Below are 115,343 nucleotides of genomic sequence, written 5' to 3'. Positions count from 1 at the left end.
AACTCCGGCCCGATTTCTCCCGAACTAACCGGGCCACCACAACCAGCACGGTGACACCCAGAACGTGGATCGCAGCCCAAACGAGTTGCCTTCGTCGCGTACTGAGGAGGCCCGTGAACACGGCCCTCTCCTTGCCGAACGCCCCAGCTCAGCACCCGCGGGGCCGCGTGAGCTGTGAATCCCAGAAAGCCTACACGCCCCCGCCGTCTGCTGCAGCGCCTTGTTCGGCGTGTGCCACCTCCGCAGGACCGCGAACAGCCGCCCCCGCTCCGGCTCCCGCGCCGCTCTTACTTCTTCGAGTAGGCGGTCTTGAGCGTCGCCTTGTCCCCGTCGCTCAGTTTGAGGGGGTGGAAGCTGACGATCGAATCAACTCCGGAGCCGACAATCTGTATGAGCTTCGTCCCTCGGGCCGCGTAGTGCACCGATCCCATGCCGCCCGGCGCTTTTATCACCTCCTTCTCGGCGAGCGACTTGCCGTTGAACACGATCAGATCGTTACCACGCCGCACAGCCACACCCAAGTTGAGAACCGGATGGAAGGAGATCGAGTACTGCTCGCCGCAGTCCACCTCCCCCACCATCGTTTTCAGGTCCGAGGTCTCGAAAACTGCGATGGAACTGCTGGTCTTGGGGCTGTTCTTCGCCACCCACCCCCCGCCCCCCGCCATCGCGATCCGTTTCCCGTCACCGCTGACGGCGAGCGCGAATCCGTTGATGGCGGCGTTGTCTTGGAACGCTAACGGCTTGAGGTCCGTCCCATCGACGGCGAACTTCAGCATCAGCGCCCGGGCATTGGCGACCGCCAGCGACACCTTGATCTGCTTGTTCGGTCCCTCCTCGATGACGAGCTGGTCGCGGATCGGCTTCTGAATGCCGGTGTAGACGAACTTTGCATCGACGGGATCGATCACGATCATTTGGCCGCGGGCCTTGGTCTTGGTGACTTTTCCGTTGGCCGGGTCGATCGCGAGTACCACGTCGGAGTCGGTGGTAGCGTACAGCAGTCCCTTGTTGGGATGGCAAGCGAGGCTCAGGATCGGATCCTCGGAGGTCTTGATCTCCCTCTGCTCCTTACCAGTCTCCAAATCAAGGACGTGCACCGTGGCCGCTCCCTTCGTGCTGGCGAACAACAGCTTGCCCTGCACGGCCAGCGAGAACGGCTTGAAATCGACCTCGACCTCCTTGACTTTCTTTTCCGTCGCCGCGTTGAAGTACAACAACTTCCCCTCGCTTGGGACCGAGACGACGAGCGTCGTCGTGTCGGGCGCCAACACGATCCCGCCGGCCGGGGGGATTTTGATTTCCGCACCGGCGGCCCCTGTGGCCAGACACGCGGTAGCGAGAGCGACAAAGACCAAGCGTCGTGAGATATCGATGCGGGATGGCATTGGCTGCCCTCGGTTGGCCGAACATCGGATCGGTTTGCGCCGACGAGAACGTTGCTCATCGCACGGCGCGCAAGCTAACAGGGCTTGAACTCTACTTGAGCGTCGCACCGAACTCAAGAGCCAAGAGTCGCTTGCCGACCGAACCCGCGCCCGACCGGCCACGTGTGAGCGCCGCGCAAACGAACATGGTAACGACGAACTTGTGCGAAGCCCACTCGCCCGGTGCTGGTCCATCCTTCCGGCGGAATGGTTGCCAACCACACAGCGAGCAGGTGCCGGAACCGCCCCTGTTACGTCGCTCGGTAACGGGAGGGTGATCGCGCTCGTGGAAGGTTCTCCACGGGGTGACGCCGAACTGTCTGTCTCATTGCTCGACTGTTTTGGTTACGGCGCCGCGTTCCGAGAGTGGTTGGAAATACCTTTGATGCCGGGGGTCAGGTGCGGTTTTCCCCTTCCCCTCTTTCGTGCTCCCACGAAAGCCGATCATCCGCCGGCGCGCGGGCCACTGTCGCGGGTGCGGCCGGGAGTTGGGGAGCGAGGAGTGCAACGAGCGCGGCGCGCTGTTCAGGCGGAAGAGCAGCGAGTTCTGCGAGCAGACGAGCGAGGCAAGAAGGGGTATCCGAGTCGGGTTGCGGTGCAGGGATGCAACCGATGTCGGGGGCTTCATTCCGGCAACGGGTCGGGCATTCGACGTCTGGCGACCGGTCCAGTCCCAAAATGACGAGCCAGCGCGTCAGCTATCGAGCACCGCGCGCACTTTGCAAGCGAGGGGTAACGGAGTAAAGGGCTTCTGGATGAACGCGTCCTTCGCCTCAATGATTCCGTGCCGAACCACGGCGTCGTCCGTGTACCCGCTCATGAACAGCACTTTCGTTTCCGGGCGCTGGGTTCGGATCGCCGCCGCGACATCTCGCCCCCCCGTCCCGGGCATAACGACGTCCGTAATAAGGAGATGAATGGTACCGCCGTGCCCTTCCAACAGCCGAATCGCGTCCGCACCGCACGGGGCTTCCAGCACGCTATAACCGTACTTCTGAAGCGTGAGTCTCGTAATTCTCCGGACCCGTGCATCGTCCTCAACCAAGAGTACCGTCTCGGTTCCGGTCGGCGGAGGCACGAGTTCGTTTTCAACGGGATCCGCCGTGTGCTTGCTCACGGAAGGGAAAAGCAACCGGAACGTTGTACCCACCCCGAGTTCCGAATACACGCCAATGTGCCCCCCGTATGTTTTGACGATTCCATACACGGTAGCCAACCCGAGTCCGGTCCCCTTACCTTGTTCTTTCGTTGTAAAGAACGGTTCAAAAATGCGAGTCTTCACGCTTTCGTTCATACCCGCGCCGGTGTCAGTGACCGCGAGCTGTACGTAGCTCCCCGGCAGCAAATCCGGGTAAACACAGTCACCAGAGCGGATCAGCAGGGAGCGGGTTTCGATTGTTAACCGGCCCCCGCCGGGCATCGCGTCTCGGGCGTTCACTGCCAAGTTCATGAGAACTTGTTCGATCTGCCCCGGGTCGACGGTCACGCACCCCGTAGCCGGTGCCAGCACAGTTGCCAGAATCACATCTTCGCCGATGAGTCGGCGGAGCATTTTGACCGACTGGTTCACGAGGTCGTTCAAATCCAGAGTCTTCGGCTCGATAATTGTCTTCCGCCCGAATGCCAGGAGCTGAGCGGTCAACTCGGCGGCCAGTCTTCCCGCTTCTAGGATCTCGGTGAGCGATTCGTGATGCGGGGCCTCCGGCGACAGGCCACCCAAGAGAAACGAGGCGTAGCCATTGATGACGGTGAGCAGGTTATTGAAATCGTGCGCCACCCCACCGGCCAGGCGCCCGATAGCGTCCATTTTCTGGGCCTGACGGAACTGGTCTTCGATGTGTTTGCGCTCGGTGACGTCCGACCACGACCCGACCACCTCGAGTGGCGCTCCTGTCGCGTCGCGGACCAATCGGACCTCGCTCCGGACCCACCGGTACTGTGAGTTTTGGTGCCGGACCCGGTACTCGTTTGTCAGGTGGCCGGCGGAATACAGTTCCGACCCTAGCTCGGCGGACGCACGGTGCCGATCGTCGGCGTGAACGTGCGCGCCCCACCAGTTCGTTCCGACAATGTCTTCCGGGGCAAAGCCCAACATGCCCTGCACGTTCTCGCTGATCCACGCAATGTCTCGCTCCCCCGTTCCTCCGGTAGCGAGCGTGTACAAAACCGCGGGGCTGGAGGAGATGACGGACTGGAGCCGCTCTTGGGTGCGGCGGAGCGCCGCCGCACCCCGCTCCCGCTCGGTGATGTCACGGACGACCGCGACCAGGTACTCGCGGTCCGCGAGTACGTGATTGACCCGGACTTCGACCGGAAACGTTGAACCGTCTTTCCGCATGTGGCGGCTCTCGAACGGCTGGTTCCCGGTCCGCCGGAGCCCGTCGGTCACCTCGGCCCAAGGGCGAACTGCCACTAGGGGATCGATATCGGCTAGGTGCAAGGCTAGGTACTCCTCACGAGTGTACCCGTGGGCCAAGCACGCCTCCTCGTTCACGTCCAGGAAGCGCCCCGTGGTCGGGTCGATTACCTCGATCACGTCGGTAGTGCGATCGATGAGCGCGCGGAAGAGCGCGAGTTCCTGCTCGGCCCGTTTCCGGTCCGTGATGTCGCGCGAGATCCCGATAATACCGACGACGGCGCCGGTCGCATCGCGGTACGGTGCCTTGGTCGCGAGGTACGTTCGAGACACCCCGCTCGCAATGAGGCACTCCTCACCGGTTTCGACCGCCCCGCGGTCCATGACCCGCTGATCCCGTTCCGCGATCCACCGGGCACTGTGCGGGTCGAACAAGTCGGCGTCCGTGCGCCCGATGATCTCACAAACTGGACGACCGACGAACCCGGCGACCGCCCGGTTCGCTAACAGGTAGCGGCCGTCTCGGTCCTTGGCGAATATCGCGTCGGTCGTCGAATCGACGATCGCGTGCAGCAGCTCGACTTCGAGTGGGGGGTGCGACTCCGCGGCCCGAACCGCGCCCAGCGCTTCACTGGCGCGTCGAATCATAACCGCGAACCCGATGTGCCGGTCGCTGTCGTGCAGGGGCACGAGTTCACACCGGGCGCAGAAGAGCCCCCCGCCGGCGTGCAGGCGCCGGCACTCTTTCACCACGCGCCCTTGTTCGAGCGCTTCACTGAGGTCCGATGCCGGCTTTCCCGACACCACGTCTTCGTGACTGTAAAGGGCCTCGATTGATTTGCTGACCATGACGTCCGCGGTAAACCCCGTGAGTTTCTCGGCTCCGGCGTTCCAGTTAATGACGCGACCGGCTGGATCGAGCAACAAGAGCGCGGCGTCGGAGATCGACTCGACGAGGAGAAAGAACGGATCGTTACGCGCCGTGAGGAGCAGCAATCCCGCCGCAATCCGGCTGTGAGAATGGTTCACGGGCGATCCAGCGTTGAGGGGACGTTAGCGATTCGGCGGCCGAACAAGCGATCATTATTCACCGCGACGGCGAAAAATTTAAACAGTAGGATTTAAGTATCGTTATAATTTTCATATGCGTGACCATAGGTCACTAACATGTCAGGAATTTCCCGAATCCCGATTGAAAATTGGCGCGGGTCGTGCGGCCCCAGCACCTGCGAACGCTCACAAATTGTCGGGGGTCATCGTGGTGCGGCTTTCCGACGGGTGCCGCGCACGGAGACCGTGCCCGGTTGTTCTGCCACGGTCTCCTCGCAATCTCGCGTTTTTTGCCTGTAGACTGCATTCGGGCGAGTTGTGGAGGGAATCGGTCGAGGGGGGAATGGTTCAACCGAAAACCGAATCTGGTCGGGGCTCGTCGTGTGCAACGAGACCTTGAGCGCTGGGTACAGGCCGCCGAACGGTCGAGCCTCATTCAAGTCATGATGTGCAGTTCAATCATTGGGAAGTGGATCCGTATCGACCGCTCTCCAAACCGGGGCTACAGACCCGGGTGAGGCCGCGTTGACTGGTTCCACCTGATGGCACGGAGCCGGAAGGACGGGGATCGCTTTTGGGGGCGGTGCCACCTCTCGGGCGATTCCGTGCCATTCCAATGTAATCGTTTCGTGCCGCACCGACGGCACGGATACCGGCGAAACCACCGGGGACTCGACCCGGGTCACGGTCCGATTGGTCGGCGCGCCCACGCGGTGCGGCGGGGCGGGAATCAGAGCTGACGAGAAGGCCGAGAAAAACGGGGGAGCGGGAATAACTGTGGGGCGCCCCGTGGTGACGGGAAAAGGTGGGGGTGGGGAGGCACGCTCGGGCGGTGAACCGGGGGCCGCACACCCCACAAGCGTCGCTCCGAAGACTACCGCATAAGCACCAGCCCCCACGTGGTGTCGCATCAGATGCGCTCCAACAGTATCGTCCGGCCTGTCAGTAATATCGGTCGGATCAGCCCAGTTGCTCCAATCGATTCAATCCAGACAGCGCATCTCTGTCGCTTGAGCGCCGCCCCGGGTGGGCTGCACCATTTGTTGCAATCATTTGATCCTCTCCGGTGAGAATCTCAGCCAACGGGCTCGTGTAGCGGCACTTCGACACTCAGACGGCGATTTCCCGCCCCATTCCGTCCGCGATGCTCACGTGAAATCCCGCGCCCCGCATCTGCACGATCCAGGCTTTGATTTGGAGCCAGGTTACTTGCTTCGCCGGCGTCCCGGCCCGCTCCGGCCCGACGATCGTCACTTTCCGGAGTGACGCCGTATTTGCCCCGAACGAGCTCTGGTGCTCGTCCCGGCACGTGTATACAAGTGGTGACGATCTCCACTGTGGGATCAGAACCACAACTGTTCGTTTGGCTGTTACTATTGTCGCCTGAAGCATATCTGTTCCCAAATCGTTCGACGCTAACCCGCGCGAACACGGTATTGCTGCGAGAAAATTTAGGGCGGGCACAGGGCGGCCCGTGTCAGGCAAATCCCGCAAAGGATTCGATTCAAAAGCTCAGATCGTTCCCGATACGGCTCGCCGCTCACCACGCAGCGGTATCTAACCCGAGAGTCGCATGCACGAGACGGGTCGACCCGTCTCGTACTCATTCGTGTGGCGAACGCCTTTTTCTCACCGGTCCGCGCTTCATCTTTTCACAGTTCCAGTTGATGTATGTGTAGACCGATTCTCGGGTTTCCCCGACACGGTCGCGCCCGAACGCGATCTACGATTGCGTTCTCGCACTCGGTTCCGCTTGAGAAAACAAAGCTTTTGCGCGGCTGCTCGTTGTTACTCGGGATGCAACGGTCCTGTGAAACAGCCCGGAACAGGCGCGCAACATCTCAACAATTCCGACCGAGATTCGATCCGGAACTCATTTGAGAGTACCATGAACTGGCTCCGCAACCGCAGTACGATGACGAAGTTGAGCCTCGGATTCTGCGCGCTCTCGCTGCTCATGGCCGGTATGGGGTACACCGCGATCTCCACGATGGCGGGCATGAACGGGAACACCGAGATCCTGTACGAGCGCCACCTCAAGTGCCTGAACGCGGTCGACGAGACCGCGACCGCGGTCGCGCTGTGCGAGCGCGAGGCACGCATCACGATCTTGGCCAAGTCCCCCGAGGAGCGGAAGCGCGAAGCAGAGCACACGCGCCAGTACCTGCGGGACGTGCGAACTAATATGGACGTTGTGGAACGATTGCTCCTTACCCCCGAGTCGAAGCACACCGCGGAGGAGGTCCGGGCCTACATGCCAGAGTGGATCGACCGGATGACCCGCGTGATCGCGCTCGCCGAGGAGGATCGCGACGACGAGGCGCTAGAGATCCTTCAATCCGCGGTGCCGGCTTCCGACAAGATGGTGGCGGCTATGGCGGTTCTGCGAGAAAACAAATTCCGGATCAGCCATCGCGCGTTCGAGGCGACGACCAGCGCGTACCACGCGGCCCGGTTACAGTTCCTCGTGGTGATTGTCAGCGGGATCGCGGGCGCGCTGTACCTGGGGTACCTGATCTCGCGCGGCATCACGCGCCCGCTCGAGCAGACCGTGCTCGTCCTCGGGGCCGCGGCCCAAGGCGACCTGACCCAGCGGGCCGAGGTCCGGTCCCGGGACGAGATCGGGCAGATGGGAGAAGCCCTGAACACGGCCATCGAGCACATGCGCGCGTGCCGGGAGCGGGACGCCGATTACCAGGGGCAGATCACGGCCATCGACAAGGCTCAAGCGGTAATCGAGTTCAAGCTCGACGGCACAATCGTCAACGCGAACGCGAACTTCCTCCGGGCGACGGGGTATTCATTGCCAGAGATCCAAGGGCGTCACCACAGCATGTTCGCGGACCCGGGGTATGCGGCTAGCACCGAGTACCGCGAATTCTGGGCGCGGCTGAACCGCGGAGAAGCCCAAGCCGGCGACTTTAAGCGGCACGGAAAGGGTGGTAAGGAAGTGTGGCTCCAGGCGTCCTACAGCCCGATCTTGGGGCTCGACGGGAAACCGTGCAAGGTGGTCAAGTACGCCAACGATGTCACCCTGACCAAGGCTCTGGAGCACCAGGCCCAGGAGAACAACGTGCGGCAGGCGCGCGAGGCCGAGGAACTGCGTCACAAACTCACGACGATTGTTGCGACGGTAGACGCTCTGGCGGCTGGAGACTTTACCCGGGAGATACCGGATCTCGGGAACGACGGCGTCGGACAGATGGGAGCCGCGCTAAATAAGGCGGTGATCTCGGTCCGGACCGCGCTGGAGGGCGTGCGCGAGGTGTCCGAGCAGCTCGCGGATGCCTCGGGCCAACTGTCCGCAGCGAGCGACGAGATCTCGACCGGCGCTCAAGAACAGGCGAGTAGCTTGGAAGAAACGGCCAGCACCCTTGAGGAAATCACCGCGACCGTGCGCCAGAACTCTGACAGCGCGCAACAGGCCCGCCAGCTCGCCAGTACCTCAAGGGAGATCGCCGAGCGTGGTGGGCGCGTGGTGGGCAACGCGGTCGAGGCGATGGGCGAGATCAACCACTCGTCCAAGAAAATCGCAGACATCATCACGACGATCGACGAGATCGCGTTCCAGACCAACCTGTTGGCCCTGAACGCCGCGGTGGAGGCGGCGCGCGCCGGGGAGCAGGGGCGCGGGTTCGCCGTCGTCGCCTCCGAAGTCCGTAACCTCGCGCAACGTTCGGCCACGTCCGCGAAGGAGATCAAGTCGCTGATCGAGGACTCGGTCAAGAAGGTCGACGCGGGTACCGAACTCGTCAACCAGTCCGGTGCGACATTAGGTGAGATCGTGACCAGCGTAAAGCGGGTCACCGATCTCATTACCGAGATCGCGGCCGCGGGTAAGGAGCAGTCCACGGGCATCGAGCAGGTGAACAAGGCCGTTTCACAAATGGATTCGATCACCCAACGGAACGCCTCGCAAACCGAGGAAATGTCAGCGACCGCTCAGACGTTGACGGACCAAGCCGCTCAGCTCCGCGATCTCGTCGCTCGGTTCAAACTTGGTAGCGGTGAGTTACGCGCCGCGCGTTCCACTTCTGGAACGACTCCGAGTACTCGCCCCCATCAACTCAGCCACGGGCGCTCAAATGGTACCAACAATAAATCACGGCGTCGTAGTATGAACGAATTCACCGAGTTCTAAAGTGCAGTTGTGCCGTCCGGCGCACGGCTCTCCGCTTGAATCGGCACCAATGTGTCGTCAATTGAGAAGGGCCTGTAGAGGGATAGACGCGAGCGGTGACCGCGAGCTTGTCCACCGGTCCCGAACACGGCACCCGACTGAATTAGTGTACCGAACGGGGCTCGTGCTGCAGCCAGGCCCGGCCCCCCAACTTCAAAATGCCGTTCCGAACTTCCGGGGACAAGTGCTCCGCCCGGGTGCCGGCTTCAACAGCCCGGACAATCGCGGGGCGAACGAACGGGTTAATAGTTCCCCACCCGTTCATCATCGCAAACACGCCATGCGCCCCGGTCGCCGGATCCCAGATCGCACGCGCCACAGGTCTGAACGCCGGGTCCGCCCGGGCCATACGGCGGCTCGAACGGTTCACCCACGCGGTCAATCCGACGCGATTCAGGGCATCCGGAGCGTCATACGCGAGTGCATTTAAATCGGTCGCGTCCCCGTTCTGGACGTATCGGGCGCCGGACCTAACGAGTTCTTCTTGGGTAATTAACGCCAGAGCCTTACGGGTTTCTTCCGGTTCCGTCAGATCAGCAGCGGTTGCGAGTCGCTCGGCCCCGCGCAAGGCATCGGCGAATGTTTCGTCGGGACTTTTGGGATGCGATGTGTTGAGAGCAGTCAGTGGCGCTACGTCTCGAAGAGGCCCGCGCGCGGTGCTCAATGCGTGAGAATCCAGGTTACTCGGGACCAAACCGCGGGGTTGCTCAACCGGTTCACTTGAACGAGCCGCGCCGCGGCGGTGTTCCCGCGGCTCGAATATCGTCCACCCGGCGACCGCGGCGGCAAAACAAACACCGGTGTACAGAGCCGCCGTGAGGATCTCGGTTCGCGCGCCGTGGGCACGGCCGTCGGAGGTCACTGCAAGCCCTCTGGGTACCGCGTCGGACGGGGAGCCACCCGTGAGCCAATGTTATTCGAGTGATGATACCAATGGGAGCATCTGCGGTGCAACCGGACTTGAGTCGGGCAAGCGCAGTTCGAGAAAGGGGCGACGCATTCGATTTTTTGCAACAAAGTGACGCTCACATCAGATTGGTAACTACTTTAATTTCATTGCTTTACTTTGGTAACGCCCCTTCCTCCCCGGCGCTCTTCCACGGTAGGCGGTCGTCGACCGAGGCGTGCATCGGTGCCGTAATTGGGAATGGCTGTTGCGGAATCAGCAGTGCGACAAGGGCAACCCGCTGTTCCGCGGGAAGTGCGGCAAGTTCCTTGAGCAAGCGCGCGAGTTTGGATGCTGCGGCTTCAGCGGGAGTTCCAGCACAATCGTGGGCACTTTCCGATTGCGGTGACGATTTGCCTTGTTTTTTAGGCGTTTCGTCAGTGTGCCGCTTCGTTCGCAACGAAGAGGTCGGGAGTTCGACTCTCCTTCGCTCCACTCCAAAAAGCCTTGCGAGGCAATCATTTCGGCCACCCTCCTCAACTACGCTGAGGAGGGTGGCCGAAAGCATCTTATCCCCTCACTGGCCCCGGTGAGTTCTCCCTCGTTCGGGACGGTTTTTCGCGACTGCTTTCCACGTCACATCTTCACGCCCGGTGATGGGGTGCATGGAGACGATCGGGGGCATTAAAAACCGGTGAGATCACGATGGTGGCGAAGGCGTTCATGCCCGGCAAGTGACGGGTCCCTTCGGAAATTCTGGACGGCCCAGTTGCCCAACCGCGCACACGAGTAGGTAGGGGCACTGCGGCAATCGCTACCCAATTGCGTTATAGTATACACAAGGCCGGTATTATCCAATCGGCCGCTCCTATCTCCCTGATTACACGGCTCGCCGCCGTCAGGTCCTCAAACCTCTTTCTGATCTCTTTTCGGTTGCGGATGTGTATTTATGAGGCCAGCGGACGAATCTCGGCTGTTCTGGTGAGTGGCGAGGGCGGGGACAAGATCCCCACCGGGTGCGGGTGTAGAGGCGGGGCGCGGAGAAATATTGCACACGGGGCGATTTTTCACTTGCGAGAGTGAATGTAACGGCATGATAGTAGTCATGTCTGGTCGTTCGCAAGTTCGTGCTCCCACATTACCCTAGTGAGGCCCGCCCAATGCTCCGCTCTTGTTTGTTGGCCGGTTTGTTTGCAGGTCTGGTCGTCTTGTCCGGCAGTCTCGTGGGCCAAGAGCCCAAGAAGGACGAGAAGAAGGCCGAGAAAAAGGAAGACAAGAAGGACGACGCGACCAAGTACAAAGGGACGCTCCCCGCGAACTGGAAGAAGTTGGGGCTCACGGACGCGCAAGTTCAGGAAGTGTATAAAGTGCAATCGAAGCACAAGGACGAGATCGCCAAGCTGAAGTCCAAGATCGCGGAACTCGAAGCGAGCATGCTCAAGGAAGAGAAGGCCGTGCTCACGCCGGAACAGAAGAAGCGGCTCGAAGAGATCTTGATTGGCAACGCGAAGTAGGACTCACATGGGTTTGGACCGCACTGTTCAGTTCCACGCCGGGGTGCCGGCGTGGGCCGCCATCAAAGCTCAACTCGCGCGCGTAGGCGAACCGGGCCTGATCCGCATGATCGATGGGCTTCCCGCGTTCCCGGACGAGGCCCCGGAAGCCGGGTGGCGCGAGTTGCGGATCGCGGCCGGGTCCGGCATGGTCACCGTTCGCCAAACTGCCGATTCCGTCACCTGTATCGTCTGGAGCAACGCCGACCCGGCGCTCCTGGCGGCCCGGGACCGCGTCGCGTGGGCCTGCGCCGAAGCGGGCGGCGGGGTGATCCTTACAGAGACCGGTGCCGTTTCGCCCGCCGCATTCGCGCAAGTCTCAAACATCCACCCGGAATAATCGGCACGGGCGCGCCCGGGTTCCTTGAGTTCCCCCAATCTCCGCCTATCTCCGACAGCGCCGCGGGTCGATAGTCATCAATGTCAGTGCGGTACCCCCGAACGGTTGGGCTTGTCTCGTCCGTGCGGGTTCGCTAACCTCCGCGAACTCCGGGCGACCGGACTTTCCGGCTCGCACGGAAGAAGGGACCATCTCCGTGAACGTCACCGTGCGGCAACTGGCCGAGTGGGTGCGAGGCGAAGTCCTCGGTGACCCGGAACTCGCGATCTCGAACGCTCGCACTCTGGGCGAAGCGCAACCCGGCGATATTACCTTCGTCGAGAACGAGAAAAATCTGTCCGCGTGGCACACCAGTAAGGCGTCCGCGGCCATCGTACCGGCGTCGGTGCCCGTGAACGGGCGCCCGATCATTCGGGTCGCCGACCCCCTCATGGCGTTCGCCAGTATCGTGCGGCACCTGCGGGCCCGGCCCACCGCGCCCCACGGCGACGTGTCGGCCGCGGCACACATTCACCCCACCGCGAAACTCGCGCCCGGCGTCACCGTCGGGCCGCTCGCGGTGATCGGGGAGGGCGTGGAAGTGGGTGCGAATTCCGTCATCCACGCCGGCGCGACGATCGGGCGGTTCTGCAAAATTGGCAGTGAAACCACGATCCACCCGCGCGTCGTGCTCTACGACGATTGCGTGCTCGGCGACCGCGTGATTCTGCACGCCGGGGTCGTCATCGGGGCCGACGGGTTCGGCTACCGCACCGCGCGCGGTGTTCACATCAAGGTGCCCCAGTTGGGGTGGGTGGAGATCGAGTCGGACGTCGAAATCGGCGCGAATTCGACCGTGGACCGCGGCACCTTCGGCCCGACGCGGATCGGGGCCGGAACGAAGATCGATAACCTCGTTCAGGTCGGGCACAACTGCCAGATCGGGAAGCACAACTTGTTCTGTAGTCAGGTCGGGGTCGCGGGCTCGGCCGCGACCGGCGATCACGTCGTTCTCGCGGGCCAGGTCGGGATCTCCGATCACGTGAAACTCGGCGCGCGGGTCGCTGTCGGGGCGCAGTCGGGCGTGCCGGCGGACGTGCCGCCCGATCAGCACGTGTTCGGTTCGCCGGCCACCCCGCTCCAGGAGCAGATCCGCATGCACTTCGGCTTGCGCCGGTTGCCGGAACTGCGCGAGGAAGTGAAACAGATTAAAAAGCGCCTCGACGCGGGGTCCGTTAGAAATGATGACTGACCCGGTGACACTCGGTTCCAGTAAGGATCGCGTGCCCACGCGCGCTCCCGTGGGACTGTTGGCCTGTGGGGGGCGGTTCCCCGTTGTGTTCGCGGAGAAAGCACGGGAACACGGCGTCCCGGTGATTTGCGTGGCCGCTGCGGGCATGGCCGATCCCGCCCTCCGCACACTTTGCACGGAATTCACCTGGCTCCGGCGGATGTCCCTGGGCACGGTCATTCGGGCGTTTCGGCGCGGCGGGGTGCGCGAGTGGACGATGGCCGGGAAGTTCGAGAAGCGCGTGATGTTCCGGCCGTGGCGGTGGGTTCACTTCGTCCCGGACTGGCGGATGATCCGGTTCTGGTTCTTCCGCGGGCGGAAGACGAACACCGATGATTCGATCCTGCTCGGCTTCATCGACGAGTTCCGGGCGGAAGGTATGGAGTGCGTTTCGGCCCTGGACCTGTGCCCGGAGTTGCTCGTGAGTGAAGGCGTGTTGACCCGGCGCCGCCCGTCGAAGAGCGAAGAACGAGACATCGCGTTCGGCTGGCACCTGGCCCGCGAAATGGGCCGATTGGACGTCGGGCAGAGTGTCATGGTACACGAGCGCGCGGTGCTCGCGGTCGAGGCGATCGAGGGAACGGACCTCGCGATCCTCCGCGCCGGCGAACTGTGCCGAAAGGGTGGGTTCGTTGTCGTAAAGGTCGCCAAGCCGGAGCAGGACCGCCGGTTCGACGTCCCCACGGTCGGAACCCAGACCATTGAGACGATGCGGCGGGCCGGGGCAACCGCGCTGGCGATCGAGGCCGGGCGCACGATCGTCATCGACCAAGCGGCGACGGTCGCGCTCGCCGAGAAGTACGGGATCGCGATCACGAGTCTCGTTTCTCCTGCCGCGTGAGTTAAGAGTCGGCGATTTGTGTATTTCCGTCAACAATGAGTGGCGAGCGCTGTTCCCTTTCTGCCGATCTTCCGGGTATAACTAACGCAATGCCTGTCGGGGGGGTCGGGGCCGAGCTCGCCCGTTGAAACAACACCGGGACCGGTTCCTCGCCCGTCGGAACCGTCTCGTTCTTTCTGGCTCACCTCCAGAAAGCGGATTGAAATACGTATGGGGTCGATGTCATTTCTGTTGCCGAATCCCCTGCCGGGTACCGCTGCGGCGGTGCTGGGAGAGGCGTGCGTCGCGAGCGTCGGGTACCACGATCTCACCCCCGGTCCGACGACCGTTGAGGTCACCGACGGGCGGCTGGTTCTGACGCGCCCGCAGAACGAGAGCGGTTACCTGTTCGTCCCGTGGCCGGTCGAACCGTTCGGTACCCTCGTGGTCGCGACGACGACGCTCCGCGAGCGCGACGAACCGTACCGGCTGTTGGTAGAACTCGCACGCGGGAAACTCAACCAGGTCCGAACGCAGACCGCAGAGTGGCAGTCGATCGGGCTGCGAACCGCCCCGGAATTCGAGCGCGCGATTTTGGACGCGAGCCGGCAATTCGGGCGCGCGGTCCTGGCACCGACCCCTGCGGAATCCGACGCACTCGCCACTCGCGCTCTCGAACAGGCCCACGCCCTCGCGGACCAGCTCGCGCGCGAGTACACCGCCCAAATGCTCTCGACGCGCCACAAAGACGAGGGCCAACTCGATACGCGCTTCGCGGCCCGAACCCTGCGCCCGCCGCGGCGGGCCGCGGCCGAAGAGTACACCCGCGCGTTCACGGCCGCGTCGGTTTCCTTTCGCTGGCGGGACATCGAGCCGAACGAGTCCCAGTACGACTGGGCCGAACCGGACGCGGCGGTCGCGGCGGCGTGCGCCGCGGGGCTGCCGGTGACGATCGGGCCGGTTATCGATCTCTCGGCCGGGATGATTCCGGGGTGGGCCGCGGGGTGGGCCGCGGACCTGCCGACGCTCGCCGCGTGCATGTGCGACTTCCTCGAAACCGCGATCAATCGCTACAAGAGCGACGTGCGGCGCTGGGTCGTGTGTGCCGGGTTCAACCACGCCGACGCGCTCGGCCTCGTGGACGACGACCGGCTCCGGCTCGCGTTCCGGCTCTTCGAGGCGGCGGCCCAGGTCGATTCCGGTCTCGAACTGATCCTGAGTGTCGCGCAACCGTGGGGCGAGTACCTCGCTACGGACAAGCAGACGATTTCACCCCTCACGTTCCCCGACGACCTCATTCGTGCCGGCGTGCGGCTCTCGGCAGTGGAACTGGAGGTCCGCGCCGGGGTGCGCCCGCGCGGGAGTTTGCCCCGCGACCTGCTCGATACCGCGCGCCTGCTCGATGTGTTCGGGATGCTGGGGTTGCCGTTAGAAGTTGTGCTGAGTTTGCCCTCGTCGGACGAACCGGATCGCGAGGCGGAGCAGGGGCAATCGGTGTGGCACCCGGGCTGGCGGGCGCGCCCGTCGCCCGAGGGTCAGGCCGAGTGGGGAGCGTCGTTCGCGGCCCTCGCTCTCTGCTGGCCGCAGGTTCGCACTGTCACCTGGGATCACTGGTCGGACGCCGAACTGCACCTCGTTCCGCACAGTGGACTTTTCGATGCGAGCGGTCGGGCTAAGCCACTTCTTGCCCGCCTGCGGGCGCTCCGCACCGCGCACCTCGAACCGGAACAGTAACAAAACAAATTTCCCGCGTGTCATTTCCCCTCCGGTCGTAGGGCGCGAGAGGGGCACGTTTCCGGTCTCCACAAGTTATTGTGGAGAAATAGGTTGGCGCAATCGAGAATGCTGCCGGTCTTCTATCCGTTCGACTCTGTGCCTAAATTTTGGGCATTCACCCGGAACTCATACCACGTCATTCGCGAGTTCGGGTATAACTTGTCGTTACTGACTCGTCTACTCTGTGGGCTGCAGAGAACAGTCCACCCTACCGACGAAGAAGAATTGCGCCAATTTCGCAAAAGCGCGACGAATGTAGCACGCTCGGGGCAACTAACTTGTGCCAGTTTCGCGCACCAACGCCGCGGCTCCAAAATCCGTTAGGATTGAAAGCGAAGGTACTCGAAGGCGTGTAGTAGCTGCGGACATTGGCGACCCGCTCTCGCGGCGGTATGAAGGAGTTTTGTGAGTTGGGTTCGGATACCCATACGTTTCGGACTCGCTAGCCAGCAATTTCGCGATCCGTTGGTTCAGTGCTTCGGGTACCAGGAGGTGCGCCGATGACGGAGGGTGAACGCCATGCGCAACCCACGACCGGGCGTGCTCACGCACCGGGCGCGCCCCGTGCCGTAGCCGGGTACCGGCTGCTCCGCCAAATCGGTGAAGGCGGAATGAGCGCGGTCTTTCAGAGTTACGACATCGCAGCCGGGCAACCGGTCGCGGTGAAGTTGCTCGCCGATCACCTATCGGGGCAGCCGGAATTCGTCGGCCGGTTTTACCGCGAAGCGCGCCTGAGCCGCGTTCTGGAGCACCCATCCATCGTTCAAGGGTTCGCCTCCGGCTACGACCCGGACGTGAGTAAGCACTACCTCGTTTTAGAGTACATCGACGGCCCCACGGCACACGGCGCGCTCGCCCGTTTGGGCCGGCTGTCGGTGGGCATGGTGGTTCGCATTGGCATCGACATCGCCTGTGCCCTCGAGTTCCTCCACGACCGGCAGTACGTCCACCGCGACGTGAAGCCCGACAACATCCTGCTGCACCCCAACGGGGTGGCGAAACTGGCCGACCTGGGGCTCGCGAAGCGGCTCAACGACGATTCGCAACTGACCGCGATTCACCAGGGCGTGGGGACGACCTACTACATGCCCTACGAGCAAGCGGTGAACGCGAACCTCGTGGACGGCCGGAGCGACCTGTTCGCTCTGGGGGCGACGCTCTATCACTTGCTCACGGGCCAAGTTCCGTTTCCCGGGGCGACCCACGACGAGGTCATTCGCGAGAAGGCGCACGACTCGTTCCGCCCGCTCCGGTCCTTCAATCCGGGAGTGCCCACGGAACTCGCGGACCTGATCGAATCGCTGCTCGCGTGCGACCCACGGGCACGCATCCAGCGCGCCGGGCGCTTTGCGGAAGCACTCATTGGGACCCGTCTCGCGACGAAGCTCCCGGCGTTCGCCGAGGGTCCAACGCACTCCGTGGCGTGCCTCGACCCGACGCCCGAAATGCCGACGCGCACCGACCACTGTACGCCGATCGAGAAGCCCGCGGTCCCGCCCCAAGCCGGCTCGGGCACTCGGACGGACTCGCCGACCCCGAAGCCCCGAACCACTGGCTGGCCCTGGATCGTTGGGACTGGCGCGGTCCTGCTCGCTTTGCTGGCCGGGCAGTGGGTGCGCTCGCGCACCGTACCAGCGCCGAACCCCCAATTCCGCGCGACGGCGGTGCAGGGAACTCCGGATGGTCTCTTCCCGAGTTCCCAACAATAATCACCCCTGTGGCCGGTTCAATTCGAACGGCCACTCGAACCGTGGTGATTGATGTCGGTCGGCACTCGGTCCCCCTCCTCGGCGCGGCTCTGTCTCATTTTGGCCGCCGTGCTGTGGAGCCTCGGTAGCGTGTTCATGCGATTGCTCCGGGAACCGCTCGGTCTCGGGTTGAACGACCCACTTCTCACCCCGCTCCAAATTGCGTTCTACCGCGGGCTGTTCGGCGGACTGGTCATGCTCGCGCTGGTTCGCCGCACGGAGATGACGTTCCGGCCGCTGATGCTCGGAATGGTGGCCGCGTTCGCGGTGATGAGCGGTATGTACCTTTCCGCACTCGACGGCCCCGCGGCGAACGCGATCTTCCTCCAGAACACCGCGCCCGTGTGGGTCTATCTCTTCGCGGTGCTGGCCCTCGGCGAACGCAGTGACCGGCGCGGGTGGCTGGCGGTGCTACTCGCAGCGCTCGGCGCGGCCGTGATTGTGACCGGGAACTGGCCGCGCAACGAATCGTCCGACGCCGACGGAACCCAGCACAACAAGCAGATGCTCCAACTGCTCCTGGGCCTGGGAAGCGGGGTGGTGTACGCACTCGTCGTGCTGTTTCTTCGGGCGCTGCGGGCACATTCGGCCGCGTGGCTGGTGGCCATCAACCTTCTCGGGTCCGCTGCGGCTCTCGGGCTGTTCGTGCTGCTGAGTGACGGGTCCGCCGCGTTCATCGAGTGGGTGACGGCACCGAGCGCGCGTCAAATCGCGGTACTCGTGACGTTCGGCGCGTTCCAGATGGCGATTCCGTACTGGTTATTCGCGCGGGGGCTCCGCACGGTTTCGCCCCAAGAAGCCGCTCTCATTACGCTCATCGAGCCGCTCATCAATCCGGTCTGGGCGTACCTCATCACGCCCCACAAGGACACGCCGAACGAGTGGATGTTCCTCGGCGGCGGGCTGATTTTGCTCGCGCTCGTGTGGCGTTACTTGCCAGTACGAATGAAAAACGACTTCACCGCAGAGCACGCGGAGAACGCAGAATTGAAACAAGACAAGCCGCGGGAGTGATGGCATAATGCGGTTCCTCGCAAGAGCACTTACTGTTGGACCCCGCCATGCCGCCTCTCCACATCGCGACGTTCGCGTGTGACGTCACCCCGCCCGAAGATCACCCGCTGTGCGGTGGATGGATCACGCCCGTTCGGGGCGTGGACGACCCGTTGAAGGCCCTCGGCGTTGTGCTGCTCGGCGCCGGGAAACCGGTCGTGTTGTGCGCGGTCGATTGGACCGGGATACGCAACGACGCTTTTCGTACTTGGCGTGCGGCACTTGCGGACGCGGCACACACGACGCCCGAGCACGTGTCGCTGCACTGCGTTCACCCGCACAACGCGCCCTTCGCGGACACTGGGGCCGAGAAACTCATCGCGGCCGCGAACGCGCCGAAATCCCTCGACCTGAGGTTCTTTGCCGAGTGCGTGAAGGCGTCCGCGGCGGCGCTCAAGACATCGCTCCCGAAAGCGGTCAAGTTCACGCACATCGGCACAGGCGCGGCGGACGTGAAGGAGGTCGCGTCGAATCGGCGGGTACTCGGCGACGACGGCAAGGTGAAGTTCACTCGCACGAGCGCGACCAAGAGTAAAGAAGCGCGCGACGCCCCCGAGGGGTTGATTGACCCGAAATTGCGCACGCTGAGCTTTTGGGACAGTGATCGCGCGATTGCGGCGCTGCACTTTTATGCGTGCCACCCGATGAGTTATTACGGCGACGGGCGCGTGAGCGCGGACTTCTGCGGTCTGGCCCGGCAGAAATTCCAGGACGAAACGAAGGTCTTTCAGGTGTACTTCAACGGCTGCGGCGGGAACATCACCGCGGGCAAGTACAACGACGGCTCCAAAGAGAACCGCCCGGTTTTGCGCGACCGCGTATACACCGCGATGGCCGCGGCCTGGAAGGACGCGAAGCGACTCGAAGTCAAGGAATGGGACTGGCGGTTCGAGTCCGTGAAGCTGTCACCCCGAAAAGAACCGTCATTCGGTGAAGTTGAGAGCACAAAAGCACTGAACGACGAGAAGTCTACGGCCGCGAAGCGAAACAACGCGGCCTATCAAATCGCCTGGCTGAAGCGCAAAGACACACCGATTGAGGTGAACTGCCTCGACTTCGGCGGGAAGGTCTTCAACCTCTTCCTGCCGGGTGAGGCGTTTGTCGAGTACCAACTCGCGGCTCTCAAAATGCGCGCCGATGCTGTGGTGAATGTCGCGAGCTACGGCGACGACGGGCCGGGTTACATCCCCACCGCAAAAGCCTACCTCGAAGGCGGCTACGAGCCGACTGTCGCGCTCGCTGGTCCCGATTCCGAAGACACCCTCACGACCGCGATGCGGAAATTGCTGAAAGCGGAGGGGAAGCCATGAAAACGCTGCTCGTACTGACCATTGGGCTGATTCTCGCTGCACCCGCATTTGCGGCCGACGCTCCCGCGCCCGCGTACAAGGCCGGGGTCGCGGTGAAGGTCATCACGCCGACAGAAGCCGTGTGGATGGCCGGGTACGCTTCCCGCACGAAGCCCGCGGACGGCAAACTCCACGACCTGCACGCGAAGGCGCTCTGTCTCGAAGACGCTACGGGGAAGCGGCTCGTGTTGGTCACGACGGACCTGATCGGTATCCCGCGCGAACTGGGCGAGCAGGTCGCGGCCGAGGTCGAAAAACAGCACGGCATCAAGCGAGACGAGCTGATTCTGAGTGCGTCGCATACGCACTCCGGCCCCGTCATTCGCGAGAACCTCGTCGATATGTACCCGCTCACGAAGGCGGACGCGGCGAAGATCGATGCGTACACGAAGAAGCTCAAAGACGACCTCGTTGCGGTGGTCGGCGCGAGCGTGAAGGATCTGCGCCCGGCGTCGCTCAAGTACGGCAGCGGTAAGGCCGGGTTCGCGGTGAACCGGCGCGAGCAAACGGAGAAGGGCGTTACCAACGGGAACAACCCGAAGGGGCCGGTCGATCACGCGGTGCCGGTGCTCGTGGTTGAGGGCAAGGACGCGCGCCCGCTGGCCGTCGTTTTCGGCTACGCCTGTCACAACACCACGCTCGACTTGCAGCAGTGGTCCGGCGACTTCGCCGGCTTCGCGCAGATTGCCGTCGAAAAGGCACTACCGGGCGCGGTTGCGATGTTCTGGACCGGGTGCGGTGCGGACGCGAACCCGCTCCCGCGCCGGAAGATCGAGCTCTGCGAGCAGTACGGTCAGGAACTCGCTGAAGCCGCGGTGGGGGCGCTCAAGACCGCCAAACCCGTGACCGGAAAGTTCGCAGCGAAGTACGAAAAGATCACACTGAAGTTCGAGTCGGTGCCGACTCAGGCCCAACTCGCGGCCGACAGCCTCAGCAAGACCCTCGCAGTACAGAAGCGCGCGGAACGGCTCCGCAAACAGCTCGAAACGAACGGCAAGATCGATGACACCTACCCGCACTACCCGGTTCAAACGTGGGCGCTCGGCGACCAAGTGTTGTGGGTCGCACTCGGGGGAGAGGTCGTCATCGACTATTCGATTCGATTGAAGAAGGATCTCTCCACGGATCGCGCTCTCTGGGTGATGGGCTATGCGAACGACGTGATGGCGTACATCCCGAGTGCGCGCGTTCTGAAAGAGGGCGGCTACGAGGCGGATTCGTCGCAGATCTATTACGGGATGCCCGGGAAGTGGAGTTCCACAATCGAAGGCGCGATCGTCGGTAAGGTGAAGGAACTCACGGCACAAGTGGCCGAACTGCCGAAGCCGCCCGGCGCGCTGTCACCGAAAGACGAACAAGCCACGTTCAAGATCCCGGACGGAATGAAGATCGATCTGGTTTCGAGTGAGCCGGACATTGTTGATCCCGTCGCGATGTGCTTTGACGAGAAGGGGCGCCTCTTCGTGTGCGAAATGCGCGGGTACCCCAACGGCGGGGTCGGTACCGGCACCGAGACGCGCGGGAAGATCAAGTGCCTCGTGGACAAGGACGGTGACGGGGTCTTCGAGACGGTCACGACCTTCGCCGAAGGGCTGAGATTCCCGATGGGTTTGCAGCCGTATCGGGGCGGGTTGCTCGTCGCAGTCGCGCCGGACTTGCTCTACCTCGAAGACACGGATGGCGACGGCAAAGCGGACAAGAAAACTGTGCTGTATACCGGCTTCAACACCGCGAACATCCAGCAAATGCTGAACAGCCTGCAATGGGGCCTGGACAACTGGGTTTACGGCTGCGCGGGCAGCGACGGCGGGTCCGTGAGGTCGGCGGAGAGGCCGAATTTACCCCTCGTGTCACTTCGTAACCGCGGACTGCGATTCAAGCCACACGAACCGGGCAGTTTGGAACCGACCAGTTCCGGCGGGCAATACGGCCTCAGCCCCGACGATTACCAGCGGTGGTTCACGGCCACGAACAGCCAGCACCTCCGGCAGATCGTGCTCCCGGATCATTATTTATTGCGCAATCCGTACCTCGCGGTGAACGCGGTTACGCTCGACATCCCCGAGCACGGAGCGGCCGCGAAAGTGTTCCGCATTAGCCCGTTCGAGCCGTGGCGCGTCGAGCGCACCACGCGGCGCGCGGGCGGGGCGGACGCCAAGCGGTTCCCGACCACTGAACTCGTCCCGGGCGGGTACATTACGTCCGCGTGCAGCCCGCTTATCTATACCGCGAACGTGTTCCCGCGCGAGTATTGGGGGAACAACTTCGTGTGCGACCCCGCGAACAACCTCATTCACCGCGAGATCCTGAAAGAGAAGGGTGCGGTCTTCACCGCGGTGCGGGCCTATGAGGACCGCGAGTTCCTCGCTTCAACGGACAACTGGTTCCGGCCAGTGCATCTCACCACGGGGCCGGACGGGGCGATTTACGTCCTCGATTTCTACCGCGAGGTGATCGAAACTCCGCTGTCACTGCCCGACGACATCAAGAAGCAACTGAACCTGGAGAGCCGCGGGCGCGGGCGCATCTGGCGCATCGCGCCGAAGGATTTTGTGGCATCGAAGATGCCCGACTTCACCGTTCTAAAGCCCGCGCAACTGGCCGATGAACTCACGAGTACGAACCCCTGGCGGCGAATTACTGCCCAGCGGCTCATCGTCGAGAAGCAAGAAAAGGACGCGGTCGTGCGCGTCCGCGAATTACTCCCGAAGGCCCAGGGAATGCCGGGCCGCGTGAATTTGCTTTGGACGCTGCACGGCCTCGGTGTGCTGCGCGTGGCCGACGTGCAGTCCGCCTACGGCGATCCAGAAGTCGGCGTTCGCGAGCAGGCCCTTCGGCTCTCCGAGTCGTTCTTCGATGACGCGCCCGCGCTGCGTTCACTCGCGGTGAAGTTGGCGACCGACCCGTCGCCGCGCGTGCGGTTCCAACTTGCTCTCTCGGCCGGTGCGTTCCCGCCCGCGGACGCGGCCCAGGTGCTCGCCGCGGTGCTGGAGAAAGACGCGAACGATCCCTGGACCGTTACCGCTGCTCTCACCTCCGCGAGCGGGTGCGGGTACGAATTGCTCGAAGTACTCGGCACCAAGCGCGGAACCCCGAATCGGGCTGTCGTCACCAAAATCGCCGCGCTCGTTGGTGCCACGGGCGACACGAAGGCGATTACGAAGGTGCTGACGTTGATCGCCGATAATCCCGCTGCGGACCAGATTCAAGCGACGATCTATGAGGGGTTGGGGCAGGGGATGCGCGGTACCAAGCGCCCGCTCCCGACGTGGTGGGACAAGCCACCGGCGGGAGCGGAGGGCGTTTGCGACCGGCTCCGCAAGCGGTACGCATCGCACACAGCGCTCGTTCGCGACGAGAAACTCGAAACGCGCGAGCGCGTGCGAATCGCCGAACTGCTCGCGTTCGGCCCGTTCGACCTGTCCGGTCCGGCGCTGGCGGATTGCTTCACCCCGGCCACCCCGGGTGACCTACAACTCGCCGCGGTGAAAGCGCTCTCGGCGCACACCGACCCGAAAGTAAGTGAACTGCTCCTCAAGAACTGGGCCAGTTACGGCCCCGCCCTTCGGCGCGAGGCCCTCGACGCGCTCCTGTTACACCCCGATCGCATCCTGAAATTGCTCGCCGCGGTGGAAGCGAAGAAGGTGGCACTCACCGACTTCAGTCTCACCCAAGCTCAGTTACTCAAAGCGCACCCGAACGCCGGTGTTCGCACAACGGCGGCGAATGTTTTCAAGCAGACCGCCGACGTGGACCGCGCGAAGGTGGTGAAGGACTACGCTCCCGCGCTCGATCTCAAGGGCGACGCGATGAAAGGGAAGGGCGTGTTCAAGAAATCGTGTGCGGCGTGTCACCGCTTGGATGGGGTCGGGAACGACGTGGGCGCGAACCTGCTCGCGGCATTGCCGAACAAATCCGGCGAAGACCTGCTCGTCGCAGTGTTCGACCCGAACCGCGAGGTCGATCCGCGTTTTGTCTCTTACAACGCGGTTACGAACGACGATCGCGTGCTGAACGGGGTCGTTGCGACCGAAACGCCGACGAGCATCACGCTCCGCCGGGCCGACGGCAAAGAAGACACGATCTTACGATCGAATATTGCTTCGCTGCGATCGACGGGCATCTCACTCATGCCCGCGGGATTGGAGAAGGAACTACAACCGCAAGACGTGGCGGACTTGTTCGCTTACTTGCGTACTGCGGGGAAGTGACATTTTCCGGGCACCACTGCGGAAGACCCGTGGTGTCCGAACGGTTTTGCGATTAGTCTCGTTTCGAGGTCCGTGTAACGACTGCACGAGCCGCGACCACAACGGAACGGGAGGTACCACTCCCTTGTGGTCGCGGCTCGTTACAAGGAAACCGGAACCGGACTAGAACTCGTACTCGTTCTTGATCTGGTTGTTCGGGATGAGCTGGATGTCGGTAACGTCCCCGAGCATGAGGACCGGAATATAGCCGTCTTGACCCGGTATCTGACGGAACTGGATGACACCCTTTACACGAACCCAATCGAAATACTGTCGGTCGACGGAGTGGGGCGCGATGATTCGCACCTTGATCGGCACCGTGTCCGACCCGCAGCACGTCATTTTCATCCGGAACAGTGTGAACTCTTTGCCGCTGGCACCCTGTATCGGGCGGAACCGCCCCTCCATGATCGCCGTTTGCCCTTCGTAAGACTTCCGTTTGTCGGCGTCACCCGCCGCTTCTGCGAGCGTGTTGAATCGCATTTCCTCACCGCCCTGCGCGATGACGTTCAGTGTTACGTTTCCGTCTTTTGTTGTAACTTCTCGCAGCATTAGCCCGGATCCTGTGCGCAGGGTGCGAGTGGTGTTGCCATCGGCATCGGTTTTAACGTCCTCGACTTTCGCGTCTTTTGCGCGTTCCTTGAGCGTTTCCGGATCGAGTGCGGCCTCCAAACCCAGCTTCTTTTCCTGTGCCTCGGAACTGAGACCGGAATTCGGAATACCGAGAGCAAATAGGGCGATCGGGAAGACCAGGATTAACATCCGGGCGAACATCCAGGACATGTCGTGACTGTGGCCGTGATCGTCCACGAGGTTCGGGTCGGCTTCGCCGCCCGGCAACCCCGGCAAGTGATTACAGTTGGCCGTGTGGACGTGGTTCACCTGACACGTGGGGTCGTCGGTCGCGGGCACCAGCGCGCCCGCTTCGCGCCACACCGCGAGGCCCCGCAACGCGACCAGCACGAACACCGCGATCCCGCCGATCAGCACCGGCAGGTGGAATTGCGGCGCGAGAATGTGCTTCAGCATGTCGTTCAGGTAGAGCTGAACGGCAACAAAACCCAGCCCGCCGCACACGAGGATGGTGAGCAGTTGCTCGGTAAAGTAGTCGCGGGGCGACTGGCATCCGGCGTGATTGTGTGCCACGGTCTCGTCTCCTTTTGTGACCACCCGTTCAAATCACTTGAGTGTGGCGCCCGCGGGCAACCCGGTCCAACCGCTGGCTTGGTAAATCAGGTGCAGAGCCACGCACAAGACTAACACCTGAATCACGACACTCGTCGCGATCGTGACGATGAGCCGAAGACGGAACACGCGCGTGTACATCAGTATGAGCTTCAAATCGAGCATCGGACCGAGCACGAGGAACGCGATCTTCGCACTCACGTGCATTTTGGTGAAACTCGCGGCGACGAACGCATCGGCCTCGCTACACAGGCACATCACCACCGCGAGGAACATCATCGCCGGGATCGCGAGGAACGGCTGGTCGCGCGAAATGACCTCGATCTGCTGCTCGGTGATGTACACCCGCGCGAGCGCGGCCAGCACCGAACCGAGAATCAGGAACACCATGATGTCCACGAAGTCGTGGAGCGCGGTCGAGGAGATGTTTCCCAGGCGCTGCATAAACGGCTGTCGGGGCCGCTCGATTCGTGGCTCGTTCGCGTCATCCACCTGGACGGGTGGGGGGGCGGTCAACGGCGTCAGGAGCGCGTTGCCGTACTTCTTGTACTGGAGGTGAACGATCAACCCCGTCGCGCACGCGATCACGAAGGCCAAGCCCACGCGCAGCCCGACCATCTCGGGACCGATCTTGTGATCGCGGAACGCGATCCACGTGCTGAAGATCACCACGCCGTTGATGATCGGGCCGGCCAGCATGTACGCGATGCAGCACGAGAGCGGCAGGCCCTTGCGGAGCAGGCGGCGCATCACGACCACGATGCCGCACTCGCACATCGGAAAGAGCAGGCCGAGCACCGCGCCGATCATCACCGCCGGGAGCACGGACTTCGGCAGCAGTCGCGTGAGGAACTCTTGCGGCAGGAACTCTTCGAGGACGCCCGCGACGAGCGCGCCGAGGACGACGAACGGCATCGCCTCCCACAACACGGAACTAAAATTGAAGAGAAAGTCGTAGATACTTGGCTGCACCAGATCACCCGACGCGAGAACGGTGGGACACAGTTATTACGCCAGAACCGATGGAGTGGTTCAGGGCTCAGGGGCATTGTCCGAACGGGTGATCGGCCCCGCAAGGGTCGTCCGCGCCGTGGGCGTGGAACCCGCGGAACTGCTTCCCGCCGAAGATCGGGGCGAACCGGTTCCAGACCGCGACCGCGCTCATAGACCCGAAGAACATCCCGACCGTTACGACCACGATGACCCCACTGGGGCTGAACGGTACGTCACGAATCGGCCCGATCGAAAGCGTCATACTCCGACTCAGCCAGTACCCGATGCCCCCCGATGCGAGGGAGAACGCCACCGTGAGCCAGAACATCTGACGCAAACTCCGCGACACGTTCGCGGCAGTGGCGGCCGGGACGATGAGCAGGGCGTTGATGAGCAGAGCGCCGACGGCCTTGATCGACAGATTCACCACGAGCGCGAGGAGCACGATGAAAATGTAGTTGTTGAGGGTCACGTTCATCCGCCGCGTGCGCGCGAGGCTCGGGTTGAAGCTCGCGAACATGAGCTGGTTGTAGCGCCACAAGAACACGCACACAACCAAAACGAGCACGCAACACAAATAGAGAAGGTCGGTTTCGGGAATGAACACCAGGTTCCCGAAGAGGAAGATTTCCAGGTTCACATTGCTCACCTTTTGAACCATTTTGGTAAGCATGGCCCCGAAGCCGAGCGCGAGTGCGAAGAAGACGCCTATGACGGTGTCGTGCGCGAGTCCGGTTCGGTCTCGGACGTAGATCATCGAGATACCGACAGCAACTCCGAACGCCACCATTACTAGCGGCACCAGCCAGGTCGCTGTTTCCTTGTCACCTTGTCCCAGCAGCACGCTCATGTAGCCGAGCGCGACCCCCGCGAACGCACAGTGGGCCATCGCATCGCTGAAGAACGCCATCCGGTTCCCGACGACCATCGCGCCGACCAAGCCACACAGCAGACACATGACGAGGAGCGTGAGGACGCTTTTCACCACGAAGAGATCTGTACCGACGGCATCGGCGATCCACCGGATCAGATCTGACATCCACACGTCGGGCATGAAATCCTCAGCAGCTTAACCGGCCATGCGGCGGGCACAGTGGAGTACGAGCCCCATAGCCGCGGTCGCTTCTTCGGGGGTGATCACGAGCGGGGGCGAGATCCGAACGACTTTCTTCGCCAGCGGGCCGAGCAGGTGAATGCCGTCGGTGTTCGCGCCGTCGCCCCGGTAGCACTCGAGAACGAACTCATTCGCCCACTCCGCGGCCGTGCGGTCCCCGTGATCGCACATCTCGATGCCCCATACCATTCCGCCGAGTTCGCCACGAATTTGGGACACAAAGGGTAGTTCTTTTAGCGCAAGTAGACCGCGTTCGAGGACCGCGGAGCTTGCCTTCATGCCCGCGATTACATCGCGGCTCTCGAATACGTCCAGTGTCGCTTGTACGGCCGCGCAACAGAGCGGGTTCGCGCTCCAAGTGTCGGAACCCTCGCCGTACCCCAGCGAACCGAAGATGCCCGCGCTCCCGACCGCGGCCGCCACGGGGATACCGTTCCCGAGTCCCTTCCCTAACACTACGACATCTGGTTCGAGGCCGTAAGTCTCGTAGGCGAACATCGCTCCCGTTCGACCGAAGTTCGATTGGACTTCGTCCAGGATGAAGACGATGTCGTTCGCCCGGCAGAACTGCTGTAACCCTTTGAGGTAACCTTTTGGCGGGTGGTACGATCCGCCGCCACCGAGGTACGGTTCTGTAATCAGGGTGCCGATTTTTGCGCCGAACTGGTGGAGCAGGGCGTCCAACTCCTTCTGGTAAGGAGCGAAATTGAACGGCTCGTCGCGCGTCGTGAGGTCGCGACATTCTGCCATCGGGAAAGAAATGAACCGGACGCGCGGATCGCGTTCGGTGTCAGTTTCGGACCCCGTTACAGCGTTCGCCAGACCCTTTTTGCCGTGAAAGCCGAAGCGCGTCGCCAAGATTATCGGTCGCGTGCGATCGCGTGCTAACGAAGCCCAGATTGCTTTTTGGATGGCTTCTGATCCCGACGCGGCCCACATCACCTGTTCCATCCGGCCCCCGCCGGGCGCTTTGCGCATTAGAGCGAGTAAGCGCTTGGTGGCTCCGACTTCAACGGGTGTGATTGCGTTGTAAGCCGTCATCGGCACGGCCGGAGTGAATCCCGATGGAACTTGTCCCGGGTGCAGTGAATCGGATGCGTCCTGGAAGTTGTTCCAGTTCATGTAGCGAAAGTACGCGCGCATCCAGTCGGTCGGGTTGTGGCCGAGGTTGGAAACGAGCACGCCGGACGAGAAGTCGTAAAGGCGCCGGCCCTCGGGCGTCCAGTGGTAGACGCCGGCACTGTGGGCGAGAACGGCCTGGGTGGGTGTGAACGTGCGGAGGGAGTGAGGTTCGATGTGGGCGAGTTCCGCGCGGCCGGCGTTCGAGTCCGGCTCGCGCGCGTGTTGAACGGGTGGGGGCATCTGTGTTCTCCGGGTACTTACTGCACCCGAAGGTACTCTGGCGCGACGTGTTCGACAAGCCACACGCCGTTTGCGGAGCGGTAAAAAATGTGCCCGTCGGCCCGCATTTTTGCGGTATCTACTACGAGTACGACGGGCTTGCCGTGTCTCTGTCCGACTTTGGCAGCGGTTGTCGTATCGGCGGAGAGGTGGACGTGGTGCCGGGCCATTTTGAGAAGGCCGTCGCGCAGTATCACCGGTACCGTGTTGTGCGCGGTTCCGTGAAATAGTTCTGCGGGCGGTTCGGCTTCTTCGAGTTGCAGATCGACTTCGGTTGAGTGCCCCTGGTTGGCGCGAATCTTCGTGGCGGTCTCGTCGAACGCGAAACGCTGTTTTTCACAGTTTGCGACAACCGCGTTTAACTCTTCACGCGACGTCTGAGTACCAGCCTTTGTGAGTCCAGAAAGCAGATCGACTATGGGTACCCAACCCCCGGGTTCGAGTGTGATCCCGATCGAATCGGGTTCATGGCGCAGCACCTTTGACACGAACTTGCTCAGGCGAATCCGTTTCTTTTCGTCCACGGCTAAACCCGTCCTTCGTAAAGAATGAGCGGTGTCGCGTTGCCGGGTTCGTAGAGCGCGAGACCGCCCGCGTGACCGTTCACTTTCACAATGCAGCCCGGAGCACCTGCGACGGCCCGTGCGAGGATCGCTTCGAGGCTCTGCACAACGGCGACGCAGTTCCGATCGGCTGCAATGTCGTTGTAAGCGAGTGCCCGCATTTGCGCGAGGCGCTCGTCGCGCGCCTCGTTTGGCCCGCCGAACTCGACGAACGCGACTTCTTGAAAGAACCGCTCGATGACTTCGATCCCGTAGCCGCGTTGAGACCGTTCTCCCCACGGTTCGAGAAACGTTCCGTTGTAGTGATAGTTCGGAGTGTTCTTGAGTTCGCCCGGCGTGCGATTTTCCACGGTGAGTTCGACGCCGCGTTTGCGCTGGTGGGCGCACCAAACCGCGTTGTCGAAGCGGAACTGGACTTCCTGCTCGACGTAGCCCGGAAAGTTATCGGGCGTGACCCAACTCGTGTGAATATCAAACGCAGACTCTCGCGCATCTGGATGCCTGTAAACAACTTGGAGCTGTACCGAGTCCCATGTCGGGCCGTCCGCGGGTCCAACGATTCCTCTCTGACCGGTTGCTGAAATGCGATTCAGCGCCCAGTTCGGCCCGAAGGTAAAATCGATCAGTTTGAGGTAATGAACCGCAACGTAAGTGGCCGGATTTCGGCCTGAAATCCACTCGGCAAATTGGCCGCCGCTAATCGATTTCGGCTCCAAGAGTGAGCAGTAGCCGTTATTGACGTGCTGAAGTGTTCCGTCCTGGTAAAGAGTGCGAAGTTTCTTGTGGTCGGGGTCGGCAAGTTTGTGGTAAACGACCTTAGCGAGCACGGACTTTTCGGCCGCGAGTCTTGTAATTTCATCGAGTTCTGTGAGCGAGAGAACGGACGGCTTTTCGATGAGGACGTGTTTTTGGGCGCGAAGTGCATCGCTTGCGGCCGCAAAGTGTCGGTCATCTGGGGTCGCGACGCAGACGGCATCGACATCTGAGGCTAGAAGTTGCGTGACCGCGTTCGGACCAAAGAAGTTCTCGAACCGCAATCGCTGACCGTTTTCGGATGCGAGATAACGTGCAGTTCGAGCGCCAGTTCGAGTTGCGACGGCGCTGAGTTGAATTGCAAACGACCGATGATTGCTGGCCAAGAAGGGTAGAGGATTTTGCTGCTCGAAAACTGGACGATAAGTCTCGTCGAAGATCATCCCGAAGCCGATCATCCCGCATCGAATCCGAGGCGTTTGCTTTGTGAAGTCGAACATTGGGCCATTTTATTGTGACTCTTCAGTGACACCGAATAAAGTTAGGAAAATAAGTATTCTGAATACATAAGATACATTATCGGACACAAAAATGGTTACCGCTTTTATTTGCAATACATTCGGGTCCTACTCATCATGTCCGATAATTGATATTATGTAATGTTAACTGGGCAAAGTTAGTACCATAGAGAGTACAACCTCAATTAGAGATAAAAAACGACTATGCAAACAAACCCATACGACGAAACTTGTCGTAACGACCTGCTAAAAGTGCGTCGTCAGTCTGCGTTACCAATCCGCGCAACTCACGAGAGAGATGTGTCTTCAGTGACGTCGCCATCGCACGCGGATCACGGTGAGCACCGCCGAGCGGTTCCGACACAATTGTGTCAATGACACCGAATCCTTTCAGGTCCGCCGCCGTCAGTTTTAGAGCGTCTGCGGCTCGAGGCTTTGATTCGTCCGTTGCGACCTTCCACAAAATACCTGCGCAACCTTCTGGGCTGATTACCGAGTAGTAGGCGTGCTGGAGCATCCCGACCGCGTCCCCGACGCCGATGCCCAGCGCGCCACCCGATCCGCCTTCACCAATGACAACGCACACGATTGGCGTCGCCAGTTTTGTCATTTCCAGAATGCTGGTTGCAATGAGCTGAGCCTGACCGCGTTCTTCGGCCCCGATCCCAGGAAATGCACCAGGGGTGTCAATCAGACACACGATCGGGATGCGGTACTTTGCCGCGAGGCGCATTTTGGCGAGCGCTTTCCGGTATCCTTCTGGGTGAGCGCACCCGTAGTAACACTGTTGCCGTTCCGCGAGAGTTTTCCCTTTTTGGTGGCCGATCAGCATGACCTTTTGGCCGTCCAATCGCGCGAAACCGGTGCGAATTGCACGGTCATCACCGATCGCGCGGTCGCCGTGGAGTTCGACGAACTCCTCGAACACCATGTCCACGTAATCGAGAAACTGCGGGCGGTCGCGGTGGCGTGATACAAGGATCGTTTCCCAGGCGGTCAGATTTGCGTACTTTTGCTTCTTGAGCGCAGCTAGGTCTTTACGGATTTTCTTTACCGTTTCGCTCGCGCCTTCTGTATCTGGACCGGCCTCAAGTCGGGCGAGTTCTACCTCGAGGTCGTGAATGTCTTGCTCGAACGGTAACGGCTCGGGAACCATGAGTCACCTTTCAACCAGTGGATCGGCCGAGGAACAAAGCCCTACATTTCCTCGACGTCTTTCTCCACAACTGACTTGTAAATCTGCTTAACCTTGCGCAATTCAATCAAAACTTCGTGAAAATTAGCGGGGCGATCGGTCTTCTTCTTCGCCAGTAACTTCAGAACGAATGCGGAGAACTCATCGGTGAGATCCGGGTTGTACATCGCCGGCCCGGACGGTTTTTCTGTAAAGTGTCGACCGAGCAAGTCGTTCATCGACGTGCCGCGAAACGGCGGCCGGCCGGTCGTCAGTTCGTACAGGGTGCAGCCGTAACTGTAGATGTCCGACCGACCGTCCGGCATCTCGTCGCTGATTTGTTCGGGGCTCATGAAACTCGGCGTGCCCTGCGGTTTACTCTTTCGGTAGAACCATTTCGCGAAGCCGGTGGGGATCGGCTTGGAGATGGCGAAGTCGATCATCTTTGTGTCACCGAGTGAGTTCACCAGAATGTTGTCCGGCTTCACGTCGCGGTGAACGTACCCGCTCGCGTTCATGTACGCCAATCCGGTCGCAGCACCCTTAAAGATCTTTCGCGCGTGTTCCCTGATGAACGTGAAGTCCTTGGCCTGGACGCGCAGCCGAAGACTACCCGAGGGGAAAAACTCCATGATGAAGTGGGGCGTGTCCTTGGCGCGGTTCACTTTGACGATGCGGATCACGTTCGCGTGCGTCAACTTGACCCCGATTTCGGCCTCGTTGAACAGCGCGCGACGTTGCTCGGGTTTCTCCGCCGCTTCCGGCAGCAGAACCTTCATCGCGAAGTGCCGGTTACTCTGCAACTCCACGACCTCGAACACTTGCGACGTCTGACCGGTCTGGAGCAGCGAGCGCAAGCGGTAACCGGCGAGCGTCGTGTTAATATCCGCCATCCGAACTCCTTACCAGTATTCTTCAAAGTGAACATTGCCCTTGAGCTTCACTGCTGCAATATCGGCTTTGAAGCCGCGCGCCTCCAGTACCTCGATCACACCAACGGGCTGCGGATACGTCAGAGTTCCGGTTTCCCGATCCCGGTGTGGCACGCCAATCATCTTCGGGTTGCCACACAAGAATACGTGCGTTTTTGCCGGGTCGAGAAGTTCGCCGATTCGCTCTTCGAGTTCCCCACTCGTAATCAGATCCTGGATGTAAACCTTTCGCGTGGCTCCCGGCTCGCGCGTTGTCAGCGCGAGGTAGATGTAGTTCGGGAACTGCCCCATCAGGTGGTTGTGCGTATCACGGTAGCCGAGATCGCGAGCGTACCGCACGCAGCACGCATTGACGATCTTCCCCGTGTGACCGCGGCTGAGAAGCTCCCACGTCATGTAGTTGTGGGGCGCTTCGCCGGTCCCGGTGCCGAGGAAGATCACATTATCCCCGGGTTTCACCGGGTCGAGCGTGTAGTGCCCCGTAATCCGCTCGCCGATCTGAATGCGATCGCCTTCACCGAGTGAGAACAATCGCGGGGTCAGCGCCGGCACGCGACCGTCCGCGTTCTCGCGCACAAGTACAATGTAAAACTCGAGCCAGTCGTTGTCTTCCAGGCGCATGAGGCGCCCGGGTTCGCCGTAAATCGAAGAGCTAATCGAATAGGCCCGGCGGACGACTTTCGTCTCGTCCCCGGCACCGAGCGCTTCGAGCTGGCAACCTTCCGTGCGCCGTTCCCAGTAGCCCAAACCGAGCGTGCAGTATTGCCCCGGGTGGTGCGGTGGGCGGGGAAAGTCCGGTTTGACTCGAAGGACCATCAGATCGGGGTTCAGGAGCTTCAGTGATACGACGGTCGCGTTGTACCGCCGTTGTCGCAGTTCGGTGATTTCCTCAGCCGTCATTTGGTACTTGCCTGGAGAGGGCGCGGAAACAAAACGCAACACCCCCGCGACCGGTCCGCGAGGGTGCGTGTACCTACTGAAAGATTATACGGCGCGCACCCAATTTTAGGTGCGCGGACCGCGTCAGGCGATCTTCGCGGCCGCCTCTTTAACGAACGCGACGCACTTCTTCATGTCCGGTGACGGGTTATCGGCGTTTGCTTCGTATTCGATCGCAATGTGTCCGGCGAATTTCACGGCTTTGAGCGCCTTCAGCACCGCGGGCACATCGAGCACACCGGTCGGGTCACCGAACGGCACATCGGTGTCCTTCTTGTTGTCGTGGTCCTTGAGGTGCAAGGCGAAGTTGCGATCGCCCATAACCTTAACCTGTTCAGCCGGATCGAGCTTTTCCCCCAGCGTGGCCATGCGGATGAGGTGTCCGGTATCGAGGCAGGTGCCGATGAGTTTGTGGTGATCCTTGACCGCCTTCAGAATCTGCTCTGCCGACCACCACCGATGGCGCTTCCCTTCCCCGACCGGCCCGTGCGGGTGAATCGCAATGGCGATCTTGTACTCTTCGCACAGTTTGTCGAGGCTGTCGAAACTGTCCATCGACGGATCAGCGCTCAGGTACTTCACACCGATCGATTTGCCGAAGTCGAACAGCTTCTTGTTCGCCTCGTGGTTCTTGCTGAACCCGACGACCCCGAACCCCATCGGCGTTACATCGTATTCCTTGCACAGTGCGAGAATCGCTTTGAGTTTCTCGGGCGGGCTCTCGATCGGGATGTGTTTGGCGTAGAACTCGCCCGACTTTAGCCCGAGTTCCTTTGTCCGCTTCAGCATCTGTTCCAGGTCGAAGTTGCGGAACGTGTAGGTCTGCACGCCGACTGCGAACCCGGCGAAATCCTCTACGGCCGATGCGGTCCGAGTGGTTAACAGTCCGACGGTCGTAGCCGCAGTTGTGGCGAGGAATGATCGGCGATCCAGCTTTCGCGACAGCATGGGAGAAGCTCCTGTGTAAGAAGGCGGCTGGATTGTGCCATCCTCGAACGCGGAACGCCATGAGAAAACGTGAGCCGAGCACCCTTCCGTACTCGGGTCAGAGCACTCGGCTCTCAATCATTACATAACATTTACTATCGGACGTACTGTGTGTACAATTTTGCGGGTCGCACCGACTATGCAGTGCGACCCGCGTTTCAGCAAGATCAGCTACTTCTTGACGAACAGTGCGTCGATTTCACTGTCTTCTAGCGTTTCTTTGCCGCCGTTCAGGTCAACGACAAGTGCCGTACCGCTCGGTGTCATCCAAACAACGTGGTTCCCGAGCCGGTACACGTCTTTGATTTGCGGGTGCTTTTCGAGGATGCGGAAGTACGCATCGCTCTGGGCCTTCACAGTCACCGATTTCGTGTCGGCCTTGTACGCATCATCGATCCACACACCGCCGATTTCCAAGCAGTTTCGGCCGTAAACTTGCCGGTTCGCGGTCAGGCTCACGCGGTCCTGGTTGCGGAGGTTGTTTGCCGCACACGAGAGGTCCACGCCGAGCTGCCCCGTCTGGTAGCCGCTCTTCCCTCCCTTGAGCGCACGATCGGCATCGTCCCATGTCTTTTTCTGGGCCTGATACCGCATCAACTCTTCGGTCATCTTCGCTCGGGCGGTCGGATCTTTCTCCGCTTTGACCTTGTCGACGGCTTCCTTGACTTGCTGCTCGGTCATGATGCCGCGGTTCCCCGCGAGTCCGCTCTTGCCATCGCCCTTGTCGCCAGCGGCCTGATTTTTTGCGAAGTCTTCAACGCGCTGCGGCGCCCCGCCCGGACCGGCGAGGATACCCGACGCGGCACCCAAGCCGCCCCCGGCAATCGGGGCAGCCGGGAACGTGACCGGGCGCGGCAACTTCGGATCACCAGGCCGAACGGTCGGCGGGACCACCGGCATCGCGCCGTCCGGCACCACGAGGTGGCTCGTGTACGGAGTTGCGATCCCGTACCGCTTCGCCAGCGCCACAACTTCGTCGATCAGTTCCTTCTTTTCGCCATTCACGCGGATCTGATCGAGGATGTACCCGACCTTGCGGCGCGCCCACAACGGTTCGACGAAGTCCTTACCGGTGTCGCTCTCGGTTTTGGGCGGGAAGTTCAATTCGTAAACGAACTCCTGCTTCTCCTTCCCCACCATCCCGGTGAGTTTGATCGCGGAGTGGCCGTTGCCGGTGTAACGACCGATCACGACCAGTTGTGTGCCCTGGAACAAGTCCGGGAGTTTCGGCGGGTAAATCTCGTGGAGTTGGATACCGCCGGTCGTGGCGAGCTTCACGTCGGTCAGAACTGGGTTACTGATCTTCGCGTACAGGCTGGCAACTTTCGATTCGATGTCCTCGGCTTCGCGAACGTAAGTCGCGATGGCGCGCGTCGAATCGGCGAGCTGGTCGAGCATCGCGGCGTTCACGTCATCGCCCACACCAAAAGTGAAGATGCGGGTGTTTCCGCTGTTCTTCCCCATCACATTTTTCACGATCTTGTCCGGGTTCGTTTCGTCCACAGTCGGCTGACCGTCGGTGAAAAATACCATTGTGAACGGCCGCGACGGGTCGTCCGAGCGCATCCCCAGGGCTTGGTCGAGGGCGGGCCAAATCGCGGTGCCGCCACTGGTCTTCAGCCCATCAACCCACTTGTTTGCGGCTTCCAAATAGTCCTTGTTGGCCTCCACGAGTTTGTCTCGGAATGGCATAACGCTTGTGGAGAACTTCAGGATCGCGAACCGGTCTTCCGCCTTTAGTTGTGTCAGGCAGAACTTGAGCGCCTTCTTCGCTTGCTGCATCTTGATGTCCGACATGCTGCTCGACGTATCGAGCACGAGCACGAGGTCGCGCGGGACGCGCTTCTTTTCGGCTTCGACTTGCGGCGACACCAGGAACATGAAGTAGCCGTCCTCACTGGTGATCGGCTTGTAGAGGAGCGGCGTGAGCCCAATGTCCTGGTCGCCGAAGCCGTAGTAGAGCTGAAAATCCTTGTCGAGAATCGCCTGGTTGCGCTCGAACGCGACGTTCACTTCCCGGTCGCCTTTGCGCGTGGTCGTGATCGCGTGCGTCGGGCTGTACACGTTCTGGACCGCGTGCCGGGACTTGATGGTGAGGTTCACCGAGAACTGTTCGAGCGTGCGGGTGGCTTTGCCATCGGTCTTGAGCGGGTAGATGTACTCGACGACGTTCCCGTCCTTCTGCGCCACGAACTTGTAGCTGATTTTGATCTTCTGATCGCCCTTCGGCGGCACCGGGAAGACGCTCAACCGGAGCAGGCTGTTCCCCAGGTATTCGAGCAGCCCGGGGTCTTGGGTGCGCCGAACGATGTCGGTGTAAACCTTGTGTGCGTGTTTGGCGTCGAGGAGCTCGCCGCCCATCTCTTTGCCGTCCACCCACATGGTGAACTTGTCCACGCTCGCCCCTTTGGGCACCGGAAACAGGTACGTGGCTTCGAGGTTGCGGTCGGTGTGGTTGCGGAACGTCTGCTCGACGGTGGTGATCGCCACCTGTTCGTCGATGGCGACTGTCACCTTGTGGTTTACCATCGCGAGGGGCGGGAGCTTCTTGTCTTCGGGGATCAGTATCCCCGACGCGGACGCGGAACTGGCGCTCGCGAGCGCTGCGACGAGTACGGCGAGTGTGGATCGCAGGAACCGCATGGCGCACCTCCAAGTGTGAACAGCGCGGCCGGAGCCGACGCGCCTGTCATTATGACGACGGCTGCGGGAAATGCGCTTGGAACGCGACGGGGCTGTTACGAAGGGGTTACGGGCGGAGCACGTGAACTCGCCTCGCAGCCGCCAGTGGGATTTGGTTACGTCTCCTTAACTTCCCCACGAGTGACTTTCTCCAAATACGCGACAATACTCTGAACCTGTGTGCCTGCGAGACGGAGCAACTCTTCGTTCTCAGAACGAATGACAATTGCAAAGTGATCAGGAGCTAGTGTGCCAACCAATCTTTGCAGTTCCGGGACCGTCCGAAAGGGCAAGGTAAATGTCCGCGTTCCCCCTGGGGGAAATGGTCCCTGCTGACCCGCCACGAACGGCAAGTCTGAACATCCCTGAGCGACAAAGGCAACCACGAGCTGATCGATCGGCTCATCACCGGCGTGGATGAGTTGCAAACCGATCGTGTGTTCTTGAGTAGCGGGGTTTTCCCCGATGGCAACGCCGTATTCGACCTTGCGGGTGCGCCCAGTACTCGGCTGTTGGAATGCAGCGGCAACGAATGAAACGTGATTTGGGTTGGTAGTTCCAACAAGCCGGCCGACTCGCGCATGCCTTCGAGAAGTACAGCTAATGCTCATAGGGGGGCATACCTTCAATTCATACTTCTGATCGCTGTGTACTTCCAGCACACCTTTGAGGGCAGCTTGGACTTTATCTCCCACTAGCAGAGTGCATACGGATTGATCGAAGAACTCGACGCGAATACTGACTTGGTTGGAAGGAAGTGTGAGGAAAACACCCACATTTGGAATACACATTGGCAGGAAAAACCGGCGAACATCGTCACGATTGAGAACGTACCCTTCCGCTGAGTCACGCGGCGAGAGTGGAATCAACTCCTGCATCAGTGTTTCGATTTCATGTCCATCTGGCGGATCATAGTTGAACGATGCACCGAAACCTGCTTCCATCGCTGCCACGAACCCTCGGCCTTCGGCACAGATTACAGCTTTGCTTATCTTCGCCGGTCTGCGAGATCGGCAGATAACTCGCAACTCTAACCCAGGACAGCCGATCTTTTCAATGAGTTCCAGACTGCCCCGATGTTCAACAAACCCTCTACAGTGACCTGTTCGTCGTCCGTGGGTAAAGTAAATTGATTGATAATTGTGTTAGCATTCATGCCTCCCAACTGATTCCGTGTTTTGACAGTGGTGCGATTGACGACTCGATTTCCCGGAACCGACGCAATTAGACGGTCAGTCTGCTCGTTGCTTAATGCTCGAGTCTTTGGTTGACCTGTTTCGTGCTTGCCCTTCACGTTGATGAGGAACGAGACAGGATACTTTGATTCGTTGTCGTCAATTACCTTATGATGTCTACCACACAGTAGAATCAGGTTGTCGAAACTATGCCTTTCTGAATTTTGTTGATTTTGATCGTGTCGTGCAGAGCCTTCCTTCTCTCCTTTGATGTGACAAATTTCGCCGACGATTGACCCACTAATTGAGTCAACAATTGGAATTTGGCAGTTTGGAAATGCACAACGGTTTCCGGATAGGGCGAAAAGCCGTTTTACGGTCGGTCGAGATGGTTCGGTGAGTTCGCGCTGATTTGGAGTCGTCTTGCCCTTTGGTTTAAAAGTTGGCTGCGCTACGGACTTTTTCTTTGGTGTTTGGCTACGGTTCGTTTGTTTTTTTGACATGGCGGTTGTGGTATTTTAAATGAGGTTGTTGGACATCCAATTTAACAGTGCTCAATTGTTTAGTAATGGAATATTACCCAACTATTGCCTCGTTGTCAAAGTCAGTCAACGTTGGCGGCTTATAGCCAGATGAGGCGGTCACTCAGCCGCCAAAAGGCCGAGCACATAAAACAAAAAAGCCGCGGAAATAGTTCCGCGGCATCCCAACAGAATTTAAGCTGCTGATCTAATGTCTCACCCCACCGGGCGGATGACAATGATCGCGGGAACGGCGTTCGGCTTGCGGGTGCCGCGCTTTGCGAGGTAGTGTTTCAGTTCTGTGGACAGCGACGGGTTCGTGCGGGCGATGGTCGCGTGGGTCGTCTGCCACGTCAGCAGCACCGCGTGCTTTTCGCCCGGCTTCGACGGCGGGGTCGTCACCGACTTCACCACGCTGTCAATCGTCCCGGCGCTCACGTGCTTGGGGTCGGTTTTGTCGTGGGTCTTATCCCCCTGCCCCGTCCGCTTGAACAGCCCCGCGTCCACACCCAGAATCGCCTTCAATTCGAGTTCGTCGGAGCGCACGACCGGGGTGGCGTGGAGGGAGTCGCACACCTTCGGGGAGAACTTCGCGTCCTCGCTTGAAAGTTTCGCGAACAACACAGCCAGTTCCGCGGCAGTCAGACTCTCGGTGTAAATCACGACCGCGTGGGCCTGCTTCTTCTTCAGTTTTTCGAGTGTCGCGGCGTCCGCAGATACCGCTAGGCCGCTCGCTTTCGCGGCGTTCTGGAAGACTTCGGCCCCGCGAGCCGTATCGCGCACAAAGAGATCGAACTTGAACACCGGATCGGGATCGCGTCGCAGTTCGTCGAGCAATTCTTGACTGATGTCTTCACGGCCAAGGTCCGTGACCGACCGCAGGAACGGCAACCGCACCTCTACGCGATCGAACGGCGGAAGTTTGGGGAACAGCGGGGAGCCGATCAGATCGGGCGCCACTGAACGCGGTTCGGGCGCGATGACGACCGCAGTTGGTAGAGCGGCGTGCGGTTCGGGAGCCGACGGAATCGAAGAATCTTTGTGCGCGGTCGTGTTCGGGTCGGGTCGCGGTTCAATCGGCGACGGAATGGTTGACGGGCCGTCTTGCGGAGCGGGAAGCACATTCGACCACTGAGTCTTCGTGGCCGTACTGGTACCGGCTTGACCGGTGAAGAACGCGAACGAGCCGGCGGCCACACACAGGAACACACTCGCCGCGACCGCGACCGGCGCCCACGCCAGAATACCCGTCGATCGAGATCGGGCGGGAGGCGGCACGGGTGCGGGTTGAGTGAACGACTTTGGTTTCACGCGCGGCGCAGGCGTGATCGTGGCGACGCGAGCCATGATTTTGGCGTGCAGATCGACCGGCGGGGCCATTCGTGTCAGAGCGCGCACGCGGTCGCGGTCGACCTTCAGTTTCGCGTAGAGTGAGCGAGCGTCGGGGGAGTTCGACAGCAGCCGGCGCAGCCCCCGAGTTTCTGTCAGGGACAGTTCTCCGTCGACCGCGGCGGTAATCAGTTCGAGTTGAGCAGGAGTCATGTTCGTTCGCTTCAATCGCCCCGGCGAGTCGGGCGCGACTGAGTAGGGGGTTCTTTCTCTTCGCTCCCTGCGTTTCTTGCGTCTCTTGCGGTATCGCTCGGTCGCGGGGTGTTCACATCGTCCACGTGAAATTCGCCCCGACCTTCCCGCTCTCCGTGCTCCGCACGTCCTTCGCGTTCTTCACGCGCGCCACGCGATTCACGGCCATTGGGGGAAACGAGCAAGTCCCTGAGTTCCAATCGTGCCCGGTGCAAGCGACTACGGATCGTCCCGATTGGCACCTCCAGCACCTCGGCGATCTCCTCGTACTTCATTCCCTCGAGGTCTTTCAACACGAGAACATCGCGGTGTTCAGTGGAAAGCCTCGCGATCGCGTCACTTAACTGCTGTTCGTCCTCGGTTCGTTCGAGCGCGGCAGACGGCTTGACGTACTCGGACGGGTCATCTGGGTCGAGGCCGGTCTCCCGCGTGTGATTCTCCAAGCTAACAGACGGCTTCTTCTTCCGTTTCAAACTAATTGCGGTATTGAACGCAATCCTGTACAACCACGTGAAAAATTCGGCATCACCTTTGAAGGTGTGTAGCGCCTGATAGGCGCTCAGGAACGTGTCCTGAACGACGTCAGCGGCATCCTCGGGGCTAAGTACCAGGCGCAGCGCGGAGTTATAAAGTCTTGCCTGGTATTGGGATACCAACTCTCCGAAGGCATCCCGTCGGCCGCCCAGACAGTCCGCGATGAGCCGGCGATCGTCGTCGTTCACGACTTCTACCGGTTCGACGTTCCGCCCAGAGCCGAAGTTCCCGGAAGTACCCGAAAACTGGTCCAGCGCGTGTAAATGAAACTATACCACGCCAACGAGCTCATGAGATAAGAATGAGAATCCGGTTGACTTTACAGCATGTACTGTTGTTCCGAATTGCTCCGCCCACCAAGCTACCGGCTTTGCCGACTTCGCCTATCCACTCCCGTTCACTAGCCGTATAGTAACCATCTGTACCCTTCGCGCTCGCTGAAAGCCCAGGTCGCGTTCGACACTCAGGAGGAGTCTCCGGGCATGATGGACACCAAGAGTATCGTCGTCCGTGGGGCGCGCGAACACAACCTGCGCGGGGTGAACCTCGAACTCCCGCGCAACAAGCTCATCGTCTTCACCGGCGTGAGCGGGAGCGGCAAATCGTCGCTCGCGTTCGACACGATTTATGCCGAAGGCCAGCGCCGCTACGTCGAGTCACTCTCCAGCTACGCCCGACAGTTCCTCGGCCAGTTGCCGAAGCCGGACGTGGACTACATCGGCGGTCTGTCCCCGTCGGTGAGCATCCAGCAGAAGACCGCCGGGCGCAACCCCCGGAGCACGGTCGGCACCATCACCGAAGTGAGCGACTTCCTCCGGGTACTCTATGCCCGCCTGGGACAAGGTCACTGCCCGAAATGCGAACGGCCGATTACGGCCCAGACGCGCGAACAGATCATCGGCCGCATTCTCGCGCTCCCCGAGGGCACGCGGTTCCAGCTCCTCGCGCCGGTGGTGCGCGGGCAGAAGGGCGAGTTCAAGGACTTCTTCGCGGACATGGTGAAGCGCGGGTACGTCCGCGCCCGCGTCGACGGTCAGCTCGTGAAGTTGACCGACGACCTGAAGCTCGACAAGCGCATCAAGCACACCATCGAAATCGTCGTCGATCGGCTCCAAAAGCGCGGAACGCGGAACGCGGAACGCGGAACGGAAGACGGCAATTTCCGGGTTCGCGTTGCCGAGGCGGTCGAGCAGGCACTGAACCTCGCCGAAGGCAACCTCATCATTTCCGTCGAACCGGAAAAGGAAGAACCGGAAGCAAAGGAAGCCGATTCCGAAATTCCGCGCTCCGAACTCCGCGCTCCGCGATTCTCGGACATCCTGCTGTCGGCGCATTACGCCTGCACGCACTGCAACATCAGTTACGAACCGCCGACCCCCCAGCTATTCAGCTTCAACAGCCCGCACGGGATGTGCCCGGCCTGCGACGGGTTGGGCACGCTCTACACCTTCGACCCCGACCTGCTGATCCCGGACCCGGCACTCAGCTTCTACGAAGGCGCAATTCCGATTGTGGGGCCGCTTAGGGGAATGGGCCGGTGGCGGAAGCACATTTTCGAGGGGGTAGCGAAGTCACTCGGAATTGATCTGAAGACACCCTGGAGCAAGCTCTCGGCCGCGCACCAAGACCTCATCCTTCAAGGAGGTGGAGATGCGCACATCGTTTGGGAGTGGAAACAGCGCGGCGGAAAAGTCTGGAAGCACGGCGGGAAATGGGAGGGGATCGTACCGCAACTGATCGCGCAGTTCAAAAAGACCGCAGCCGGTCCGCGGCGCATGCAGCTCGAAAAGTACATGCGCCGGGTCCACTGCCCCGCGTGCGACGGCCAGCGCCTCAACCCGCAAGCGCGGGCCGTCCGCGTCGGCGGGCGCACGCTCGTGGAAGTCGGGCACACGCCCATCGGCGACCTGATGCCGTGGTTCAACGACTACGAACAGACGATTTCGACCACCTCGAAGGTCGTCGCGGGCGAACTGCTGAAGGAGATTCGCGCGCGGCTCGGGTTCCTGCTGAACGTCGGGCTGCACTACCTCACGCTCGACCGACAGGCGCCGTCGCTCTCGGGGGGTGAAGCCCAGCGCATCCGGCTCGCCTCACAGATTGGCAGCGGGCTGGTAGGCGTGCTGTACGTGCTCGACGAACCGAGCATCGGGCTGCACCCGCGCGACAACGCGCGCCTACTCGCGAGCCTCGAACGCCTCCGCGACATGGGCAACACGGTCCTCGTGGTCGAACACGACGAGGACACGATGCGCGCGGCTGATTACCTCGTGGACTTCGGCCCCGGTCCCGGCGTTGGCGGGGGTGAGGTGGTCGCGGCCGGCACACCCGCCGAGGTGTTCGCGGAACCGCGCAGCCTCACCGGGCAGTACCTCACCGGCGCGAAGAAGATCGAGGTTCCGGCCAAGCGCCGACAACCCAACGGCAAAACTCTGCGTATCGTTGGGGCTAAGCACAACAACCTGAAGAACGTTACAGCCGAGATCCCGCTCGGCGTGTTCGTGTGCATCACCGGCGTGAGCGGGTCGGGCAAGTCGTCGCTCATTAATGACGTGCTCCGCGGACAGATGAAGGTTGATGGCAGCAAAGCGAATCAGGAGGAAGAAGCCGAGGAAACGGCGGATTCGGCCCTCGCCCTTCCCTCTTCAGCATTCTGCGACCGAGTCGAGGGCACGGAGCACATCGACAAAGTCATCGACATCGACCAGACGCCGATTGGCCGAACCCCGCGCTCGAACCCCGCGACCTACATCAAGCTCTGGGACGAGATTCGTTCGCTGTACGCGGAAATGTCGGACGCGAAGGTGCGCGGGTACCAGCCCGGCCGCTTCAGCTTCAACAAGCCCGGCGGCCGGTGCGAAGCGTGCGAAGGCAACGGCGCGAACAAGCTCGAAATGGACTTCCTCGCGGACGTGTGGGTGCAGTGTCCCGTCTGTGAGGGCCGGCGCTTCAACCGCGAAACGCTCCAGGTGAAGTATCGGGGCAAGTCGATCCAGGACGTGCTGGAAATGGAAGTGGCGGAGGCGCTCGAACACTTCGAGCACGTCCCGAAAGTGCGCCTGATGGTGCAGACGCTCCACGACGTCGGCCTCGACTACATCAAGTTGGGCCAGCCGTCCCCGACACTTTCGGGCGGCGAAGCCCAGCGCATCAAGCTCGCGAAAGAACTTGTCAGGCGTTCCACTGGTAAGACGCTCTACATCCTCGACGAACCGACGACCGGGCTCCACTTCGAGGACGTGCGCAAACTGCTCGAAGTGCTCCACGGGTTCGCCGAGCAGGGGAACACCGTGCTCGTGATCGAGCACGACCTTGACGTGATAAAGACCGCGGACTGGGTGATCGATCTCGGACCCGAGGGCGGTTCCGGTGGCGGTCAGATTGTCGTCGCAGGGACGCCGGAGACAGTCGCGAAGTCCAAGGAGTCTTACACCGGCCAGGCGCTCGCGCCGCTGCTCGCATCCACCAAGAAAGCAGCGAACAGCAAGAAGAAGACCACCAAAGCCGCACCGAGCACGGGTCAGGAGTACATCACGCACTTGTGTGTTGAGGGCGCCTGCCAGCACAACCTCAAGAACGTGTCGGCCCGGTTGCCGCGCGAAAAAATGAGTGTGTTCTGCGGGCCGTCGGGGTCGGGCAAGTCGTCGCTCGCGCTCGACACGATTTATGCCGAGGGCCAGCGCCGCTACGTCGAGTCGCTCTCCAGCTACGCCCGGCAGTTCTTGGGGCAGGTTCAGAAGCCTCGCGTGGAACACGTCACCGGGCTGTCACCGGCCATCAGCATCGAACAAAAGACGACGAGCAAGAGCCCGCGCAGCACGGTCGGTACCGTCACCGAGATTTACGACTACCTGCGAATTCTGTTTGCGCGGCTCGGCCAGCGCCACTGCCCGAACTGCTCGCGGCCCGTGGGCACGCAGACCGCGGACGAAATCGTTGACAAGGTACTGTCACTCCCGGAAGGGACGAAGCTCTACATCATGGCCCCGCTGGAGCGCAAGGGGCAGGAGAAGTACGACACGCTGTTCGACGAGATCCGGCGCACCGGGTACACGCGGATGCGTGTCAACGGCAAGAGTTACACCATCGACGAACCGCCCCAAATCGACCACCGCCGCAAGCACAACGTCGAGGTCGTGGTCGATCGCAACGTGGTGAAGCCCGGGACGCGGACCCGGATCGCCGAAGCGGTCGAACAGTCGCTCGACCTCGGACGCGGCGTGATGCACATCGCCTACGTCGAAGCCGATGTCGATGAAGCCAAGTGGAAGGTGGAAAAGTTCTCGCAACACCTCGCGTGCGAGCACTGCAACCTGAGCTTCGAGCCGCTCAACCCGCACCACTACTCGTTCAACAGCCCGCTCGGGTGGTGCCCCACGTGCGAAGGCCTGGGGTTCCAGCGTGGCGCGAACGCCAACCTCCTCCTCGGTGATACGAACCTCTCGCTCCGCGCCGGCGCGGTGACCGCGTGGCCGTCACTGGAGAAAGGATCACCGTGGTTGCCGTTTGCGGAAGCACTGGCAAAGCACGTCGGGTTCTCGCTCGACACCGCGTTCGGCAAACTCGACCCGGCCCACCAGCGCGCGGTGCTTCACGGTACGGGCGACGCCTGGGTCGAGCTGAGCACGGAACCCGGAACGCGGAACTCGGAACCGAAAACTAAGGGCAAGAAACCGGCTCCCGCCGCACTGCGAACTCACGCTCCGCGATTTCAGTACAAGGGTTTGTTCCCCGCGGTGGACGAAGCCTCGCGCGTGTCGTGGGTGTACCGCCAGCGGCTCGACCACCTCGTGGACGAAGTGCCCTGCTCAGCCTGTCGCAGTGCGCGGATTCGTTCCGATGCGGCGGCCACGCGGTTCGCGGGACTTACGCTCGGCGAACTCTGCGCGAAGTCACTCGGCGACACGCTCGCCATGTTCGATGCGCTGAAACTGACGAAGACGGAACGACAGGTCGCGGGCGAAGTGCTGCGCGAGATCGCGTCGCGCCTCAAGTTCCTCGTCGATGTCGGGTTGGATTACCTCACGCTCGCCCGACAAGGCCCAACGCTCTCGGGCGGCGAAGCGCAGCGCATCCGGCTCGCGTCCCAAATCGGCAGCGGGCTGACGGGCGTGCTGTACGTGCTCGACGAGCCAACGATCGGGCTCCACCCGCGCGACAACGAGCGACTGCTCCAGGCACTGCACCGCCTCCGCGACCTCGGCAACACGCTGGTGGTCGTCGAGCACGACCGTGAAGTGATCGCGGCAGCCGACCACTTACTCGACTTCGGACCCGGCGCCGGCGACCGCGGGGGAGAAATCACCGCGAGTGGCACGCCTAAACAGGTCACGAAGAACCCGGATTCACTCACTGGTAAGTATCTGAGCGGCAAGCTCGCCATTCCGGTCCCGACGAACCGGCGCACGGCGGAGGGGAGTAGAAATCTAACCCCCCAACCCCCTTCCCTAAAAAGGAAGGGGGAGAAAGCCAAAAAAGCAGCGCAAGTTCCGGCGCCGGTTTTAAGCCCCTCTCCGTTTAGGGGAGGGGTTGGGGAGGGGTTGCCTTCCGTCGCCGCACGGTCGCCGCTGGGTCACGCCCTCAGCATCCTCGGCGCGCGGCAACACAACCTCAAGAACGTGGACGTTCACATCCCTCTTGGGGCGTTTGTCGCTGTGACCGGGGTGAGCGGGTCCGGGAAGTCGTCTCTTGTAAATGAAGTGCTCTACAACACGCTCGCGCGGAAGTTGCACCGCGCGCGAACCGCGGGCGCGGCCCACGACGACATCCAGGGGCTCGAGTTCGTCGACAAGATCATCAACGTCGATCAAGACCCGATCGGTAACTCGCCGTCCTCGAACCCCGCGACCTACACCGGCGTGTTCGAGCTGATCCGCGAATTGTTCGCGCGCCTGCCCGAATCCAAAGTGCGCGGGTACCACCCGCGGCGCTTCAGCTTCAACCAAAAGGGCGGGCGGTGCGAGGCGTGCGAGGGGATGGGTCAGAAGGTGATCGAGATGCACTTCCTCCCCGATGTGTGGGTGGAGTGCGACACCTGCAACGGCACGCGGTACAACCCCGAAACGCTCGCGGTGCGGTACCACGGCAAGTCCATCGCCGACGTACTGAACATGCGGATCAGCGAGGCGCTGGGGCTCTTCAACAACATCCCGAAAATCCGGCACGTGCTCCAAACGCTCGAAGACGTGGGTCTCGGGTACATGGCACTCGGGCAGCCCGCGCCCACCATGTCCGGCGGCGAGGCCCAGCGCGTGAAGCTCGCCGCGGAACTCGCGCGCCCGAGCACCGGGAAGACGCTCTACCTGCTCGACGAGCCGACGACCGGGCTTCACTTCGACGACATCCGCAAGTTGCTCGAAGTGCTCCAGCGGCTAGTCGATCTCGGGAACACGGTGATTACGGTCGAGCACAACCTCGACGTCATCAAGACCGCGGACTGGGTCATCGACATGGGACCGGAGGCCGGCGGCGGGGGCGGCCAGGTGGTCGCGCAGGGCTCGCCGGAAGAGGTGGTCCAGCAGTTCGGCGCCGGCGCCCCGACGCACACCGGGCGCATCCTGAAGGGGGTGATCGAGGCCGGGCCGTTCGCCGAGCGCCCGAAGTTCGACCCGAAGGCCGCGCTCGCCAAGCGCGAGGGCGACCTCGACATCTCCGACGTGGGCAAGGACCAAAAACTTCCCTGGGAAGCGGACGGCCCGGGCTGGCACACCCGGGACCGCGTTACCACCACGGGCAAACCGGTGAAGTGGGACGGCGAGGCGCTCTCGTGGGTCGTTGAGCTTATTTACGAGCTCGGCACGTTCCCCGATACAAAGTGGAACCACCGCAGCGTCGTGGAGATCCCCACCCCGCGCAAGGCCGACGGCTGGTTCCTCCACGCGATGACCGGGCACGAAGCGTACATGAAGCTCGTGTTCCCGCTCCCGGGTCGGCCGTTCAAACAGGACCAACTGGCGGCGAAGCTCGCGATCCCGCCGCTCTCCGACACACCGGGGCTCGAAGGGTACTCGCGCGACGCCAACCGCGTCGAAATTCACAACGCATCGGGCTGGCAAACGGTCACGGTCACCGTTCACAAGAAGTCCGAGATCGATACGCCCGCGTTCCGCGAGTTCCTCACCCGCGCTGTTGAAATTATCCAGGGGCTCAGCGACACAACCGCGGGCGGGATCGAGGGCAACATGCCCTGGAAGAAGGACGGCGAGAAGTGGCACCTCGGCGAGAAGGGGTTCCCGCTGGGTCGAGGTGCGAAGTGGGACCGCGCGATCCTCCCACGGCTCGTGAAACTGCTCCAAGACGTCGATCCGACGCTGGTCTTCAAGTGGGACGTGCGCGACGCAGTGACCGTGTACCCGAAGGGGATGTCACGGTTCTGGGCGCGGCTCAAGACGAAAGAGCACGACGCCCTTGAAGTCTGGTTCACGGGCCGGCGCGGATCGGCGAAGCTCTCGCAGTACGAAAACTTCGGCCGCAACGTGACCGTCGAGGGCGACCGCGCGGACGGGAGCGAGGTACTAAAACTGTGGCTCGTGACCGGCAATCACCTGGACACCGGAGCGCTGAAACCGCTGCTCGCGGAGCACCTGAAGGCGTTCCGCAAGACGTTCGGTAACGGCGATGCGAGTGAAAAAGAAGCGGGGTAAGAAATCCACACCCGGGGTTTCAACCCCGGGCTGTGCTGTTACGGGATAAACAAGCACCAACATCAGATGGTTGGTTGGTAGTGCGGGATCGGCTATTGCTCCGCAAATATCGTTGGAGAGCGTCTAGGTCGAGGTTAACATTCGGGTCGCAATTCCCGTGCTGTGCTGACCAGCAGAAACACTGTTCGCCCACACAGGCGGTTCACCGTGTCTCCACAATCAGTGTCGATCCCGGCGAATATGCGTCCACCTTCCTATCAGGTACAGATTCCGACCGAACAGATGTTGTGGTATCAATTTTCGGCTCCTCTCTTCTTAGCTTTGGCCACGGTGAGCTTCGGATTGTGGTTAGCTCGGTCCCGCGGTTTCCAGCGTGGCTCAGATCGGGCGCTGCTTATCGCTTGCGTCGGTTCTCTGTGGCTCAGCTATTCGGCTTGGTGGATTTGGCAGCATCGAGATAGCTCAACTACTGGACGAGACATCGCTGCGATTGTGGCTGTCGAAATGCCCTTTCTTTGGATTCAATTCTGCATGTTGGCATTCTTGATTACCCGTTTTTATCTACGCGGAGTAAGCCGATCGGAAGATGAGGCGAATAAGCGTGATCCCTCGGTGGGCCATTGGAGAAACGACGTGCTCGCGATCCTCTTGGTATTGGGAACGGTGATTCCGGTCCTGCTCGCAGGCGATCACACATTGTTCTTGCCATTCATCTTCGCGTGCTGGACCCTCGCTTTCATGGCTTGGGGCATTCTCGGGCTGGCGTCTCGGCTCATTGGTCGGTTCGCTGAGCGGCCAACAAGAGCGTCAGCTCGGGCCAAGCAACCTGTTGCAGAGTGACGGCGGCCCGCAGTGGTTACCCCGGATAGATATGGGTTCCCCAGGTTCATCTCCCACCTACGGAGTGGACCTCGGTTAAGGCCAAGTGGCGGTGACGGTCGGCGGCTTGTGCCGGCCGTTCGCCCGGCACGGCTTATCCCGTCGATCCTGTTAATCCTGTCAAAACTCTTCGTTCGATCTCACTCGCACAGGTCGTTCGCCCGACGTCGGGCACACCATCACGGCACCGTCTTGAGTTCCAGTTTGTTCAGGAACAGCATGCGCCGGTCGCCGCGCTCGTGGTAGTCCTCGAGGAGCACGTCCAGGCTCGGCTCGATTGCCTTCGCCTTGGACCAGCCCGACGGTACCGAGCCGTTGATCTGCACTTTCACCGGTTTCGTCCAGTCGATCATCTCCGCACTCAGCCACACGGTGAGGTGCTTCACCTTGTCGCACTTCAAGTCGATCAAGTTCCCCCGAACGTCGCCCTGCATCAGCGCCGGGACGATCGCCCCCCCGTTCTTCCCCACGACGACCTTGTCCGCCTGGAGCCAGTAGAACCGGTTGTCGTTCTCGCGCAACATGGCCCACGATTGGCGGTTGCTGCCCAGGGCCAGCGTCGCGGTGCCGTTCACGCGGGTCTTGCGACTCATCCAGTCGAAAATCGTCGGCGTCTCCGCGGCGAACCACTCGACCGCGCGCCCCTTGTAGATCGTCATCACGGCCGGGAACCCGTGGCGCGTCCAGTTCGCGAAGATGTGCCGCAGGTTGGGGAGCGACTGACCGGCGAGTTCGCCCGTCACCACGTAGAACGGCAATTTCTGTGCGTTGCGCCAGTACTCGATGAAGAAGTTCCCCCATTTGGGAATGGGGGCCATCGGGACCACCCCGGCGAACAGGTCCGGGTGCGAGGCGCCAACGTCCATCGCCATGTTCGCGCCCTCCCCCACACCGCAGAGGAACACGCGGTCGTTGTCGACGGTGAAGTGCCGCACCGCGTCGCGGAGCACGGCCGTCACGTACACGTGATCTTCCGGGCGCCACTGCCAGCCCTTCCCGAACTGGTTGGTCCACTCGGGCGCGACGACGATGTACCCGTTCTTCTCGGACTCGGTCATGAGCGGCCCCAGCACGTCTTCCGGGTTGATCCCGGCGTGCGTGAGAACGATCAGCACCGGGTACGCGCGGCCGTGGTGGTACTCGGGCGGGAGCTTCACGATGTAGTCGATGCCCGCGGCGTGCCCGGGAGCGGGCGCGGACGTCCGCTGATAAACGCCCCCGGGTACGGTCTTCCCGATCGAAAGTGGTTTGCCGGTGCGGTCGTTGAGGTCCTCCGGTTCGGCCGGCGGTAACAGCGAGATGACCTGCGCGAGTTGCGGGATGTCGAGGGCCGCGTTCTTCCGATAGCGGGACAGGGCGTCGTTGCGACTGGCCGGTGACTCGCCCCGCTGGTACGCGAGCACCAACTGGCGCGCGGACCAAACTTTGAGCGCCGATTCCACGTTCGGGGTGGCACCGTTCCGGCCCAGCGCCCACCCGCTGATCGCAGTGGCGATCAGCTCGTCGGGCTTCTTGGTCGGCTCCTTGCCGGCCGCGCGCTCCCGCTCGGCCTGGGTCGCGAGCGTCACGAACGTTTCGATGCGCATCGCGGAGTCCGGGTGCAGTTCCGCGAACACGTGCGCGCCCGCCGCCGCGAGTTCGAGCGCCTGTGAAGTGACGGCCTTTTCCGGCTTCCAGGCACCCAGCGCCGCGCCCCCGCCGACCGCGACGAGCGCGTTGAGGGGGCGCGTTCCGCTCACGTCATCAATGAGGCCGTTCAGCACCCGCCGGGCGGTGTCGTGGCGCTCCTGGCCGGTCTTCAGATCGGCCCCGACCTTCGCGGCGCGGGCCACCTCCTTCGAGTCGGCGGTCTTCTCCGGGAAGATCGCGAGCACCTCGGCCGCGTACTTGTAGCGCCCGGCCGCGAGCGCTTTTTCGGCCTCGCGCACGACGAGTTCCGCCGTGGCCTGGTCGATCTCCTTCGTGAGCTGGTCGTGCGCCTCTTGTGCGTCCTTGGGCAGCGCGGCCGTGAACTCGCGCTTGAGCCGGTCCATCTCGTCCTTCGCGTACTGGAGCCAGCCGGCGTCGAGCATGAACTTGGCGAGCGCGATACGCTTGAGGGGAACGCACTTGCCGTCGGGCTCGGACAGTTCGGGGTGCATCAACAGGAGCTTGCGGACGAGCTTCGGGTCCCACTCGTTCGTCCGGTAGGAGAGGCGCCAGAGGTGCGTCGCCGAGACGAGGTAGATCATGTGCGGGTCGATGTGCGTGATCTGCTGATCGATGTGCGCGTTCGCGGCGACGAACGACTTCGCCTCGATCGTTCTGATCCACTTCGAGTTGAACTCGCTGACCTTCACGGTCTCGCCGATGTCGGTGAGCGGGTTGTTCGACTTCCGCCCCGGGAACGGCATCGTGTACGCCTTGTACTCCGGGCGCAACTTGATGTCCGGGGAAATGGCCCCGAGCTGCTTCGCGTGGGTGCTGAAGATCGTCCACTTCGGCCCCTCGTCGATGATGTCGAGCCCGCCGGCTTTCACGATCGGAACGGAGCGCCCGCTCGCCTTATCAACAACGACCTCGGTCTCCTTCCGCATGTCCCCCTGGATGACGAACCCGTCCTTGAGGACGACGACCTCCGCCGGGACCGCGACGGCGGCACAGCCCACGAACAGAACCAGCGCGAGGGCCAAACGGGTGCGGCGTGGGGTCATCGGGTGCTCCAATCGGGGTGCGCGCCTCAGACACTTATTGTTTCCCGGGGCGGTCGGCGGATCAAGCACCGGATTCGGACACCCGGACCGGGACCGTCGGGTATACTGCACTAACCACTCACACGGCCCGCCGTTGGTCGGAGACTTCGGAATGCCCATCCGGTTCCGCTGCACTCACTGTGCCCGCCTCCTGGGGATCGCGACCCGCAAGGCGGGAACGGAAACCACGTGCCCGCACTGCGGCTCCGCCATCACGGTGCCCGCACATTCGGGCGACGACGCGAAGACCGAGCACATCAACCTGGACGATGTGGACGCGATGCTCGGGAACGTGGCGACCGAGCGCATGGTGAAACCCGCCACCCAGATGGCGCAACCGGGCGCGGCCCCACTTTCTGCGTTACCAGCGCCCCTGCCCACAGAGAACGACACGGAAGAGACGGAGACGGCCCCGCCGCCTATTGCGAAAGTGAGTGCGGCGCCAGCGAAGGCGCGGGTGGCTCCGCCGCCCGTTCCGAAGGTTCCCGCAAAAGCGGTTCCGAAGGCGTCCGACGACCGGCCCCTCTTTGAAAGGGATATGGACGAGATTCTCGGGCTGAGCGACATTCCCGTGGAACTGGACCAGCCGAAGCCCGCGCGCGTGACCGGCGCGGACGCAATGAGCCTCGGCGAACCGCCCCGCGCGATCGTCCTCACCCCCCAACAGGCGACCCTGCTAACGGGCGCAGTGGTCGTGCTACTCGGTGTGGCGTTCGCCGCGGGCTATTTCCTGGCGCGGTGAAGTCATTTCATCTTGCGGATGCGGTGACTGTTCGTGTCACCAATGTAAAGTGCCCCGTCCGGCCCGACCGCGACCCCGTGCGGCCGACCGAGCGTCGCGGACGTCGCGGGGCCGTTGTCACCGAGGCCCGGCGTTTTCGTCCGCCCCTTCCCCGCGACGGTCGTAACGAGTCCGGTTTTGGCATCAATTCGCCGAATCGCTTCGTTCTCGGTGTCCACAACGAACACGTTGCCAGCCTTATCGGTGTCGATTTCTTTTGGGCCGTCAAAGGTCGCGTCCGAAGCCTTCCCGCCGTCGCCGGTGTAACCCTTCTTTCCCGTACCCGCGAAGCGGTCGATGGTGCCTTTCATCAAGTCCACGACCCGAACGCAGTGCCCGTTGCGCTCGACGATGTAGAGCCGCCCGTCCGGGGCCATCGCGACCGCACGCGGGCCGAAGAGCACAGCGTCCTTAAGTGGGCCGCCGTCACCGGTCGTCGCGCCCTTCCCGGTACCCGCGAGCGTATCAATGGTGCCTTTGGCCAAGTCCACGACGCGAACCCGGTGCCCGGCCACATCCGCGATGTAGAGCTTCCCCTTCCCGTCGAGACACATGCCGTTCGGCTCCACGAGCAGCGCCTTGTCCGCGGCGCCGTCGTCGCCACCGAAGCCCGATTTCCCGCCGGTGCCGGCCACAGTGGTAATGAACGCGGTCTTGGCATCCACCTTGCGCACGCAAAAATTGAGTCGGTCCACAATGTAGAGGTTGCCGTCGGCATCGAGTTCGACGCCGTAGGGCTCGTTCAGGCTCGCATCGGTGGCCTTCGCACCGTCACCCGCGAAGCCTTTTTTGCCGCTCCCGGCGACCGTGGAGATGACACCGGTCTTCGCATCCACTTTGCGAATCCGGTGATTGAACGTGTCGGAAAAGTAAAGGTTCCCGACCTTGTCGAAGGCGACATCGAACGGCTGATCGAGTTTGGCCTTCGTCGCCGGCCCGCCATCCCCCGCGAAGCCCTGTTCCCCCGTCCCGACGGGGGAAGTAATCGTGGGCGCGAGGTCCGCGCCCACCGAACACACCAACAACACAACTGGCAGCATAGCGCACCCTGAAGGGGGTCACTCGAATCGAATCACCAAGTCGCCGCCCTCGACCTGCACCCCGGGGCGCACGAGCACTTCGGCCACTTTCCCCGCGCGCTCGGCGTAAAGGGTCGTTTCCATCTTCATCGCTTCGAGCGTGAGCAACTTCGCCCCGGCCGCGACCTCGTCGCCGGGCGCGACCGCGACCGCGACCACGGCCCCGGGCATCGGCGCGGCGATGTGCTTCGCGTTCCCGGTCTCGGCCTTCGCACGGGCCTTCACCGACCCGCCGCTGAGCGACTTGTCCGTGACCAGCACCTCGCGCGGCTGGCCGTTCAACTCGAAGTACACCACGCGCCGGCCGTCCGCTTGCGGTTCGCCGATCGTGAGGAACTTGATGATGAGCGTCTTGCCCGATTCGATCTCGATGCTGACCTCTTCGCCCTTCGTCATCCCGAAGAAGTACGCGGGCGTGGGCAGCACACTCAGGTCCGAATACTTCGCCTGGTGCTCGGCGAAATCGCTGAACACCTTGGGGTAGAGCAGGTACGAGATCACGTCCTGATCGGTCGGCGGGCGCCGGAGCTTGCCCTCGAGATCCTTCTTGGCTTTCGCGAGGTCCGCGGGCGGGAGCGTCGCGCCGGGGCGGTCCGTGAGCGGCTTGCGCCCGCGCAGGATGCGGGTTTGCAGCTCGGGGGGGAACCCGCCCGGGGGCTGGCCCAGTTTGCCCTCGAAGAACTCGACCACCGATTCCGGAAACGCGATTTCGCGCTTCGGGTCGAGCACCATTTCCGGCGTCAGGTTGTTCGCGAGCATGAACAGCGTCATGTCGCCGACGACCTTCGAGGTCGGCGTCACCTTCACGATGTCGCCGAACAGCTTGTTCACCTCGGCGTACATCCGGCCGACCTCGGTCCACCGGTCGCCGACGCCGAGCGAGTGGGCCTGCTGGTACAGGTTCGCGTACTGGCCCCCCGGCATCTCGTGCAGGTACACCTCAGCGGAACTCGCGAGCTGGCCCGTCTCGAACGGCGCGTAGAGCCGGCGAACCCCTTCCCAGTACGTGGCCGTTTCTTGCAGCGCATCAAAGTTCAGCGCGGTGTCGCGCGGCGTGAACCGCGTCGCTTCCACGAGCGCGTTGAGGCTCGGTTGCGAGGTCACGCCGGCCATCGGCGCGAACGCGCAGTCCACGACGTTCACACCCTCTTCCGCGGCCATCATGTACGACGCGAGTTGCCCACCGGCGGAGTCGTGCGTGTGGAAGTGGATCGGTACGCCAACGGCCTCGCGCAGGGCTTTCACCAGGCGCTTCGCGGCATAGGGCTTGAGCAGGCCCGCCATGTCCTTGATCGCGAGGAAGTGCGTGCCGAGCTTTTCCAATTCCTTCGCGAGGTTGACGAAGTAGTTGAGTGTGTACTTGTCTCGCTTCGGATCGAGGATGTCCCCCGTATAGCAGATCGCCGCTTCGCAGATCGCGTCCGTCTTCAACACGGCGTCGATGCCGAGCTTGATGTTCGGCAGCCAGTTGTTCGCATCGAAGATGCGGAAGATGTCCATCCCGGCTTCCGCGGAGAGCCGGATGAACTCGTACACCACGTTGTCGGGGTAGTTCGTGTACCCGACCGCGCTCGCGGCCCGCACCAGCATCTGGAACAGAATGTTCGGCACGCGCTCGCGGAGCTTGGCGAGCCGGTCCCACGGCGATTCTTTCAGGAACCGCATCGCGGTGTCGAAGGTCGCCCCGCCCCACATTTCCAGCGAGAACAGGTCCGCGTGGTGCTCGGCGTAGCGCTCCGCGATCGCCAGCATGTCGAACGTGCGCATGCGCGTCGCGAACAGCGACTGGTGCGCGTCGCGCATGGTCGTATCGGTGACCAGCAACCGGGACTGCGACCGCGTCCACTTCGCGAACCCCACAGCGCCGAGTTCCTTGAACGTGTCGCGCGTGCCCTTCGGGAGCGAAGGCGTGTAGGTGTGAGAGCGAGAAAGCGCAACCGGGGTAATCTCCCCCTCGGTCTTCCGGCCCTTCATGCCCTCGCGGACTTCCGGGTGACCGTTCACGATCACTTCCGCGAGGTACGCCAGCACCTTCGTCGCGCGGTCGCGCCGGGCGGTGAAGCGGAAAAGGTCCGGCGTCTCGTCCAGGAACCGCGTGGTCACGTCCCCGGCGAGGAACTGGTCGTGGGCGATCAGGTTCAGCAAGAACGGAATGTTCGTCTTCACGCCGCGCACGCGGAACTCTTGCAGGCAGCGTTCCATGCGGGTCGCGCAGTCGCCGAAGGTGAGTCCGCTAACCGTCACCTTCACGAGCAGCGAATCGTAGAACGGCGTGATGACCGCGCCGCCGAACGCGGTGCCCGCGTCGAGGCGGATACCGGGTCCGCCACTCGACCGGTACGCACTGAGGCGCCCGTAGTCCGGGACGAAGCCGTTGGCCGGGTCTTCCGTCGTCACGCGGCACTGGATCGCGTAGCCGCGCGTGGTGATCTCGTTCTGCCTCAACCCCACGCGCTCGTGACCGAGCGGCAACCCGGACGCGATGAGGATCTGCGACCGCACGATGTCGAACCCGGTCACCTGCTCCGTGACGGTGTGTTCCACCTGGATGCGCGGGTTGACCTCGATGAAGTAGAACCGCTTCGCCTCGGTGTCGTAGAGGAACTCGACCGTGCTCGCGTTATCGATCCCGCACGCCCGGCCCACGGACAGCGCCGCGTCGAGAATGCCCTGACGGATGTCGTCGGGCAGGTTGGGTGCGGGGGCGAGCTCGACGACTTTTTGGTGCCGGCGCTGGATGGAGCAGTCGCGCTCGAACAGGTGAACCAACCCGTTGTGCTTGTCGCCGATTAACTGCACTTCGATGTGTTTGGCGCGCACCACGAACTTTTCGAGGAACACGTCGGTGACGCCGAACGCGGCCCCGGCCTCGCGCTGCGCGGACTCGACCGCGTCTTGCAACTTGTCCGCGGTGTGAACCACGCGCATCCCGCGCCCGCCCCCGCCCATCGACGCCTTCACGATCACTGGGTAGCCGAGCTTGTCCGCGAGCGCCTTCGCTTCGTCTATACTCGCGAGCGGCGATTCACCCCCGGACAGTACCGGCACCTGCGCTTTCTTGGCGATCTCGCGCGCCGACACCTTATCTCCGAGTTGTTCAAGAACCTCCGGGCGCGGACCCACGAACGTGATCCCCGCCTCGGCACAGGCGCGCGCGAACGCCGCGTTCTCCGAAAGGAACCCGTACCCAGGATGGATGGCGTCGACGCCGATTTCCTTCGCGAGCTTCACGATCCCCGGGATGTCCAGGTACGCGCGGATCGGCTCGCCCGGTTTCCCGACCTGGTACGCTTCGTCCGCTTTGAACCGGTGCAGCGCGAACCGGTCCTCGTGCGAGTAAATCGCAACCGTGCGCAGCCCGAGTTCGTGTGCCGAGCGGAACACGCGGATCGCGATCTCACTGCGGTTGGCGACGAGGAGCTTTTGGAACGGCGGGGACTTCACATCCGACATGCGGCAAGCCTCACGGAGCAGCGGACTTTTGGAATTACTGTTGTGATAGAGAACGCGACCGCGCCCAACAAACAAGAAAGCCCACCTGCTGGTGCAGGCGGGCTTTTGCGGAACTCACCAACAACCGGTTACTTGCTCACGACCTTGGCGGTCACCGGCACAATGATCGACGGTTGGTCCTTGTTGTCCGTCACGATCTCGACGGTCCGGGTGAACCCGCCGGCCGCGGCCGGGTTCGCGGCGATGACAACGGTGTGGACCGGCTTCGCACTGTCCTTGTCCACCTTCACCGACAGTTGATCGTCGGCGCCCTTCACCTCGAGGATCTTGAACGGCGTCGTGCCCTGGATCGTCACCTTCTGTTCGGACGCGCTGCCCATCTTCACGTTGCCGAAGGCCACAATTTCCGGCGAAGCCGCCACCGCCGCGGAGACGGTCACCGTCACCGGGACGCGGAGCTTCGCGACGGCCGTGTGCGACGTTTCCAGATAGATGTCCGAGGTCCAGTTACCGGCCGGGCACTCCTTGTCGAGCGTCGCGGTCACGTCGTAGGTCACGATGCTGCCGCTCCGGGAGTTGAGCTTCGCCTCGACGTTTACGAACCCGCCGGTGCTGGTCGCCTTGTTGATGGTCCAGTTCGCGTCGCTCGTGAAGGTAACCTTCGTCGAAACCTTCGCACCCTTCCCCTTCGTCACCGTCCCGAAGGCGAGCGTGTCGGGCGACATCATCAGGTCGTCGCGTGTGACGGTCGTGACCTTCAGTGCGACTTCCTCGAACCCCGGCGACGTGAACGGGACATAGACCAGGACGGTCTTGGTGATGCCCGCGTTCGGGATGCGCTTGGTGTCCATGTACGCGATCACGGCGGCCGATTCACCCGGTGCGAGCCGGGTCGTGGTGAGGGCCGGGGTCACGCACCCGCAGGAAACGCGCGGCTGACCGAGCGTGATGGTTTCTTTGGTCGTATTGGTGAACCGGAAGTAGTGAACCAGGACGGTCCCCTTCGGGCTCACGCCGAAGTCTTTTTCTTTTTCAGTGAACAGGTCGCCCGGACCGGCCAGTGTGAGTGTGTTGAACGCCAGCACACTAACAAGGCCCAAAACAAAGCGTGTCATATCCTCTTCTCCCCCATTAAGGGGACCGCAGCATACCCCCCGGAGTGCCGCGATCCTTAACCTATTTGGTATCACACTCCGGCCCGTCACCTCAGCAGCAAACCGGGCCGGAGAGCCGTCCGAATTATGGCCGCGGGCTGCCGCTTCCGGCGCGACCCGCTGACTCGTTACGAGCGCACGTCCCTGTTTCACCACTCCGACCCGCACGATTCCTACCGTCGGGCCAGAACTGCGACCACCACGCGATCGGCACCAGCGGCTCGAAGCGTCCGGGCGGCCTCGCTCGCCGTGCTTCCCGTGGTCATCACATCATCTATGAGCAGTACAGTTCGGCCCACCAGTCTTGCGCCGGCGCGCACCCGGAAAGCGCCCCTCATGTTCTCCAGCCGCGCCGTGCGCGACGCTTGTGTGTGTTGTGTGGAGTGCCGAATTCGTATGAGCAGTGATGGATCGAACGACACCCCCAGCCCTGACGCGAGTTCGCGGGCGATTGCTTCCGCCTGGTTGTAACCGCGGCTCCATTTGCGCCACCAGTGAAGCGGTATGGGGCACACCAGGTCGACCGGAACAGTCGCAAGATCGGTGCCGCGCGCCTCCACAAACGTGCGCCCGAGCAGATCGGCCAACCCTTCGCCCGCGAGAACCTTCGTGCGCAACACCGCGTCGCGAAGCTTCCCCTCGTAAGGGCCGAGCCGGACTGCCCGCTCGAAGCCGAGCGACACCCCGCGACACTCCCCACAACCTTTTGCGGTATCGGTGTGCGGCCCCACCGTTTGAGCACACCACGGGCACACCGGGAACGGGTCCGTGGTCACGGCACGGTGACAGTCACTGCAGAGCCCGTGCCGAAGCGCACCCGCTTCGTTCTCCCGGGCGTCACAAATCAGGCACTCGTTCGGATAAACCAACTGGGCGATGTTGCGGGCGAGATCCGCCACGACGCGCAACATGGACCAGCATCCTTAAACGGGTAAAATCCGATCGCGAATTGAGAACCGACACTTCGAGGGTAATGGCAGAAACGCGCGCCTGCAAGCGGTTACCGGGCGTTCACGAATCGCGAGCGTCAATAAAGTGGGTGAATTTTTCGCGGCAACTCAAATTTTAGTGGATTTCCGTATACAATTGCCTATAATTCCACTAACCCCGGACAATGCCGAAGAAGCGCGCTTCTGACGTCCTTTGCCCCAACTGTGGTGAAGACGGATTTGGAGCAGAATTGTTAGCCGATGTCAGTCAATTTGTGGGGACGGAGCCGCCCATTGAAAATGCGAAACTCCACATGTTGACTGGGATTTCCAGCAGCTCGTGCGGTCTCGGGGGTTGCAATGTGCCGAGTGGCCCTTTAAGGGGCCGAAATGTTAGCTTTTGTTAGCCAATTTGACGCAACTGCTGAATTGACAAGAAATTACGATCTATTAAGCCGACTGCCTGTCGAGGAACTCGAGAGTGATTGATCGGGGCACGACGACAACGAATCGCGTGGAGCCATCGGTGAGTTCGTGGCGCACTTCACCGCCATTTTGCTTCACGAGCTGCCACGCGGTGGGAAGCCCCAGCCCGCGCCCGCGCCCGGCCGAGCGCCCGCAGTAGAACGGATCAAAGGCGTGTTCGAGCGCCGCGGCACTCAACCCCGGCCCGCTATCCTCAATAACGAACGTGACGTAGTCTTCGTCACCATCGGTACAACTGATCCGCGCCCACCCATCAGCGCCCGCGGCCTCGATGCCGTTGCGAACGACCGCGACGAGGGCGTGCTTGATTTGCGTGAGATCGCACCGAACGAAGGCGCTGGCCGGAACCGTGCCCACCTCCAAACGGACGCACTTTTCCGTCGCTAAGGGCGCGAGTTCGTCGCGTACCGCGTTCACGAGTTCGGCCGCGGTACTGCGGTGCGGCTTCGGCTGCGACGGGCGGGCGAAATACATGAGGTCGCGCACGATTCCCGCAATGCGCTGCGTCTGGCGAATGATCGTTTGCAGTGCCGCGCCGCGCTCCGGGTCCGGCTCGGTGCGAAACAGTCGTTGCGCGTGGCCCGAAATGACCGCGAGCGGGTTGTTGATCTCGTGCCCGGCACCGGCCGCGAGTTCCGCGAGCGCGGCGAGCTTCGCGTCCCGCGCCCGGGTATCGGCATCGCCACCGACCTGAGCGACCGCGCGGTGCAGGTCGTCGAGTTTATCTTCGAGTCGAACGACGAGGGCAGCCCCATTCCGGCGCCGACTCTCCCCCGCCATCTTCAGTAGGTTCGCAACGAGGGGAACCTTGTGCGGGTTCGGGTCGATGGTCGGCGCCAGCGCGGGTTCCGCCTGCGACGCGGACGCCGCCCACAGGTCGCCAACGGTCGCGTCGTCGAGTTTAAGTTCCTTGAGCAGCGCGGCTCGGTCCGCACCCGCGGTAAGCCCGAGCGAACGTTCCCGGCGCTCAGTTTCCAGGGCCGCGAACTGTGCCAGAACAAACAAATCAATATCGGCAACGATGGCCCGCACCGCGACCAGCGGCAAATTCAGGTTGCCGAGTACGGGCGCGATCCAATCGGGCATGCGCCAGCGGTTCGCGAGCCGGCGGGCGATCGCGTTCTGGTTCAGCCCCCAGAGTTCCGCCTGAATGTCTGTGATTGGCAATGAACCGGGGTCGTGCAACGGCTCCCCGGCCGCGCCGGGATCGATGGCCGATACCGCGAGCCAACCCAGAGGCGCGAGCGCCAGAATCGCGGCGGAACGATCGGCACAGGCCCGGCGTGTGTGTGCGACAAGCGCCCGCGCAAATGCGCTGGCCCGTGCGCAAAATCCGCGGCACCGTTTCGCGACTTCCGAATCGGGGTTCACCCAACCGCTCGGCGTGGCGGCGAGGTACGCGGCAGCGGTATCAGGGAGTGCCGCCACGGAAAGTGCGGACGGACAAAACAAACCCACTTCCGGCTGAGGAGCCGGAGGTGCGAACCGGAGCAGAAAGGCCAACAGACCGATATCGACGAACCCGTCGGCGGCAGACGGCCGTGCGAGACCCGCCGGGGCATCGGCGAGCCGGATCAGGCTATCCGTGTTCGGGCACAGCCACGGCAACCCTGCCGCGGTCCGACCCACCGCCTTCCCTGGCACAGCAGCACTCCTCGGTTGAAACGAACGGCCGGTGCGAGCCGGCTAGTGAAAGCTGAGGCATCCTGGCGCGCTAAGCACTCACCAGCCGGCTCGCGCCGGCCGTTCGCCCGGACCAACTTCAGGCCAGAACACCGGTCTCGATGTCCAACTGCGCACACATTTTCTCGATGAGGTGGTCCACATCGAACGGCTTGTGAATGAACTCGTCGGCCCCGGCGAGCTTGAGTTCCTGCACCTTGTCTTCCTCGATCATGCCGGAGATGCAGATGATCCGCACGTCTTCCATCGAAGCGTCGGCGCGCACCCGGTGGCACACTTCCTTGCCGTTGATGTCCGGCAGCATCACGTCGAGGATGATGAGGTCCGGACGGTAGTCCTTCACCATCATGCCCGCGTCGAACCCGTTGGACGCGATCCGCACTTCAAAGCGGCCGTCGTCCTGGAGCGCCTTGTGAACGACGTCGACCAGTTCGAGATCGTCGTCCACGAGCAGCACCTTGCGCTTGCCGCTCTCCAGGGCGTCCGTGGGGATGCCGTTGTCCTTCATGAACTTGTACAGGGCTTCACGGGGGATGCGCCGGAACTTGCTGCCCGGAACGCGGAACCCCTTGAGCTGTCCGTTGTCGAAGCAACGGATGATGGTCTGCTGCGAAACCTTACAGATCTTCGCCGCTTCGCCGGTTGTGAACACCGTCTTCATACGCGCATCCACCTGGCCGGCTCAGCCGGCTCGCATGGGGGAGATCCGCGCACGGCCGAACGACCGAGCCGGGCTGCGGACCGAAACATTTCGTCCGTGACTCACGCAGGACATCTGGCCGCGCCGCACTCCGTTCCGCGCTGGTGGCGCGAAACAGACTGGCGCAGGAGGGGGAAGACAGCCGAACGATCCGGGGTGAAGCGACACGGTGACGGTGCAAGACGGAGCGGCTGCGACTGCCTCACCCCATCATACCTAAGGTCGCTGTCCGATCAACGGGGTGGAATTACCGCAATCGGGGTGAAGTTCACGCCCGACCCAAGTTCCGCCCCTGTGACCCGGACACTTTCCCCAGGCTATCCCGTCACGCGCTCCCGCGCCCGAACGAATCGCGGCTCCTGTTCCGTGAACCAGATGATGGCTCCTGCCGACTCGGTCGCGTCAATCATCGACGCCCCACTTACCGCAGCCCACACGATTTTGCCAGCTTTCCGCGGAGCGGGGCCGGGAACCGTGAGACCTGTGCGGGTGGTGCGCGTCAGCGAGTCCGCGACCGACCCCGCGGGTCGTGCCGGTTACCCGGCTTCTCCCCAACGGGCAAGCGGCCCATAACGGCTCAATCGAGATAAAGCAACAGCATTGCGAGGTCGGCCGGGGTGATGCCGCTGATGCGGCTCGCCTGACCTAAACTTGTGGGGCGCACTCGACTCAGCTTCTCGCGCGCCTCGTGCCGGAGCTGGTGGACTGCGGCGAAGTCGAAGGTAGAGGGGATGCGGCGGTGCTCGAGCCGCTGGAAGCGCTCGACCTCCGCCGCTTGGCGATCGATGTAGCCGCTGTACTTCGCCTCCAGAACGACCTGCTCGACGACATCGGGCTTGCTGTCCCACTCAGCGAGCCCCGGCAAGCGCGCGACGACCGCGGACCACTCGACCTCGGTGCGCCGCAACCACGTCGCGAGGTTGTCACCGTCGCTGCGGTTCGTTTTCAGCGTGTGTTGAAGTTCGGTGATTCCTTGCTCCTTCCGTTGGAAGCGCTCCCAATCGGAATCACTCACGGACCCGACCCGTCGCCCCAGTGGGGTGAGCCGCCGGTCGGCGTTATCGTGCCGCAGCAGGAGCCGGTACTCGGCGCGAGAGGTGAACATGCGGTACGGCTCGTCCACGCCCTTCGTCACAAGGTCGTCGAGGAGCACGCCGATGTACGCCTGGCTCCGGTCGAGTACGAGCGGCGGTTCGCCCTTCAGCTTGAGAGCCGCGTTCAGGCCGGCCATCAGTCCCTGAGCCGCGGCTTCTTCGTAACCGGTGGTGCCGTTGATCTGCCCGGCGAAGTAAAGCCCGGCGACCGGCTTGGTTTCGAGCGTCGGGTGAAGTTGCGTCGGTGGGGCGAAGTCGTACTCGACGGCGTACCCCCAGCGCATCACCTCCGCGTTCTCTAGGCCCGGGATGCGCTTCAGCATTTCGGCTTGGACGTCTTTCGGGAGACTGGTGCTAATACCGTTGCAGTAATACTCCCGCGTGTTCAGCCCTTCGGGTTCCAGGAAGATGAGGTGCGAATCTTTGTCAGCGAACCGCACCACCTTGTCCTCAATACTGGGACAGTAGCGCGGCCCGCGCCCGCAAATTTGGCCCGAGTACATTGGAGCGCGGTGCAGGTTCGCGCGGATGATGTCGTGGACCGCGGCCGTCGTCTCGGTGCTGTGGCACACGACCTGCGGAACCGTGATCTTCTCGGTACTGAAGCTGAACGGCCGCGGAGTGTCGTCGCCCGGTTGAACGGTGCATTTCGTGAAGTCGATCGTGCGCCCGTTGATCCGGCACGGGGTGCCGGTCTTGAATCGCGCCAGCTCGAACCCGGCTTCGGCGAGACTGTTGCTCATACCCTCCGCGGACGAATCGCCGGCGCGCCCGCCGACGGTCTTCGCCTCACCGGTGTGCATGATCGCTTTGAGGAACGTACCGGTGGTCAGAATGACCGCGGGCGCCAGATAGCGCGTGTCGCCGCGCGCCACGACACCGACAGCACGCTTGGTTGCGGCCGAACCAGAGTCAGTGAATTCCTCCAGCAACAGACCCTCGACGAGCTCCTGGCGCAGTGTGAGGTGTTCCTGCTCCTCGACCCACCGCTTCATCGTGAACTGGTAGAGTTTCTTGTCGGCTTGAGCGCGCGGCGAGTGCATCGCCGGCCCCTTCGATGCGTTCAGCACGCGGAACTGAATCCCGCTGGCGTCGATGCACCTCCCCATCACGCCGCCAAGAGCGTCGATCTCGCGGACAATTTGCCCCTTCGCCACGCCACCGATGGCCGGGTTGCAGCTCATTTGTGCAACCGCGTCTGCGTTCATACTGAGGAGGCACGTCTTGAGCCCCAGGCGCGCTGCGGCCATCGCCGCCTCCGTGCCCGCGTGCCCGGCGCCAACCACCACGACATCGAATCGGTATTCCAGGGTACTCACAATTGCCTCGCCAAAAATCGCCGACAGACCTTCCGTTCATGATAGCGTCGGAAAATCGACGCACCTGACCACCACGGGGTTCGATCTTCGGTCCGGCCGCGTTCGTGCAGGTGCTCAATAATTTCACCGAGCGAATACTTCACAGCACCCGCGCTTCGGGTATTATGTGGGCGTTACCCGTACCCAGAGTTGCCCCATGCCCGAGCCGGACGTAAATCCGCGGTCCGCATTTGCGAACCCGGTGTCTCCACCGGCTTTTGTTTTTGAAGGAGTCGTACCCGTGAGTCGCGCCGCGAGCGCGTGACTTTATCCCGATCGCACACGTAGCTATGCCCAACTCGAACACCGCGACGCAGTTCGACCCGGAAGTGGAGCGATCTGCGGACCTGTACCGCGCCACCGAGGGGTGGGTTGCGCCGGGTGGACCCGTGGAACGCGACCCGCGCCCGCCGGCCCTCACGCGCCCGGCCGTATCCACACCCGGACCGAACGAGCCGGGCCGGATCACACAGCCCGAATCGACCGAAAACGTGGCCAAAGTACGTGCATCGCGACTGCCCCCGATCCCCGGGTACGTCGTCGAACGGTTCATCGGGCGCGGCGGAATGGGCGTCGTCTACCGGGCAACGCACACCGCGACGGGGCGCCTCGTCGCCCTGAAGTTGATTAACCCCAGCGGCAACGACGACATCACCCGCGAGCGCTTCGTGCGCGAGGTCCACGCGCTCGCGGCCATCAAGCACCCGAACATCGTGCCCGTGTACGACGCGGGCGAGTGGCACGACTTCCCCTACTGCACGATGGAGTTCGTGCCCGGCGGCACGCTCAACGAGCACCTCGAGCGCGTCCGCACTGATCTCCGCGCCGCGGTTCGGCTCATGGTCAAGGTGGCGCGCGCGGTTGAAGCGCTGCACGCGAAGGACATTCTCCACCGCGATCTCAAGCCACTGAACATCTTGCTCGGCCCGGACGACGAGCCGATGGTCGCGGACTTCGGCCTTGCGAAGTGGATCGGCGACGATTCCGACCTCACCCACACCGGCCATCCGATCGGTACGCGGCAGTACATGTCGCCCGAACAAACCCTCGGCAAGAAAAAGGACTACAACGCCGGGTGTGATGTATGGGCGCTCGGGGTCACCCTGTACGAACTGTTCACCGGGCAACGGCCCTTCGTCGACGACGGAATCACCGACGTCTACCACTGCATCCGCACGGCCGAACCACGGCCGGTCACCGCGCTCTCGCCCGACGTACCGGCCGAACTCCAAGCGATCGTGTCGAAGTGCCTTGCGAAGAAACCGGAGGACCGCTACTCGACCGCGGCAGCCCTTGCGAACGACCTTGAGTGTTGGCTCGACGGTAAACCAATCAGCGTTCCTGTCGCGATCGCCCCGCCTCAACCAAGTCGCTCCAAGCATCCGCGGCGCGATCGCGTAGTGCTGATGTCGTGCAGCGCGATGGCTCTCGTGGCCTTCGCCACACTGTTCAGCGACCCTGCGAAACCAGAGAAGCCGCCGAAGACCATCGCGGAGCGCGTCGCCGGTGGGGAAAAGGTGAAGTTGACCAACGAAAAAGGTCTGCCGCTCGAAGCACTCACTCACGAGCCGGGGCACGAACTCCAAGTGGGCACGATCGACGGCTACCACACGTTCGCGAACTCGGTAGTGGGAACCGCGAGCCTCTCCCAAGAGTCGCTCGATTTTCCTCACCGCGTCGAAGCGGACGTGGCCGTCATCTTTCAAGACACTCCACCGACTAGGGGCGGTGTTTACGTCGGGCGCCGCGTTTGGGGAGGCCTGCCATTCAAGCACGAATCGCTCGTCTGGGCCGGTGTCCAACCTGAAATCGAGAACCGGACCAACGAGAATAAACCGATCCGAATGGGGGCGAAACCGGATGACAATAAGCCCATGAATTGGAAGCTCCGGAATTCCATCGAGCTGTACTGGTGGCAACGCAACGAAAACGGCTCGCCGCGACCCCACAACGACAACTTGGTTGATTGGGATCGCAACGGGAAGCGCGAAACCGTGCGTTTCGCGCGTGTGGTAATCGACGTGCGTCCCGATGCCGTTCGCGCGAGCGTTGACGGTATGCCCCTGAGACCACTTCAGGACACCGACGCAGTGTCGCAGCTCAATCGCTGCGCCAACTTCCAAAAACAGCAGAATCTCGGATTCCCCGGCTACAATTTCGCCCCACCCCCTTTCGGCTCGGGCATCGGAATCTTCTGCATGAGCGGTCAGTGTGTCGTGAAGGATTTGACCGTTTCCAAACTCAACCCGTAACAAGTCCCGCGTTTTCAGAAAGGCTGCCCTCCAGTGGGTAAAAAGAAACCGACCAAAGCGAGTGCAAAAGTCGCTCCGACGACCGCAGCGGCGACAGGCTCGGGAGGTGTGGCCGCTACACCCCGCATCACTGCCCCACTCGCGAACGCATTCGTACTGTCCGGCGCTGATCTCACGGTGACCGTTACAACCAACCGAAGCGACCTCCGATACAAGGTTGTCTTCACCCCCATCCCCGCCCCACCGGGACCGACCACGACCAGTATCCCCGCGAACGGTGGGGGGGGATTCACCCTTGTGATTCCCGGCGCCAGCCTTCAACCGAATTGTGTCTACGAGATCCACGTCTTTGTCGACCCCGCCGACGGCGGAACGCCCCCGCACCTCGACCACGCGATTAACGTTCATACCAATCCCCCGCCGGGCATGATGGTAGTTCGGCAATCGTTGTCCGAAGACGCGGTGTGAATGCAGTAGTCTTCGCGAGGGGCGGCCGGTAAAGTTCTCTCCGGCCGCTTCTGTTCGCCGCGAGGACGCACGTTCATGGACCTTATCTCCCAGGCCCGCGCCGGGTTCGCCGGGATCGACGCCGATGCCGCTCTCAAAGACAAGGCGCTCACCAACCTCAATACCTGGTTCACGCACCCCGACTTCGCCGCGTACCGGCCGCAGATCGAGAGCCTCTGCCAGGCCGGGGCCTGGTCTACTCTGCTCGACTCCTTCTATCAGGTGATGCCGTTCGGCACCGGCGGGCGCCGCGGGTCGGTCGGCATTGGGCCGAACCGCATGAACCTCTGGACGCTCGGGGCGAGCGTGCAGGGGCACTGTGAATACCTGCGCCAGCGCTTCCCCGGAGTCTCGCCGCTGCGCGTGGTGCTCGCGTTCGACGTGCGCCAGTTCGAGGACAAGCGGAAGGTCTACAACCCCGCGCTCCCGAACCCCGTGCTGCACCTCTCCAGCCGTGAGTTCTGCCAGCACGCGGCCGGCGTGTACGCGGCCAACGGCATCCAGGCGGCGATTCTCCCGCCCGACAGCAAGCGCTACGTCCCGACGCCGGAACTGTCGTTCACGATCCGCTACCTCCGCGCGCACGGCGGGCTGAACATGACCGCCAGCCACAACCCGCCGGACGACAACGGGAGCAAGTTCTACGACGACCGCGGGAGCCAGCTCGTACCGCCCGAAGACCAGTTGATGAGCGAGATGGTCGACGAGGTCGCGGTCATCAGGCACATCCCGTTCGCGGACGCACTGCGGGCCGGAAAGGTGCAGCTCCTGGACGACGCACCGCACCGCGCGTTCATCGAGTTGTGCCGGCACGAGAGCGTGCTCGGGTCGCCGAAGGCCGACGAACTCCGCGTCGTGTTCACGCCGATGCACGGGTGCGGCGGGTTCTGTGCGGGCGAGGTGCTGGAAGCACAAGGGTTCCGCCCGATTCCGGTGCCCGAACAGGCGACGCCCGACGGCCAGTTCCCGAACGTGACGAAGACCCCGAACCCCGAGATCCCGGAGTGCATGGACCGGGCCGAGCGCGTGGGCACCGAGCGCCACGCGGACCTCATCATCTCCACCGACCCGGACGCGGACCGGCTCGGCGCAATGGCGAACCGCTCGCCGGATGGCAAAGGCACGTTCCGGTTCATCACCGGGAACGAACTCGCCGCGCTGCTCACGCACTTCAAGCTCGCGCAACTGGCGCGTTCCGGCTCGTTGCCCGCAGCGCCCATCGTCATCACGACGGAAGTGACCACGGGACAGGTCACGCGCATCGGCCGGCAGTTCGGTGCCCAGGTGATTGGCGACCTCCTGGTGGGCTTCAAGTACCACGCGGACGCACTCTGGCAACTCGAATCGACCGGTCAATACGGCGACGTGCGAGGATCGGTCGCGGACTTCGTCATTGCCACCGAGGAAAGTCACGGGATCATGGCAACCGCCGGTGTGCGCGACAAAGACTCCGCGTGCGCGGCGCTGCTGCTCGCCGAAGCCGCACTCTACCAGAAGCGCCAGGGGCGCACGCTCGTCGATTACCTCGACGACCTCAACCGGCAGTTCGGTTACTTCCGCAACGAACTGCTGAACATCGTGCTGACCGGCCTGGAGGGGAAGCTCAACATGGCGCGCATGTTGGACGCGCTGCGCCAGAACCCACCACAGGAGATCGGCGGCCTTCCGGTCACGAGCTTCGAGGACTTGCAAGACCCCGACGGTCGGATGGGGCCGTTCAAGGGGGACACCGACAAGGCCGCGCGAAACTTCCTCATCTTCCGTCTGGGTCGCAACGAGCAAGCGGCGAAAGTGTGCCTGCGTCCGAGCGGGACCGAGCCGAAGGCCAAGGCGTACATCGAAGTGTCCGGGCAGCCGTGGAAAGCCGGCACCCCACAGGACGCCTGGGACGCCGCGTGCGCGGCAATCGACGTTCGCGTGCAGAAAATCGCGACCGACTTTCTGACCCACGCGCTCGCGACCATTGGCCAAACGCCCGGCCCCGGCGCGGACAAATTGAGTCGCTGAGACCCAAGCGTCCGAACGCGGTTCGCTCGTTGTGCAAATGCCCGGGCGCATGATCTTCGTTGAAGTCGGGCTTTATCAAACTGTGACGGGGGCTTTTGCGCTGATATTTTCCGTCGCGCAAATGCTCGTTTCAGGATCGTGGGTAACAATTGCTAACATTTTCGACCCCGGGGTCGTCTCGGATGGTGTCTCGACATCACCTGCGCGCCGAACGCTAAGATTTCAGGCCCATCGGCAATTTCCCCTCCCCGACCAGCCCGGTGTGACGGCTAACAATCGCTAACAAATCTGCGATTTTCACCCCGATTTCGACCCGCAAACGCGGCATCGTCACACTCCGAACGCGCGCCAGTTTCACCGCGCAGGGATCGATGTGCGTGCCACTAGTTGGCAAAGTCGTCGCCATTTCCCCAACCGAATCGCTCGCGTTCTACAACGGACATCGCAATCGTTATAATCACACCTGTATAGTATACCAACACCTCAAGTTTTGAAAGGGAAAATATGTCCACAAATACCGGAATGCAACGCGACCCGCAAATGCTCGCACTCACCACGGCGCTCGCCGCGCCGTTCGAGCCGCGCGAGGTGAAGTTCAAACCGCAGATGGTGAAAAACAATCGCTGTCTCGCGATGGCCTATATCGATGCCCGGCTCATCCAGGACCGGCTCGACGAGGTGCTCGGGGTCGAGAACTGGGAAGACGTGTACAAGATTCTGCCCGACGGTTCCGTGATGTGCCGGCTCCGGTGCAAACTCGGCGAGCGGTGGATCACGAAGACCGATGTCGGGTCACCGAGCGAGCAACCCGACATGGGTGACCGCCTCAAGGCCGCGTTCAGCGACGCCCTGAAGCGCGCCGCGGTGAAGTACGGTATCGGGCGCTACCTGTACCGGCTCCCGGCGCAATGGGTGGAGTACGACCCGGTGAAGAAGCAAATCGTGCAACCACCGCAACTACCAGCGTTCGCCATTCCCAAAGCAAAACCCCAAGCCAGCGCGAAGCCCGCGCCTTCAGGATTCGTCGCGACCGAACCGAAGAAAGAACCGGCCCGGCCCGATGTATCCAAGGTTGACGTGCCAGCGGTCACCAAGACGCAAGCGCCGAAAGCCGAAACTCCGAAGGTCGAAGCGCCAAAGCAAGAGCCGCAGAAAGCGGATGCACCAAAGGCGGCAAACCTACCTTCAAACGGGCAGGAGTTGCACCGCCGGTTGCGCGAGTACGATGCGAAACTCGCAGCGCAGAAGTTGTGCCCGGTCGGGGCACTTTTGGCACACGTCACTCAAGAGGGAGTCAAGGCGGGGTACACGGCGAACATGAGCGATTGGACCGGCCCGGCGATCCAGTTCGCGGTCGATACGGTCCGCAAATTCGACCAAGCGGCCCGACAGGGGGGGCCGGAACCTCGCACCGCGGCGTAACTTGCGCCGAATGGTTTTTCTCGCAGATTTTCTGCGCAAGTCTTGCACGGACCAGCGTTACTCGGTGAGAATGGCGTTGCTGGCTTTCAGCTGGCCAATGCGCTGTAAAGTGCAAGGCTGCTCCCCATGTTACCCATCCGCTCTAAACTGTTCGCGTTCACGGCAGCTCTGCTGACCGCGATGACGACGTTCGCGAGCGCAGCAGACGCCGGTTGGGTGACGATCAAGAACGACACGAACAAGGCGGTCGTCGTTCAGGAAGTGGTCACTGTGAACGGGAAGCTCGTTCGCGGAAAGCCGATCAAGTTGCTCGCGGGCGAATCGTTCCGCGAGTTCCAAAGTGTGGCCGGCGTGAAGAGCTACGAAATCGTCGACGCCGCAAATACGAAAACGTCCATCTGGAGCGGCAACCTGAACTGCAAGTCGGACACCCAATCCTTCTCGGTAGCGACGTTTCAGGGGAAGGTCGGCGTGGTTCAGGTATCCGAACCGAAGAAGCCGTAATCGCTTCGGACCCAGCAAACGCCCCCGGGCGCCACCTTCTGAGTGGCGCCCGGGGGCGTTTTGCGCGCGGTCATCGCCGGAGCTACTTTCTATCCGTCGCACGGCCGTCCCGGGTCTGGACCTGTTAAGGCCCGGAACCGGCCTTACCTCATCTGCTCGGCACTTCAACCCGTCCGCGGCGTAGCGCCGCAGGAACCGCTAACTCAACCGGCGTAACCCGACGCACAGGTACGAGCTTACGGGACCGAAGCATTGAGGGGCAAGCAGTTTTCCTTTCGCGTCGCGCGCGCGGTCGGCTACAGTAAGACACTTTCCCGCCGCTCTCCCGCTGGTTCTCCACATGACCGCTGCTCCCGCTCCCGTCCCCGATCAGCCGCCGACGCGCACGCGATACTGGGTTCTCTTCCTGCTCTGCCTGCTGGCCATGATTACGTACATGGATCGAGCGGCGAACGGCAGTGCGAAAAAAGCGATCATGGAAGACCTCGGGGTGAAAGAGGATGACTTCTTCTGGGTGCTGATCGCGTTCCAGTTGGCCTATGCCATGTTCGAGATCCCTTCGGGCTGGCTCGGGGACACGCGCGGCCCGCGCTCCACGTTGCTCCGCGTGGTGCTGTGGTGGTCGCTGTTCGTCGGGCTAACCGGTTTCGTCGGAACCAGTTACCTCGGCGGCGTGTACCTCGGTTTCACCGCGCTGATTGTGATCCAGTTCTTCTTCGGAGTGGGTGAGGCCGGAGCGTTCCCGAACATTGCGAAGGCACTTTACAACTGGTTCCCGGCCGCGGACCGCGGGTTCGCGAAGTCCATCATCTGGATGTCCGCCCGGTTCATGGGCGGGCTCACGCCGATGCTCTGGATTCTGCTCACCGACAAGTCGCTCGCGGGGCTGTACTGGCGCGAGGCGATGTGGCTGTTCGCGGGCGTCGCGGCGCTGTGGTGCGCGGTCTTTTACCTCGTGTTCCGCAACAAGCCGTCCGAGCACCCGTTGGTGAACGAAGCGGAGCGCGCCGAGATCGATGTCGGCCGCATCGAGACGAAGGGACAGGTGCGCGTGCCGTGGGGGAAACTGGTACGGTCGCGGAACTTGTGGGCGATCTGCTTCATGTACGTGGTGACGAACTACTGCTGGTACTTCCTGATGTACTTCCTTCCCCGCACGATGCAGACCGAGTTCAAGAGCTGGACCGACACCACCGGCGGCAAACTCCTGGTCGCGCTGCTGGCGGGGTGCCCGCTTCTGATCGGGATGTTCGGCTGCTTACTCGGCGGGACGCTTTCGGACCGTTACATCCGGCGCACGGGCGACCGCAAGTGGGGGCGCCGGCTGTTCGGCATGATTGGTTACGGTGGGGCCGGGGTGTGCTACTTCGCCGCCGCGGGGGTGAAGCTCGCGGACCCGGACAACCTGTTCCTGTTCGCGTTCTTCCTCGTACTGATGGGGTTCATGAACGACCTCATTATGGCGCCCGCGTGGGCCGTGTGCCAGGACATCGGGCGCGACTACGCGGCCACCGTGTCCGGCGCGATGAACATGTTCGGGAACCTTGTCGGTGCGGTTTCGACGCTCCTCGTCACCGGATTAATCATGAAGCACTACCCCGGCACGGAGGGTATTCTGATTTGCTTCACGATGTACGGAATCGTCTACTTCATCGGCGTCGGGTTCTGGCTGCTCATTGACCCCACAAAGCCGATCGAGGATCACGCGGAGCCGGTCACAACCGCCGAGGAAGAACAGACGCGGTAATCACGCGACCGACGAAAGCGGCACAGGCAGCTCGACCCGTTCGCCCGTGTTGAGGATCTCGTCGGTAACTTCCTCGGTGTACGAACACACGGTGACCACACCGTCCTGCACCGTGAGGTAGTGACACGGCTTCTCGGTCCAGCACCCGCTGTTGAAGTAATGAACGGCCCCCGAAGTGTTCGCGACCGGCAGGTGCGTGTGACCACAGCACACCACGGAGCACCCCAACTTGGTCGCGTACTTCACCGCATCGTGTTCGATCTTCTGCGCGCACCGGAGGAACGTCTTGCTCCGGCGCTTCGCGAACTTCGCGAACGAGTGCGATTTGTCGATGCGCTGGAGGAAGTTGTAAATGCGGTCCGCGACCCAGGTGATGAACGGGTAGCGCGAAATGAACTCGTCGAACCGGTGCCCGTGCAGGAACAGGAGTTTCTGGTCCCCGCTCTCGACCACGATCTCATCAGCGCAGCGCACGCCGAGCAGGTGCGACACGACCTCCGACGAGCCGTCGTGGTTCCCGTTGATCCAGACGACTTCCATCTGGTCCGCGAGTTTGCGGATCTCGGACAGGATCTTCCAGTGGTGCTTCTTCAGCCTGCGGAAGTCGATCGAGTCGAACACGTCGCCGTTCAGGATCAGTTGTTTCGCCCGCAGTTCCCCCCTCCGCACTTCAGCGAGGAAGTGGACGAGGTACTTGGCCTGGCAGTTCGGGCTGCCGAGGTGGATGTCGGAGATGACAACGGCGTCGAGCACGGGACTCTCCAAGGTGCGGCGGGCGCTCCCCTAAACTACCGTCATAGCTGCGCCAGATTGTCCCGCAGTGTAGACCAGATGAAGGCTTTGCGAGAACACGAATTCCTGAGCGCAATAGCCCGGAGAACCGGCCCACTCAACTCGAGAGACCGAGACTCAATAAGTCATCCCAGACAGCTTAATTGTCCGAATCGCCGACACTGTCGGATAACCAAGCAGAAAAAACAGACACGATTGGTTGCACGCGGACAGAACCCGAGGTATTATTCCACTGTCCCGCCGGTTGGTACCTACAGTGAATGGGCGACGCTGTAGTGACCTCCGGCGGGATTTTTTTGTTTCTCACTTCATCGATCACATTTGTTGACTCAAGGTTAAAGTTACCGGTCCGCAAGTTCACAAACCCACCTCGGCCAATTCGTTAAATCTGATACGATCTATACCACTCGGTGAGTTGTCCTCGCACTCGGGCACCGGCTCATGCCGCCTGGAAACCGTACTCGTGTATTCCCACTCGCGCCACTGCTGACCGCGTTCCGCGCCAGCCGGTCTGCGCTCCCGCACACCCCGACGCCCAAGTTAACCGTCGCCTTTCTCGACAGTGCGACCGATGACCAGCTCACCTCCGCTCTCAATTCTGTCGCGAGTTTGTTTCTCCCGGTCGTTTTCCACCCGGAAGCCCTTACCCGGCGCGTGAGATTCATTCGCTACGCACTCAACCACCTGTTCCGCGCAACGGCCCCACTACCCGAGCGCGTTGTGCGGTGCGCGAGTCCGGGCGGGGTCTATTTCGTCGCCGGGTTGGGTCCGGGGTTCTGGTCCGCGGTCGTTGCGAACGCCGAATCGGATCTCGTGCCCGTTTGGTGCCCCGCCGTCGAAAACGGGCTCCTTCGGTTGGGATTGTTGCGAGAGATCGCCCCCGACGTCCGTTCACGCTTCGATGGTGCGTGTCGCGCCTGTGAAGTCGTTCGCGAACACGCACCGGACCTCACAGCCGCCGATGTCACGCAGTTTCTCGAGCGCGTTTCGCGCACCGACGGGCGCGAGTTACCGCCCGCGGGCGCGCAACCGGGCGCGTTCACGTGGGCCGCAACGCCCGAGCGAATCGAACAGGCGATCCGTGAAGTGCGCTCACGGTTCCCGCTGCAGAAGCGCATCCGCGCGACCTCGGAAGAACTGGCTCAGGCAATCGGTGCGTTCCAGACCGCGGCACGGGCCGGCAATCACGCAACCGCGTTCGCGGCATTCCGCACAGCGTTCCCGGATTCGCGCTGGGAAACCGCGCTCGCACTTCTCGACGATGCGTATTCCGTCGCACTCCCTGAAGAGGAGCGCGCGCGATTGTGGTGCGAGGTCGCCACGGTTCTACGCGAGCAGTTCCGCGTCCACCCGCTCGAACTCGCGGACGTGGTCCTCGCGGTCGCGGACACGGAAGAACCCGAGTCGGGGGACGGCAACTTCAACGGCTTCTGTTCGGACACGTTCGCGTTCCTCGACGAACTCGAGCAAACGAACGCGAAAGACTGGATGGCCGAGCACCGCGAGCGCTACCAGTTCGTGCTCCGCGAGCCGATGGTCGAATTGTGTACGGCCGTCGCGGAGCGCTACATTCACCCGGTGCTGAACCGCGAATACGGCTGGGATTTGGAGTGTGACGCGAAAACGGGCCGCGCCGTCACGAGCATTTGCAAGAACGATTTCGGCCGCAGCGGACCGTATCAAACCGTTCAGTGGATCACGTTCTACCGCAAGGCCCAGGCAAACAAGCGGGCCGATGCACAGTTCTTCGTGCGCGTCGCCGCGGAGGGTGTGCGGTACGGCTTCCACCTCGGCCGCATGGCGCGTGACGCGGGGAAGCAGTTCCGCAGAAACATCCAGGAGCACGCGGAGTCCATCTTCCGCGCGCTGCAGTCCGGTACGGCCTTCAACGAGTGCCACTTCTGGACCGGTGACGACCTTTCCGGGGAAGTCGCGGTGAAGTCGGCCGCGGACCTTCGCGCGTGGGCCGTTCACAAAACGATCGCAGTCGGGAAGGAACTCGACCCGTCGTCCCCCCTGCTCCGCCAGGACGCACTTACGGGAGAAATCCTCCTCACGTTCGACCGCTTGCTCCCGGCGTTCGCGTGCGCGGCGGAGGTCGATCCGCGCCCGCTCCTCGCCACGCGCGCCGGCGTACCGGTCGACGCGCCGATCTATGACCCCGTTTCGTTCCACCGCGAAACGTTCCTCTCGGAGGTATGGCTCGATCGCATTTTGAGTCTGTTGCGGCTGAAAAAACAGCTCGTGCTTCAAGGTGTGCCGGGCACCGGAAAGACGCACGTGGCCCGCTGCCTCGCGCGGCTCCTCACGCGCGACCGCGCCGACTGCGTGCGGCTCGTGCAGTTCCACCCCGCGTACAGTTATGAGGAGTTCGTCGAGGGGATTCGGGCGCGCGGGGCCGAGGTCAACGGCAAGACTGAAGTCACCTTCCCGGTCGAAGACGGCGTGCTGTGCCAGTTCGCGGAACAGGCCGCGAGCCGACCGAGCGAACCGCACGTTCTGATCGTGGACGAGTTCAACCGCGGGAACTTGCCGCGCATCTTCGGCGAACTGCTCTACCTGCTCGAGTACCGCGACCAAGCCGTCACCCTGCCCTACTCGAAGCGCCCGTTCCGGTTGCCGGAGAACCTGTTCCTGCTCGCGACGATGAACCAACTCGACCGCTCCGCGGTCGCGCTCGATCAGGCGCTCCGGCGCCGGTTCTCGTTCGTGGACATGCCCGCGGACGCCGCGATCCTCGCGTCGTGGCTCGAATCGCGTGCGGGTGTGGACCCGCCGGACTCGACGTTCACCCCGCGCGTCGTTCTACTCTTCGAGGAGCTGAACCGCAGACTCGCGCGCGACCTCGGCCCGGAAAAGCAGGTCGGCCACAGCCTGTTCATGGTGCCGGACCTCGACAACGAGAAGCTCACGGCCGTGTGGGAGCACCACGTTCGTCCGCTACTGCTCGACTACCTCGGCGGGCGCGAAGACCGCTTGAAGGACTACGCGCCCGAGCGCCTGTTGACCGCCGGCGCAGAGAAGCGCCGAAAGCTGAAGCCCGTGACCGATTCATAGGCGGGGTCACGTGTGACGGGCGGCCGTGATTCTTCGTGCGGGCGAAATCGTTGAGCCGCAGAGGCGTCTCAATCTGGTCCCACTCTCCCCCGCCCGAGACACGCTCGTGACCGAGATCGACCCGGACGACGACTTCGCCCCCCCGACCCCGCGATCGCGCGTCCGCTTGGCGCGAAAACTCGCGCGGTGGGGGTTCGGCTTCCTCGCAGTCATTGCGCTCGTCGTGCTCGTGAGTCGGTGGCAGGTCGGCCGCATCGGGCAACGGCAGTTGAACGCGGCCACGAACCGCCTCGACGCGGACGACCCCAACTGGCGCCTCGACGCGATCCTCGCGGAGCGCGAGAAGAACGAAATTAAGGGGGAAGAAAACGCCGCGTCCGTCGTAAGTGCGTGCGCAGCGGAGATCCCGCACGAGTTCCGCGAGTGGCAGAAGTCCGAGGACGCGAACCGCTGGTGGCTCCAAACCATCGACAACCACCTCCCGCCCCCCGACGCGATCACCAGCGCGGAGACCGTCGAACAGGTCACGTTGATCGTCCGCACGAAAGCACTGGCGCTCCGTGACAAGCGCGCCGGCGCCTTCCCGCTCACCATCAGTAGCGATCCGATCGCGACCCTGCTCCCGCACCTCGATAAAGCGCGCCAGGTCGCGTCGCTGCTCCAGTACGATGGGTACCTCGCCGCAGCGCGCAAAAAGAACCCGAACCGCGGGATCTCGTCCGCCCGCGCGACCCTAGGCGCGGCGCGGGCGATCGGCGACGAGCCAATACTCGTCTCACAGTTGGTGCGAATCGCGTGCGCGAAGGTCGGGGCACAAACGGGTATGCAGGTGCTCGCGTGGAGCGAACCCACGGACGGCCTCGCGGAGTTCCAGTCGGAGTTACTCGCCGAAGCCGACGTGCCGTGGTTCCAGATCGGGATGCGCGGCGAAAGAGCCCTGCTCGACAAACTGTTTCTCGGGCTGGAAGACGGCACAATTCCGCCCGAAAACGCCTTCCGGTACGCCTCGACCAGTACTCCCGGCCCGCAACACTTTGCCGCGTTCCGCATGTACAAGGCCCTCTTGCCGGGCGACCGGGCGAAATTTCTTCAGATCAGTACCGCGTTCGTTGAGGCGTCGAAACTGCCGCCCCACGAACAACTCGCCGCCATCAAGAGGGTCGAGATCCCGAAAGGCCCACCGGACGAGTTCCGCTACCTCGTCACGCGGCTCCTGACGCCCGCGTGCGAAAAGATCGCCGAAGCCGGGTTGCGCAGCCGCGCGGACCTGCTCTCCGCCGCGACGTGCGTCGCCTGCGAGCGCTACCGGATCAAGAACGGGCGGTGGCCTAACGATCTGGCCGAACTCACGCCGGCGTTCTTACCGTCCGTGCCCGTGAGCCCGTTCGACGGCAAACCGATCACCTACCGCGTCTTCCCGGACCGCATCGCGGTATACTGTTTCTGGGCCAACGCGCCCTTCAAATTCGAGACACAGCACACCGACTTCCAGGGTGGCGAACCCGGAACTGGAATCGGCTACCGGGTGTGGAAGCCCGAGCAGCGCGGGCTACCCGGAGAGGAACCACGCGACCCGTGACACCCACGGTAACGCTGACCGAGCGCCGACCGAGCGCGGGGCGCCTCCCGCGCGTGGAGGTCGATTTCCTTCTAGCCCACGCGCGCCACCTCATCGACCTCGTACCCACCTTCGAGCGCGGACGGTACCGGCTCACGCCCCGCGGGTTCGTTGGCTTCCTCACCGGTCCCACAACGCGGTACGTCATCCGGCCCAAGATTCCGTGGCCGAACCTGCGTCTCCTTCTCGGCCTGTCGCCAGAAGCGGCAGGAGCCACCCACGCCCCCGAAACCGATCTGCTGGCCGTGCTCACGACCGAGTTCGTGGACCGGCTCGAAGAAGTGGCGCGCCCGGGTTTGGTCGCGGGGTACAGCGAAGTCGAGAGTGTTTCGTCGTTCCTGCGCGGGAAACTCCGAGCAGCCGACCAGATGAGAGACGCCGCGGCCCGCGCGTTTCCCGATCGCTTCTACATCAACGAACCGGTCTTCGATCTGAACACCCCGTGGAACCAGATCCCCAAAGCGACCGCGACCGCCCTGCTCTGTCGCACGGAACTGCCACTCGCCCTCCGCCAACGAGTACAAGTTGCAGTAGCACCGCTCGCCGGCGTGTCCGACCGCCCCGTGACCGAAGCTCTGTTTACCACGGCCCGTGCAGAACCGCGTGCGGCCCAATACGGCCCACTGCTCAACGTGTGCCAACTGATCCTGAACGGCCTCGCGAGTGCCGATCCGCTCGGGAACACGGGCGGCGCATTCCTGCTCGATCTCGGCCTCGCCTTCGAGCGTTATCTCACCGACGCCCTTCACCGCGAGTTCGCACCGCACCGGTCGTGGCGCGTCGAAGCGCAACCCGGCTTCACACTCGGTCCCACAACACTTCAACCGGACATCGTGCTCCGCAAGCACGGCGCTGCGCGGGTCGTGCTGGATGCGAAGTGGAAGACCGCGACTCTTGGTGCAAGCGACCTGCACCAGGTGCTCGCTTACGCCACCATCACGGGCGCGCGCCGGGTCGGGTTGGTGTACCCCGGCCGTACCGATGCACGCACGCACTTCACGACTCCCGACGGCCGCGTGCGCGTGTCGCGCTACCGCGTCCGCGTGGTCGGGGAGTCCGCGGACCTCGCCAGTTCGATCGCGAAACTCGCACGCGACACCCGGCGCGAGTGACCACGGTCCAACTTTTGCGCGAGTATCGGATGCACCGGCGCCGCGTGAAGCTCATGTGAAACCATTCACGAAGAGGGCTTGTCGGCCCTTGCGGGACCGAATTTGGACCGGCTATGATGGTGTCAGGTATGAACCTGATCGCCCGCTCGCGCCTCTCCTCTTGACGAGTGGACCGCTCGGTACGTCGCCGACCGGCCGCGCTGTCCTACTGAGAAAGGCCGTTCCGCTATGAATGTCGGCTCCTACTCGGCCCTGGACTCGAGCGTGTTGGTGCTGAACAAGACGTTCATGGCCGTACACGTGATCTCGGTCCGCCGAGCGTTCTGCCTGTTGTGCAAGAACCTCGCCGAAGTTGTCAGCATGGAAGAGGGTCAGTTCTCGACCTACGACTTCGCGTCGTGGGCCGAGCTGAGCGCCTTCCGCGCCGCCAACTTCCGGCAGGAAGACGACGACTGGATCCGCACCACGAGTTCCGAGTTGCTGTCGCCGCGCGTCATCCGGCTCATGAGCTACGACAAGATGCCGAAGCAGACGGTGAAGTTCAACCGGCGGAACATCTTCGCCCGCGACCACAACCAGTGCCAGTACTGCGGCAAGCGGTTCCCGACGACGGAACTCTCACTGGACCACGTTGTTCCCCGGAGCCAGGGCGGTGGAACCACTTGGGACAACATCGTGTGCGCGTGCGTGGACTGCAACGTGCGCAAGGGCGGGCGCACCCCGCGGCAGGCGAACATGACGCTGATCCGCAAGCCGGAGAAGCCAAAGCGCAGCCCGATGCTGAACCTCAAGCTCACGCAGAAGAAGTACCAGTCGTGGCAGTCGTTCATCGACAACGCCTACTGGAACGTCGAACTAAAGTGAGACCGGTAGGGCATAGCTAACTGCCCTGAGAAATGGATGACCCACACGGCCCGCGCGCCACCTGATGTGGCGCGCGGGCTTCGTCTTTTCTGAGTTCTTGTGCCGAGTTGATGGCACTGCACCTGGTGGCGGGTCCGAGCCTGTACGGAGAGCCCGAGTCCCGGGTCCAGCGGTTGCCCAAGACCCATGACGGCCGCGACGGACCTAACACCGAAGGCGCGAGTGATCGCGTTTCTCATTCGGCACGTGCCCCACAGGGTGGAACTCGGAACCACGGATCGGGCGATGTGCCGCGGGTTCCGGCGGCGAACATTGACGAGCGACCGCGCCGTGCGGCTCGCAGTTCCGGGAGAGAAGTGACCACGCACGAGTCGAAGCTTTCGCGACCGCAGCAAAGCCGTCCATGCCGGGGCTGCGAGCCGCACGGCGCGCGCCGTTGCCACTCAGCAAACTCTCCCGAATTTGCTGGTCGGTATGAGTGCGTGTGACGCCGATCGCGACCTAAATGGATTCGCCTTTCCTCTAACGTTTAGGGGTTTCGCGGCGAGGCGGTGTTCGTCTCCGTTCTGTCGTTCTGTCTCCAATAGGGTTGAAACGGGATCGAAAGAGAGTAAAATCTCACAAGTGCTGGCTACACACTTAGAAAAGTGGAAAATCTGGGAGAGTTAGAGACTTTTGACGCACACGTGCCCGTAGCTCAACTGGATAGAGCGTCGGCCTCCGGAGCCGAAGGTTACAGGTTCAACTCCTGTCGGGCATACTGATACAAGTCCCACTCGGCAAAGCAGTTACGCTTACCCATCGGCGTTCGATGGTGCGGCCAGAGGAAAGGGATGAAACCGTACCCTACGGTTTCACACCGTCCCATCGCACCTATGAACCACACTCCGAAGCTCTGCCATCACAAAGGCAGCGAACAGGGCTACGTCACCCTCAACGGCAAAGAGCACTACCTCGGATTCTGGTCCCGCGACCAGAAAAAATCCCCGCCGGCCGTCCGAGCCGAGTACGACGCCGTCATCGCGAGGTGGCTCGCGAACGGGCGTCGTTTGCCCGACGCGGTCACCGCGGCCCCGCCACCCGTCACCGTCAACAAGATCATCTTGGAGTTCGTGCGGTACGCAGAGGGGCACTACGCCACCCGTCGGAAGGGCAAGCCCAGCGCCGAGGTGAAGGGCATCAAAGACGCCTGCCGGGTTCTCTCAAACCTGTTCGGTCCGTTGCCGGCCACCGGATTCGGGCCGAAGGCACTGAAGCAGGTCCGGGCCAAGATGATCGAGAAGGGTTGGTCCCGATCGTACTGCAACAAACAAGCGAACCGACTGAAGCGGGCGTTCCGCTGGGCCGTCGCGGAAGAGCTGTGCCCGGCGTCCGTGATTCACGCCTTGTCCGCGGTGCCCGCCATTCGGAAGGGTGAGGGCGGCGTCCGCGAGACGGGACCGGTAAAGCCGGTCCCCGACGAGTGGATCGAAGCCACGGTCCCGTTCCTGTCGCGTCAGGTCGCCGCCCTGGTGCGGTTCCAGATCCACACCGGGGCACGCCCGGGCGAGGCCGTGCTCATCCGCGGCCGGGACATCGACCGGACGGGGCGGGTGTGGGTGTACAAACCGGAACACCACAAGACGGAACACAAGGGGCGGACTCGCGAGATCTACATCGGCCCGAAGGCCCAGGCGGTTCTACTGCCGTGGCTCCGGGACGATCCCGACACGTACCTATTCAGCCCGAAGGAAGCGGAAGGCGACCGCAACTCGGAACGCACGGAGACCCGGAAGACGCACCGGTGGCCGTCGCACATGAGGGCCAACGCCAAGAAGCGGAAGGCGAACCCGAAGCGGCCGAAGGGCGACTGCTACACGGCGGACAGCTACCGGATGGCGATCGAGTACGCCCGGCGTAAGGCGGATCAGAAGGGTCGGATGGCGGCCGTCGAGAGAGCCAAGAGCGAGAGCCCGGCCGCGGACGTGTCGGCGTTCAATGAGGTGGTGTTTCTGCCGTCGTGGTCCCCGCACCGCTTACGGCACAACGCGGCCACGGCGATGAGGAAGGAATTCGGTGTGGAGATGGCCCGGCTCGCCCTCGGTCACAAGCACGGGTTCACGACCGAGATCTACGCCGAGCGTGATCTCGTGAAGATCCTCGAGGCCGTCGAGCGGATCGGGTAAACAGAACGGGGCGGTCGCTGATCAGCGACCGCCCCGCCCACACCGACCGACAGCGGTGGATCACTTCGCCGGTGTCACTTCCAGCACGGCCCACTCGCACGAGGTTGCATCCGGGCCGGGCGGGTGCAGCGAGTCCGCCACCGCGTTCGTGAACGCCGACAGAACGGCCAGCGGTTCACCGACATGGGACCGGGCGGGGAGCCGCTTCTCGAGCCCGAGCCCCTTCGCCGCGGCCGGGTTCCAGAACAGTACCTCGATACGAGCTACGTCCGGCTTCTGGCACTCGGCCAAGAGCCAACCGGTCTCATCGAACAGTTCCGGCGGGTGCGTGGACGAGAGGTTCGTCAGGTTGACTTCCGGTTCCGCGGAGCCGGCCCTGAAGAGCCGGTACCCGAACCACGCCGGCCCCTCCTCGCCCTGGCGGTACTGACGGTCCAACTTCTCCGCGATGAACGGGGGCGGCGTGATCGCGATCGCGGTCAGGTTCTTGTACCAGCCGACTGCCGCGGTCACCTTGTACTTATCCACCGGTTTCACCTTCGAGGTTCGGGTTGAGGGGACACTTCGCCACCGTTCACAGCTCGTGCTTCACCAGCTTCTCGTCCGTGTCGAGGACACCCGGATTTGGTACATCGTGTGCCCGCTCACCGGCGTCGTCCGGCTTCTTCAACCACGGAAAGAGGGTCGTCTGTCGGGGCGGGGCGGGTGGCGGCAGGGGCAGGAGGTCGGGCATCGTCGAACGGTCAACGTCTTTGGCCGGCGGCACCTCGCTCGCGGCCGACGCCATCCGCATCAACTCGCCCGGGTCCGCCACTACCCCGCCCGCCTCGGCGTTGGCCTGAACCCATTCCGCCCACGCGGTGTTCACCGCGGCCGTGAGAGCAACTCGGGCCTCCTCGACACGCTGATCGGCGGACCGCTTGTACCCGGCGTTGGCCTCGCGGATCAGGGCAAACAACTGGTTGGCGGCGTCCCGCTGGGCCTTCGCCACTTCCTCACGCAGGACCGGAACCCTAACCCTCAGCCGGGCCAGCGTCTTCTCGTGCTGGTCGATCTTCCCCTCCAACGCGGTCACGTCCTTCATCGCGTCGGCGGCGACCGAGATCTTCCACTGCTCGCGGAGCTGTTCGACCGCCCGGTTCGCGTCCGCCACCGATCGCTCGGCCTCGCGGAGCTTCTCTTCCTTGTCCCGGAGTTCCCGGCCCGGCCCCGTGGCGAAGAACTCTTCACGGGTCCGCGTCAGCACCTCTCGGCACGCCCCTAAACCGTCCTGCTTGAGACGGGCGGCGGCACGCTTGCCCTCATCGGTTGGCTGATGTACCACGATCCCGAGCCAGGGGTTGCCCCCGGAGTTGAGGTCGTAGACGTACCTCGGGGTACACTCGAACGACCGGAGCGGATCGGCTGGAGTAGTGACGGTAGGTTCCGTGGTCGGCATGTGAAATCGATCCGTGAAGGAGTTGCGTGAAGTGGTCACGCGACCACACCGAAGTTACCGGCAACCGACGTGGGCGCAGGCCGCGTCGTAACTGACACCGCTCTGGAGCATGTACGTAACCGCGGCCTCGTGATTCGCGGGCGTTCCCGACAACTTCGCCAGCACGTCGTCCAATGAGCCCGAGCTGCCCTTGCCCTCCCTCACCGCTTCCAACGCGACGTCGTAAGTGGTTCCGTGGTCGATCATGTAGTTCGTCACGTCCTTGGGGTTGACCGTTCGCGTCGCGCTCGGGCGGGTCGCCTGCTCGGTCGGTGCCGCGGATCGCCGGGCCACACTGCTCCCGCTACGGAGCTGCTCCTGTGCTCGCTCGGCGGACTGGTCGTAGGAGAGCGTGCCCTGGCTCTCACGCATGATCTCCATCGCCCGCTCGTGGTAGTACGGCGTCGCGGTCAGATCGTTCGGCAACATGCTTTGTCCTCCAAAGTGGCCGCGCGACCACTTATTCACGGGTATGGGATCACGGGGCCGTCAGCTCCAACGGCTTCCGGTACTTCAAAACTCGGGTTGCGGTCGTCGTGTGGTGAACCCACACATACACGCTCGCGATCCTTTTTCGGGGGTCACCCTTCCGAACGCAAACGATCAACCGGAGCGTCTCGAACTCACGGAGCCAATTGGAAATGGTCCCCTGGTCCACGCCCGCGAGCACGCCGGCTTGTGTCCCGCTAAGTAAGAACTGCCCGCCCCAGGCACGCCCCGAAAGTTCGTAGCACAACGCGGCCAGCCGCCGCTTCTTGTTGAGCAGCCCCAATCCCGGAATCGATTGCGTGAACTCTGGGAGCGGCTCAACATCGAGCCGCTCCCAGATCTCCACGAGCTTCGGCGGTACCGGTCGGGTTGTACGCTCGGTCGGCACGGGACACCTCGTATGGGGGAGTGGTCACGCGACCACTTACGGGTACACGACCGGGTTCCCGCCCAGGATGCCGCCGGAGCCGGAACCGAGACCGGGGAGGCCACCGCTGCCCGGATCTTGTTGTAGACCAGAACCCGGCACGGCCGGTCTCGCTCCGCCACTGAGCGGGTCTTGTGGCTGGCCCCCGCCGGTGAGTATCCCGTCGCCCGTGAACGGCGTCTGCCCCCGGTTGACGGGCGCCCCGGCCCACAGGATCTCGTCTGAGAAGTTCCGGGTCGTGCTCAGCGACACGTCCTGCAGTTGCGGGGACAGGAACGGCGGGATCGGGGCCGCGAGCGAGACGATTGTCGGGTCGATAACGCCATAACTGTAGTGTCCGGCGACTTTGTGGACCGGCATCACCCCGTCCGGGGACAGTTCGACGTTGGACACCGTCACCCCGCCGCGAAGGGGCACGAAGTTCGGGTCTTTTGACTCGAACGTGGGGAGCACCGGCGGGGCACCGGTTCGCATCGCCACCCAATCGACTTCGAGCGTCATGGCCCCGCCGTGTACCGTCACGGCTTTGGCCTTCTTCCCGTTCGGCCCGACGCCAGTCGCGGGCATCATCACCACGCCCGTATCGAAGGCGTAGGACGAGGTGAGCTCGTAGGTTTCGTAGGGGGCCGTGTCGGTGTACGCGGTGGCCCCGCGGGTCGATAACGTGGTGTCACCAATGGTCAACTCGAACCCGGCGGCCCGGGTTTCGGCGTCCGCCAGCATCTCCCGGTTGGGTTGGTCGCCACCCTTCGCGGACCGCAACTCGGTCACGATCACTTCGGCCGCGGCACACGGGTCTTTAAACACCGCGGCGACCAGTGCCGTGAGCCGCTTGCGGATCGGCGGGGCGAGCCCGGGGCGCCCCTCCTGGATGCCGGGCATCTGCCCGACCGACGGCATGACGGCCGGACCGGGTGGCTTGCCCAACGCCGCAATTGCGGCCCCCGCCGCCGCACCTATGAGCCCGGCCGTGAACCCGCCGACGGGCGAGAGTTGTGCTTGCATCGCGACCTGCACGGACGGCGACTTGAGGTCTTCGCTGAACGAGCCCCACGCCATTGGCACGCTCTCGAACCGTTCGCTCCGAAGCTTGCTGTAACACATCGACATCGCGACGTTGAGCAGATCCTTGCGGCTCGTCCCCTTCTGGCCGGTGAGCGTCAGTTCGACCCGCCCGGTCCGCCGGAACCCGGGCTTCGGGCACTCGATCGTAAACCGCCCGTTCCAGTCGAGGGCCGGGAACGGGGGCATGTAAGCCTGCTCCATGTCGTCGAACGAGAACGCCAGCTCGGTCCCGTTCGGGTGCAACGTGTACTTCGCGGATTTGCGCTTGTAGTCCGGGAGAATGGGCGGCGTCACTTGGTCACGGAAGTTGTCCGCGGACTGGAGCAAATCGCCCCGGACGACCAGCTTCCCGTGCGTGCTGATGTGCGAGTAGTTGAGCTCGTCGAACGATTCGCTCTGCTCCCATCGCAGACTCACTACCGGATCAGTCAGGGCGTTGTTTCCGCAGTCGTAAGTCGAGATTTTGTACCCCACGTCGATGAAGAACGTGCCGGGGTTGATTTCGGTGATCGTGGCCGGCTGGATCGGGTTCGGCCCCAGATCTGCGTCGGGCCGCCCGTCGATCGGTTGCCACTGGATGATCGGGACGCCGTTCACTTCGTAGTAGATCGACCGCCGGGGCATGTTCAGCATGTGGCGGATGTCGGCCAGCAACAGGGCCGAGTTCGTCGGGATGGTGCTCTGAAGTGACGCGATGCCCCGAGCCCGGATCGTGCTCGTATTGCAGACCACGTCGGTGCCGCCGACCGAGTCACGCTTGGTGTCGAACTGTACCGAAGCGCTTTTGAGGAGATGGAACCGGATGCCGTTAACGGTGAGTACGCTCATGAGATATAGTACGCGACCGTCTGCGTACTATATCTCATGGCGACCGAGTGGTCGCGCGACCACTTTTGAGGGGCGATCATGGCCGTTGACGGGTACTGCGTGAACGGTGCGGCCCGGGTCCAGGTCGGGACCGGGAGCGCTGGGGCGTTGGAGTTGCTGGGGTACACCGACCGCGGTGTGCAGATCGACATCACCGAGTTGAAGAAGGACATCGTCACGGACATCTCGGGTGAAGCCCCGCAGGACGTGCAGGATATGAGCATGACGGCCCGAATCGTGGTCAACCTGATCGCGATGGACCGTGCCGTGTTCAAGAAGCTGCAAGGGCGTGGCGACCGGACCACGCCCGGGTTGGCGAACACGGCCGGTCTGGTGCTCGGTGCCGGCGGGTACCTGTTCCGCGTCGGGATCGAGTCGCCGTTCGACGAACCGTGGTCGTTCAACAAGTGCTTCATCCGCCCCGGGTACGGCACGACGCTCGCGAGTGCCGCCAACCCGTTCCGCATCGAGTTCCAGGCGATCCCGTGGGCGGCTGCCACCGCCGTTACCAACAAGGACACGCCGCTCTGGACCCGATCCCTTTCCTGAGTTTAATCCCCATGCTCAACTGGATTCGCCGCCTGTGGCCCCGGGGCCATAGGACGGTCTACTGCTTCCACGACGGTACCAAGACGCGGTACGCCGATCCGCTCGTCATCGCCCGGGAAGTCGAGCGGCTGTGCCCCGAGTACACGACGCTGCTCGGGTTCCTGGCGGAAGATCACAGTTTCGCGGGCGACTCCGGCCCGGTGGTGGACGACCTGCGACAGCAACAGAAGGACACGCTGGCCAAACTCGTGAAGGTGGCCCGTGAGGTATTCGGGGTTCAGAAGTCGCCCGACCCACTCATGGGGTTCGTGCTCACCGAAGCGGCGAGCTTCAAGTTGCTCGGGGACTGGCTCGTGTGGATGAGCACCGCCGCGGAAGACGCCCGCCCTTTCTCGAACTGGCCGTCGCGGGCCTCACCTTCGATGCCGCCCGACTCCCCTACCGGCTCCTCTGCGGGCTCTGGTTCTATCGAGAAGACGTAGAGCGGCAGTACGAGAAGCGGGCGAACAAGATCGCCGGCCGGATCGCGACCGAAATTGCCCGGGCACTGTGAGGTAACGAAATGGCCGCGACTCTCGACGACGTGCTGGACGAGCTGAAGAAGCAGGTCAAGTTGGCGACCGTCGCCAACACGATCGCGGCCGGCACGCAGCAACTCATGACGCAGGCGATGCCCGCCGGTCTCGTGGCCACGCCCCAAGCGGCACCGGCACAACCGCCCGCCGGTACTCCTTTACGTCAACCGCAACCCGGAACCGCCCCGGCCCCGCACCACAACCCCCAACAGCAGAACCAGCAGCAACAGGGCGGTCAAGGGCAGCAGCAGAACACCACCCGAAAGCGGCGGGGCAAGAAGTCCTCTCAGAGCTTCTGGAGCCGCGTGAGGGGCGGGATCGGCAACAAGATCAAGGGCGGGCGGCTGGGGCGAGCGTACAAGGGCGGGCAGAAGGGCGTCGGTTCGTTCCTCGGGGGCAAGGGGCCGTCCGGTATGGGCGGGCTCGGCGGGGTGTCCGGTGCCGCGGCCCGACTCGCAGGCCCGGTCGCGGTTGTGGCCGGCGTTGTTCAGGGGTTGAATGAGTTTAGGAAGGCGATCGTGCAGGCCACCGACGAGCAGCTCTCCGCGGCACGGAAGCTCCGCGACGTGAGCGGCCAGATGGATGTGATTTTTGCCCAGGCGGACATCAAGGACGCGATGCGGGGCATGCGGCAGGGCCGAGCACAGGCGGCCAGCACGGAGGCACTGTCGAATGCGGACCAGCGTCGCAAGGACGCAAGCGAAGGGCTCGAAAACACGATCACCAATGTAAAGAACGACATTCTGACTGTACTGAATGACTCGATCACACCCGCGATGGAACTGCTCAGTGATGTGGCCAAAACCGTTTACGAGTGGATTACCCGCGAGGAGTGGAAGAAGAAAGATGAGCAGGCAATAGGACTGGCTGGAACCATGCAGGCCGCCGAAGCGGAAGCCGCCAGGATCGCGGCCGAGGGGCGACGGCTGATGGATCGTGCCAGGGCCGCGAGCGGAACGTCTCGTCCGGGCGGGAGACTACCCTAACGCCCGGTCAGTGCCTTGCGAACGCGGCCCAGCAGAATCAGGTTCTTCTCTTCCCGCTTGATGCCGCAGCCGATGGCGAAGCGCTCGGAAGAGAAACTACCCTCACCCATCGAACCGGACACTTCCTTAGCTTCTTTCGCACTAGAGCAGAGGTACACGATTATCGCAGCGTTTTCTTTGGGATTGTAAAAGGCTGATGCCGGTCGGCCGGGTTGATCGTAAGCGCCACCGTGCTTCACCTCCACTTCGACGCCCTTCTTCTTCAGGTGCTCCGCCAAATCTCGATGCGTCCAATCATCGAGCGGGACTCCGTCTTTCGCCAGCTCTACCGAATTGGCCGCCGGCCGCTTAGCGTGCGTCGCATCGCGGCCCGATATGGCGACGATCACGATCACCACGACAACGACCGAAAGAACCAGCAACGCCACTATTCCCAGAACGGCGGACCGCCGGGCCTTCCGTTGGCGGTTCGCTCTGCGTCGCTCGATCAACTCCTCGTACTCTTCATCCGCGTCCACTCTGAGCCCTCCTGAGATGCCCACAGTGTCTCCATTCGCCCGCCGATCCGCAATCTGAACACTTTTTCACACCTCTGGCGATTGTCATTTTGCCCCTTAGAGCAAGTGGTCGCGCGACCACTCTGAATCTCACCGGGTTGAGTTTTTCAGGCTCTTCCGATGGAGTCCGTGCGCCGCTAAAAGTGGTCGCGTGACCACAATGGACACCTGCTCAAAATCCCGGTCTGCAAATCAGGGATTTCCCCAAATTCTTTCACCTTCCGCGTTTGATCGACAGTCGCCTTCCGAAACCTGTTTGTCGCAAGGGTTTGTGTCTCGGCGATTGGCTGAGCCTTCATGCGGGCGTGTGCCGTGACTCATCTTGCGTGCCAAGTGCCTGTTTCCGTGGCCTTCTGAAGCCACCCAGTGATCGAATGGTCCAGCCTATTATTCGGTAGAGGCCCATGTACGCCCGGTCATTAAGGCAGAGGTTCGCAATGAGCACTGCGGTACTCGTTAACCGTGTTCTTCAGGAGTCGCTTTTGTCGCTGAGTGGAGCGGCACGGCTATTCCCGCCGTTGCGACAACATGCAGCCGTCCGAGCGTCCACCATCTGGAGGTGGGTACGCGAAGGTGTGATGACACCGAACGGCCGCGTGAAGCTGGAGGCCGTTCGGTGCGGGCACGCCTGGATGACGTCACGGGAGGCGGTGGCGCGATTCATCGAAGCTCAGAACCAATCTGCGGGTCACGCAGTGCCTGTTGCGAACGTGGCTGATGCCAACGGCGATCGCGAAGCGGCAGCAGTCGCAGTTTTGATTGGTATGTGATGTGAAAAGCGAGACGGCCGGGTCGCCAAACCCGGCCGTCTCAATGCTCCCGGAGCCGACCAAAGCACCAAGGAAGTCAATTTCATGTTACGCTCGCACCTCCGCGATCGGAGAAGATTTCCAGATCCGTTTGCAAGATTTGGTCTCTTCGCCGGCCCGCCCGAGAACACCACGTCGAAAAAACCTGTCGCTTCGTATCCCGGTGGAGCGGACGCGGTCCTCGCTGCGGCCTTCGCGTCCCGGCATGGGCAGCGGCTACACGAGCTCTACTGCGGGCGGCACAGCTACCGGCACCAGGACCACGCCTTGCTCGCTCTGGCCCGCGGGTTCGCGTTCTGGGCGGGGACCGACGAGCGGTTACTTGAACTGCTGGTCATGAGGTCACCGCTTGCGGGCGTCGTGTCGATGGCGTCGAAGTGGTTCGCTGGTCGGCGGTCCCGGCATTGGGGCTTGGAGCGGGTCGTCCGCCCGGCAATCGCCTCCCGACGGTCATTCTGGGGACAACGCTTCCACTCACCGACACGCACCTCAACATTTTGTGGTGGCGTTACTGGCACCGGCACCAATCGGACCGCTTCACCCACGGAACAGGACGCTTCCACGGCCCATGCCTTTAGGGTTGAAGAAAGAGAACCTCACCAACCGGAAGCCCCGTGTGCCTTCGCACAAGCCGTGCGACTGGCGACCGCTGATGGCCTGCCCCAAAGCCTGTTCGAGTTCGCAGTCACGATCCTGCGGCACCTGTCCGGTGAGGTAGCAGGACGCGAATTCCATGTCGGTACTCAGCAACTGGGCTCCGCACTCGGATGTAGCCGACAGCATGCCGGCCGCATCCTGCACCAAATCGAAAACGCTGGCCTGATTCGCCGGCTCGCCACCGGAAACAACCTGACCCATCGTGTGAGCCGATTCGAGTGGCTCACTCAGCCTGATCAAGACCACACCTACGCCACTTACCATAAGGAGCGGCACGTTGAACACCACGCAAATCGAAGCTGCAGACATTGCACTGAACAAGGAGTTCAAGGGCATGACCTTCCCCATCAGCTCAGCTCATCCGGCCGCAAATCTCTTTCCGTGGATCGAGGACGTGCCGCTGCAAGAACTGGCCGACTCGATCGCGGTCAACGGCCAGGAGGAAGTGATCTTGCGGCTTCCGGACGGGCGGATAATCGACGGTCGCAACCGCGAACTGGCCTGCCGCATCGCGGGCGTGGAGCCGCGGTACTCGACGGTGGACATGAGCGAGGAGGACGTGTTGAGGTTGATCGTCGCGAAGAACATACACAGGCGTAACCTGAGCGAGAGCCAGCGGGCCATGATTGCGGCCGAACTGACGAACCTGCGACCGGGCCGGCCCAAAACAAATGGGACTCAAGTCCCAATTACCCGGTCCGAGGTTGCCCAGCATTTCGAGGTATCGAGGAAGTCGGTCCAGAGGGCGGCGAACGTCCGCGAGAACGCGCCCGAACTGGTCGAGCCGATCCGCGAGGGACGGCTCGACGTGACCACGGCCGATCGGGTCGTGAAGCTACCGGCCCAGGAGCGTAAGCAAATCGCGACGGCAGTCGATCCGAAGGCAGAGGCCGCCGCCGCGTTGAAGCGTTCCTCTGGGGAATCCCCCAAACCAAACGCAGCGGAGGAGTCACCGGTAATTGGGACTCAAGTCCCAATTACCCAACCGATGGGCTTCGTGGTTGTGAAGGATGCCAAAGGGCGGACGGTGCCTTTCAAGCTCGCGTTAGCATTCCAAGAGAGTAGGGCATTCGTCGCCAATCTACGCGCGAATCACACCGAGTGGCTCGAGGCGATCCGGCGTAACGGCGAGCGGAACGGTTGGGGAGCAGGTTTAACTCCGATGATCCCGAACCTGGAAGATGACTACAAGACGTTCGCTCAAGACGTGGCTTCGGCCGTTCCCTACTGCGTGTGCCCGCATGTGAATGCGGCGGGCGAGCACCACCCGGGCGGCAAGTGCAAAGTGTGCGTCGCCAACTGCGGGTGGTTGAGCCGCCACAACTGGCACACGCTCGGCGACTCCGTGAAGAAGCTGATTGATGAGTGGGGCGTTCACCCCGAAGCCACGGCCAGCGAACCGCCGCCCATCGTAACTCCCGCACCGTCGAAGCCGCGGGGCCGCATCGTGAGCAGCGACCGTGGAGGTGTTTCGTGACGGCCACGCAGCTTCGGGCGGCCCTCACCGACGCGGGCGTGAGCCTGTTCGTCGAAGGGGTCGCCCTTGAGTTCGAGGGCGACGTTCCCGAGACGCTCGGACCCGCGATGGTGCTACTACAGACCGGGCTCAGGGCACTGATAACGGGCCGGACGTGGTGGGGTGGGCGATCGGATTCGCCGCGGATCGAGGAGTTGCACCCGGGCCATCTCATACCCGACGGCGTGACGCTACTGTGTGTCGAGGGTGACGGCTCAGGTGGCTCATCGTGGGATCGAATTCATCCGGCCGCGAGGATCGACTACCCGCACCTGTTCGTTACGAGCGTAGTGCCGAAGCGAGCGCCGATGACGATGGAAGTGGATGCCGAGAGCGAGACCGCGGCGTGATCGTGATGCAGTCACGATCAGAAAGCAATCGTGAACGTACCCTCTACCCCAACGTACCAAAAATTGCAGCGGGCAAGGATATCGCGACCGATTAGCCCCTCAATCCCTTCGGCAGGATGCCAACAGTCGGTTTCGATAACGTGAGTTTCAGGAAACTGGTTTGCGCGGCCGCTTGCGACGAGCGCCAAGGCAACGAGATGCACGTCGCACAAATGGGGACGATCAGGAGGAGTAGAAGGTGTGAGTATCGAAATCCGGTCGATGGGGCGCAAATCGAGAGCTTGGAACACACGGGGTGAGAAGCCGGATTGGTGGGCACCGGTATCAATCAACACGCGAACGTGAACGGCTTGTGGGATGGGAAAACCGCTGGACTGGAGCCTCTTGGCCCGTACCGATGGAACGCCAATCAGGACATCGACGACAGCCCCTCCTGATTCGATCGGGCCACTCACCGTGGGCATCGGATGTTCCGGGAAAAGTACTTCGGCTCCTCGTGCGGCGAGATCCGCTTCGCGAGGAAAGCAGCTGCGAGACCGAACATTTCGTATCCAGCGGCTAACGCATCTTCTTCAGTTTTGTAGACCCCAGCAACGGTGACTGGGCTTCCTCCAATGAGTACGTACCGGCCCACATTTGCTGGATTGATGAGTAGGCCAGGAAGTTCCCGGTCGAAGGTCTCCAGCTCCTTCTCAAGTGCCACACTCATGCCCTCCATTTTGACCGACTTGCCTGCCCGCGTCCAGTAGAGGTTATCGTCGTGTCAGTTCGTGTGGGTTACGAACTGGGCATGTGGTTGTCGGAACAGGTGTGGCGGACTTGCGGCGGCGTTGGGTTAGGTCGATTTTGACTTGTGACAATGACGTGTGATCCCATCGGGGATCTTCCGGGTCGGCTCGTTCCGGTCTGGTTTCGACCGGCTTCCTTTGCGGCCTGGAAGCCGCGTACTGCTTGCCGTCCCGACCCTGAACCTTCGGCGGGTCAGAAGCGGGTTCCGTTTTTGGTTCGGCTTCAGGTGAGGCATGTGCCTCACCTGTTTTGAGGTCTCGTCTCACCGTCGCCTGATCTACCCCCACCGCGTCCGCGATCGCCCGCGTGCTCAGCCCCTTCTCACGCAGCCGCCGCACACGCTTGGCACGCTGCATCCTGTCCTCGTGCCCGGCGGTTCAACCCACAACGGAAGCTGCGGGCAGTTCGAGTTTCACGCCGGCGATCCTCGCCAGTTCATCATCGGACACCACGGCGGCGGATGCGACGATGGCGAGCAACTCCTCGTCGGTCATGTCCGTCACGGAGCGGTGCCGCTCGTCCCGGATCGAGACCTTCTTCTCCGGGTACAGTCCCAACAGCTTCGACTTGTCCCTTTCGAGGCTCGCCGCAGTGCTGATGGCACTGAGCACCGTTGCCTCCTGCCCGGGGCTGGACTCGGCCTTGCTCGCCACCTTTAGGGCGCGTCCGATGAGCCGCTCACGCCGGTTGACGGCCTTCGCGAACTCGGCCCCTTGGTGCTTCTGGCCCTCCTCTCGCCAGCGGTCGCGGATCAGATCGACGTCCTGATACGCGGTCGATTGGCTCACCCCGAACTTCTGAACCGCGGCGGCAACAACTTCCTTCACGGACCGGCCATCGAGCAGGGCCTGCTCCATGATCTCCAAGTGCCCCTCGCGTTCCTCGTGCGTCCTGGCTCCGGTCGGCATGGCAGTTTCCGGTTGATTCAGAAGAAGTGAACGAATTGCCCCTATCCCCATCGTAGCAGCGTACCGAAGCCACTGCGTCGCGGCTCTTTCGGGATAGACACGAAAACTTCGCCGGACCGCCCCTACCCCGGCGTGGTCACGTGACTACAGGCCGAGCGTGGCCATTGCCCGCGAGCGGGCGGTTTTGACCTGATGAATGCTTAACCCAACCAGTTTCCCAATTTTGGACGGCTCGTCGGGCGTGCCGTCCAGTCCGAACGTCCTCTCCACGACGATGCGTTCCACGACGGACAATTCGTTGACCCACTCGCTGACACCTGCGGGCAACTCAACGGGCTCGCGGGCCGGAACGAGGTCGAGCGTGTCGTCTCCGTCCTCGTCCACCTGGACCGGTTGCCGGTCGAGTTTTTCCTTTTGCTCGCCGACCGCACGGAATATCGACCGCTTGACCGCGGTCCAGGCGTATGTGCGGAAGTTCGCGCCCCCGCTCGGGGACCACGCCATGACGCACCTCCACAGCGTGTACAACCCGACACTCGCCACGTCATCGAATTCGACGCCCGCGGGCAGACGGAGCCGCCACGTCTGGTCGAACACCTGGAGCCGGTACCGTGTGACGAGTTGGTTCGCCGCGTCGCCGTCGCCGGCCTGGGCACGTAGAGCCAGTTCCGCATCGGAGGGTTGGGGAGTTGCACGCATGGGATGAGCCGGGGAGGTGGGATCGTGTGGCCCATTTTACGCCGCGTGTGAACGGCTGTGCAATGCGAGCCGAGTGGAAATGTGGGAGCCGGGAAGTGGTCGCGCGACCACTTGGTCGAAAAAGAGGAGGAGGTCGAGGGAGGGCGTTCAACAGGAGAAGTGACGGACTCATGTGCGTCGAACTGGTGGTTCAGATGTTCGGCAGGTTGCGGGACGTGAGGAGCTTGTTCAAGTCGATCTTGCGGTAGTACGTCATCTTCTTCGTGGGCTTGTACGCCGTGATCTCGCCTTCGTCCGACCACCGGTGGATCGTCTGCCGTGTCACGCCGAACAGTGCTGCGACCTCGCGGATGTCCATCCACCGGTCGCCTTTGGGTAGCGGGATCAGGGGTAATCTCGGCATGTCGAAACCTCTAACGTGGTGACAAGAAACGAACGCCCCCGGGCCACTCACGGTGGCCTGGGCGGGCAAGAAGGTAACGCGCGAGGTCACGAAAAGGGAAGGCGCGTTGAGGTGGTGAGGATGAGGGTGAGTTGGGTGAGGTGGGGATAACCCAAAAAGTGAGCTCGTTCAGCCCGCGGGCTTCGGCTTCGGGGGCCACTTCCCTTCGGACTCGAGCCGCATCCGAACCGCGTCGTTCACGTACTGCGTGAAGTCCTGAGCCAGCTCCGCAGCTCGCTCCTCGGCGATGTTCGCTAGGGTGATGCGAATTCTCGCCTGCTTGTACGGCTTGCGGTAGGTCTCTGGGGATGCCTTGGCAGCATCCGTTTTCTTTTTTCGTCCCATACGTCCAGTATCGGCGACCGCTGGCGTCATGCAACATCTCCTCGAAGTGATCCACTTTATTATTCGCTCCCACTGGATTGCATCTCAGATATTTTTTCACATCTAAATTGACACATGCATTCCACTGGTATACCATATCGACAGTGGTGATGGTTGTTCCGGCTGTTCCGAACGGAGGGCTTGAGATGACCCGCAGCGAACTGGACCGCGAGTTCATGGGTTCTGAGTGGGAGATCGGCCACAGCTACGGCTCGGAGGGGCCGGGCTGGGTGACGGCAATGACGCTCGTCCGGCTCAACCTGGGCCGCGACCTGACCGCCCGAGAGCGGGTGCTGTTCGCCGACGGGTGGCGGGCCGGGTGCCGCGACCGGGCGGCCTGGAAGGACGACATGCGGGTGCGGGCCGACGAACCGGCCCTCGCGGACATCCCCTTCTGATCCCACACCCAGACCGGGCTCACTGCCCGGTCCCCTTTCGGGGAACCCGCCCGATGACCGCGACCTACACGGACCTGCTGCCGAAGCACGAAGGCCCGCAGATGACGCTCCTCTGGAGCCCCGGCATCATCCCCGGGTGCGGGGTGGTGGAGATCCGGGGTAAGCGGGACGCGACCACCTACGCGGTGGTGGAACTGCCGACCGATTGGAACGGCCGGGCGTTCCGACTGGAGAAGGTCGCAGGCGAGGGCACCGACGCGACGGAAGAGGTGTACTCGGTGTTCTGCTCGAACGATCGCCGGCAGCACCGGTGCGAGTGCCGCGGGTTCTCACGCTGGCACCACTGCAAACACATCGACGCGGTGACGACGATCATCGCGAACGGCTGGCTCTGAGGACACGAACATGACACGCAGGATTCCCCCGCCGAGGAGCACCCGCGGAACCGACGTGGTGCGGTGGCGTCGCTGGCTCCGGCGGTCGTTCATGGTCCGCATCCAGGACGGCCGCGGACGCATGTCGGTGAGCCCGGCCGAAGCCGAGCGGATCATCACCCGAGCGGCCCGACGCTACACGATCCACTTCGACGACGGGGACTTTCTCGCGGTACCAACCAACTGGCCGAACCCTTAACCCATTCCGAGGACCGATCATGAAGAACGCCACAACGAGCAAGGCGACCGTGCAAAGTGGTCGCGCGACCACCCCGCGGCCGAACCCGAAGACCAACCCGAAGCGGCCCGTGGTTGGGGTGGTCTTCAACTGCCCCATGTGCGGCGGTGACGCCACCATCACGGGCACGGGGCCGAACCGCGAGTTCACCTGCCTCGACTGCACCCGGTTCACGATCGCCACGGGCGACTGAATCGCACGGCCCCGGCTTCATCCAACTTCCCCCACTCACAAGGAACTTTGCCATGACGACCGAACCGGTCGCGGGGGCACCCACGCCCGCACCGACCGCAACCCCGGACTACGCGAACCTGATCGCGGCCCTGAAGTCGTTCGACGCGGGCGACATCAAGCAGGCCGCCACGGACATGATCGAGGGGCTCCAGCTCCACATCGACCGCGGGCTGAGAACCCCGGAAGACCTCTGGTACAAGGTGGACCGCGTCGCCGAAGTGCTGCGGTTCGCGTGGATGCTCGAAATGCCCTTGGAGAACGCCGACATCGTCATCGACCCGAATAACCGCAACGGGGGCCGGAGATGAACCCGCTGAAGCTGACGCCGGTCGGGTGCGAGGAAGCGTTACGGACGCTGAAACCCGATCGCCTCTGGTGGCTCGTCAACAATGGGATCAACGCTCTCAGCGACTCGCTGGAGAACATGGGCCACGAGAACGCGGAACTCACCGAAATCGAGAACCTGCACATGGATCTGCTGGCCGTCGCCGAACTGGTCCGGGTCATCTGGATGCTCCGCGATCCGCGTCAGGCGACCCGTTCCGGGAGAAATTGGGACTGAACCGACTCCCTCACACGACACCAAACCGAGAGCCCATCATGGCCACGATTCTAATGAACCCGCCCACGCCCAACGCCTTCGCCTCGTTCTACTCGCTCTCCCCAACGGAGCGGGTGGCCGCAGCGGTCCGCCTCGTCGCCGTGCTGAAGCGGGAACGCCGCCGGGTCCAGAAGCTCCACGCCGAGGCCATCAAACGCGACATCGTGTTCGGCTGCCAGGGCGGGGAGACGGACGACATCCACTGCCACCTGCTCACCCTCACCGAGTGGGTCATGTGGCTGGAGAGACGCTACGGGTTCACGCCCGTCGAACCTCCCCGTCCACTCCTTGCCCACCTCCGATCAGAGCGGCGGGAACAGATCGGGCGAGACGAGCGGCCGAAGGTCGAACGCAGGCCGGGCCGGTTCTGAAGTGGTCACTCATTGAAACGCAGAGGGCCGGCGGATCGCTTCCGCCGGCCTCGTTCGCACGCTCACTCTTCTTCACCGGGCGGTTTGAAACCAAATCTGTGTTTCGGCTTGCTCGGATCCAGTTTCGGAAGTTTCATCAAGAGCACGTTAATCTGGCTCACATTCTGAATTAACTCGATCGGGTTGCCATCCTCCGTTATGCCGTAAAAAATAATCAGTGAGGGATTTTGGTAACCGAGCCCGGTGATGTGGAACGTCAGCGACGGACCAAAGTTTACTAGCCTCGCCCCAACCTCGTGCTCGGCGTCTAGGCGAGCGTCGAATTCCCGGATCATCTCGCCAAGGTGCTTGTAAAATTTGCTTGCGTAATTAACCTCCGCAATTTGTTGAGCTAATGGCTTAATATTTTTCAACATGTCAGTATTAAAGGAAGGCGTGAAGCCACTGGCTAAAGCTCTCCTTATTTCGTCGTTCATAACCAACCCTACAGAGTTACGGAATCTGGGACACCGTCGCAATAATCTACCAGATGTGCGAATGGCGATCTACGGACAATCCCTGCATTTCCTTGATGGCGTTTGTAGCCACTTGCAACGAGTGATGCGATGGGGTAGAAGGGTGTGATTCCCCTAGTTTCTCTGGCCTTTGCGAGTGGTGAACGGAGTTCCACAGGTAGCCTCCGGAGCCGAAGGTTACAGGTTCAACTCCTGTCGGGCATACTGATACAAATCTTTGCCGGAGAGCGATTTACGCTCAACCCGCTCGCGCGGTGCGGGCCTTCTGACTGACCGGTTTTTGGGTAGTCACTACCCACGAAGCAGGCACGGAGGCTGCAGCATGTCCAAGGTCCGCGTCCCCGAATTAAAATTCCACAAGCCCACGAACCAGCACTACGTGTGGTGGAGCAAGGCCCGTGTGCATCTCGGGGCCGATCCCGAAACCGCCCGGGCGCGGTACCCCGCGGGCCGCGACACGACCACCGGAAGCGGCCGCGCTCGACGGACCCGTTGTGGTGTGAGGGGCCGACATGACCGCGTGGGTCCGGGGCATGGCCCGGCGCCTCTCCCGGCACCGCACTGTGACTGGTGCCCGAAGTGTGGTGAGCACCACATCCTGGTAGTTCACGAGATCGTCGTCGAAACCCGGGCGGATGTCGAGCACGTGCGAGCGCTCAACGCGCGGATCGGGCCGCCCTGAAATTCGCTGCGCGGGTATCCATTCGCATCAAATCCACCGTGAGATGCAGTCGTGAGCCGGAACCGCGTGGCCAAACTCGAGCGCTTCGTCCAGGAACGCCTCTGCCGGGGCGGTCGGGTCGATACAACGCCGAACCTAGACGCGACGGACATCGAGTTCGACCGATTGAGCCGTGCCGAACTGGAGGATCTGAGCGAGTTGATCCGTGTGATTACCGAGCCTCCGTGTTCCCGGTGCGGACGAAGCGCTCGTGACCTCGCCCGCATGACCGACGAGCACTTGAACCGAGCGCTCACACTACTGCGGAAGTTGTTCGGGTACGCGGCTCCCCAGGGCACTTTGGCCGCGACATTGGATTAGCCGGGAACGAGTTAATTTTTCATCTTATCCGCCTTGTTCGCCTCCTCGGGGCTGAGCAGCCCGTCCTTGTCCAGATCGAGTTTGTCGAACAGTTCGGCCGATCCCGTGAACTCGCGGCGCGACACAAAGCCGTCGCCGTTGCGGTCCATTGCCTTGAACCACGCCGGACCGTCGCGCCGGGCCGATCCCAGCGGGTTGATCGGGTGCCCGCGGCTCACGGTCAAAATGAGTTGGCGCGGGAGCTTCCCCGCATCGAATCGGCTATCCGAGGCGATACACCCGGCCCCCTTCACGCGGTCCCACGCGCCCCGCAACTCGGGAACCGACAGCGACCCGTCGTGGTCGACGTCGAGCAACTCGAACAGGCCCGCGCCGTGATCAAGGACCGTGAGGAGCGCGTGACCCGCCGCGATTTGGTCCTGCAAATTGAGCCACGCGACGAGTTCCGCCCGGCTCAATTTGCCGTCCCCGTCGCGGTCGGCCGCGTAAGAGATGCTGCAATTCCGACTGGTTCCGCTTCGCGATCTCGCTCTCATCAACGAACCCGTCGGCGTTGGCGTCCGCGTCGGTGAAGCGTCGGCTGCTGGGTCTGCACGGTCGTGGAGAAGGACCGGTCGATGGAGGCGATGATCAAGAACGACGAAGAGAAGCAGTGGATGACACCGCTCCTCGAACTTCGCAACGAGATGGACAAGCCCGACGACCGTGACCGCCGAGACTTCCGCCGGATGAACGGAAGCGTGCAACTGTTCCACGGGAGATCGATCCCTGGGCCTTACGTCAAAGAGTGGCGCGAACGCTGGCTCCGTCGGCTTCTAGAAGCGCAGCAGAGCATCCGCACCAACGGTCCCGAGGATTTTCGCGAAGCGAACCTGATCACCCCCGAAGAATTGCACGAGATCCGGCGCATTTGGCTTTACGAGAAGCACGAATTCGACGATAGTCTCCCTCAAATTTACGAGGAGGTAGTTGGCGCCCCGTTCTGCAAACGCGACGACGACGAGAACTCTCTCGGCGCCGACGACTGGGCTCTCTTAAAGGACATATGCAACGGGGACCAAGCGCTGTTCGACCTCCAAGTCGCGCTCCTCGGAGTCGAGCGCGAATACCGCGGAATGTCGCGGAGGGCCGGCGTCTTCGACGCGCTTGAGGACAAGCTCCGGACGGGCCTGTACGGAAGCGAAGAGGAGGCGGTGAAAATCCTGAGTGAACGGCAACAGCGGTTGTCGTTGGACGTGATCGACCTCCCCGAGCAATCGGAGATCCCCGAGCCCACGGACGGCCCATGATCCTCGAAGAACTTTGTGTGAGTAACTTCTGCCTCTTCCGCGGACGACAGGTGATTGACCTGCGGCCCGGCGGACGGGGCGGGTTGATGCGCCCCATCGTCCTCTTCGGTGGCATGAATGGCGGGGGCAAGACTACCCTGTTCGACGCGATCCAGCTCGCCCTTTATGGCACGCGCGCGCGGTGCTCAAAGCGCGCGGGCCGATCTTACGACGATTTCCTGCGCGCGTCCATCAACAGCTCCGTCCCTCCGGGAATTGGTGCCGGGGTCTCGCTCACGTTCCGGCTCGCGGTAAACGGCGAGCCACACTCCTACGAGGTGCGCCGTGACTGGCGCGTCCACGACGGACGGATCAAGGAGGATCTGTACGTGGCTCAGGACGGGGTGGTCGACACCGCACTGACCCGCCAGTGGTCGCAGCTCGTGGAGGAGCTGGTTCCGATCGAGATCTCGCAGCTATTTTTCTTCGATGGCGAGAAGATCCGCTCTCTGCTGAGGACGCAACGAGCAGCGAAACCCTTGGGACGGCGATCCGCGCGCTGTTGGGTCTGGACGTCGTCGAGCGCCTCATCGCCGACACTTCTGTCCTCCAAACGCGACTCGCCAAACACTCGGGAGAACCGGGGAAGGCGAACGAAGTCGGGGACTTGGAACAGGCCAGGAATTCCGCCCGCGACGACCTGAGCCGCGCGCGTCAGGAACGAGCCAGCCTTGAAAACGCCCGGCTGCAAGCAGAAGCGGCCCTAAAAGGAGTTGAAGAGGAATTTTCGCTCGTCGGTGGGCGGCACTGGGAGGAGCAGCAGGAGCGGCGCACAAGTCTCGCAGAAGTTGGGCAGAAGTGCTCGGCTCTGGAAACTCAGCCTCTTTCGCTCTCGGCTTCCGAACTCCCGCTCGTCATGCTCCCGGACCTGCTCGCGGCCGTCGCGGAACAAGACGCGCTCGAACGCGTTGCCGCCGAGTCGGCCTTCGTCAGAAACCTGCTCGTTGAGCGCGACGAATCGCTTCTTGCCGCCCTCGCAAAGAGCCCCGAGTTCACACGCACCCGGATAGCGGTGTTAAGTAAGCTCATGTCCGAAGATCGAGAGAGCCGCGCCCCGGGCGGTGCTGTCGAAACGAGGGTGTCGCTCCACGATTCAGTACGAGGGCAACTGGCCCATCTACGGGAGTCGAGGCTCGAAGAACTGAGCGAACAAGCCGCGCTCTTGATCGAGCAGTGGCAGCAGGCGATTACGGACCGAGAGGACCTTGAGCGGCTGCTCGCTGCAACCCCGAACGAGACGGATATCGGCGAGGTAATGTCGCGGCTCAAAACGGTGACAACAGAGCTTGCCAAACTCGACCAGCAAGCCGCCGACCTCGACTCTGACATCGCGGAGAAAAAGCAGGCGCACGAGACCGCCGAGCAAAAGCTCCTCAACCATTTGCGAACTTCTGCGAAAGAAGGTTTTGCGCAGGAGGATCACGTCCGGATGGCGGCCCTCGCCTCACAGACGCGAGAAAAGATGACGGAGTTCATGCGCCGAGCGACCGAGAAGAAAATTGACCGGCTTTCGGGCCTCATCACTGACTCGTTCCGTTACCTTTTGCGCAAGGAAAGCCTCGTCGAACGAATCCAGATCGAACCCAGCACTTTTGCCGTCACGCTGTTTGATTCGCGGGGAACGTCCCTGTCGCGCGATCGGCTCTCCGAAGGTGAAAAGCAAATCTTCACGATTTCTATGCTCTGGGGGCTGGCGCGATCTTCCTCGCGGCCTCTCCCGGCGGTGGTGGACACCCCGATGGCACGTCTCGACTCGGCGCACCGCACCAACCTTATCGACAGGTATTTTCCGAAGGCGAGTCACCAGGTGATCATTTTCTCGACCGACACCGAAGTCGATCGCGAGTATTACGCTAGGCTCCAGCCTGCCCTCGCGAGGGCGTACCACTTGCGACACGACGAGAAAGAACACTCTGCCGTCGCCGAAGAAGGCTACTTTTGGAAAGAATGACCCATGAGCATTAAACAAGTTCGGGTCTCTTCCCAAGGGAAGGACCAGCTCTCGCGGCTCAAAGCTAAGTGACTGTCCCATATGCCTCGAAATCGCCGTATTTTCGAGTTGTCACCCACGATTTCTCAGGCTTTTTCGCACATATGGGACAGTCACTAAGACCGGCATCCAGCAGTGGAACATCCTCTGCCGCTGGGCGCTTTGCATTTCGTTGCGTCAACCAACCCCACCGACGCTAATTGATGCACCGGCCGACAGCAACGTCGAGATGACGTGGCAGACGTTCGGCGGGGAGGCCCACGAGTTGTTCTTGGCCGTTTTGAAGGAGCGGTGCGTCCGTGACGGTTTGGGTTGTTCAGATGAGGTCGTCGGGAAACAGTTCCGCCTTCATCTCCATCGTGGGCTTAGCTACTTGGCAACCCCTCACGCGATCCGCAGCATCGCCGACCTGGTTAAAAACGCAATCGCTTCGGAAGATGGATCACGGGGTGAGAAGTAACCGTCGACGAAAACGCTGGCCAAGCTTCTGGAGGTGCGCTACTGTCGCCCGATGCGTTACTACGACCTTTAGCGACACTGGACCAAACGGATCGAACCACACCTCGGCGACCGCAGGTTGAACGCCGTCCTCATCCGTGACTTCAACAAGTTCACCTTCGGCCGCTGGCGGAAGCCCTTCACGCTCGGTCAATTCCCTCGACACTTTGAGTCGTGCGGCTGGTCAGACGACCATGTCGGCCGCGAGCCACGCTACTGGCGGTACGTGAAACATTCGGCCTGCCACTGGCTCGTGAATTTCAACCTCCGTCTCGCGCAGATCATCGCCCCTGACCGCCCGTGGAGGATCGTCACCAGTGATTCGCATTCGACCGTGTGGGACGGGAAGGAGACGATGTTCGAGTTCAACTTCCTCGCGCTCGGCATTACTGCGGACGATTGCTTTGCGCTGGCAAACGGGAAGCACCTGCCGCCGGGGAAAGAGTTGAAGGTGTACTTCACGATGCACTACAGCAAGACCTGAGACGAGAAAGTGCTGGTCACGTTTTTGAAAGTGCGCTAGTGTCGGCGGGTGCAGATCCCTTTGACCCGTGGCTTCGTGGCCCTCATTGATGACAAAGATTACCCGCTGGTGAGCCGCTACAAATGGCACGTCCACGAAGACGACTCGTCCACGGAATCGAGATTCTACGCCCACACCAACGTCCCAAAAACCGCGAACCGCCCGCGCACGAAGCTTCAGTTGCACCGGCTGATCATGAACGCCCAACCGGGGGAAAAGATCGACCACAGGTCGGGTGACGGTCTCGACTGCCGCCGTGCCAACCTGCGATCGTCCACCGACTCCCAGAACGGAGGCAATCGCGGCAGTTTCACGGGCACCTCGAAGTACAAGGGCGTGTCGTGGAGCGCCGAGAAGCGGGCGTGGCGGGCGGCAATCTACCACGACGGGCGGACGCGGTTCCTCGGCTACTTCGGGTCAGAGGACGAGGCAGCAACCGCCTACGACAGAGAAGCCGTTGCAATCCACGGCGAGTTCGCGCGGTTGAACGATGTCTCCGACCGAACAGGTCCAATCACATCCCCCGCGAATCTTTTGGGCCGCACTTCGTAACCGCGTCCCTCAAGTGGTCACCGTCGGTGGAGATCCCCTCGTAGTGCTTGCACAGCATTGTCCCGTCCTTGTGGCCGAGCAGGGCCGCCACGGTGATCGGGTCGTGTCCCTCCTTCAGCTTCCGCGACGCAAAGCAGTGCCGCAGATCGTACATCGCGAACCGGGTCTCGCCCTCACGGGCCATCTTCGCCCGCTTCTTCCGCAACTCGACCAGCTTGGTCTGGTGGGCCTTCCGGGCCACCGCGAGCGCCACTGGGTCCTTGAAGTTACGCCGCTCGAACCGGGGCAGCCGCGGCACCTTCTCCTCGATCCCCGCCAGCTTTACGAGCAGCCGCTGGAACCGGCACACGATGGCTTGTGCCTCCCACGGGTTGCCGTCAGTGTTCAGGAACAACGGACCGGTCGGGCGCAGCTCCGCGAGCCGCTTCACGATCGCGGTGGCACCTTCGGATAGGTAGCTCACCCGCCATCGCTTCTTGCCCTTCGCCTCGGCCGGCGGGATCTCGACCCGGTGCTGTTCGGGCTTCAAGTGCCGGGCCTCGATCAGCCGCGCCTCATGCGGGCGGCACCCGGCCTCGTAGGCGAACGTCAGCAGGTCGCGGAACGGGTCGTCCTTAACGTGGCCGAGGAGCTTCTCGAAGTCATCCGGGGTCATCCGGCTGTCGCGCTTCGTCGGCGTCGGCTTCTCGATCCCGCGAACGGGGCTGACCGTGATGTACCCGAGTTTCGCCGCCCAGTTGAACGGCCGGGTCACCGCGACAATCGCCCCGCGCTTCTGGTTCGCGCCCCAGGTCGATTTTCCTTCGACCCACTCCACGATGTGGAACGGACGCAGTGCGTCGGCGGCCATCGTGCCGGCGGTCTTCAGGTGGTCACAGAACGTCTGGATGTGCCCCTTGGACCACTCGTAGGTGCGCTCGGACCGGTGTTTCTGGCACCAGTCGAGGAACTTCTCGAACACCTCGGCGACGGTGAGCGGCCCCAGAGTGCTTTGTGTAGAAAGAGCGGGGGATTCTGTGGGTGGGTCGTCGCCGCGAGCCATCAGCTCGTGGAACCGGCGGTCGGCCTCTTTTTTGTCGGAGCCGAGGTTGTGGCTAGTGCCGTTGATCGTGACGAAGAAGGCGTTCCGGTCTTCGCGGAACCAGGGTTTCGGAGCGCGGGCCATGAGAAATACCCCCGAAGGGAAGCGTGGTGGAGACACGACAACCCGTCAGGGGTATTATTCTGTACCGCGATTCTGTACCAACTGTCCGTTGCGGAAAACCGGGCTCTCGCGAAACCCTTGATTTTCCAGAGTGGGCAGTCCCGGGGTTGAACCGGGGACCTAGCGATTTTCAGTCGTCAGGTGTTACTTTCAAATATCCTTTAAAATCTCGCGTTTCCTTGATTTTTCAAGGCTTTCTAAACTGTCAATTGTTCGTTTATGTTCCGAACTGTGCCTCATTGTTCCCGTTTAGTGGGGGAATAGTGGGGGACACTTCCGGTTCGGTTTGATTGTTTTTAGGAAGCAGCACACCAGCGACTTTGCGGAAGATGTCGTCGGTCTGAAACGCTTTCTGCGCATCCAGGTAGTAGCCCCGCGCACACGCGGAAGTGATCCCAATTGCCTGCGAAGTTTGGTCAATGTTCTGCGTGGCTGCCACAACCAAGGTGATTGCCCGTCTGCGGAGCGCGTGCGTGTTCAGTCGCGGTTGCTCGGGGTGCTCGTTCGAGTACTCTCGGAAGATGTTCGAGATGACTTCGTAGACGGTCTTCTTCGGGGATGCGTAAGCCTTGTGCCGTTTGCTTCGCCGGAAAGTGCCGAGTCCGTCAATGATCCCTTGCCACAAGTAGACCGCGCCGGCAACGCGGGTGAGCGTTTGGGACAGGTCATCCGGGAGCAGAACCGATCGTCCTTCACGCTGCTTGACTTGAGCAGCCGTCCAAACCACCCGACCCGCCTTCACCTGATTCGAGTCCAAAACGCAGATGTCTTTGAGGCGACAGCCGGCGAGTGACTTGAGGTCGAGGAAGGCGTGAAGCGCGTGCCAGTCGGGGTATCGTCCCTTCACCCACGCGAAAAACTGAGTCATGGTGTCTTCGGTCGGAACTGCCTTCCGCACCTTATCAACTTGCGGCTTACGAACCGCCTTCCAGGGGTTCTCTTTGGCGTAACCGAGTTCGATGAACTGATTCCAGACGGCAGAGAGTTGGCGCAGGTAGAAGAGCAAGGTGGTTGGCGAGCGCTTGAATTCTTTAGCGTCACTCGCCTTGCTCCGCTTGTAAGTGCCGGAGAGCCAGAGGCGAGCGAACAGGCTGGCGAGTTCGGGTGTGATTTCGACCGGTGCGGTCGGTTTGATTTTTTCGCCTTCGAGCGTTTCCCGCATGATGCGAACTGCTTTGGTGTACGCGACGAAAGTGTCGTCTCGCAGGTCGGGCGCTGTCTTCTGAAACTTATCCAGTGCTTCGGCGAATGTGACGCGCTTCGGGTCGGGGTAGGACTTCGTAAAGGCGGCAACGATTATCCGCGCGGCTTCCACATGGAAATTGGCGTCGGGCTTTTTGGCTGCAGTGACTTTGCACCGGGTCATTTTCTCCAGTCGATTCCCCTCGGGAGCGACGAACACCACTGCCCAAAAGCCGTTTCGTTTCTTGTTGCCGTACCCAACCGAGATGGCTTTTTCACCGTCACCGACACTTGTGTAATTCTCGAAAGGTTGTGCCATTTGAACTCCTTAAAAAAGTGAAGCGGACCCGTTCTACGGAGCCGCTTTTGATGAACAAGAGATTTCCCCTACTACCGCTTTTTGCGCGGCTTCAGAGATGCAGCGAACTCGTCGAGGTCTTCCACCCGGTAGCGTCCCGTTCCCGGTTGTCGCCTCACCAACTTGGCTTTCTTTCGGAAAGTTGAATACGAGATGCCCAGGTAACCCGCCGATTCCTCTGCAGTCAGGTGTGGACTAGCAATCCCCTTGTCGCGCTCGCCCAGGAGCGTGAGCAATTCCCGCTTTGCGACAACAAGTATCTCGACTGCCCGTTCGTCGCGGTCGCGCTCGTGCGCGGTATGCGTGAGGTTGGCGATGTCCAGGAGCGTTGACCACAACCGCTTTTCGGATTCACCGTCGGGCGGTTGGATCACGAGCGGACGAACTTTGACCTTGAGAGTGCCGGTACGCGCTTCGAGAAACATTATAATTTCCTTGTTTAATTTGTATTCATATTTTACCAAAGAAATGTCGCCAATTGAAGCGAAAGATTTGAATGGCGTTACACTGGCTAGGATTGCAGAAATGAGAGGGCTGCGCAGTACAGGAATGGACTTCACGCATGAAAATAAAATTAGTGCGTGAGGTTAACGCAGGCGCTTGGTAATATCTCGTTTTAACCAAGCCTAGCCTAAACCGACGCTCGCCCATGCCCGCTCGCAAGCCCCCACCGGACTACCTGCGTTTTTACAACACGATCTCGTTGGGAAGCGGCGTCATGCCGTGCCCTTCGTGTGAAGCACCGTCCCGCCTAACACGAGTGCAAAAGCCGCCGCACAAAACTGAGTCTCAGGTGAGCATTTATTTTTGCGCGAAATGCGGGAAATGGCTGCACATTACGCCGGTGGGCGATTTGCAGAATTGAACCCACTGGGCTAAGAAAACTGACTTGCTACCAATCATCTCGAGGTTCTTACGATGAACACGAACGGAGTTGATTCAGGACAAGACGACAATGATGTGAATTGGAATATGCAGCCCCCAAGCGGGGGAACTCGGAATACAGGCAAGTCAAGAAATTTGCCGATTCCGTCTACAGGGCAAGTAAACTATACAAAGCGAGTGATTTGCTACAGTAAGATATTCGGTTCGGGCGACAAGATTGTGGAATTTTGTGAATCAATAAGATACTGTGGCGGAAAGGCATACATTAAGAAAGTCGTTCATGAGGCGGGAAAAGGAAGGAAATCAATAAAAGCAAAAGTGCTGTACGTGGAATGCTGCGCAGACATGGTTGATAGCATTATTGATATAATTGAAAAGCACAGCATTAAGTATTACAATACAATCGACATACCTGTTACCAGTATCGCGCAAGATCAGAAGTAGGGTTCAGTCTCCACCAGTCGCACAATTTTCCTGGAGGTATTAGGGTGAATCTCTCTTCACCAAGACACCCCTTCGCTTTCAATTGCTGCATTGCTCCAGACATTCCGTCTGTGTCCACACCCATGATGGTAGCCAGCCCCTCTAAGTTGTAATTGGGCAACTGCTTCCCCAGCGAAACCATTGTCCAGTAAATGAGGTTTTGGTAGGGAGTGAGGGGGCAAGCACGCGACCGAACACCGATCCAACGATACGCAAGTGGGAAACGATCTTCGGTCTTGTCCCAATATTTGAACCAGCCGTTTTCGGGTTTCGGAAGTTTCGCGCGCAAAGTGTCGGAATCAACCAAATTATACTTTTCTAAAGTCGAGACGAGTGCGGGCAAGTCTCGACTGCGGTGGAATCCAGTAAGTGCAGCAACGGCTGAAATGGTTTTAGGCGAGTGCCAGAGGCAAACCCCGTAGGTCATTACTGCACGCCAATCGAGGGGGCAGGCAGGCTCTACGGAAGGGAATTTGATCCGCAATAAAGTGTCACTTTTCATCGAAAAATTCCTCAAAAAATGATCCAAGAATGATCCAGACTTGGTACATGGTTTGGTACACGAAATGATCCATTTCCTTCAAAAAGTGATCCAAATGCCGGACAAGTATATTAGTTACGCAGTTGTTTAAAGTTATGAGACATGACCCCTGCTGCTTTGAGCAGGGGTCATGAACATAGTGGGGCGTAGCCCCACTATGTTCTCTAGTTAAGACACGCTACAAGCGTTAACTTAAGTTAACTATAGTTACTGTGTTTTTGCGATTGTAACAAATTGGCGGAACTTAACTCTAGACCAATTTGACCAGCGTTGATGATGCCTCACTGCGTTCGGCAAAATCCTCCCCGCCGCAAAGCCGGCGGATCGGATTATTACCAAGTCGCTACGCTCTCTGGTGGAAAACAAAGGCAGAGGGGACGGCACGAACTTTACGAACTGAAGCACGAATTCCGCCAGTTCTTTTCGTGCTTTCGTGGCTAAAGTTCGAGTTGCACCAGTGTAGACTTGCTTGTTACTCAGCCCGTACCGTCTTATCTTTACACAATTAATCGTTACCGGGTTAACCGCAGGCTAAACGGCAGTTTGTACCGCTCCGCCCTGTTCGTGCGTTAAACGCGATCCTGTGCGATTTCCGCTCGTTCGTGCTGGTTGCACGCTCCGTCCAACCAGTAATAGTTTTCAGGCAGTCCAAGTTTCGTTAGTGAAGTTCACGCTTGCTCGCTCGTGTTTGCCCGTGCCACCTGTTCGAGCAGCTTGCGACGGGATAACTCCAGGTCGAGCATCACTTCGCGCAGCGTTTGCCCCCACACCAAGCGGAGCGGGTCGTGAGTGTGGTTGTCGGGTCGATCGTGCTTGATCCACCCACCGTACTTGCTCCTCGTTGGGATTTTTGAAGGAAAGATGCACGCGACGAGCCCGCTCCCCTGCGTCACATATGCCTGCCCGTTCTTGCTCAACCGCCACGAACTTGCGTCCGCGAAGTCTATTTCACCTTGTTCCATTGGGATTCCTTTGGTGCGCGCTCGCGCATCCGGCGCTATATACGCAGCAAAGTCAAAATTAAAACTAGATTTAGCGTTATCGAAAATGGTATATTGCTCAGACAAGTAACAAATTTACCTTTTGGCGGCTCTCTGTGCGATTTTTCGGCACGCTTGACTGGACACTTGGTTTGCGGCGAAGTCCAGGATTTAACGCAGGGGTATGTATTCGATAATGGCGCAATTTACTGTCATTTTGGCGGTTGTGATTATTGCAAAAGTTGAATTTCATGACAAAATGTCACTATTTTCGACTTAATTTACAATAGAATTTGGTGGCGACAAACTATTAGGAATTAAGTCACTTTTTTGGGCAAAACCTCCGTAATTGCCATTCGGGTATGTTCCGCCCCATTGATGAGGGGTACCATTCCCTCGCTGACAAGTTTCCTATCTAATTTCTTGGGGCCTTCTTTATGGACTTTGAAATCAATCGCGGGATTTGCGCCGATCGTGTTGCGAGTGTGGCTTTGGGTAGGTCGCCCGGCTGCTATATCTACGGACGCGCCGGAATCGGAAAGTCGAAATGCGCCAAGGATAAGATGGCTCAACTTGGGGTCGAATACATTGAGCACAAAGGTTCGATGACAGGGCTAGGCTTCTTTGATACCCTCCAAGATCACCCCGATAAGATCCACTTATTCGACGACATGGAAGCGATCTTGTCCGACGCGAAAGGGCAGGTTTTTGTGCGGGCGGCTACAGAATCAACTGATTCTGCCGAACGATTCGCGCCGCGACTGGTCAAGTATAAAACGAAGAAGAGCACAGAGCAGTTCTGTTTCACAGGCGGACTGGTGATGCTCGGAAACATTCCGCCCGGCATGGGGCATGTTGATCGTGCGATTGATTCTCGACTGCAGCCCATCGAGTACGAAATCAGCGACGAGGAAGCCAAAGCGATTATCTGGTCGATGGCTGAGACTTCATTGATTGTAACTTGCCCCGAAGCCCGCAAGGAAGTGGCTGAATTCGTCATCGAGACTTGCGAGAAGTGCGGTGAACGACTAAACCCTAGGCATTTCGAGAAGGCACTGAAGGAGCGTAAGGGGCACGATGAAGGAATTTGCTCTTCCGACTGGCGCGACTTAGTGCGTACCAATATCCGAGGGCGAATTGAACGAGCCAATTACGCCTCAAAAGCGATGACCGACGAAGCCAAGTTGCAACTCATCATCGGGTTGCAGGCGATTCCCAACGACAAGGAACGCATTAAGGTTTGGGTCGAACGAACCAAGCGAGAGGTTGCGACCTACTATCGGTGGCTGAAGAAGGCGCGGGACAAGGGCATGATTCCGCCCCGCGGAAGTCAGGATATCGAACCCGATTTCGGCGCTGACGATGCCGATGCAGCCTAGCAGATTTTCATTTTGATAGTGGCGATAGTGGTTTAACTATCGCTACTATCACTTCGGGATTTTGAATTGCGCAGAATCGAAATGACGGGCTATCAGAACTATCATTCCGCAGCATCGCACAGACACTACTCACGATGAGAACAGAAGTGAAACCGCTACTACGTCCGGCGACCAAAGAAGAGTACGACGAATTGCTGAGGAACTTGACATGGGACACAAAATCCAAGCATTGGCAGCGTCCCTTCGAGTGGCTAATAGACATGTGGACTAAGCTAGAGAACGAGCCAGTTGATACCGAGAGCAGAGAGCAACAGAAGACAATTATGAATATGCTCAATCGTGTAGTTAATCGCGACGAAAACTATTTGAGTAAATTTCGCGAGGAATCGCTTTGGGACGCATACGGCGCTTACATACGAGAGCACGGAATCGACTGGAGTTTTGTTCTGAAAGAAAGATTCCATGACTTCTACTACGAAGTTGTAACATGGTTCGAGATTTTTCCTGACTTAAATACTATTGTTGACTTGCTGAAGAAATGGGCATGGGTCGCCCATCCTGATTTTCGAGTCGGTGACCAGGGCGATTTCGGAATACTCGCTGATTACATCGAAGAGAAGGGAGAGGGGATGTGGGCTGAGAGATTTCGACACTATGCAAATTGGACAAATAATCAGAGTCCCCGGGGATAAATTTTCTCCGGGTTCACTCAGTTAATTTGAGTGAGTTAACTAAGGAGTCGAAGATGGTCAAGGAAGATATCGATTTGCTACTGAATTTGATTAAGAGTTACGAAGATCTGGCGTGCGAGATATACAGTACGGAAGAGGAAGATGCTGATTGCGATTGGCAAGCGGCTGAAAGCGAGATACAAGACGCGAGAGCGATACTGGCGCGGGAACGGAATAAGGAAGAAATCGCCTGTCACTAAGTGAACTGCAGTTACTGCAAAAAACAACCCGGACAACGAGTCCGGGCTGCAAGGATAACTTTGAGAATAGTCGATGGACACTAACCACATCTATCTAGTGTTCTCGCCAATAATTTTTCGCAACCGTTCCGCATCTTTTTCCACTTCTTCCCAAGGGTACTTGCTCAAGCGGCTCATTCGCAGTGAAACACGGTCACGTCCTCGGGTGCGGTTGTGTACACACGAATGGCGAATATCGTAGGGCAACGGCACTTTGCGCCCTAAAGCCGTGAACACTTTATCGAGGTGAATGTCGCTCCCCCAACCACCGAAGCCCGGATTCTGAGCGAAACCGAGTGCGTTTACGGCTTCACGGCTGAGCATCGGGAAGCATGCGTAATCGCACCCAGTGTCATCGTTCGGGCAGCCCATCAAGATTCCGTCCGGGTGCTGCTCTTGAAAACTATTCAGCACTTCCAGCGCTGCGACATCCCACCCCTTCGTAAACAACTGAGCATCGTCATTAAAAATTTGCAAGAATCGCCCTGTGGTGCGGGCTGCCAACGGGTTGTAGCAGTCGCGTGAGAGGTTTTCGGGTCGCGCTCCCTGGAGGAAATCGAGGAACGGGAACTGCTGCCGCAACTTGTGGGTTGCTGCGATCGTCTGCGAATCGCAGTTGTCGATGTAGACCAGCACTTCGACTGATGAAAGGTCTGCGGTGGTGTCCGCGATCGACTGCAGGCACTGAGTCAAGAGGGGGACGCGCTCCCTGCTTGGCATAACGATAGAAAAGTTCAAATTGCCTTCTTCGGCGCGGTCGCTCTGCGGGGCTGCCACCACCGGTCACTAATAGTTTTCATTTGCGTGATGTCCGATTTGCTCGCGCGTTGCCCGCAGAGGAACGAAGGGTAGGGAGCGTAAACCCGGTAGTCCTTCATCGAGTGAGCCCATTCCCAATCGATATGCCCACGCGAACGGGCGAAGATCGAATGCAACTGGTGAATGAACTCGCCCCGCACCATGTAAGCGTGCGTCCGGTGGCAACTCAGGCAGCGCACCACTCCGGGACTGACTTGTTCAGGGGCGGAAGCGTGCTGCCCCCCAATGCAAAGTGCCATCCAGTCACTCGGGACGGCTTCGAGGAACGTGGAAAATCGCCCCTGAAAGTCAGGAATGAAAGTCACATCGTCTTCGAGAACGCAGACTTGCTCGTAGCCCTTCGCAATCGCGTCAGCCAGAACCGACATGTGCGACAGACGGCAGCCGAGAGCACCTGCGTTCTCTTTCCAGCCTTCCGGCATCGGTACGGTAGTGCCGTCGGTGGCTTCCCAAACGACGGGAGTGATTCCGACCCGTCGGCACGCTTCGAGTGATTCCGCCAAACGGTCTGGTCGCTTTCTTAGATTTATCAGATAATGCAAAGTCCCTTCTTTTTTAGGCTAAACCAACGACTAAGCCGCCAACGATGGTCATCGTTTTTGGAACTCCCGAAACGGTGACAGTGCAGGTGGCATCGATCCCGTCGTAAGTGGTCGGGGTGTAACTGGAAATCCGAACGATTGAATACTTTGGCGTTGAACTCCCACTCCCGTTTTGCGGCGCTTTCAGAATGAACCGACCGGCGTAGTAAGTCTGGCAATGCCATTCGCTCTGGTAGTTATTCAAACTGCAAGTGAACCCGCCGACGTGACTCGTCGTCAGCCCCGGACCGCTACCGCCAGTTCCGCCCGCACCGAGTTGCGCCCAATCCGTGAGCAGAGTTCCGGTCAGAACATCGTTTGCGCGGACATACACATACCCCGAACCGGCAGAAAATCCCGGATAGCCGTCCGCTGTATTAAAAGCATAATTTATATTCGATCCGATATTATACGAACAGTTCTTTAACTGCCGTCCGCTCGTCCCGTCCCAAAGGGCAATGGCGGTGTCGGTGGTTGCGGTTGCCGGTCCGTCCACATTCCCACTGACTCGCTTGAAATTTATGCTCGTGCTGCCAACCGTCGGATTGGTGTAATTGGTGCAG

Annotated in this window: 95 protein-coding genes, 2 tRNA genes and 1 pseudogene (1 of these 98 cut by a window edge); 49 read left to right on the top strand and 49 right to left on the bottom strand. The window is 61.7% G+C overall.

Features of this window, described 5'->3' with window-relative positions; translation table 11 throughout:
• Positions 1–287 precede the first annotated feature (287 nt).
• Positions 288–1,271 carry a YncE family protein gene (locus tag J8F10_RS06955; protein WP_210653121.1) on the bottom strand — a complete coding sequence of 328 codons (984 nt, stop codon included), beginning with the start codon at positions 1,269–1,271 and terminating at the stop codon, positions 288–290.
• A gap of 850 nt (positions 1,272–2,121) precedes the next feature.
• On the bottom strand, positions 2,122–4,812 hold the full coding sequence (locus J8F10_RS06950; RefSeq protein WP_210653120.1) for a PAS domain S-box protein: 2,691 nt from the start codon (positions 4,810–4,812) through the stop codon (positions 2,122–2,124).
• A 1,909-nt stretch (positions 4,813–6,721) separates the two neighbouring features.
• On the opposite strand from J8F10_RS06950, the gene J8F10_RS06945 reads away from it, so the two are divergent.
• From J8F10_RS06945 to J8F10_RS06895, 11 genes are all read left to right on the top strand, one after another.
• Entirely contained in the window at positions 6,722–8,974 is a 2,253-nt protein-coding gene (locus J8F10_RS06945) for a methyl-accepting chemotaxis protein (protein WP_210653119.1), read from the top strand.
• A gap of 1,310 nt (positions 8,975–10,284) precedes the next feature.
• Positions 10,285–10,394: transfer RNA gene (locus tag J8F10_RS06940), tRNA-Ala, on the top strand.
• A 665-nt stretch (positions 10,395–11,059) separates the two neighbouring features.
• Positions 11,060–11,413: a hypothetical protein gene (locus tag J8F10_RS06935; RefSeq protein ID WP_210653118.1), complete on the top strand. Its 354-nt coding sequence runs from the start codon at positions 11,060–11,062 to the stop codon at positions 11,411–11,413.
• Between the two features lie 7 nt (positions 11,414–11,420).
• Positions 11,421–11,792, top strand: a complete 372-nt coding sequence (locus J8F10_RS06930) for a hypothetical protein (protein WP_210653117.1) — start codon at positions 11,421–11,423, stop codon at positions 11,790–11,792.
• Positions 11,793–11,988: 196 nt separating this feature from the next.
• Positions 11,989–13,023, top strand: a complete 1,035-nt coding sequence (gene lpxD, locus J8F10_RS06925; RefSeq protein ID WP_210653116.1) for a UDP-3-O-(3-hydroxymyristoyl)glucosamine N-acyltransferase — start codon at positions 11,989–11,991, stop codon at positions 13,021–13,023.
• The gene (locus J8F10_RS06920; RefSeq protein ID WP_246523000.1) at positions 13,013–13,903 is read left to right on the top strand and encodes an LpxI family protein; all 891 of its coding nucleotides are present in this window, start codon (positions 13,013–13,015) and stop codon (positions 13,901–13,903) included. Before lpxD ends, J8F10_RS06920 begins: the two co-directional genes overlap by 11 nt.
• A gap of 219 nt (positions 13,904–14,122) precedes the next feature.
• Positions 14,123–15,616 carry a hypothetical protein gene (locus tag J8F10_RS06915; protein WP_210653115.1) on the top strand — a complete coding sequence of 498 codons (1,494 nt, stop codon included), beginning with the start codon at positions 14,123–14,125 and terminating at the stop codon, positions 15,614–15,616.
• A gap of 542 nt (positions 15,617–16,158) precedes the next feature.
• Complete coding sequence (locus J8F10_RS06910; protein ID WP_210653114.1) at positions 16,159–17,367, top strand: serine/threonine-protein kinase; 1,209 nt, start codon at positions 16,159–16,161, stop codon at positions 17,365–17,367.
• A 51-nt stretch (positions 17,368–17,418) separates the two neighbouring features.
• Positions 17,419–18,420: a DMT family transporter gene (locus J8F10_RS06905; RefSeq protein WP_210653113.1), complete on the top strand. Its 1,002-nt coding sequence runs from the start codon at positions 17,419–17,421 to the stop codon at positions 18,418–18,420.
• A 47-nt stretch (positions 18,421–18,467) separates the two neighbouring features.
• Positions 18,468–19,769, top strand: a complete 1,302-nt coding sequence (locus tag J8F10_RS06900) for a hypothetical protein (RefSeq protein ID WP_210653112.1) — start codon at positions 18,468–18,470, stop codon at positions 19,767–19,769.
• Complete coding sequence (locus J8F10_RS06895; protein WP_210653111.1) at positions 19,766–24,019, top strand: neutral/alkaline non-lysosomal ceramidase N-terminal domain-containing protein; 4,254 nt, start codon at positions 19,766–19,768, stop codon at positions 24,017–24,019. Before J8F10_RS06900 ends, J8F10_RS06895 begins: the two co-directional genes overlap by 4 nt.
• A 162-nt stretch (positions 24,020–24,181) precedes the next feature.
• Here J8F10_RS06895 and J8F10_RS06890 read toward each other — a convergent pair whose 3' ends face one another.
• From J8F10_RS06890 to J8F10_RS06820, 15 genes are all read right to left on the bottom strand, one after another.
• Positions 24,182–25,204, bottom strand: coding sequence for a TIGR03943 family putative permease subunit (locus J8F10_RS06890; RefSeq protein ID WP_210653110.1), 1,023 nt, complete (start codon positions 25,202–25,204; stop codon positions 24,182–24,184).
• 33 nt (positions 25,205–25,237) lie between these two features.
• Positions 25,238–26,173 carry a permease gene (locus J8F10_RS06885; protein WP_315854229.1) on the bottom strand — a complete coding sequence of 312 codons (936 nt, stop codon included), beginning with the start codon at positions 26,171–26,173 and terminating at the stop codon, positions 25,238–25,240.
• Positions 26,174–26,282: 109 nt separating this feature from the next.
• Positions 26,283–27,290, bottom strand: a complete 1,008-nt coding sequence (locus J8F10_RS06880; protein ID WP_210653108.1) for a metal ABC transporter permease — start codon at positions 27,288–27,290, stop codon at positions 26,283–26,285.
• A gap of 15 nt (positions 27,291–27,305) precedes the next feature.
• The gene (locus J8F10_RS06875; protein WP_210653107.1) at positions 27,306–28,712 is read right to left on the bottom strand and encodes an aminotransferase class III-fold pyridoxal phosphate-dependent enzyme; all 1,407 of its coding nucleotides are present in this window, start codon (positions 28,710–28,712) and stop codon (positions 27,306–27,308) included.
• A gap of 17 nt (positions 28,713–28,729) precedes the next feature.
• A complete protein-coding gene (locus J8F10_RS06870; protein ID WP_210653106.1) occupies positions 28,730–29,275 on the bottom strand; it encodes an RNA 2'-phosphotransferase in 546 nt (181 codons plus the stop codon).
• Between the two features lie 2 nt (positions 29,276–29,277).
• On the bottom strand, positions 29,278–30,567 hold the full coding sequence (locus tag J8F10_RS06865; protein WP_246522993.1) for a Gfo/Idh/MocA family protein: 1,290 nt from the start codon (positions 30,565–30,567) through the stop codon (positions 29,278–29,280).
• Positions 30,568–30,787: 220 nt separating this feature from the next.
• Positions 30,788–31,741 carry an acetyl-CoA carboxylase carboxyltransferase subunit alpha gene (locus J8F10_RS06860; RefSeq protein WP_210653105.1) on the bottom strand — a complete coding sequence of 318 codons (954 nt, stop codon included), beginning with the start codon at positions 31,739–31,741 and terminating at the stop codon, positions 30,788–30,790.
• A gap of 41 nt (positions 31,742–31,782) precedes the next feature.
• Positions 31,783–32,652, bottom strand: coding sequence for a serine/threonine protein kinase (locus J8F10_RS06855; RefSeq protein WP_210653104.1), 870 nt, complete (start codon positions 32,650–32,652; stop codon positions 31,783–31,785).
• Between the two features lie 9 nt (positions 32,653–32,661).
• Positions 32,662–33,591: a ferredoxin--NADP reductase gene (locus tag J8F10_RS06850; RefSeq protein WP_210653103.1), complete on the bottom strand. Its 930-nt coding sequence runs from the start codon at positions 33,589–33,591 to the stop codon at positions 32,662–32,664.
• A gap of 123 nt (positions 33,592–33,714) precedes the next feature.
• Positions 33,715–34,578: a sugar phosphate isomerase/epimerase family protein gene (locus tag J8F10_RS06845; RefSeq protein WP_246522991.1), complete on the bottom strand. Its 864-nt coding sequence runs from the start codon at positions 34,576–34,578 to the stop codon at positions 33,715–33,717.
• Positions 34,579–34,788: 210 nt separating this feature from the next.
• Positions 34,789–37,260, bottom strand: coding sequence for a VIT and vWA domain-containing protein (locus J8F10_RS06840; RefSeq protein ID WP_210653102.1), 2,472 nt, complete (start codon positions 37,258–37,260; stop codon positions 34,789–34,791).
• A gap of 155 nt (positions 37,261–37,415) precedes the next feature.
• The gene (locus tag J8F10_RS06835) at positions 37,416–38,252 is read right to left on the bottom strand and encodes a hypothetical protein (RefSeq protein WP_210653101.1); all 837 of its coding nucleotides are present in this window, start codon (positions 38,250–38,252) and stop codon (positions 37,416–37,418) included.
• A 77-nt stretch (positions 38,253–38,329) separates the two neighbouring features.
• Entirely contained in the window at positions 38,330–38,977 is a 648-nt protein-coding gene (locus tag J8F10_RS06830) for an HNH endonuclease signature motif containing protein (protein WP_210653100.1), read from the bottom strand.
• Between the two features lie 234 nt (positions 38,978–39,211).
• A complete protein-coding gene (locus J8F10_RS06825; protein WP_210653099.1) occupies positions 39,212–40,537 on the bottom strand; it encodes a hypothetical protein in 1,326 nt (441 codons plus the stop codon).
• Positions 40,538–40,548: 11 nt separating this feature from the next.
• Positions 40,549–41,298, bottom strand: coding sequence for a sigma-70 family RNA polymerase sigma factor (locus tag J8F10_RS06820; RefSeq protein WP_315854082.1), 750 nt, complete (start codon positions 41,296–41,298; stop codon positions 40,549–40,551).
• Positions 41,299–41,595: 297 nt separating this feature from the next.
• Here J8F10_RS06820 and uvrA point away from each other — a divergent pair, with 297 nt between their 5' ends.
• The gene (gene uvrA, locus J8F10_RS06815) at positions 41,596–48,753 is read left to right on the top strand and encodes an excinuclease ABC subunit UvrA (RefSeq protein ID WP_390891131.1); all 7,158 of its coding nucleotides are present in this window, start codon (positions 41,596–41,598) and stop codon (positions 48,751–48,753) included.
• Positions 48,754–49,811: 1,058 nt separating this feature from the next.
• Here uvrA and J8F10_RS06810 read toward each other — a convergent pair.
• Positions 49,812–52,325: a carboxylesterase family protein gene (locus J8F10_RS06810; protein ID WP_210653097.1), complete on the bottom strand. Its 2,514-nt coding sequence runs from the start codon at positions 52,323–52,325 to the stop codon at positions 49,812–49,814.
• Positions 52,326–52,476: 151 nt separating this feature from the next.
• On the opposite strand from J8F10_RS06810, the gene J8F10_RS06805 reads away from it, so the two are divergent.
• A complete protein-coding gene (locus J8F10_RS06805) occupies positions 52,477–53,106 on the top strand; it encodes a hypothetical protein (RefSeq protein WP_210653096.1) in 630 nt (209 codons plus the stop codon).
• A 2-nt stretch (positions 53,107–53,108) separates the two neighbouring features.
• Here the strand turns inward: J8F10_RS06805 and J8F10_RS06800 are convergent, their stop codons facing one another.
• The 7 genes from J8F10_RS06800 to mnmG all read right to left on the bottom strand — a co-directional run bounded on the left by J8F10_RS06800 (position 53,109) and on the right by mnmG (position 65,042).
• The gene (locus J8F10_RS06800) at positions 53,109–54,185 is read right to left on the bottom strand and encodes an NHL domain-containing protein (protein WP_210653095.1); all 1,077 of its coding nucleotides are present in this window, start codon (positions 54,183–54,185) and stop codon (positions 53,109–53,111) included.
• An 18-nt stretch (positions 54,186–54,203) separates the two neighbouring features.
• Positions 54,204–57,677 (bottom strand): pyruvate carboxylase, encoded by a 3,474-nt coding sequence (locus J8F10_RS06795; protein ID WP_210653094.1) that lies wholly within the window; start codon positions 57,675–57,677, stop codon positions 54,204–54,206.
• Between the two features lie 128 nt (positions 57,678–57,805).
• Positions 57,806–58,792, bottom strand: coding sequence for a DUF1573 domain-containing protein (locus J8F10_RS06790; protein WP_210653093.1), 987 nt, complete (start codon positions 58,790–58,792; stop codon positions 57,806–57,808).
• A 212-nt stretch (positions 58,793–59,004) separates the two neighbouring features.
• Positions 59,005–59,742 carry a ComF family protein gene (locus J8F10_RS06785; RefSeq protein ID WP_210653092.1) on the bottom strand — a complete coding sequence of 246 codons (738 nt, stop codon included), beginning with the start codon at positions 59,740–59,742 and terminating at the stop codon, positions 59,005–59,007.
• A gap of 468 nt (positions 59,743–60,210) precedes the next feature.
• On the bottom strand, positions 60,211–61,890 hold the full coding sequence (locus tag J8F10_RS40270; RefSeq protein WP_210653091.1) for a sensor histidine kinase: 1,680 nt from the start codon (positions 61,888–61,890) through the stop codon (positions 60,211–60,213).
• 118 nt (positions 61,891–62,008) lie between these two features.
• The gene (locus J8F10_RS06775; protein ID WP_210653090.1) at positions 62,009–62,590 is read right to left on the bottom strand and encodes a response regulator; all 582 of its coding nucleotides are present in this window, start codon (positions 62,588–62,590) and stop codon (positions 62,009–62,011) included.
• Positions 62,591–63,206: 616 nt separating this feature from the next.
• Entirely contained in the window at positions 63,207–65,042 is a 1,836-nt protein-coding gene (mnmG, locus tag J8F10_RS06770; protein ID WP_210653089.1) for a tRNA uridine-5-carboxymethylaminomethyl(34) synthesis enzyme MnmG, read from the bottom strand.
• Between the two features lie 329 nt (positions 65,043–65,371).
• Here mnmG and J8F10_RS06765 point away from each other — a divergent pair, with 329 nt between their 5' ends.
• From J8F10_RS06765 to J8F10_RS06740, 6 genes are all read left to right on the top strand, one after another.
• Positions 65,372–67,333, top strand: coding sequence for a serine/threonine protein kinase (locus J8F10_RS06765; RefSeq protein ID WP_210653088.1), 1,962 nt, complete (start codon positions 65,372–65,374; stop codon positions 67,331–67,333).
• Positions 67,334–67,441: 108 nt separating this feature from the next.
• A complete protein-coding gene (locus J8F10_RS06760; RefSeq protein ID WP_210653087.1) occupies positions 67,442–67,801 on the top strand; it encodes a hypothetical protein in 360 nt (119 codons plus the stop codon).
• Positions 67,802–67,876: 75 nt separating this feature from the next.
• A complete protein-coding gene (locus tag J8F10_RS06755; protein ID WP_210653086.1) occupies positions 67,877–69,847 on the top strand; it encodes a phospho-sugar mutase in 1,971 nt (656 codons plus the stop codon).
• Positions 69,848–70,369: 522 nt separating this feature from the next.
• Positions 70,370–71,269, top strand: coding sequence for a Rad52/Rad22 family DNA repair protein (locus J8F10_RS06750; RefSeq protein ID WP_210653085.1), 900 nt, complete (start codon positions 70,370–70,372; stop codon positions 71,267–71,269).
• Between the two features lie 126 nt (positions 71,270–71,395).
• On the top strand, positions 71,396–71,773 hold the full coding sequence (locus J8F10_RS06745) for a hypothetical protein (protein ID WP_210653084.1): 378 nt from the start codon (positions 71,396–71,398) through the stop codon (positions 71,771–71,773).
• A gap of 340 nt (positions 71,774–72,113) precedes the next feature.
• Positions 72,114–73,520, top strand: a complete 1,407-nt coding sequence (locus tag J8F10_RS06740; RefSeq protein WP_210653083.1) for an MFS transporter — start codon at positions 72,114–72,116, stop codon at positions 73,518–73,520.
• Here J8F10_RS06740 and J8F10_RS06735 read toward each other — a convergent pair whose 3' ends face one another.
• Positions 73,521–74,273, bottom strand: coding sequence for a UDP-2,3-diacylglucosamine diphosphatase (locus J8F10_RS06735; RefSeq protein WP_210653082.1), 753 nt, complete (start codon positions 74,271–74,273; stop codon positions 73,521–73,523).
• Between the two features lie 480 nt (positions 74,274–74,753).
• Here J8F10_RS06735 and J8F10_RS06730 point away from each other — a divergent pair, with 480 nt between their 5' ends.
• The 6 genes from J8F10_RS06730 to J8F10_RS06705 all read left to right on the top strand — a co-directional run bounded on the left by J8F10_RS06730 (position 74,754) and on the right by J8F10_RS06705 (position 83,128).
• Positions 74,754–77,369 (top strand): McrB family protein, encoded by a 2,616-nt coding sequence (locus tag J8F10_RS06730; RefSeq protein ID WP_210653081.1) that lies wholly within the window; start codon positions 74,754–74,756, stop codon positions 77,367–77,369.
• 106 nt (positions 77,370–77,475) lie between these two features.
• Positions 77,476–78,948 (top strand): hypothetical protein, encoded by a 1,473-nt coding sequence (locus J8F10_RS06725; protein WP_210653080.1) that lies wholly within the window; start codon positions 77,476–77,478, stop codon positions 78,946–78,948.
• Complete coding sequence (locus tag J8F10_RS06720; protein WP_210653079.1) at positions 78,945–80,099, top strand: McrC family protein; 1,155 nt, start codon at positions 78,945–78,947, stop codon at positions 80,097–80,099. Before J8F10_RS06725 ends, J8F10_RS06720 begins: the two co-directional genes overlap by 4 nt.
• Positions 80,100–80,327: 228 nt before the next feature.
• A complete protein-coding gene (locus tag J8F10_RS06715) occupies positions 80,328–80,963 on the top strand; it encodes an HNH endonuclease (protein ID WP_210653078.1) in 636 nt (211 codons plus the stop codon).
• 686 nt (positions 80,964–81,649) lie between these two features.
• A tRNA-Arg gene (locus J8F10_RS06710) sits at positions 81,650–81,723 on the top strand.
• A gap of 115 nt (positions 81,724–81,838) precedes the next feature.
• Entirely contained in the window at positions 81,839–83,128 is a 1,290-nt protein-coding gene (locus tag J8F10_RS06705; protein WP_210653077.1) for a tyrosine-type recombinase/integrase, read from the top strand.
• Positions 83,129–83,188: 60 nt separating this feature from the next.
• Here the strand turns inward: J8F10_RS06705 and J8F10_RS06700 are convergent, their stop codons facing one another.
• From J8F10_RS06700 to J8F10_RS06680, 5 genes are read right to left on the bottom strand one after another with little or no spacing between them, the layout of a single operon-like run.
• Positions 83,189–83,665, bottom strand: a complete 477-nt coding sequence (locus J8F10_RS06700) for a hypothetical protein (RefSeq protein ID WP_210653076.1) — start codon at positions 83,663–83,665, stop codon at positions 83,189–83,191.
• 37 nt (positions 83,666–83,702) lie between these two features.
• Positions 83,703–84,566 carry a hypothetical protein gene (locus tag J8F10_RS06695; protein ID WP_210653075.1) on the bottom strand — a complete coding sequence of 288 codons (864 nt, stop codon included), beginning with the start codon at positions 84,564–84,566 and terminating at the stop codon, positions 83,703–83,705.
• A 54-nt stretch (positions 84,567–84,620) separates the two neighbouring features.
• A complete protein-coding gene (locus J8F10_RS06690; RefSeq protein WP_210653074.1) occupies positions 84,621–85,034 on the bottom strand; it encodes a hypothetical protein in 414 nt (137 codons plus the stop codon).
• Between the two features lie 49 nt (positions 85,035–85,083).
• Positions 85,084–85,482, bottom strand: coding sequence for a hypothetical protein (locus J8F10_RS06685; RefSeq protein WP_210653073.1), 399 nt, complete (start codon positions 85,480–85,482; stop codon positions 85,084–85,086).
• Positions 85,483–85,518: 36 nt separating this feature from the next.
• Positions 85,519–87,414: a hypothetical protein gene (locus J8F10_RS06680; RefSeq protein WP_210653072.1), complete on the bottom strand. Its 1,896-nt coding sequence runs from the start codon at positions 87,412–87,414 to the stop codon at positions 85,519–85,521.
• Positions 87,415–87,492: 78 nt separating this feature from the next.
• On the opposite strand from J8F10_RS06680, the gene J8F10_RS06675 reads away from it, so the two are divergent.
• The 3 genes from J8F10_RS06675 to J8F10_RS06665 all read left to right on the top strand — a co-directional run bounded on the left by J8F10_RS06675 (position 87,493) and on the right by J8F10_RS06665 (position 89,563).
• The gene (locus J8F10_RS06675; protein WP_210653071.1) at positions 87,493–88,002 is read left to right on the top strand and encodes a hypothetical protein; all 510 of its coding nucleotides are present in this window, start codon (positions 87,493–87,495) and stop codon (positions 88,000–88,002) included.
• A gap of 11 nt (positions 88,003–88,013) precedes the next feature.
• Positions 88,014–88,484 (top strand): hypothetical protein, encoded by a 471-nt coding sequence (locus tag J8F10_RS06670; protein WP_210653070.1) that lies wholly within the window; start codon positions 88,014–88,016, stop codon positions 88,482–88,484.
• Between the two features lie 80 nt (positions 88,485–88,564).
• The gene (locus J8F10_RS06665) at positions 88,565–89,563 is read left to right on the top strand and encodes a hypothetical protein (protein WP_210653069.1); all 999 of its coding nucleotides are present in this window, start codon (positions 88,565–88,567) and stop codon (positions 89,561–89,563) included.
• On the opposite strand, the gene J8F10_RS06660 is transcribed toward J8F10_RS06665, so the two are convergent.
• On the bottom strand, positions 89,560–90,081 hold the full coding sequence (locus tag J8F10_RS06660; RefSeq protein ID WP_210653068.1) for a hypothetical protein: 522 nt from the start codon (positions 90,079–90,081) through the stop codon (positions 89,560–89,562). The genes J8F10_RS06665 and J8F10_RS06660 overlap by 4 nt on opposite strands.
• Before the next feature lie 443 nt (positions 90,082–90,524).
• Between J8F10_RS06660 and J8F10_RS40675 the strand changes: the two genes are divergently transcribed.
• Positions 90,525–90,890: a DUF1580 domain-containing protein gene (locus tag J8F10_RS40675; RefSeq protein ID WP_390891100.1), complete on the top strand. Its 366-nt coding sequence runs from the start codon at positions 90,525–90,527 to the stop codon at positions 90,888–90,890.
• A gap of 576 nt (positions 90,891–91,466) precedes the next feature.
• On the opposite strand, the gene J8F10_RS06650 is transcribed toward J8F10_RS40675, so the two are convergent.
• Positions 91,467–91,787, bottom strand: a complete 321-nt coding sequence (locus J8F10_RS06650; protein ID WP_210653066.1) for a hypothetical protein — start codon at positions 91,785–91,787, stop codon at positions 91,467–91,469.
• 76 nt (positions 91,788–91,863) lie between these two features.
• Here J8F10_RS06650 and J8F10_RS06645 point away from each other — a divergent pair, with 76 nt between their 5' ends.
• Together J8F10_RS06645 and J8F10_RS06640 are read left to right on the top strand one after the other, a co-directional pair.
• Positions 91,864–93,063, top strand: coding sequence for a ParB/RepB/Spo0J family partition protein (locus J8F10_RS06645; protein WP_210653065.1), 1,200 nt, complete (start codon positions 91,864–91,866; stop codon positions 93,061–93,063).
• Positions 93,060–93,452: a hypothetical protein gene (locus J8F10_RS06640; RefSeq protein ID WP_210653064.1), complete on the top strand. Its 393-nt coding sequence runs from the start codon at positions 93,060–93,062 to the stop codon at positions 93,450–93,452. Before J8F10_RS06645 ends, J8F10_RS06640 begins: the two co-directional genes overlap by 4 nt.
• A 17-nt stretch (positions 93,453–93,469) precedes the next feature.
• Here J8F10_RS06640 and J8F10_RS06635 read toward each other — a convergent pair whose 3' ends face one another.
• From J8F10_RS06635 to J8F10_RS06610, 6 genes are all read right to left on the bottom strand, one after another.
• The gene (locus J8F10_RS06635; RefSeq protein WP_210653063.1) at positions 93,470–93,916 is read right to left on the bottom strand and encodes a hypothetical protein; all 447 of its coding nucleotides are present in this window, start codon (positions 93,914–93,916) and stop codon (positions 93,470–93,472) included.
• Positions 93,904–94,155 carry a hypothetical protein gene (locus J8F10_RS06630; RefSeq protein WP_210653062.1) on the bottom strand — a complete coding sequence of 84 codons (252 nt, stop codon included), beginning with the start codon at positions 94,153–94,155 and terminating at the stop codon, positions 93,904–93,906. The genes J8F10_RS06635 and J8F10_RS06630 overlap by 13 nt, the downstream gene beginning before the upstream one ends.
• Positions 94,156–94,618: 463 nt before the next feature.
• Complete coding sequence (locus J8F10_RS06625) at positions 94,619–95,149, bottom strand: hypothetical protein (protein WP_210653061.1); 531 nt, start codon at positions 95,147–95,149, stop codon at positions 94,619–94,621.
• A gap of 144 nt (positions 95,150–95,293) precedes the next feature.
• Positions 95,294–95,848 (bottom strand): sigma-70 family RNA polymerase sigma factor, encoded by a 555-nt coding sequence (locus J8F10_RS06620; protein ID WP_210653060.1) that lies wholly within the window; start codon positions 95,846–95,848, stop codon positions 95,294–95,296.
• 190 nt (positions 95,849–96,038) lie between these two features.
• Positions 96,039–96,251, bottom strand: a complete 213-nt coding sequence (locus tag J8F10_RS06615; protein WP_210653059.1) for a helix-turn-helix domain-containing protein — start codon at positions 96,249–96,251, stop codon at positions 96,039–96,041.
• Between the two features lie 168 nt (positions 96,252–96,419).
• On the bottom strand, positions 96,420–96,635 hold the full coding sequence (locus tag J8F10_RS06610; protein ID WP_210653058.1) for a hypothetical protein: 216 nt from the start codon (positions 96,633–96,635) through the stop codon (positions 96,420–96,422).
• A 185-nt stretch (positions 96,636–96,820) separates the two neighbouring features.
• On the opposite strand from J8F10_RS06610, the gene J8F10_RS06605 reads away from it, so the two are divergent.
• From J8F10_RS06605 to J8F10_RS06575, 7 genes are read left to right on the top strand one after another with little or no spacing between them, the layout of a single operon-like run.
• A complete protein-coding gene (locus tag J8F10_RS06605) occupies positions 96,821–97,072 on the top strand; it encodes a hypothetical protein (RefSeq protein WP_210653057.1) in 252 nt (83 codons plus the stop codon).
• A 53-nt stretch (positions 97,073–97,125) separates the two neighbouring features.
• Positions 97,126–97,467: a hypothetical protein gene (locus J8F10_RS06600; protein ID WP_210653056.1), complete on the top strand. Its 342-nt coding sequence runs from the start codon at positions 97,126–97,128 to the stop codon at positions 97,465–97,467.
• A gap of 10 nt (positions 97,468–97,477) precedes the next feature.
• Entirely contained in the window at positions 97,478–97,705 is a 228-nt protein-coding gene (locus J8F10_RS06595) for a hypothetical protein (RefSeq protein ID WP_210653055.1), read from the top strand.
• 19 nt (positions 97,706–97,724) lie between these two features.
• On the top strand, positions 97,725–97,937 hold the full coding sequence (locus J8F10_RS06590; RefSeq protein WP_210653054.1) for a hypothetical protein: 213 nt from the start codon (positions 97,725–97,727) through the stop codon (positions 97,935–97,937).
• Positions 97,938–97,989: 52 nt separating this feature from the next.
• A complete protein-coding gene (locus J8F10_RS06585; protein ID WP_210653053.1) occupies positions 97,990–98,286 on the top strand; it encodes a hypothetical protein in 297 nt (98 codons plus the stop codon).
• Positions 98,283–98,540 (top strand): hypothetical protein, encoded by a 258-nt coding sequence (locus tag J8F10_RS06580; RefSeq protein ID WP_210653052.1) that lies wholly within the window; start codon positions 98,283–98,285, stop codon positions 98,538–98,540. The genes J8F10_RS06585 and J8F10_RS06580 overlap by 4 nt, the downstream gene beginning before the upstream one ends.
• A 38-nt stretch (positions 98,541–98,578) precedes the next feature.
• Positions 98,579–98,950, top strand: a complete 372-nt coding sequence (locus J8F10_RS06575) for a hypothetical protein (protein WP_210653051.1) — start codon at positions 98,579–98,581, stop codon at positions 98,948–98,950.
• A gap of 62 nt (positions 98,951–99,012) precedes the next feature.
• On the opposite strand, the gene J8F10_RS06570 is transcribed toward J8F10_RS06575, so the two are convergent.
• Positions 99,013–99,426, bottom strand: coding sequence for a DUF6173 family protein (locus tag J8F10_RS06570; RefSeq protein ID WP_210653050.1), 414 nt, complete (start codon positions 99,424–99,426; stop codon positions 99,013–99,015).
• 361 nt (positions 99,427–99,787) lie between these two features.
• Between J8F10_RS06570 and J8F10_RS06565 the strand changes: the two genes are divergently transcribed.
• Both J8F10_RS06565 and J8F10_RS06560 read left to right on the top strand, forming a co-directional pair.
• On the top strand, positions 99,788–100,147 hold the full coding sequence (locus tag J8F10_RS06565) for a hypothetical protein (protein ID WP_210653049.1): 360 nt from the start codon (positions 99,788–99,790) through the stop codon (positions 100,145–100,147).
• Positions 100,148–100,198: 51 nt separating this feature from the next.
• Positions 100,199–100,507 carry a hypothetical protein gene (locus J8F10_RS06560; protein ID WP_210653048.1) on the top strand — a complete coding sequence of 103 codons (309 nt, stop codon included), beginning with the start codon at positions 100,199–100,201 and terminating at the stop codon, positions 100,505–100,507.
• 11 nt (positions 100,508–100,518) lie between these two features.
• Here the strand turns inward: J8F10_RS06560 and J8F10_RS06555 are convergent, their stop codons facing one another.
• Positions 100,519–101,043: a hypothetical protein gene (locus J8F10_RS06555; protein ID WP_210653047.1), complete on the bottom strand. Its 525-nt coding sequence runs from the start codon at positions 101,041–101,043 to the stop codon at positions 100,519–100,521.
• Positions 101,044–101,106: 63 nt separating this feature from the next.
• On the opposite strand from J8F10_RS06555, the gene J8F10_RS06550 reads away from it, so the two are divergent.
• The 6 genes and pseudogenes from J8F10_RS06550 (at position 101,107) to J8F10_RS06525 (ending at position 105,398) form a co-directional block, all read left to right on the top strand.
• Positions 101,107–101,796, top strand: a complete 690-nt coding sequence (locus J8F10_RS06550; protein WP_210653046.1) for a hypothetical protein — start codon at positions 101,107–101,109, stop codon at positions 101,794–101,796.
• A pseudogene (locus tag J8F10_RS38510) lies at positions 101,793–102,266 on the top strand (AAA family ATPase); the annotation flags it as partial. The gene J8F10_RS06550 and the pseudogene J8F10_RS38510, both read left to right, overlap by 4 nt.
• Complete coding sequence (dndD, locus tag J8F10_RS06540; RefSeq protein WP_315854081.1) at positions 102,206–103,786, top strand: DNA sulfur modification protein DndD; 1,581 nt, start codon at positions 102,206–102,208, stop codon at positions 103,784–103,786. The pseudogene J8F10_RS38510 and the gene dndD, both read left to right, overlap by 61 nt.
• A gap of 211 nt (positions 103,787–103,997) precedes the next feature.
• A complete protein-coding gene (locus J8F10_RS40670; protein WP_390891099.1) occupies positions 103,998–104,285 on the top strand; it encodes a DndE family protein in 288 nt (95 codons plus the stop codon).
• A gap of 117 nt (positions 104,286–104,402) precedes the next feature.
• A complete protein-coding gene (locus tag J8F10_RS06530) occupies positions 104,403–104,807 on the top strand; it encodes a hypothetical protein (RefSeq protein WP_210653044.1) in 405 nt (134 codons plus the stop codon).
• A gap of 60 nt (positions 104,808–104,867) precedes the next feature.
• On the top strand, positions 104,868–105,398 hold the full coding sequence (locus J8F10_RS06525; RefSeq protein WP_210653043.1) for an endonuclease: 531 nt from the start codon (positions 104,868–104,870) through the stop codon (positions 105,396–105,398).
• Here the strand turns inward: J8F10_RS06525 and J8F10_RS06520 are convergent.
• The 5 genes from J8F10_RS06520 to J8F10_RS06500 all read right to left on the bottom strand — a co-directional run bounded on the left by J8F10_RS06520 (position 105,361) and on the right by J8F10_RS06500 (position 111,013).
• Positions 105,361–106,563, bottom strand: coding sequence for a tyrosine-type recombinase/integrase (locus tag J8F10_RS06520; RefSeq protein WP_210653042.1), 1,203 nt, complete (start codon positions 106,561–106,563; stop codon positions 105,361–105,363). The genes J8F10_RS06525 and J8F10_RS06520 overlap by 38 nt on opposite strands.
• 256 nt (positions 106,564–106,819) lie before the next feature.
• Complete coding sequence (locus tag J8F10_RS06515) at positions 106,820–108,103, bottom strand: hypothetical protein (protein WP_210653041.1); 1,284 nt, start codon at positions 108,101–108,103, stop codon at positions 106,820–106,822.
• Positions 108,104–108,174: 71 nt separating this feature from the next.
• Entirely contained in the window at positions 108,175–108,567 is a 393-nt protein-coding gene (locus tag J8F10_RS06510) for a hypothetical protein (protein ID WP_210653040.1), read from the bottom strand.
• 875 nt (positions 108,568–109,442) lie between these two features.
• Positions 109,443–110,012, bottom strand: coding sequence for a hypothetical protein (locus tag J8F10_RS06505; RefSeq protein WP_210653039.1), 570 nt, complete (start codon positions 110,010–110,012; stop codon positions 109,443–109,445).
• Between the two features lie 707 nt (positions 110,013–110,719).
• The gene (locus J8F10_RS06500; RefSeq protein ID WP_210653038.1) at positions 110,720–111,013 is read right to left on the bottom strand and encodes a hypothetical protein; all 294 of its coding nucleotides are present in this window, start codon (positions 111,011–111,013) and stop codon (positions 110,720–110,722) included.
• 455 nt (positions 111,014–111,468) lie between these two features.
• Between J8F10_RS06500 and J8F10_RS06495 the strand changes: the two genes are divergently transcribed.
• From J8F10_RS06495 to J8F10_RS06485, 3 genes are all read left to right on the top strand, one after another.
• Complete coding sequence (locus tag J8F10_RS06495) at positions 111,469–112,410, top strand: hypothetical protein (protein ID WP_210653037.1); 942 nt, start codon at positions 111,469–111,471, stop codon at positions 112,408–112,410.
• Between the two features lie 146 nt (positions 112,411–112,556).
• Positions 112,557–113,102, top strand: a complete 546-nt coding sequence (locus tag J8F10_RS06490) for a hypothetical protein (protein ID WP_210653036.1) — start codon at positions 112,557–112,559, stop codon at positions 113,100–113,102.
• Between the two features lie 53 nt (positions 113,103–113,155).
• Positions 113,156–113,341 (top strand): hypothetical protein, encoded by a 186-nt coding sequence (locus J8F10_RS06485; protein ID WP_210653035.1) that lies wholly within the window; start codon positions 113,156–113,158, stop codon positions 113,339–113,341.
• A gap of 90 nt (positions 113,342–113,431) precedes the next feature.
• Here the strand turns inward: J8F10_RS06485 and J8F10_RS06480 are convergent, their stop codons facing one another.
• The 3 genes in view from J8F10_RS06480 to J8F10_RS06470 are tightly spaced (at most 13 nt apart) and all read right to left on the bottom strand, a layout consistent with a single transcriptional unit that may run on beyond the window.
• A complete protein-coding gene (locus tag J8F10_RS06480; RefSeq protein ID WP_210653034.1) occupies positions 113,432–114,157 on the bottom strand; it encodes a glycosyltransferase family 2 protein in 726 nt (241 codons plus the stop codon).
• A complete protein-coding gene (locus tag J8F10_RS06475) occupies positions 114,115–114,741 on the bottom strand; it encodes a glycosyltransferase family 25 protein (RefSeq protein ID WP_261363048.1) in 627 nt (208 codons plus the stop codon). Before J8F10_RS06475 ends, J8F10_RS06480 begins: the two co-directional genes overlap by 43 nt.
• A gap of 13 nt (positions 114,742–114,754) precedes the next feature.
• Positions 114,755–115,343: the end of a hypothetical protein gene (locus tag J8F10_RS06470; protein ID WP_210653032.1), read on the bottom strand. The gene runs 728 nt beyond the window's last position; only the last 589 of its 1,317 coding nucleotides appear in the window; the start codon falls outside the window, past its right edge; the stop codon is at positions 114,755–114,757.

The sequence above is a fragment of the Gemmata palustris genome (genome assembly GCF_017939745.1).
GTDB classification, from domain to species: Bacteria; Planctomycetota; Planctomycetia; order Gemmatales; family Gemmataceae; genus Gemmata; species Gemmata palustris.
This window is presented reverse-complemented; position numbering and strand designations above follow the sequence as displayed.

What these genes read in the sequence shown, in the direction of transcription:
- uvrA (WP_390891131.1), top strand. Translation starts at nt 41,596, where the DNA reads ATGGACACCAAGAGTATCGTCGTCCGTGGGGCGCGCGAACACAACCTG.
- J8F10_RS06945 (WP_210653119.1), top strand. Translation starts at nt 6,722, where the DNA reads ATGAACTGGCTCCGCAACCGCAGTACGATGACGAAGTTGAGCCTCGGA.
- J8F10_RS06805 (WP_210653096.1), top strand. Translation starts at nt 52,477, where the DNA reads ATGCCCATCCGGTTCCGCTGCACTCACTGTGCCCGCCTCCTGGGGATC.
- J8F10_RS06690 (WP_210653074.1), bottom strand. Translation starts at nt 85,034, where the DNA reads ATGTTGCCGAACGATCTGACCGCGACGCCGTACTACCACGAGCGGGCG.
- J8F10_RS06605 (WP_210653057.1), top strand. Translation starts at nt 96,821, where the DNA reads ATGACCCGCAGCGAACTGGACCGCGAGTTCATGGGTTCTGAGTGGGAG.
- J8F10_RS06675 (WP_210653071.1), top strand. Translation starts at nt 87,493, where the DNA reads ATGGCCGTTGACGGGTACTGCGTGAACGGTGCGGCCCGGGTCCAGGTC.
- J8F10_RS06900 (WP_210653112.1), top strand. Translation starts at nt 18,468, where the DNA reads ATGCCGCCTCTCCACATCGCGACGTTCGCGTGTGACGTCACCCCGCCC.
- J8F10_RS06495 (WP_210653037.1), top strand. Translation starts at nt 111,469, where the DNA reads ATGGACTTTGAAATCAATCGCGGGATTTGCGCCGATCGTGTTGCGAGT.
- J8F10_RS06905 (WP_210653113.1), top strand. Translation starts at nt 17,419, where the DNA reads ATGTCGGTCGGCACTCGGTCCCCCTCCTCGGCGCGGCTCTGTCTCATT.
- J8F10_RS06880 (WP_210653108.1), bottom strand. Translation starts at nt 27,290, where the DNA reads ATGCCCGACGTGTGGATGTCAGATCTGATCCGGTGGATCGCCGATGCC.
- J8F10_RS06580 (WP_210653052.1), top strand. Translation starts at nt 98,283, where the DNA reads ATGAACCCGCTGAAGCTGACGCCGGTCGGGTGCGAGGAAGCGTTACGG.
- J8F10_RS06915 (WP_210653115.1), top strand. Translation starts at nt 14,123, where the DNA reads ATGTCATTTCTGTTGCCGAATCCCCTGCCGGGTACCGCTGCGGCGGTG.
- J8F10_RS06810 (WP_210653097.1), bottom strand. Translation starts at nt 52,325, where the DNA reads ATGACCCCACGCCGCACCCGTTTGGCCCTCGCGCTGGTTCTGTTCGTG.
- J8F10_RS06570 (WP_210653050.1), bottom strand. Translation starts at nt 99,426, where the DNA reads ATGAACGACGAAATAAGGAGAGCTTTAGCCAGTGGCTTCACGCCTTCC.
- J8F10_RS06610 (WP_210653058.1), bottom strand. Translation starts at nt 96,635, where the DNA reads ATGGGACGAAAAAAGAAAACGGATGCTGCCAAGGCATCCCCAGAGACC.
- J8F10_RS06785 (WP_210653092.1), bottom strand. Translation starts at nt 59,742, where the DNA reads ATGTTGCGCGTCGTGGCGGATCTCGCCCGCAACATCGCCCAGTTGGTT.
- J8F10_RS06750 (WP_210653085.1), top strand. Translation starts at nt 70,370, where the DNA reads ATGCAACGCGACCCGCAAATGCTCGCACTCACCACGGCGCTCGCCGCG.
- J8F10_RS06575 (WP_210653051.1), top strand. Translation starts at nt 98,579, where the DNA reads ATGGCCACGATTCTAATGAACCCGCCCACGCCCAACGCCTTCGCCTCG.
- J8F10_RS06930 (WP_210653117.1), top strand. Translation starts at nt 11,421, where the DNA reads ATGGGTTTGGACCGCACTGTTCAGTTCCACGCCGGGGTGCCGGCGTGG.
- J8F10_RS06625 (WP_210653061.1), bottom strand. Translation starts at nt 95,149, where the DNA reads ATGCCGACCGGAGCCAGGACGCACGAGGAACGCGAGGGGCACTTGGAG.
- J8F10_RS06855 (WP_210653104.1), bottom strand. Translation starts at nt 32,652, where the DNA reads ATGGCGGATATTAACACGACGCTCGCCGGTTACCGCTTGCGCTCGCTG.
- J8F10_RS06740 (WP_210653083.1), top strand. Translation starts at nt 72,114, where the DNA reads ATGACCGCTGCTCCCGCTCCCGTCCCCGATCAGCCGCCGACGCGCACG.
- J8F10_RS06680 (WP_210653072.1), bottom strand. Translation starts at nt 87,414, where the DNA reads ATGAGCGTACTCACCGTTAACGGCATCCGGTTCCATCTCCTCAAAAGC.
- J8F10_RS06790 (WP_210653093.1), bottom strand. Translation starts at nt 58,792, where the DNA reads ATGACACGCTTTGTTTTGGGCCTTGTTAGTGTGCTGGCGTTCAACACA.
- J8F10_RS06590 (WP_210653054.1), top strand. Translation starts at nt 97,725, where the DNA reads ATGAAGAACGCCACAACGAGCAAGGCGACCGTGCAAAGTGGTCGCGCG.
- J8F10_RS06595 (WP_210653055.1), top strand. Translation starts at nt 97,478, where the DNA reads ATGACACGCAGGATTCCCCCGCCGAGGAGCACCCGCGGAACCGACGTG.
- J8F10_RS06520 (WP_210653042.1), bottom strand. Translation starts at nt 106,563, where the DNA reads ATGGCCCGCGCTCCGAAACCCTGGTTCCGCGAAGACCGGAACGCCTTC.
- J8F10_RS06715 (WP_210653078.1), top strand. Translation starts at nt 80,328, where the DNA reads ATGAATGTCGGCTCCTACTCGGCCCTGGACTCGAGCGTGTTGGTGCTG.
- J8F10_RS06800 (WP_210653095.1), bottom strand. Translation starts at nt 54,185, where the DNA reads ATGCTGCCAGTTGTGTTGTTGGTGTGTTCGGTGGGCGCGGACCTCGCG.
- J8F10_RS06695 (WP_210653075.1), bottom strand. Translation starts at nt 84,566, where the DNA reads ATGCCGACCACGGAACCTACCGTCACTACTCCAGCCGATCCGCTCCGG.
- J8F10_RS06745 (WP_210653084.1), top strand. Translation starts at nt 71,396, where the DNA reads ATGTTACCCATCCGCTCTAAACTGTTCGCGTTCACGGCAGCTCTGCTG.
- J8F10_RS06865 (WP_246522993.1), bottom strand. Translation starts at nt 30,567, where the DNA reads ATGTTCGACTTCACAAAGCAAACGCCTCGGATTCGATGCGGGATGATC.
- J8F10_RS06795 (WP_210653094.1), bottom strand. Translation starts at nt 57,677, where the DNA reads ATGTCGGATGTGAAGTCCCCGCCGTTCCAAAAGCTCCTCGTCGCCAAC.
- J8F10_RS40675 (WP_390891100.1), top strand. Translation starts at nt 90,525, where the DNA reads ATGTACGCCCGGTCATTAAGGCAGAGGTTCGCAATGAGCACTGCGGTA.
- J8F10_RS06670 (WP_210653070.1), top strand. Translation starts at nt 88,014, where the DNA reads ATGCTCAACTGGATTCGCCGCCTGTGGCCCCGGGGCCATAGGACGGTC.
- J8F10_RS06510 (WP_210653040.1), bottom strand. Translation starts at nt 108,567, where the DNA reads ATGTTTCTCGAAGCGCGTACCGGCACTCTCAAGGTCAAAGTTCGTCCG.
- J8F10_RS06505 (WP_210653039.1), bottom strand. Translation starts at nt 110,012, where the DNA reads ATGAAAAGTGACACTTTATTGCGGATCAAATTCCCTTCCGTAGAGCCT.
- J8F10_RS06650 (WP_210653066.1), bottom strand. Translation starts at nt 91,787, where the DNA reads ATGGGTCAGGTTGTTTCCGGTGGCGAGCCGGCGAATCAGGCCAGCGTT.
- J8F10_RS06555 (WP_210653047.1), bottom strand. Translation starts at nt 101,043, where the DNA reads ATGAGAGCGAGATCGCGAAGCGGAACCAGTCGGAATTGCAGCATCTCT.
- J8F10_RS06515 (WP_210653041.1), bottom strand. Translation starts at nt 108,103, where the DNA reads ATGGCACAACCTTTCGAGAATTACACAAGTGTCGGTGACGGTGAAAAA.
- J8F10_RS06705 (WP_210653077.1), top strand. Translation starts at nt 81,839, where the DNA reads ATGAACCACACTCCGAAGCTCTGCCATCACAAAGGCAGCGAACAGGGC.
- J8F10_RS06935 (WP_210653118.1), top strand. Translation starts at nt 11,060, where the DNA reads ATGCTCCGCTCTTGTTTGTTGGCCGGTTTGTTTGCAGGTCTGGTCGTC.
- J8F10_RS06665 (WP_210653069.1), top strand. Translation starts at nt 88,565, where the DNA reads ATGGCCGCGACTCTCGACGACGTGCTGGACGAGCTGAAGAAGCAGGTC.
- J8F10_RS06850 (WP_210653103.1), bottom strand. Translation starts at nt 33,591, where the DNA reads ATGACGGCTGAGGAAATCACCGAACTGCGACAACGGCGGTACAACGCG.
- J8F10_RS06485 (WP_210653035.1), top strand. Translation starts at nt 113,156, where the DNA reads ATGGTCAAGGAAGATATCGATTTGCTACTGAATTTGATTAAGAGTTAC.
- J8F10_RS06860 (WP_210653105.1), bottom strand. Translation starts at nt 31,741, where the DNA reads ATGGTTCCCGAGCCGTTACCGTTCGAGCAAGACATTCACGACCTCGAG.
- J8F10_RS06895 (WP_210653111.1), top strand. Translation starts at nt 19,766, where the DNA reads ATGAAAACGCTGCTCGTACTGACCATTGGGCTGATTCTCGCTGCACCC.
- J8F10_RS06845 (WP_246522991.1), bottom strand. Translation starts at nt 34,578, where the DNA reads ATGCTGTCGCGAAAGCTGGATCGCCGATCATTCCTCGCCACAACTGCG.
- J8F10_RS06920 (WP_246523000.1), top strand. Translation starts at nt 13,013, where the DNA reads ATGATGACTGACCCGGTGACACTCGGTTCCAGTAAGGATCGCGTGCCC.
- J8F10_RS06830 (WP_210653100.1), bottom strand. Translation starts at nt 38,977, where the DNA reads ATGTCAAAAAAACAAACGAACCGTAGCCAAACACCAAAGAAAAAGTCC.
- J8F10_RS06620 (WP_210653060.1), bottom strand. Translation starts at nt 95,848, where the DNA reads ATGCGTGCAACTCCCCAACCCTCCGATGCGGAACTGGCTCTACGTGCC.
- J8F10_RS06500 (WP_210653038.1), bottom strand. Translation starts at nt 111,013, where the DNA reads ATGGAACAAGGTGAAATAGACTTCGCGGACGCAAGTTCGTGGCGGTTG.
- J8F10_RS06585 (WP_210653053.1), top strand. Translation starts at nt 97,990, where the DNA reads ATGACGACCGAACCGGTCGCGGGGGCACCCACGCCCGCACCGACCGCA.
- J8F10_RS06730 (WP_210653081.1), top strand. Translation starts at nt 74,754, where the DNA reads ATGCCGCCTGGAAACCGTACTCGTGTATTCCCACTCGCGCCACTGCTG.
- J8F10_RS06775 (WP_210653090.1), bottom strand. Translation starts at nt 62,590, where the DNA reads ATGAAGACGGTGTTCACAACCGGCGAAGCGGCGAAGATCTGTAAGGTT.
- J8F10_RS06565 (WP_210653049.1), top strand. Translation starts at nt 99,788, where the DNA reads ATGTCCAAGGTCCGCGTCCCCGAATTAAAATTCCACAAGCCCACGAAC.
- J8F10_RS06825 (WP_210653099.1), bottom strand. Translation starts at nt 40,537, where the DNA reads ATGACTCCTGCTCAACTCGAACTGATTACCGCCGCGGTCGACGGAGAA.
- J8F10_RS06765 (WP_210653088.1), top strand. Translation starts at nt 65,372, where the DNA reads ATGCCCAACTCGAACACCGCGACGCAGTTCGACCCGGAAGTGGAGCGA.
- J8F10_RS06615 (WP_210653059.1), bottom strand. Translation starts at nt 96,251, where the DNA reads ATGCCGAGATTACCCCTGATCCCGCTACCCAAAGGCGACCGGTGGATG.
- J8F10_RS06910 (WP_210653114.1), top strand. Translation starts at nt 16,159, where the DNA reads ATGACGGAGGGTGAACGCCATGCGCAACCCACGACCGGGCGTGCTCAC.
- J8F10_RS06600 (WP_210653056.1), top strand. Translation starts at nt 97,126, where the DNA reads ATGACCGCGACCTACACGGACCTGCTGCCGAAGCACGAAGGCCCGCAG.
- J8F10_RS06840 (WP_210653102.1), bottom strand. Translation starts at nt 37,260, where the DNA reads ATGCGGTTCCTGCGATCCACACTCGCCGTACTCGTCGCAGCGCTCGCG.
- J8F10_RS06875 (WP_210653107.1), bottom strand. Translation starts at nt 28,712, where the DNA reads ATGCCCCCACCCGTTCAACACGCGCGCGAGCCGGACTCGAACGCCGGC.
- J8F10_RS06635 (WP_210653063.1), bottom strand. Translation starts at nt 93,916, where the DNA reads ATGCCCACGGTGAGTGGCCCGATCGAATCAGGAGGGGCTGTCGTCGAT.
- J8F10_RS06755 (WP_210653086.1), top strand. Translation starts at nt 67,877, where the DNA reads ATGGACCTTATCTCCCAGGCCCGCGCCGGGTTCGCCGGGATCGACGCC.